Origin of the sequence: Wolbachia endosymbiont (group A) of Nomada flava (assembly GCF_964027055.1) — a bacterium.
In the GTDB taxonomy this organism is placed as follows: domain Bacteria; phylum Pseudomonadota; class Alphaproteobacteria; order Rickettsiales; family Anaplasmataceae; genus Wolbachia; species Wolbachia pipientis.
The window spans coordinates 1,153,432-1,268,774 of record NZ_OZ034725.1 but is presented as its reverse complement, the minus strand read 5'-3'; the positions used below and the strand labels follow the sequence as shown (position 1 = coordinate 1,268,774).

Genomic DNA, 115,343 nt, shown 5'->3' with positions numbered 1-115,343 from the left:
TGGAAATATCTTTAAATTACCGAATTTAGTAGAGGTAAAAAGAAATTCAAGAAATGAGATAGATCAAATTCAATGGTCAACAAAGCAGCTTGATTTTTTGGATGACAAAGAAGGCTTTGATGCAAATGTGCAAATCAATACTACAGAATTTAAAACCGAGCAGAATGTTTTGAAAGATTTTAATTTGGATGCGGTGATTAGAAACAACACTATCACTATCAGGCAGATAAGTTACGTACTAGGACACGGGCAAGTGTTTTTTCAGGGTTATTTAAGATCAGATTCAATGCACACAAAATTTTTCATTTCCAATTTTGACACTAAAAAGATTAGTAAGGTTATAGGAATTGACAATGTAAATGGTCAGATAAGCTTAAGTGGTGAAATCAAAACTCAAGGAAAAAGTTTTCATGATTGGGCTAATAGCTTATCAGGAGATGTAAATTTACAAGCGCAGGGAATAGAATTTACTAATGTGGATTTTAATTCATTTATCACTAATTTGTTAAGCAGTAAGAATAAATCTGAAATTTCCACACTTGCTTATGTTGATATATATAATGGCAAGACATTTTTTGAAAATATTAGCGGAAAAGCAAGTATTAAGAGTGGTATATGTTCAACTAGTTTACAGTTCGGGATTGATCAAGCATCAGGGTCGATCTCTTCTAATTTAACCTTATCTAACTTCGCTTTAGTTTCTATATTCAGGTTCTTTTTCATACCACCAAACTATAGTAATCCAATCTATATCGATATGCATTTGGATGGCCCTATTTGGCGTCCTAAGATGAGTTTTGATGTAGACCAAATCTTCATCGCTCTGGTTGGCAAGAGGAATAGCTAATTTACTTAGGTGTACGATTTAGGGGACAATAAACTCATCTGAACGGATACAAACTTAACCTAACTCATCACCACCTGGCAGTGGTGGCAAGCCAAAAGCTTCTCTTTTTTCGTTGAGCGTCATGAAGCTTGCGTTTTCTACGTATTTCCACAACTTTTGTCTCTTTTCCATGAGAATTTCTATTGCATCTTTGTCATACGACAAGCACAGATCTTCACCAAATCTTGGTATCAGCCAAGAATTCAGGTGACAGATAATATTTTCTAGCGTTGGTAAAACCGTCTGTTCCCAAAGGGACAAGCGTGCTTCGACTAAATTGCTATAAGTGTTATCACCTGGTATGCCAAGCAACTGCGGCGGAACGCCAAAAGCCAGGGCAATATCACGAGCTGAACTGTGTTTGGACTCAATAAAATCCATATCCCTTGGTGATAAGCTCATTTCTTTCCACTCCAAGCCTCCTTCAAGCAATATCGGTCTTCCAGCATTGACAGGACCTGAATAATGATCATTTATCTGCGCCTTTAAGCGTTAGTACTGCTCTTGACTTAAACTTCCACCACTTCCATCTTTCGCTGATTTCACAACTATTGCACCACTTGGTCTTGCTCCGTTTTGCAACATCGCTTGATTCCAAGCACCCGCTTGATTATGCTGATCTATGCTATATGCAGCCGCCTCAATTGGTGATAACCCATACCAATCATTCAAAGGGTTAAAGGTCTTTAAGTGCAACACTGCTGAACGTCCGGTTAGTTTATCAACTTTAAAGTCATAACTGTTGTTATTTATGGTATAACGATAGATATAAGGAACGTTATTTCTCCCTGGAACAATTTCAACCCTATCGGGGCGCAGAAGATAAAGCTCTGTTGGTGGTTTTCTACTGTTCTGCGACTCAACCATCAATATATAAGAATTGCCGTTAACTAACCGATAAGTTACAATCCCCTCAATAAATTCCGATTTTGATGTCATTGGATTAGGAGAATAAAGTAATTTCAGTAATGGATGGGCTTTTAGTTGCGATTTTCCCTGGTCAGTAAGCTGGCAGAGAGTAAAAGGTACCGAAGATGCAGCACTTGCAATCATATTGATTGCTCGAAAGGCAATAACATTTTTTATGTAACCTTCCTCAGCAAAACTTACATAATCACGCTTACTCCAACTTGGCTCCATCATTAGTTGCAAAGCAGAGTATTTAGTAAATACTGCGCTTTTCTTTCTTTGAAAAATGTTGAAATTCATATGTGCCTCCTAAAAAATTGAATTTGTGGTAGAATTATATCAATTGGTGTCACAGGAAGGATATACTAACGTACGAACATTATGTTTGAGAGCAATCTCTACACAGTAGTTAAATGGCAGGCACAATAAGGGGTAGCAAAAAGAATGAGCTTTTTTTTTGAGCTGAGCGAAGCCACCTAAGGTAGAAAATGAATCAGGAAGGAGTAAAAATATAGTATCTGTTCAGAGGAGTGGCTAATGTGCAAATATTGAAGCAAAGTGCGTGACACACAGCTATATGAACATTGCAATATGGCACATAGTAAACGATGTCATTCCAGTGCTTGACACTGGAATCCAGCTTTTTCATAATCATCAAAACGTTGTATTTTAACATAAAACGGCTACTTTTATGCTTACCAACTTAATAAAATTCCTGGATCCCAGTGTCAAGCACTGGGATGACATCATAGGGGCGCTGGAATGACACCCTGACAACCGTCATCCCGCTACTTGTTAGCGGGATCTAGAGATACCGCGAATGAATCGCGGTATGACGGTTCGCGGCGGCATGACGATAAGGTTTATACCTTGTCATCCCAGTGCTTGACACTGGGATTGATTTATCTTGTCTACCTTATTTTGCCACTCCGCTGAACGGATACCAACAAATGGTGTCATTCCAGTGCTTGACACTGGAATCCAGATACGATTTCATCATATAAATCTTTCCATTCTTGATTTGTTTTTTCAATTAAGTTTATTTTCCATTTTCTCTGCCAGCTTTTTAGAAGCTTTTCTTTACTAATTGCTAAATTTATGTCTTGAAACTCCTCAAAGTAGACTAATTTACTAACATTGTACTTTGACGTGAAACCGGAAATGGCTTTGCTTTTATGCTCCCAAATTCGTTTGATTAAATTTGATGTTATACCTATATACAGGGTTCCATTTCGTTCACTTGCAAGTATATAAACATAATAACTTTTCATATATAGTAACCTGGATCCCAGTGTCTGGGCACTGGGATGGCACCATTTATTGTAAGGACTTACCTCACATTTACTCTATGATTATCTTTTTAGATCACCTTGTCTACCTATTTTGCCACTCTGCTGAACGGATACAAAATATATTTAATGTTTATATGATGTACTTACTTATAAATGTCTTTTCTGTGTCCTATCTCTGTGATAACCACTTCATATTTTATAATATTTACGGAATAGATAACGCGATAATCACCTACCCTTAATCTTTTTTGTCCTTTAAATCTGTAATATAATGACTCACCAAGGTTCAACTGTAAGGCGCTTATTTATCGCATTTATGATCCTTAATCTTATTGTTTTTGGAAGAGCTGGAAGGTCTTTCTCAAGAACGCTTTCTATGAAGATAATATTGTATTCCAGTCTACATCCTCACTTCTAATTTTCTTCACACCTGAAACATTACGTCTAGCAGCACGCTCAATTAGTATTTTATCTTCCTCATTTTCAATTGCTTCTTGTATTAGCTTCTCTGCTAGTTCTTTAATGGACTTATTTCTTATTTTAGCCAGTCCAGCAAGACACTCTGAAATTTCGTTGTTGAAAGTTATGCTAAATTTTGAGTTTGCCATATATTTTACCTAAAATCTACTAATAATTATACAACATTTTTCTGAATTTTTCAATAAAAAAAGTTGCCTATACGTAAAGAGGACCTGTGTTGACAAATAATTAAACATTTGTCATGTACTATGTTTGTTAAGGAGAAATAGCATAGAAGTTAGTATTAAGTATATTAGGAATAAGGAAGGCTGCGCTCAGTGTCACACACTGGAATAACAGGAAAAAACGAACTGCTATACTAAAAAAAAAGAAATTGAACATGACAGAATGGCTAATATCTAATCAGCTTATTGATTATAATTGTGCTGTAAAATCTATGGAAGAGAAAATTCAACAAATTCACAATAATTTAGCAGACGAATTGGTATGGCTACTCCAGCACCCTCCACTTTACACTGCAGGAATCAGTGCAACAGCTGATGATATTGTTGAAAAACTATTTCCCATATATAAAACAGGAAGGGGTGGTAAACACACATATCATGGTCCAGGACAGCGCATTATATATTTAATGTTAAACCTTAAAAAAAGAAACAAATGCGATATAAAGCTATATATTAGAGATCTAAGTAAGTGGATCATAAATGTTTTAAAGCAATTTAATATACTTGGAGAGTTTAGAGAAGATAGAATAGGCATTTGGGTAAACCATAACGGAGTAGAAAAAAAAATTGCAGCTTTTGGTATCCGTTTAAGAAAATGGGTAACTTATCATGGCATAGCGCTTAACGTCTTTCCAGACCTCTCTCACTATAAGGGTATTATTCCTTGTGGGTTGCAAGGTTATGGCGTCACGTCAATGGAAGAACTAGGAGTGAAAGTTCCACTCTCTGAATTGGATGATATACTAAAAAAAGAGTTTTATAAGATATTTTAATGATTGTTTATCTTTTATATTTCATTCTCACTTTATGTGCTAACACAAGTATTCATGCAATCGACCAAGTTGATATTATTGCTCCTTCTTCGAAGGGAAAAGAATCAGATCTGACTACTATAAAAGAATATGTAGAAGCTTTGGATTTTAATCCCCATATTTCGGAGAAAATATATAGGAGGTTGTCCACAAACCAAGGAATACGTAGTATATAAAGAAAGAATATTGAGGTAAGAGATGAGGAAAAAATATCCAACAGATTTAAGTAAAAGGGAATGGGCAAGAATAGAAAAACACTTCAGAGTATCGTACAAGAAAGGAGGAAGGCCACCAAAATACAGTAAGTGTGAGATAGTAAATGCAATTCTTTATATACTGCGCACAGGATGTCAATGGTGCTATTTACCACACGATTTTCCGCCGTGGAAGGCTGTGCATGAACAGTTTAGAAGATGGAAAAAGCAGGGAATTTTTGAGAAAATGAACTATGATATCACTAAATATAGTAGGTCAAAAATGGGAAGAAATGAGGAGCCGAGCGCATGCATAGTGGACAGTCAATCGGTAAAAACCACGGAAAAAGGGGGGTCAAAGGTTATGATGGTGCGAAAAAGGTAAAGGGGAGAAAAAGACATATAATCACAGATACTCAAGGATTTGTGCTTGGTTGCTATGTAGGAGCTGCAAGCGAAAATGACAGAGATGGGGTGAAGATGGCATTGGACGATATGAAGGAAAAATACAGCAATATTAAGAAAATGTGGGCTGATATGGGATACCAAGGAAAATATTTAAAGGATTACGTAAAGAGAGAATATGGGATAGATATTGAAATTGTCAAAAGGCCTCCATGTAGGTTTTGGGTGCATAAAGATACACCACTAGAACTATTGCCACAACGGGATCCTGGATTTTCAGTACAGCCGAGAAGGTGGGTGGTAGAGAGGACTTTTGCTTGGATCAATAGAAATAGAAGGCTATCAAAGGAGTACGATTTACTTACAACATCTACTGAAAGTTTCATATATCTGGCTATGAGTAAAGTTATGTTAAGTAGGGAATATGCTTGATTTACTGGTTTGTGGACAACCTCTAGTAATGATAATCCATTTTATTCCAACTCTGATGAATTCAGAGCAAATGATTTGATTAGTGCACTAACTAATGATAGTAAAATAATCTGGTGTATCAGAGGAGGAGAAGGGGCTTCTCGGTTAATTCCCTATCTAGAAAAGTTACCCAATGATAAAAAAGAAAGGATTGCTCAAAACAAAAAAATCCTCATAGGCTATAGCGATATAACTGCCTTGCACATCCATCTACAAGCTAAATATGATTGGCAAACTCTTCACGGCACCATGTTGGAAATGATAGTAAATAACTCCGTTTCTGAAAGCTCTGTTGAAAAATTGAAAGAGTTAATTCTTAACAAGCGGGATTCTATCAGATTTGATAACCTAAAGACGATAAATAATGGCATTAGACTAAAAGATGGCAGATTAGAGTCTAAAATCATCGGTGGTAATATGACTCTAGTTGAAAATAGTATAGGAACCGCTTGGCAAATAAATGCGAAAGGTAAAATTCTATTTTTAGAGGACATAAGAGTTTACCCATATGCAATAGAGCGCAGTTTAGATCACCTAAAACAAGCCCACATCTTTGATGGAGTACATGCAGTAATCTTTGGGGATTTCGTTAACTGCTATAACGATAACCTTGTTGAAGTTGTAAAAGAAAGGTTTGCAAAAAGTGTTAACTTTCCTGTATTTACAATAAAAGGGGTAGGCCATGGACATACAAATGATCCTTTACCTTTTAACACTCACGCTATTATTAGCGTTCAAGACGAAAAAGAAGGTTTGTTTTTTATGGACGTGCAAAATGTTAACTACACATAGCTGATAGCTCACTAGGCTTCTTTTGAAATTGTTAAGGTAATTGTCATCCGAGTAGTTGACTACTTGGATCCAGTTTCACCTTATGATGGTGTCATGAAAGTAGCTGACACTGGTTCCTTTATGACGGCAGCACTTTCTCCTGTCATCCCAGTGCCCAGACTACTTGGATCCAGAAAAAAGGATGATGTCATTCCAGTCTGGAATGGCTTTGTTGCATCGCTAGCTATGATGGATTAAAGATAAAAAAGGTGGAGAATATCAGTAGCTTATTATTCTGGTATTTATAACAAGAACGGTCAGTGAATACCTAAATTTGAGTAAAAGAAATTTCACTACCACTCACTAATCCGGCTAAAATTCAAGAATTTCAATGCTTTAGCTATTTTCAATAGAATTAAATTTATTAATATAAATAACAAATTACTATTCTTAAATTTGATCAGATTGATTGCAAAAAAACAAGATTTTCAATAAGTTGCTTATAATCCTAATTATAGTTAGTCTTTCATAAGTAGCGATGCAACAAAGCCCAACCGATCTAGTGAATAGATATAAATCTTATTAATTTTTCCTTCTGCTACTTTATCACGTAAATTCTTTAAACCTTCACGCTCTAAATTTGACCCTCTACGGCCATCGTCAGTGAATACATATTCTTCCAATAACTCATGTCCATCTACAGCAATTCTATGCTTAAGCTCTGCAATTTGGCTCTCTATTGTATGATCCCGCACTTGTCGGTCTGATGAAACTCTTGCATACAAGGCCACCGTTATCATCTTTTTCTACCTCCTTTTCGTTGTTTCTTTTTACTGAATACTTTAGTAACTGCTCGTAAGCTTCTGATAAATGTGTATGGTCCCAGAGTATGATGGTAAGGATTAAGTATAAATAAATCAGGAAATTTTGTCCACTGAGAACATACAAATTCAAAAGGGGTAAGACCCTTAAGAGTTTTGAGTCTTTTAGCGTAATTGTAGGCTATAACGAAGCTATAAAGGTGCTCTTTGAGTTGCTGGTGTGATTTGTAGTAATACTTTTTAACTGTAGCATCTTTTAGCGTCCTATTCATACGCTCAACTTGCCCATTTGTCCAAGGATGGCTGATTTTTGTTAGACGATGTTCAATGTCATGTTCTTCACAAACTCTATCAAATATGTGTTGAAAAGCGTGTTTATGACGTTCTTGATTGGTAAATTGTATACCGTTATCTGTCAAAATAGTATGGATTTTATAGGGCAAAATTTTGATCAAATTACGCAAAAACTCAGCAGCTATTGGTTTTGTGGCACTGTTATGAAGCTCGACATAGGCAAATTTGGACGTTCTATCTATGGCAACAAACAGGTGCAACTTTCCTTCTTCTGTTCTAACTTCTGCTATATCAATATGCTACAGGATATTGTTTGAACCTCTTTTTTGCTTTAACTTCACCATCGACATCTGGTAGTCTGCTAATGTTATGTCTTTGCAAACAACGATGTAAATTAGAGCGGCTCAAGCGTGGGATAGAGGCTTGCAAAGCATAGAGGCAATCATCTAATGGCAATAGTGTATACTTACGAAATGCAACAATTATCGCCTCTTCTTCCTTGGTTAAAACAGTTGATCTTGGTTGTTTTGGACCCATTGTAGCATTTTGCGTAAATAAGCGTTTTTTCCATTTCACAATAGTTTTCGGGTTGAGATCATAGCGCTCGGCAAGTTTTGCTATGCTCTCTTTACTATTTTGTATTGTTCTACGCACCGCCTCTGTTGTTTTGGCGCACCCATGTAATATCTGTCCCATAATGACTCCTTAAATGATGATGATAGTATACCATCACTCTCTGGGACTGTACATCTAGATCTCAATCTGCTGATTGCGGTGTAAGTTAAATATTATGCTCGACTTATTATACCAAATGAGACTATACTAAAATAGGTTATTTAATAGATGTAGGTTATGAATCGAGCAATAGAACAATTATTTGATGCAGTTAGCAATGGTGATTTAAATGGAGTAAAAGAGGCTTTAGAAAAGGGAGCTGATGTTAGCGATGGAGATATTGGGTATCTACTCATCTATGCTTCGCTTTGAGAGAAGGATATATAGAAATAGCAAAACTTCTCATTGAAAATGATGCTAATGTTAAAGATGGTGGCAAACAGGCTCCTCTACACTTGGCTGCAGTGAAAGGTGAAATAGAAGTAGCAAAACTTCTCATTGAAAATGATGCTGATATTAATGCTAGAGATGATGACGAACGTACTCCTATATACTATGCTATGATATACAGTAACATAGAAGTAGCAAATGGTGCTAATGTTAATTCTGGAGATCGTAACAAACATACTCCTCTACACCTGACTGCAATGTTCAGTAGAATAGAAGTAGAAGTAGTAAAACTTCTCATTGCAAATGGTGCTAATGTTAATGCTAAAGGTGATGATGAAAGAACTGCTCTGCAAATCGCTGTAGGAGGTCGCAATACGGGTACAGCTAAATGTATCATTGAATATACATTATTACAGAACTTCAATGCTGAAAAACCAAATTTTCTTAACGGTAATGCAGCGTTATCAAGTTACTGGGATAAGTGTAAAGATGAAACTACACAAATGAGCACATATGTTATTGGTAACATTCGCAATAGAAATATATCCATTAATGATTTTCTTACAGAAAAAGACGATGTGAAGTTAGTTTCGTATGTGGGAAATGAAGGCATTATTCTCCAATTACAAGAATTACAATCAAATGGCTACAAAGAGTTTCCAATATTTGCTGATTTGCTTAAGGATCGAATTCAAAGTAGAATTACAGAAGGAGAGAGAAAAAAGTGCTTGTATGATAGAATCGGAAAACTTGAATTTAAACAATTACCGCCTGAGTTAATGAACATTGTGAATGAAAATTTAGTAACCGTTCACACAATGGCGTCAACTTAAGGAAAAATATCAGCGATAGTGTATAAAATTTCTCTCTAAATTTTTTATCATTAAATTATCCAAAGAGTGCAAGAAACAGCACTTTTGTTTCTATTTTATTTCAACAAAAAAGTTTAAAATGTGTCTTTTTTAGGTGAGGCATGCAAAAAGGAAAAGATCTTATCTTACAAATTAAAAATGCAATATACTCGAAAACTTTTCAGAAAATCCATTGTGTTGAGTTTTACACGAACAAGAAAACTTCCTTTTTCGACAGTATTTTCTATGATTTTAAAGTTAGTTAAAAAAAGTTTGGGAATAGAATGTGAACTTATGGAGCCATTGACATGTACCCTCAAAGCAAGCTTTTTCTAAAGCAAGGTATAAGATTTGCCATACAGGCTTTCAAGAATTTAAGCATCCAAACAGCCTATCAGGATGAACCTGAGTTGGAGAGGCTATAGACTTATTGCAGCAGATGGTTCTGGTATGAGATTACCCAGCTCTGGGGAAATTGTATCCGAGTTTGAACCAAATGGAAACTGACCTTACCCAGAAAAAGTGGAGAGAAAGTTTGGAATGTTTTTCACAAAGAGAATGATGAATCAAAATGCTCAGGAATGCAATAGTTAATAGTGACGTTGTTTGTTATAAAAAATTTCTATATATTCAAATATAGCAGTTTTGATATGCTGTTTAGAGTGCCGAGAGGTGTCTATTGGTAACTCCCTTTTTAGAGAACTGAAGAAGCTTTCCACAACAGAATTGTCGTAACAACAACCTTTATGACTCATCTATGTTTTTTATGGATAAGAGATATTGATAACCTTGCGAAGTATATTGTGAACCTTGATCACTATGTAATAGTAGATTTTTGGCAGGTTTACGCTTGTTAACGGCCATTAATAAAGAGTCCATAACCAATTGTTTATTTATTGAACTGCTCATTGACCAGCCAACTACCATGCGTGAATATAGATCGATTATTGTTGCCAAATATAGCCATCCTTCTTTGGTTTTTATATAAGTAATCCCATACTTTATTTGGTTGATCGACAATAAAGTTTTGGTCTAATATATTGGGAGCTACGACTCTACTGTCCGTTTGTTGTTTCTTAATTTTAAATTTTCTTCTCAATATAGCCTGAATACCATTTTTCTGCATAATACTTTGCACTGTTTTTAAGTTGCAACTTTTACCCAAAGCCTTTAATTCAGCATGAATTTTAGGAGCTCCATATCTACATTTAGAAGCTTGATATATTTTTTGAATATCTGCTAATAACTCTTTATTTGCTGATTCTCTACTGCTTATTTTCCTTGTAGTCCACTTATAGTAGCCACTAGCAGAAAACCCTACATAATTCCTGCACTTTATAGTGTTTACTATGCTCTTTTATGAAAAAATATTTTACTCTTTTTGACTGGCCAGGGCTTTTTTTAAAATGTCTCTTTCTCTTGTTACTTTTGCTAACTCTTTCTGTAAATCAAATCTCTCTTTGTCATAAGGTGCTACATCTGGAAATGCATTTGCCGCTGACTTTTTTTCGTTATATTTCTTCATCCATTTTCCTAATACACTATCCCTTATTCCTAGATCTCTTGCTACTTTTGCAACTGGTTGACCTACCTTTCTTTGTTCATTTGCCAGCTTAACAGCTTCCAATTTGAATTCTGCCGTATATTCTCTTGCCATTTCTAATCCTCCAAAATTTTATTTTACCCGAAAAAACTCCTTTCTTTCTCTCCACTTTTTCTGGGTAAGGTCAGTCTACAGTGCCCAGACACTGGGATCCAGGAAACTTAACTTTACACCAGGTGAATGTACAATAAGAACTGGATTCCAGTGGGCTTTGTTGCATAGCAACCGAAAAAATCTGGCAGTTACTGACAAAATTCATTATAAAATAGCCATTCAACTGTTGAAGAAAAAATATGCCACAAAAAATGAGAGTCAGTAACCAAAACGAATATAACAAATTTCTAGAAAAAAGAGGAAATATTTTTCATTATATCAACGAAGCCATAGAAAATTGGTATGAAATTGGGCCAAAAATGCAGGGTGGCAACAATATTTACAGCAATAAAGTGGTGATTTTGATACATATAATAACCCATCTATTCAGAATAGGTTTGAGGCAAACAGTTGGATTTATAGCAGGATACCTTGAGCAAATTGGGAAAAATTTGCAAGTTATCAGCTATTCTCAGGCTTCAAGAAGGTTTAAGAAACTTAATGTTAAGATAAATGATTACAGAATTGATAAAAATAATATGGAAGATATCGAAATTGCTATAGATAGTACAGGTATCAGCATTTACAACAATACCCCTGGTCACAGCAAGGAAAATAGCGCTGACAGAAAATATCGTGGCTATGAACAGACAAGAAAATTGCATGTAATGTTGAATATAAACAGCAAAAAAGCCATAGCTGTAAAATACAGTAATGGCGTTTACTCTGATCACTATGGAACTTGTGATTTGCTAAAAGAAGTTCATGCCATAAAAGCACTATATGCAGATAGAGCATATGATAGGCACAAGTTTTATAAATTGTGTAACGAATATGATATAAAGGCAAAAATTCCACCAATAAACAATGCGGCAGAACATCCAGAAATAGATTATATGTCTGACAGAAATGCTGCTATTAGGTTAATAAAATTATACGGTGAAGATGGCATGAAAGAATGGAAAAAAGAAATAAATTATGGAAAAATCTTATATTGAAGGGTTTTTCTCAAGATTAAAGCAAATATTTGTTTAGCTGAAGTAAATCGTGAAAAAGAATTGCTAATTAAATGTTATTTACTTAATCAATTTACTGACATTGGTATGGCTAAATTCGAAATGGCTACATGAATTTATCGTAAATTACTACCAGTATAAGGTGCGATGCAACAAAGCCATTCCAGACTGGAATGACATCATAGGGGCACTGGGATGACAAAAAAAGGAGCACTGGAATGACACCCTTCACGGGCTTTTAAATTACTTTAGCTATAAACATTAAGAAATTTACCAAATAAAAAAAGGCAAAAGAAGCCCTAGTCATTGTCTATTTTCAGTATTGGCGTTTTTTAAGTCTTAAACACTGCAATTTAGCTGCTTTTAAATGCAACTCATCTTAGTTTAAATGTTTAAGAAATTTACTAAGCAGAAAAAAAGGCAAAAGAAATCCCGTATTAGCTAGTTGTCACTCTCTAATCCTGCAAATTGGCGTGCTATACTGTCTTAAACGCTTTATAAGCGCGTTTCAGCTTATATAGGTAAAAACCCAGAAATGTTGTGAAGACGTAGGGTGCGCATAGTGCAAAAAATTAAAAATAAGACGCCAATTACGTAATACTGTTGTCGTTTAATCTGCACAGATTGAAGATAAATGAATACCTTCAGTTTCATGATAAGAGGGCTGGCAAAGGGTGTCAAGTAAGTTTTTTCGTTTCTACCAGCTACTTGGATGACACCACATAAATTAATAAATAGGAAAATTACTACAAATCCTTTCAACTTTAGCTTTTACTGCTTTTTCGACACTTGAGCTATTTCCGCTGATTAATCCTTGAATTACTTCATTTATTAGACCAGCTATCTCTTTAAAATTTTCTGCCTCAAGTCCGCGTGTTGTCTCAGCAGCGGTGCCAAAACGGAGCCCTGAAGTGATGGTCGGCTTTGCTGTATCAAATGGTACAGAGTTTTTATTACAGGTAATACCGGCTCTCTCAAGGCTATCTACAACGTCTTTTCCAGTTAATTTCTGCGATCTTAAGTCAACTAGCACTATATGAGAGTCAGTGCCACCAGTTATAATGTCAAGTCCATGCTTTTGCAATTCTTGAGCCAGCACTTTCGCATTTTCCACGACTTTCTTGCTATAAGTCTTAAACTCTGGTGCTAATGCTTCTTTAAATGCAACAGCTTTTGCAGCTATCACATGCATAAGTGGCCCGCCCTGCAATCCTGGAAAAACTGCAGATTGAATTTTTTTGTGTAATGCTTCATCATTGGTCATCACTATTCCACCACGAGGACCACGCAAAGTTTTGTGAGTTGTGGAAGTCATAACATGTGCATATTCAGCAGGGGATGGATATTCGCCCGCTGCAATAAGCCCTGCATAGTGAGCAATGTCTACAAGCAAATAAGCACCAACTTTATCTGCAATTTCGCGAAAGCGTTTGAAGTCCATTTTTCTCGGATAAGCAGAAGCACCAGCTATGATCAATTTCGGTTTATGCTCCAGCGCCAGCTTTTCTATCTCATCCATATCCAGCAAGTAAGTGTCTTTATTCACTGTATATTGAATTGACTTAAACCATTTACCAGAAAGGCTTGGTGCCGCACCATGAGTTAGATGCCCACCGCAACTCAGTGACAATCCAAGTATTGTATCACCTGGAGTAAGCAGTGAAGCAAACACTGCTTGATTTGCCTGAGAACCAGAGTGAGGCTGAACATTTGCAAATTTTACACCAAACAACTTACAAAGTCTTTCTATAGCCAGACTTTCAACTTTGTCCACATGCTCACAACCACAGTAATATCTTCTGCCTGGATAACCTTCTGCGTATTTATTAGTCAGAAAAGAGCCTTGTGCCTCCATTACCGCTTTGCTTGCAAAATTTTCTGATGCAATTAGTTGCAGTTGTGATCTTTGGCGTTGCAATTCTTTTTCTATAGACTGATAAACCTCGTTATCAAAAGACTTTAAACTATTTTTAGAGCCACAGATTTTTTTTAAAACACTCATCATAGATCAAACCTCGCTTTAATTTTAAGATGCACAAGCAATTTTAAGACTGCTTATCCTGCTTTTTTAACCATAAGAGCCCAAAAACAGCTATTAGCAAACATACAGGAATAATAGATGTTGCTTTTATCAGCAATTCAGCACTATACACAGGATTTCCTTGTATCACTGTCCTATCCTAACACAAATCTATTATTTTTGCGATCCCAGTGTGAAAAAAATAGCCAAAAACCATGACTATCATATTTGACACAGCTGTAGTTAATCCTATTAAGTTATTATTTACATAACTTAATGCTTTGTACAGTGTTACTATTTGATATCCAGAAGCGAAACCTATAACAAGAAGTGCAGGCAATACAATATACAATCCGCCAGCCTGTGTAAAAAGTAAAAGGAAACTAGCAATCATTGCAAAGGAACAGACAATAATAACTTCATAATGTCTATTTGGATATTTTTCTAATATGTGAGCAAAAGAGAGCAATCCAGCTGCAAATCCTACATATATAACAGAAGAAATTGAAGACGCTAGATCACCGGCCATTTGATATACCTCACATAAAAAAGCTTTTGTCCAAGCATCAGCAAAACCTTCTAGTGGACCTACCATTAAGCCACCAAAAAAACTAATTAGAATGATATATTTATTGAAAAGCACAGTTTTTAGATCCTTCATGCTAATTTTTTCTTTTCGAAAGTCGTAAGCATTGTAAGGAATAACTAAAAATAAAGATAAAGCGAGTAAGAAACCAAACCCTGAAAGAATATAAATTACGTAATTCCAACCAAACTCATCAAGCAAAAGTTCTATTGGTAGACCACCATATATTGCCCCTAATAGCCCTATAATAACAGATATGCTTGCCATTTTTGCTGATTTTTCTCGCGGAAAATACATACTGGCAACTTTAAATACTCCTATTACTGACGCAGACGAGCCAATCCCAACAATTATTCTACCTAATACTGAATAATACCACTCATCAAAGCACACAAGAGGTAATGTTCCAATAGATACCAAGACAGCACAAATAGGTAAAACAATTTTTGGACCGAATCTATCAAAACAAAGACCAACAGGGATATGAACTAGTGTAAATCCCACATAGTAGAGACCATTAAATTGCCCTTGTATCTTGTCAAAAGCATCTAATGTTTTAAGCTTATGCATTAGATGGAGAAGGGAAGAACTTTGTAAATTGCCCTAGATACAAAATCTGTGTTTTAGAAAAGAGCTCCCTTCTCAAAAGTAGAGGCTGGACGGTATCGTAGAAAGACCTAAATGGTTCTAATTCTGTATTCACAAGGTTAGCCTTACTTTTCATTTTAAATGGTAACGTATGAGGTTATATATGATCAACAACTTTTTAGGTATAGACATATCAAAAGATCGCTTTGATATTTTTCTCTCATTTATAAGTAAAAAAGGAAAACGTGAAACTAGGAAAAGGAGCTTTAAGAACGATGATCATGGGTTTCAAGGTCTGCTGAGCTTTCTACAAAAACATAATATAGAACAAGTAAAAGCCTGCATGGAAGCTACTGGTTGTTATAGTGAAGCTCTGGCTGAATTTCTACACAATGCTGGACATTTTGTTAGTGTTGTAAATCCTTATTGTATTAAGTCTTATGCAAGGAGTAAGCTTGTACGACAAAAGAATGACCAGATTGATGCAGAGATTATTGCAGATTATTGCCAAAGACAGGAACCAACTCGCTGGACACCACCTTCTTCTGAAAAGAAAAAATTAAAGCATCTTTATCGTTGCTCAGCTGCATTAAAAGATGGATTAACATTCGTAAATAATCATTTAGAAAAGAAGGAGAGACTGCCTGAAGAAGTTGCAAATGCTTGGGAAAACCTTGCAGTGAACATAGAACAATCAATAGAAACAATAAAAAACTCCATACGTGAACTATTAAAACAGCACAAAGAGTTGTTGGAAAACTTTCAACTCTTATTGACTATTCCAGGAATAGGAGAGGAATCAGCAATAGCTATTTTAGCTGAAATTCCTGACATAAAAGCTTTTATAAATGCCAGACAATTGGCAGCATATGCTGGAACTATACCACGAAATATAACATCAGGATCATCTGTATATGCCAAGCCCAGATTAAGTAAATCAGGTTCACGAACATTGCGTAAGGCAATATATTTTCCCGCTATAGTAGCTAAAAATCACAACCCTATTATTGTGATTTATTGCGAGAGGTTAAAAGAGAAAGGCAAGCATAATATGGCAATTGTGGGAGCTGCAATGCGTAAGTTACTTCATGTAGTTTTTGGTGTTTTAAGTTCAAAAAAGGCCTTTGATCCAGATCATATCAAGAACTATAGAACTAGGAGGTTGACTGAAGTTTAAAATCAAAAATTGAATGTAGTTGGTTAGTGAATATGTGTACCACTATAACTCTTTAAACTTAAACTAAATTCAACTTTTTTCGGCAGCCCACCAGGAAAAAAAGATATCTGTCTTTCCTCTAATTGTGTAATCACAAACTGTCCTAAAAAATTACCTAAACTATCTACTAAAGTGTGTGGGATCTGATCTTTTTCAGCTTCTTTCATATTCTTTAGTTGATTTAGCCCCTTAAGACTATTAAGGTAAATGGTTATTTCTAGCTCTATATTTTCTACTCCTTGTCCTATGTTTTGAAGTGACGGCATTACATCAATACATTCAATTACGCTCCAGCGATTCTTTTTGTTATACTTTAAACTTGTTGGAACAAACTTATATGGACCAAAAGATAACATTTTTATATTTTTCTCGTTGACTTACAAGACGGTATCTAAGAGGTTGTCCACAAACCAGTAAATCAAGCATATTCCCTACTTAACATAACTTTACTCATAGCCAGATATATGAAACTTTCAGTAGATGTTGTAAGTAAATCGTACTCCTTTGATAGCCTTCTATTTCTATTGATCCAAGCAAAAGTCCTCTCTACCACCCACCTTCTCGGCTGTACTGAAAATCCAGGATCCCGTTGTGGCAATAGTTCTAGTGGTGTATCTTTATGCACCCAAAACCTACATGGAGGCCTTTTGACAATTTCAATATCTATCCCATATTCTCTCTTTACGTAATCCTTTAAATATTTTCCTTGGTATCCCATATCAGCCCACATTTTCTTAATATTGCTGTATTTTTCCTTCATATCGTCCAATGCCATCTTCACCCCATCTCTGTCATTTTCGCTTGCAGCTCCTACATAGCAACCAAGCACAAATCCTTGAGTATCTGTGATTATATGTCTTTTTCTCCCCTTTACCTTTTTCGCACCATCATAACCTTTGACCCCCCTTTTTCCGTGGTTTTTACCGATTGACTGTCCACTATGCATGCGCTCGGCTCCTCATTTCTTCCCATTTTTGACCTACTATATTTAGTGATATCATAGTTCATTTTCTCAAAAATTCCCTGCTTTTTCCATCTTCTAAACTGTTCATGCACAGCCTTCCACGGCGGAAAATCGTGTGGTAAATAGCACCATTGACATCCTGTGCGCAGTATATAAAGAATTGCATTTACTATCTCACACTTACTGTATTTTGGTGGCCTTCCTCCTTTCTTGTACGATACTCTGAAGTGTTTTTCTATTCTTGCCCATTCCCTTTTACTTAAATCTGTTGGATATTTTTTCCTCATCTCTTACCTCAATATTCTTTCTTTATATACTACGTATTCCTTGGTTTGTGGACAACCTCTCAGGGTTTTATACTAGGTTGTTACGTAGGCGCTGCTAACGAAAATGATAGAGATGGTATTAAAATAGCATTAAACAATATGAGAACAAAATATACTAAAGTTAAAAAAATGTGGGCTGACATGGGATACCAAGGAAGAAATTTAAAGAATCACATAAAGGAAGAATATGACATAGATATTGAAATTGTTAAAAGGCCTCCATGTAGATTTTGGGTGCACAAAGATACGCCACCTGAGCTACTACCAACAAGAGAACAAGGGTTTAAAGTACAGCCAAGAAGATGGGTTGTAGAAAGGACTTTTGCTTGGGTTAATAGGAATAGAAGGCTATCGAAGGAGTATGATTTACTCACAACATCCACTGAGAATTTCATATACCTAGCTATGAGTAGGGTTATGTTAAAGAGGGAATATGCTTGAATTTACTTGTTTCCGGACAACCTCTAAGATTTAACAAATCTCTGCGTTGTAAAGCTGGATTTTTTGACGGAACTGGTGGTGCTCCATCACAATCTTTCTGTCGATTTATAGATGCATAAGTAGGATCCACTTCCTCATCATCTGATTCTTCATGTGACATTCCCTGCACACGTGGTACTACATTCAGTACACTTGAGATAGCATTTCCTGCTTCTTCAGGCGATGGTGGATCTTTTAGTGTTATCTTGCTATTTTCACCTGTTTGTTCGTAAGAAGTTAATTTTACTGTTGATTTTTCGACTGACCCATGCATATTCACTCCAAAGTTAATTACTATGCTGCATTGATTACGCTATAGTTATTAAGATGTAGTAAATACCAATTTACAGATAATGTATCTGTTTAGCAGAGTGGCAAAATAAGGTAGACGAGAAAAGACAACTATAGGAACAAATGGGTGTCATCCCAGTGCCCAGACACTGGGATCCAGAAAATTTGATTGTGTACTATACAACATTTTCGATCAAAAGCTGGATTCCAGTGTCAAGCACTGGAATGACATCACAGGGGCACTGGAATTTTTGTTTCAATATTTGTACATTAGCCATGCATCTGAACAGATACATTATTAGTATAGAAATTGTCTATCAAAGATCCTTTCATTCAGAGGGTAATCTTTGTCAAAAAGCAAAGTTATTGTGTTTTCGTGGTCTTTTTGTATTTTTATCTGTGATATATTATGAAACTCCTTGTAATCTGATACTACAAGTGCTGGACGGTTTTTTGTGTCGTTAATGTCAATTTGTACGATTGTATCGTTTGATATTAATGCTCCATTCCAATGCCTTGGGTAATAGCTATTGATAGAAGTGAGTGCAAGTAAATTTGAATTTAGCGGCAAGATTGGGCCTCCGGCAGAGAAGTTGTATGCAGTGCTGCCTGTGGGAGTAGATAATATTACTCCGTCCCCTCTAAATTTTTCTACTTTTAGCTTATCATTAATAGTAATATTCATTTCTACTATTTGGTTCGCTTTTCTAAAAACATATACTTCGTTTACTGCTATGTAATGATATCTCTTGCCACTTGTGTCTGTTGCTTCCATTTTTAGCAAAGTTAACTGAGTTGAAGTTGCATGCTCTATATGATCAATTAAATCTTCACTGCGGCTAAAGCATTTATTCATCAAAAACCCAACATTGCCAGTGTTTATCCCATACACATGCATGTTTTTATTTTCTATGACGTAATTGTGCAAAGTGCGTAGCATAAAGCCATCACCGCCAACAACTATCAATAGATCGATTTCGGACTTATTTTCTTCTGTTATATTGATAAAATTAAGTTTCTTTAATAGTTTAGATACTTCCTGCGATTTTGGTGATGGAGAAGCAACATAGCCTATATTTTTGTATTTATGCATGCTTCAGTAGACTCTCTAAAACTTAAAGAGGAGGAAAATTAGAAAATGCTTCCATATTTATCGTTAAACTTAGCTAATTTGCTAGTTTTACTTGCTAACCCGCTTGTCAAACTTCCAGTCCATGCAGGGTGAGTAAGAGGATCTCTATCAAGTTTTACCCTATCTCCCTCCTTTCCATAAGTGGAACGAGTTTCAAACTCTTGACCGTCTGTCATAACTATAATAATTTTATGATAATTCATTGTTGTTTATAAACTTTTAGTCAGTTAACATTCTAGTGAACTTAATTCACTAAGTCAATCATTATTCTAAAATATTGACAAAAAATAAATAAAATGTTATACTTAATAAGGAATAAGTAATAATTATCATGATTTTCGCTTTCCCTGGTCAGGGCTCTCAGTTTGTAGGAATGGGAAAGAGCTTATATAGTGAGTTTTCCGTTGCAAGACAAGTATTTAATGAAGTAGATAGCATATTGGGTAGAAAGCTGTCTCATTTAATCTTCAACGGTCCTATTGAAGAATTAACCATTACAGAAAACGCTCAGCCAGCTATAATGGCAGTATCAATTGCAATGCTACGTGTTATGGAGCATGTGTTTGGCAAATCTCTTTTCACTGATCACAATGTTAAATATGTTTGTGGGCATTCAGTTGGCGAATATACAGCGCTGTGTGCTGCAGGAGCGTTAACGCTTGAGTCTGCAATCAAGCTGCTGAAAGTTCGCAGCGAAGCAATGCATGAAGCTTCACTGAAATGTAAAGGCGGAATGGTTGCGTTGCTTGGAGCAGAGATAAATGAAGTGGAAGATATATTGAAATCAGTTCAAATTGACGGAATTTGTGAAATTGCAAACGATAACGGTGGCGGACAAGTGGTTATAAGTGGCACTAGAGAAGCTCTTGAAATGTTACCCGATTTATTCAAAAACTCGAGTGTGAGGAAACTAATTAAATTACAGGTTAGTGGGCCTTTTCATTCATCTCTTATGAAACCTGCTGATGAAAAAGTTTTGGAGTTTTTGAAGGGTATTAAAATAACCCGTCCTATAGTTCCTTTGATATCAAATGTTACAGCTAAAGAGGAGAGTGATCCCAAAGTTATAAAAACTTTACTCGCCAAGCAAGTTGTAAGCAGAGTGAAATGGAGAGAAATGGTTTTGTATATGTCAAGCCGTGGCATTAACAAATTTGTTGAAATTGGCTCTAATAAAGTTTTATCTAATTTGGTCAAAAGAATTGACCAATCTATCAGTACAAAAAATATAGATAGTATTGGTGATATTGACAGCTTCTTTAATGAATCATTAGTACTAACAGCGAAAAATTTAAAAGTTGGATTAAGTTAAAACACATCTATTTGATGTCATTCCGGTGCATAACGCTGCCTAGCTGGAATGACAGAGGGTAATGCAAGAAATCAACGAACTGCCTGTCATTTCATCCGGTTTCTTAATTCCAAGTAGCTGTAAAATAGTAGGGGCAATGTCAGATAACCTTCCGTCTCTTAGTTTTAGATTATTGCAAGACACAATAAATGGCACTTTATTTAGAGTGTGTGCTGTATGAGGTGTATTATTTTCTTCATCGAACATACATTCCACATTACCATGGTCTGCAGTGACAATTAACGCGGTGTTGCTTGACTTTTTAACAGCACTCAGCACTTTTGCAAGACAATCATCTACAGCTAGCACAGCTTTCTCGGCTGCTTTTATATTACCTGTATGCCCTACCATATCAGGATTAGCGTAATTTACAACTATCAGTGCGAATTCTTGGGAGTGAATTTTTTCTACAAGCTTTTCTGTGAGCTCGAAGGCTGACATTTCGGGCTGCAAATCGTAAGTTTGAACTTTTGGTGAGGGAATGAGTATTCTTTCTTCACCAGAGAAAGGTTCTTCTTTTCCACAATTGAAAAAGAAAGTCACATGAGCGTATTTCTCGGTTTCGGCGATACGTAATTGTCGTAATTTATTGTCTTCTATTGTTTGTCCTAGAGTATCAGCGAAAGAAGTAGGAGGAAAAATATAAGAAATTTTGAGATCTTCTTTGTACTTCATCATACTTAAAATTGAAGAGAATTTTGCTACCTTAGCGTAATCTGTTTTGCCAAGCAAAATACTTGCTAATTGTATCATTCGATCAGCACGAAAGTTAGCCAACAGCACTCCATCTTCTGGTTTTATACCTTGATAGTCACCTATTACTGCGGGCCTAATAAACTCATCAGTTATGTTATTTTGATAATTTTCATCAATCAACGATACTGTATTATCATGACAAGGTGCCTTTGCAAATGCGATAGCCTCATAAGCTTCGATTGTTCTCTTCCACCTGTTGTCACGGTCCATAGCATAGTAACGCCCAGAAACAGTAGCAATTCTTGTGTCATTTCCCTTTATACTCTTTGTAAATTCTTGAATGCATTTTTTTCCTGAATTTGGCAATGTGTCTCTGCCATCTAAAAATGCATGTATCACCACTTTTATTCCATGCTGTGATATTTTATTTGCTAAAGTTGAAATATGCTTTTGATGTGAATGAACACCACCATCGGACACCAATCCCATTATATGGCATACTCCGTTCTTACTTTTTAGATCATTAATAAAACTTTGTAGATTTACATTGTTTTCTATTGTTCCAATCTCTTGATTAATGCGCTGAAGGCTTTGTATTACCACTCTACCACTGCCAATATTCATATGGCCAACTTCTGAGTTACCTATTTGACCACCAGGTAACCCCACATCAGTTCCACAGGCGGATAAACTGCATTTTGGATAATTAGAGCTAATATATTGCCAACAGGGTGGATTTGCGTTGCTAATAGCATTGTATTTACTGTTTTCTACTCCATTTCCCCAGCCATCTAGTATACATAAAACGACTGATTTAATGCCCATATAAAATCAACACTAAAATTCAACAGAGAAGAGCTCCCCGGGCCGGATTCGAACCAGCGACCAATTGGTTAACAGCCAACTGCTCTACCACTGAGCTACCGAGGAATAAACTGGTTTCAATTTATCATATTGAGCGCTGATTGTAAACGGTTTTTGTATACAATTATGATCAAAGCAATGTTAAATGCGCGAAAAAGTGTACATTGACATGAGATACAAGCCTAATGAAAAAAGCTACGAATGCCGGTGAAAAACATGGCAATTTTATTTTCATTTGCAGCTTTTATCACATCTTGATCTTTCAGCGAGCCGCCGGGCTGAATTATAGCTGTAATTCCATGTTTTGCACTTTCTACTATGCTATCTGGGAATGGAAAAAATGCATCTGAAGCAAGCACTACTTCTTTACACTTTTCACCCGCCTTTTTCACTGCAATGTTCACGCTATCTATTCTGCTCGTTTGCCCTGCACCGATACCGACAGCACAACCGTCTTTTGCTATAACTATTGCATTAGATTTCACATGTTTACATATTTTCCAAGCAAAAATAAGATCTTCTTTTTCTTTTTCCGTTGCAGCGTGTTCTGTTACTTGCCTCATTTCTTCTGCTTGTATTGTATGGTTATTATTTTCTTGCACCAAAAACCCGCCAACAACGTTTTTAATTTGGTATTTCACATTTTGTTGGAAAGATTTATGAATAATCACTCTTAAATTTTTCTTTCTTTGTAAAATTTTTAGTGCCTCATTGTTTACCGATGGTGCTATCACTACTTCCAAAAATATCTCGTTTAATTTTTCTGCTAGCTTTAAATCTATCTCCCGATTTAAGGCAACTATACCACCAAAACTGCTTACTTCATCACACGATAGAGCTTTTTTATATGCCTCCAAAGCATTATCACCAACAGCAGCGCCACACGGGTTATTGTGCTTGATTATCACTGCTGCAGGTTCTTCAAATTCAGAAATTATGTTAAGTGCGGACTCTATATCTACTATATTATTATAACTCAACTCTTTCCCATGTATTTTTTCCAGCGGATATTTGGTGAATTGATTGCTATAAAATGCAGCTTTTTGATGAGGATTTTCACCATACCTGAGTTCTTGTACTTTATGTCCATATAGTGCAAAAAACTCTGGTAATTCATTATTCTTACTCTGGGATAAAAACCAACTGTGAATATTAGAATCATAGTGTGCAGTGAGAGCAAATGCTTTGGTTGCTAAGTGTTTTCTATATTCCAATGGTGTTTCATTGTTATTTTTTATCATCTCAGCTTTTAGTGCTTCATAGTCTTGAATGCTAGAAATAACTGAAGTAAAACGAAAATTTTTTGCTGCAGCTCTAATTAACGCCACTCCTCCGATATCAATTTGTTCTATAATTTGCTCTTCATTTGAGCCGCTACTTACTGTCTCCCAAAATGGGTATAGGTTAGTTATAAGCAGGTCTATTGGCTCAATTTCTAGATCTTGCACTTCTTTTTTGTGCTTTTCTCGATCATAAAGTATTCCTCCATGAATTTTAGGGTGTAAAGTTTTTACTCTACCACCTAGTATCTCTGGAAATTGTGTGTAATCTGAGACCTCTTGTGTTTTTATTCCGGCATCAGATAGTGCTTTATAAGTATTTCCCGTTGAAAGCATTTCTATTTGTTGCTGCATTAAAAACGATGCAAGATCAATTATATTCGTTTTATCGTATACTGATATTAAAGCTCTTTTTATTTTCATTTTTATATGGAAAGTTTTTTAAGATTATATCTAAGAAAAGAAAATTTGTCTATATATAGCTACTACGTCATACCGCCGCGGTATCCACAACTGTACGAACATTGTGATACAAGAGACCAAGAAAGATGTCACCCAGTCTGGGATCCAGAAAACTTCACTTTAAATGAGCACACCAGGTGGCTGTACAATAGAAACTGGATTCCAGACTGGAATGACACCATCTACTACTCAAATTACCTGCAAATTGCAATGTTCGTACACCAAAACGCGGTATCTTGTTGTAGATTCCGCTAACAAGCAGCGGAATACCAAATTGTAGAAGTTGCTTTAGCCCTCCTAACCTTTCCTTCAAAGCAGTCTATTCTATAAATTTTTTTACCATGCTTGATTTCAAACCACGAATAAAATCTTCAATACTACAAGGATTTCTTCCTTCCATTTGTACAACTTTAGGAATTAAAATGCCACCTTTTAAACTTATGTGCATATTATCGTTAACAATCTCACCTTGTTCTGAAGCGAAAGCTTCAAAGTCAGCATCAAGTATCCTGATACGTTTATTCTCTATCTTGATAAACGCTTTTGGGTAAAACGCTTTAACCTTTCTATAAGCAACTTCACAGGCATCACTTGCATAAATTTTATAGTCTTCCACTTTGTCAGCGTAACATGCATCGTTATCGTTCTGTTTTAAGGGAAGCTGTTTTTCAATTTCGTTTAGCACTTTCAGCAGTAAATCACTGCCTAGCTTAGATAATTTATCATGCAATGTCTTGTAATTATCGTTCTTTTCGATAAGAAATTTTTCCTGTTTTAAAATAGGGCCGGAATCTAATCCTTCATCCAATTGCATAATGCTAACCCCGGTTTCTTGATCTCCTGCTAAAATTGTGTGCTGTATCGGGGCTGCACCACGCCACCTTGGTAGTAATGAAGGATGAATATTAATACAACCATATTTTGGAATATTCAAAATTTCTCTTGGAAGTATCAATCCATACGCGGCAACAACCGCAACGTCTGGCTTGAAATTTCTAAATTTTTCTTGCTCTGCCGAGAACTTTAGAGAGATAGGAGTACATACCTCTATGTTACTTTCTTCAGCGATAACATGTACTGGAGATTTCATTGGCTTCTGTCCACGCCCCGAAGGTTTTGGAGCCTTGGTGTATACTGCCACCACTTCGCTCTTTGATTTCAGTAACAAGCTCAGAGAATTAACAGCAAATCCTGGTGATCCCATGAAAATAATTCTCATGGTGTTTTTGCTTTAAGAATTCTCCGCTAATTTACCACTTACAGTTTCTACTAATTTGGCAAAATCATCCTTATAACTAACTGCCATCTCAGCAAGAATTTTTCTATTTAAATCAATGCCGGCAAGTGTAAGACCATGCATAAACCTACCATAAGTAAGCCCATGCTCTCTTGCTGCTGCATTAATACGTATTATCCATAAGCTACGGAAATCACGTTTACGGGTTCTTCTGTCTCTGTAAGCATATTGCAGTGCTTTTTCAACTCTCTGTAATGCAATTCTATAACAGCTTTTTGCACGTCCTCTATAACCCTTTGCTAGTTTCAATATTTTTTTATGACGAGCGTGAGTAGTGACTCCACGTTTTACCCGAGCCATTTTATTTTACCTCCATTTTGTTAAATACCGTAAGGCATATGAAGCTTAACTATACGCGAGTCAGATTTACCAAGAATCGTTGTACCGCGCTGATTACGAATATTAGATTTACTTCTCTTTACCATGCCATGCCTTTTGCCTGACTGAGTAGAAATAACTTTACCCTTAGCTGTAAGGTGAAAGCGCTTTTTCACAGAAGATTTGGTTTTTAATTTTATTTTCTTCATATTCCAAATAAATTTACAAGCACTACTATTGAGTTCTTTAATAGTAATTAAGCATTAGTATAAATAATTTTATTAAAGAATCAAATTAAAATTGTATATTAAAGGAGTTTAAAAGTAATTACGCCCAATATGTGTGTTATACCTTCTTTATTCCCAAGTGGCAACAATACTTGCCTCATTTTAACACTTTCACTTTCTTCCTCTTCATTGATCGGGCATTTACTCTCTATTACAGTATCAAGTTTATCAATAACTGCATCTATTTTATATAGTCGCAAAAATGGTGCATCAATTGCATACTTATTATCAATGCGCGTCTTTTTCTCAAAACCATAGAATTCAACAGCCTTTTCTCCTGCATTTTCACAAATATAACCTTGATCCTTGACTTCAATGACAAAACAATGCTGCCATGATTCCATTATTTCTGCAGTGTCTATTTCATGCCTTTCTGGCCAATCTCTGTCTGATCGTTTTATGTCATTCCAGTGTTGAGTCACCACATTTGCTATTCTTTTTTCTTTGCCTACATAAATTTCCATTCCAATTTCCACATATAAAACACAGATATGAGGTAAATTTATCGTGAATATATTGATTTTTTCTTACCACAAGGTGCATGTCACTAGAAGTTCTGAGATCTAGAGAGTGGTATTGATTTTATTTCCATTACAACTTATTATTTATAGATAACCTCAATAAAAACGATGAAGCTAAACGAAATCAGAGAAAGATTTATAAAATTTTTTGTAAATAATGACCACGAGCAGGTTTCTTCTTCTCCTTTGATTCCAGAACATGACCCAACGCTCATGTTCACAAATGCTGGTATGGTGCAGTTTAAAAATATTTTTACTGGTGCTCAAAAAACTGAAATGAAACGTGCTGTCTCAAGTCAAAAGTGCTTAAGAGCAGGCGGTAAACACAATGATCTGGAAAATGTTGGCTATACAACTCGGCATCACACATTTTTTGAAATGCTCGGAAATTTTAGCTTCGGTGATTACTTTAAGGAAACTGCGATAGAATTTGCGTGGGAATTTATCACTAAAGAGTTATCTCTTGATAAAAACAGACTATCCATAACCGTCTACCATACTGATGATGAGGCGTACGAGATTTGGCGTAAGATAAGTGGCTTTTCAAGTGATAAAATCATAAGAATTACAACGGATGATAACTTTTGGAGTATGGGAAGCACTGGTCCGTGCGGTCCATGTTCTGAAATTTTTTATGACCATGGGAGTCCTAATTTACAAGAGGGCGATAGAATTGTTGAAATCTGGAATCTGGTATTCATGGAGTTTAACAAAGATGAAGAAGGTAATTTACACAAATTGCCAAAAAAATGCATCGATACTGGAATGGGCCTTGAAAGAATAGCGGCTGTTATGCAAAACGTCCATGATAACTATGATATTGATCTATTTTCTGCTCTGATAAGTAAATCACAAGAGTACTGTGGAAGAACGGAAAATAAAATAGCGCATAAGATCATAGCAGATCATCTTCGCGCGGCTGCATTTCTCATCGCAGAAGGAGTGCTTCCTGGAAATGAGGGCAGGAATTACGTATTACGCAGATTAATTAGGAGAGCCACACGTTATATTCACCTGCTTGGATATAATGATTCCCTACTCCATCGTATTTTTCCAGTGTTGATAGATAGCACGAGTTCGGCTTATATGGGAGCTGAATTAGTCAGAGCTAAAAGCTTAATAGAAACGACGTTAAAATCAGAGGAAGAAAACTTTAAAGACACTTTGATGAAAGGTATCAATCTCCTGGAGAAATTCACTACAGATTTAAAATCGGGCGATACTTTGCCTGGAGAATCAGCGTTTAAGCTATATGACACCTACGGATTTCCTTTGGATATTACACTTGATATTTTAAAAGAGAAAAAAATAAATTTTGACCAGAAGGGTTTTGATGATGCAATGGGAGAACAAAAAGAGAGAGCACGTGCTAAATGGGCTGGATCTGGTGAAAAATCTGTTGAGCAAGTATGGTTTGATTTGATCAATAAATTTGGCAAAACAAAATTTGTTGGTTATGAGTTCAATGAAGTAAGTGATGCGAAAATACTAGCTATAGTTTCCTCTAAAAATGAAGTAATTGATTCTGCAAAGGAGGGAGAAAAGATAACCATTATACTTGATAAAACACCTTTTTATGGCGAGTCAGGTGGACAAGTGGGAGATACTGGCAGTCTGATCAAACCTGGTAGAAGTATTATTATAGTCGAGAATACCAATAAGGTTAATGACCTATATTTGCACAGATGCATAGTTAAATCTGGCTCAATGTGTAAAGGTGACACAGTTACAGCAAGCATAGATAAGGAAAGAAGGCAAGCCTTAAGAAGAAATCATTCAGCTACACACCTTTTGCACTTTGTATTGAGAAAAATCTTGGGTGATCATGTCACTCAAAAAGGTTCCCTAGTTGCACCGGATAAGTTACGATTTGACTTTAGTCATAACACTCAAGTTACTCAGGATCAGCTATTCTTAGTAGAAGATATGGTAAACTCTCTAATCAGAGAAAACCTTTCTACGTCTACAAAAATTCAGAGCATGAATCAGGCAATAGACGAAGGAGCTATGGCGTTATTCGGTGAAAAATATGGCAACCAAGTAAGAGTAGTGAAGATTGGAGATTCAAGGGAACTGTGTGGTGGCACACACGTTGAACATACTGGAGAAATTGGTTTGTTTAAGATAGTAACAGAGAGTTCTGTTGCTTTTGGAGTGAGGAGAATTGAAGCTTTAACTGGTCAGGAAGCAATCAATTATGTACGTGATAATGAAATTAACTTAAAAAAAGTTGCAGAATTCGTAAAAGCGCCAGTGAGTGAAATAACAAGCAGATTAAGTATTTTAAGTCAAGAACACAAAAAATCCGAAACCAAAATAAAAAACCTATATAAAAAGCTTGTGAGTGCAGAGAATATAAAAAGCACCGAAATAAATGGAATAAATTTTATAAGCCACACTTTCACTGATATTCCAGCAAATGTAATAAGAGAGTTTGTTTTGCAGCAACAAAAACCAAAAACGGTAATAGCTTTTACGGCAACAGAAAAAGATAAAACAGTCTTGATTATTAAAGTAAGTAAAGACTTAATCAATAAGATTAGCGCAAAAGAACTAATATCCATAGCAGTTAAAAAGAACTGTGGTGGGAATGCTGAACTTGCACAAACAGGCTGTGATAGCAATAAAATAAATGATGCCATTACAGCCATTTATAGCAAAATAACAGCTTCTAAGCACTCTACGTCATACCACCACGAACCGTCATACCGCCGCGGCGCTAACAAGCAGCGGGATACTTAACCATCGTCTACACCGTCATACCGCGATTCATTCGCGGTATCTCAGCCGCTAACAAGAGATCCCGCTAACAAGCAGCGGGATGACGATTGTCGTTTAGCTACAAACATTAAGAAATTTACCAAGCGAAAAAAAAGGCAAAAGAAGCCCCATGGTTAACTAGTTATTTATATGTACTTCAAAATATTGGCGTTTTTTATTCTAAACGCTGCGATTCAGCCGCTTTTAAATGCGACTAACCTAAATTACAAACGTTAAGAAATTTACTGAGTGAAAAAAAAGGCAAAAAAACCCTAGGGTAGCTAGCATTCAAATTCTCCCTTGTTCTATTTGACGTCTTTTGATGTCTTGAACGCTTTATAAGCGCGTTTCTGCTTGTATAGGTAGAAACCTAAAAGTTTTATAAAGACATGAGGTGCACATAGTGCAAAAAATTAAGCATGATTTACGCCAAATACAAAGTTCCCTTTGTCGTTTTAATCTGCAGATTGTGAAGATAAATAAATAGCTTCATCTTTATGATAAGAGGGCTGGCGGAGGGTGTCAAGGAATTCTTATTAAAACTAAAGAGCTCAAATGAAAGAAGGTAAACTTTAAAGTATACATTTAATAGCGCTTTCTATGAGAGAAATCGTATTATCTATTCCATAAAGCTTTATGAAAGATCCCATTCTTGGACCGGTTTTTTGGCCAAGTAATGCTTCATATAATAGCTGAAACCAATCACGTAAGTTGGTGTAATCATATTTTTTTCCAATAAAAAATACCTGAGATTGAATTTCTTCAGCAGTAGCAGTTATAGATAGAGAATGTAAAGTGTCCTTCAAATCTAGTAACGCTTCTTTCTCTTTTTCATTTGGAGTTTTATACGATTTTGTTGGCTTGATAAAATCGTGGTAATACTTTACTGCAAAGTCTGAAAGTCTATCAAGCATTTTATTATTTTCTGGTGTAACGTTCGGTGCATAAGAGGATATAAAACCCCATAGGATCTCTTTGTTCTCGGCGTTGCAAGCCGCTGCTAGGTTTAAAAGTAGTGAGAAATTTATGCCTGAAGTTTCTATATTGGGAACATTGCCCTGGTGAATGTGCCAAGCAGGATTATTTATATCCTTTTCTTTGTTCTCATTATAACGCTTAACAAACTCTAGATACTCATCAGTTGATTTTGGTATCACATCAAAATATAAACGTTTAGCTTTTTTAGGACTCTGAAAAATGTACAATGCTAAGCTCTCTGTTGGTGCGTAAGTTAACCACTCTTCAATTGAAATGCCATTTCCTTTTGATTTTGATATTTTCTTTCCTTCTTTATCAAGGAAAAGCTCGTAGCAAAACAGAAGTGGTGGCTTTTCTCCAAGTATTTCACATATTTGACTTGAAAGCACAGCAGATGGAGTTAAATCTTTTCCGTGAGCTTCGTAATTTACTCCAAATGCGGCCCACCTCATTCCCCAATCAGGTTTCCATTGCAGTTTACATTTTCCTTTTGTCACTGGAACTTCTATTTTTTCCCCGTTTGGGTCTTCATATGTGATTGCTCCTTTCTCTGTATTTGTTTCAATTACTGGAACTTGTAAAACTTGAGAAGTTTTTGGGCATATTGGCAAGAATGGACTATAAGTCTGCTGTCTTTCTTCCCGAAATGATGGAAGCATTACGTCCATCACTTTATCATAATTTTTCAGTAAGAGTAAAAGTTTTTCATCGTAAACGCCAGATTTATAACACTCTGTTGCACTCCTGAACTCGTATTCAAATTCAAACATATCAAGAAATTTACACAACAATGAATTCATATGATGACCATAACTCTGATGAGTGCCAAATGGATCAGGTATCATAGTCAATGGTTTATTTAAGTGCTCTCTTAGCATCTCTTGATTTGGCACATTATCTGGTATTTTTCGCAAACCATCCATATCATCTGAAACTGCAATGATTTTGGTTTTTATACCAGGAGCTATTTTTTTTAATGCATTTACAATAACTGTAGTGCGGAAAACCTCTCCAAAGGTTCCTATGTGGGGTAAACCAGAGGGTCCATAACCAGTTTCAAATATTATTTCTTTTTTATTAGGAAACTCTTGCAATATTTTTTCTGCTTCTTGAAATGGCCAACTTGTCATTATCGGGATTAAATAATGTATCTTGACTTAAAGTGCTACTAGTTTCAATGGATTTTTAATATAATGATATAGTATTAGTGTAGAGCTATTATTAGAAGGTTAAAGATATGTCCACAGGTAGTATACAAACAGATCAATTATTCAAAGGTCTTACAAGACCTGCAATGCTCTTTGGTGTGAGTTATATGTTTGCAATATTAAACGTCCTGATTTGCATGCTAATTTTCATTAATTCAAATGATTTGAGAGTGATTCTCTTAATGTTACCAGGTATACATGGACTTGGTTATATAGCTTCTGCAAAAGAACCGTTGTTTATTGAATTATTTATGGTAAAATTAGGAAAGTGCTCGAAATGTTTAAATCGTTTTTATCATGGAGCCAATTCTTATGATATTGCTTAACGTTGTGTGATGCTGAGGTTTAGGGCTGTTCAATCAAAGAATAAATCTACTCTGAGCAGGGAAGTTCACGCTGCTGAATTTATTCCTTATTCTTGCTATTGGAATAGCACAACCTTGATGACAAAAGAAAATTGGTTGGTTAAGGTTATAAAATTAAGTGGCTTTGCATTTGAAACCGCCGATGACGAGGATTTAGTAATACAAAATAATATCAGGAACCAGATGCTAAGAAGCATTTCATCTCCAGCATTTAGTTTGTATTTTCATACTATCAGACGTAAGAAAAATATTTTTTCTGATGAATTTGCAAGTCAAGGTTTGCCGAATTTTTTCGCTAATCACGTAAATCTAAAATGGAGAGAAAAACATGCAACAAGGCAATCATTTATTAATGACCTATACATTACGATTATCCGTAGAGCGGACACAAAAGGAGTAGAATTTTTGTCACATCTACTAAAAAAATTCGGACATGTAACTTCAAAACATGCTTGGGAAAGTGATATACGTGCCACGTATGAAGATTTAGAGGAAACGACAAATCGTGTGGTGACAAGCCTTAGAAATTATTCGCCTAAAATTCTTGGAGTAAAAGAAACTCCAGGTGGTTTGTTCTGTGAAATAATGGAGTTTCTATCTAGAATTGTAAATTGTGGCTTCGTTACAAATACGCTTTTTCCGCTAAGAACTGAAATATCAAGATACTTACCAATACATAGGTTATTCTTTGGCCGTAAAATGATACAGGTTGTGACTCATAATGAGAGTAAATATGCTGGAATAGTTAGTATAAAAGAGTATGGAAATAATACTTCTGCAGGAATGCTTGATTCATTTTTACAACTTCCTTACGAGTTTATAATTACGCAATCTTTTCAATTTACAAATAGGCAAATGGCGATTGGAAAAATGCAGATACAGCAAAATCGAATGATACAGTCTGCAGATAAAGCTATTTCTCAAATAGCAGAAATTTCTCAAGCACTTGATGACGCAATGAGTGGTAAGATTGCGTTTGGTCACCATCACCTGACTATTTTATGTATAGCAAAAAGTCCTAAATCATTGGATAACGCTCTGTCATTGGTAGAATCTGAGCTTTCTAATTGCGGTGTTTACCCTATTCGCGAAAGAGTTAACCTTGAACCAGCATTTTGGGCGCAAATTCCTGGTAATTTCGATTATATAGTGAGAAAAGCTACAATAAGTAGTCTTAATTTGGCTGGATTTGCATCTCAACATAATTATCCTACTGGCAGTAAATTCAATAACCACTGGGGAGATGCCGTTACAGTTTTTGACACGACATCTGGTACTCCATTTTTTTTCAACTTTCATATAAGGGATGTTGGACACACTATGATAATTGGCCCAACTGGTGCTGGTAAAACTGTTTTAATGAATTTCCTGTGTGCCCAAGCAATGAAGTTTTCTCCAAGGATATTCTTTTTTGATAAAGATCACGGTGCAGAGATTTTTTTGAGAGCACTTAGTGGTATTTATACTGTAATAGAACCAAGAACTAAAACAAATTTTAATCCTTTGCAACTTGATGACACCTCTGATAATAGAACGTTTTTAATGGAGTGGATAAAGTCTTTAATTTCGGTATATAATGATAAATTTACTTCAGAAGATATTGCACGGATTAATGATGCAATTGAAGGAAATTTTAAATTAAGAAAAGAAGACAGGTTCTTGAGAAACCTCGTACCGTTTTTAGGGCTTGCAGGTCCTGATACTCTAGCTGGGGCAATATCTATGTGGCATGATAATGGTTCTCATGCTGCAATATTTGACAATAAAGAAGATTTGCTAGATTTTTCACGAGCAAGAGTATTTGGTTTTGAGATGGCTAGCTTGCTAAAAGATCCCGTTGCTCTTGGACCGGTCTTGATTTATTTATTTCATAGGATTAGTATATCTCTTGATGGCACTCCATCTATTATCGTTCTTGATGAGGCATGGGCGTTAATAGATAATCCAGTTTTTGCACCCAAGATAAAAGACTGGTTGAAGGTACTGAGAAAACTAAATGCTTTTGTAATTTTTGCTACTCAGAGTGTTGAGGATGCAAGTAAAAGTGCTATTAGCGATACGCTTGTACAACAAACAGCAACACAGATTTTTTTACCAAATCTGAAAGCTACTAGTGTCTATCGGGATGTTTTTATGTTAACTGAACGTGAGTATATATTAATTAAGCACACAGATCCAAGTACTAGATTCTTTTTGGTGAAACAAGGAGTTAATGCTGTGGTAGCTAGAATAGACTTAAAAGACTTAGATGATATAATCAACGTATTATCTGGACGTGCAGAAAGTGTTCTATTGTTACACGATATATTAAATGAAGTTGGGGACAACCCAAAAGTATGGTTGCCTATATTTTATCAGAAGGTAAAAAATGTTTAAGACTAAGCTGTCATTGCTATTAATTGCGATATTTTTACTAAATATAGACTTTTTACTCTCATATCCAGTGCTTGCAGATGGAGTAAGTGGTACTGACAAGACGGAATTTGTTAGTAGATTTAATTCTACTGGCAGCTTCAATCGTGCCTCTAATCCTGATTGTGGAGCGTTTAAAACGGCTGCGGCACTTGCTGGAATAGCGATTGCTGTTGGTGCAATATTTACTAGTATTGTTTTGATCGTTTCTTCTGCTGGTTTATTTACTGCTCTTGTCATTGTTGGAATGATAGCTGCAATTGTTGGAGTTTGGAAGGCGATAGGAGGACTTGTTGTTTGTGAGCATAGTTTTGTTAGACACCCAGTTGCGCGTGATCATAATGGAAAGTATAAGGATTTCGGATTCTCAAAATCAGAACACTCAAAATATTCAGAGTGCACAAATAAGAATTACCAAAAGGAAGATGAATATTTTAAATGTTTTGATAAGGAAAATGGATCAATAGAAGGAGGTAAAAATATAGAGAAAGGTATTTTAAACTCCATACCTGACCAAAATGCTGGTGGTTATTACTGGCCAAAAAACGGTGTGCAATACAGTGAATATATAGAAGTATGTCATCGAAACCCTTTAACGTTTGGCAATCTTTTTGGTGGTATAGACTTTGATGTAAGAGAGAAAGATACTGGATATGTAGATGGGTCATGGTCCCCGAAGGTTGATGGTGAGCTGAAATGTGAAGTTCTTAAAGCTGGACAGAGCAAAACCATACATGGAGCTACATTCAAAGCAGTGAGAAAAACGGGCAGATTATGTGTGGAGTTAGCCAGTGTTAGCATGCTTGGTATCGAAATGACTCCTTGGCCGCAAGGGGTTGATATGGGGTGCACGGAATTGCCACCTGACCCACTTGCTCCTATGTGTGAAAAATCTGTGATGATATTCAAAAATAAAGATGGTACAGGAGAGGAAAAAGTTCCTATTGGTAATAATGATGACTATAAAACTATTATCAGATCTAAAGAAAAAAGACTCAACGGACAAGGGGGGAAAATTTTTGTAGGTTATGATAATGCTGGCTGTTTTAGCTCGTATGTCTCTGAAGCTTGCTATAATCAGGCAGGGAGTAAATCATTAGCTCCTATTCCCATCACTTCTATGATAGTGCAATGCATTAAGGAATCGTTAGATAATTTAGTGGCAGGTATTGATTCAAGTGGCAGCTCACTTAAGGGTAAAAATGGACATAACAAGGGCAGTTTCTTGTCTGTAGCACAGAAAAGACTGAAAAACACTGTAACTGCTGTTTTGATTTTAGCTTTAATACTGTTCTCTATAAAAGCCATGTCTGGTGGAGTTCAGAGGCCTCAAGAAATGTATATGTTGATCATAAAATTCGCTTTAGTGATTTACTTCACAACAGGCAGTACCATGTCTCATTATTATGGAGAATTAACTCGTCTCTCAAATGGTTTGTCAGAGATAGTGCTAAAAGCATCATCTGAAAGTAAAGGCATATGTAATTATAAGGCAGGTACAGATTATGAATATACTCGTGCAGGAAAGAGGGTATCTTACAGTTATCTTGCACCTTGGGATAGGCTTGATTGTAGAATTTTATTTTATTTAGGTGCCCCTTTAGATGGAATTGGTGGCAAAATTGGTACTGGAGGTGTTGCAACGTTAGCAGTCTTGCTTGGTGCTGCTCCTGTCTTATTAGTTGCAGGTTCGGTAATCGGTATTATTTTTGCTGGTGGACAGATTTTAATAGCTCTTGTTGCTATATTTATGGCCATTTTGCTGATGATGGTTATTTTGTGGCTGTGCTATGTATTTATTTTATCTCTAGTTGCTTTGAGTGTAATCATCATTTTATCACCTTTGTTCATCCCTATGGTTTTATTCCAACACACCAAAGGATATTTTGACGGCTGGGTAAGAGAATTGATCACCTATAGCTTATACCCGGTTATCCTTTTTGCGTTTTTGTCTTTTATGTTTATAGCATGTGATAAAATCTATTATAAAAATTTAAATTTTGAACCGGATAAGTCATATGAAAATAACCAAGCAAAACCCTCAGCTAGTAAGAAAAAACAGTGGTTTAAATTGAAAGATGGAGAATGTGATAACAATGAAACTACTCTAGCGTGTATGATGCAAAACTACAGCTTTAAAAAGAGCACTATACTTGGTCTATTTGATTTTACATACATGGAATTTGGCAGCTCTCTCATCGGAGAATTATTAAAATTGTGTTTAGTATTATTCCTCTTTTACCACTTTTTAAACATTCTTCCTGGCATGGCTGCCGAACTTGCTGGTAACCATAGAGCAGCACTTGGCTCAGGTCAGACACCTGGACAAATGGTGGGCAAAGCTTTATCTGCTGCCAAAGCTGCTGCTGGGGGTGTTGCTGGAGTTGCTGGTGCTGCTGCTAAGAAGTTGAGTGGTGGAGACAAGAGTAAATCTCGAGGTTCTGGTTCTAGTAGCTCCGAGAGTGTTAACAAAAGCACTGAATGAGTTGGATTTATGCTAAAATTTTTGCTGATAATACCGTTTTTTTTTCTGTCAGGCTGCGGGGAACATCACTGTATTAAGCCAGAAAATTTATCAGGTTTGCGTGAAAAACTAGATATAGTGTCAACAGAGCAGAGGTGGGTTGATTCCGGTGTTAATATCTCAGATAGAATAAGAGTAACAGAGATTGATATAGTGCCTAGTAAGGTTAATTTTTGTCCTAAGCAGTATGCAGATTTTGCAATTGGGCCTGGGAGAAATGACGTTGCATTACCATTTGCACTTAAAAAAGGCGATACGATAAGCTTTAGTGTGATTGGAAGTAAAGTGTGTAAAGATAAAGAGAGTGAGACAAAAATCAGGTATTTGAAAATCGACGAAAAGTGTAGCGAGCAAGAAACGGAACATTTTGCACATGTTTTAAATCAAGAGAAATGCCAAGGTGGCAAGGATGGGATATGTCCTAATAAATATATAATAGGCGATGTGCAATGGTTGAGAGGAAGAGAGTACTGGGATTCAGATTTTTCGAAGTTAGATCAAGATGAAAGAAAAAAGGAAATTGAAAATATTATTAACTCTATAAAACAAGGAGAAAATATAGATTGCAGCAAGCTTTCAGAGAGCAGTGCAAGTAAGATAGATACGCACATTTTAAATTCACTCTGTAGACGTATATGTAAATTTTCTTCTGGTCGTAGAGGCGAGGATTGCGTGTATATTGAATATAATAATATAGAAATTGAGCTATTCAATGCTTTAAATTCTAGTGGTGAATCTGTTGTTGCTGAAATTATTAGTAACGTATTAAAGGGAAAACAGGTAAAAACTGACATTACACTATTACGTGCTTACATGGATAATGAGAATTTTGAACACATTCCAGAAGGTGGTTTATGCACTAATTGTGATCACAAGATAAGAGATAACTATCGAACACCAAGATTAATTTTTAGTTTATGTAGTAGAAATGACAAGTACTGCTACGATCAAAATGACAAAGGTGGTTTCAATATAAGAGTAACAAAGAACCACAGTCTAGAAAATAGCTTGTATATAAGCGTCTCTGACAAACTTCCTGAGCATAAGCCTGGTGAAAACCAAGCGGATATATCTGTAGATATCAGCAAAGTTCATGATACTGAGTACATGGAAGGCTTAAAGGAAAAGTTAAAAGAAAAAAAAGGCACCATATATTATGGAATAAGAGACCATGGCTGCGATTACAAAAATGAAGGTCAGTTTAGTATTAACCTAACAACTAAAGAGCCACCTACAAAAACTTTTAGTGCAATATATAATTTCTTTGATGAAAAAGTGAAAACTGCATTTTTCGGCTCTAATTATAAAGACCCTAACGCAATTCACTCTGATACTAGTCCTGTAAAGTCTCTTTACGAAAGTTTTATAAAATCAAGCAGAACAAATACCATTAGATCTACTATAATATCACTATTAGTACTATATATAATCTTATATACTCTTTATTACTTTTTTGGATTAACTCATATTTCTATATATGAGTTTTTAATTATATGCGTAAAGATAGGAATCATCGCCCAGCTATTGCAGGATAATAGCTGGGACTTTTTTTATAACAACGCATTCTCTATATTTATTAACACTCCAAAACAACTAATAGAAATAGCAAATTTTAGAGGCACTACTTCAAATGTTTTTGAGTTTCTTGATTTGCCGCTCAATAGGTTCTTGTCATCGCATTCAGTATTGTTAATAGTATCTCTTATATTTTCTGGCCCTTTGGGCATTGTATCTTTTTGCTTGGTGATTTGGGGTTTAATCACAGTGAGCTTATCTATTTTTAATGCCTTATTTTCTTTTATTACATCTATAGCAATAGTTGCGTTATTACTTTCTTTAGCACCTATTTTTATTATTTGTCTTTTATTTGCGTATACTAGGCAGATGTTTCAAAACTGGGTTAAAAATTTAGCAAGATTTGCAATTCATCCAGTGGTCCTTTTAATTTTTATATCACTGATAAGTCAGGTTATGGATTATATTGTGTATTCAGTATTTGATTTTGAGGTCTGCTCTACATGTATACTTAATATTAACCTAAAGATTTTTAACCCTTGTATTTTTTATGGTTATGCTTCCAAATATACACCTAATATTACCGCTATGATGGCTTTTGTTATTTTGGGACACGCTATGAAAGCTTTAGTTGAAGCTTCTTCGGCAATATCTGACTCGTTGTTTGGTGCTTATGTAGCAAGCGAACCTGGAAGACAGTATCAACAAAGCTTAATGGGAACAGTAGGGTTAGATGAACAAAGCGTTCAAAGAAGAGAAAGAGGAGATGCCTTTCAACAGTCAGGTACGTCAAGACCTCAAATACCACAAGGGACTCAAAGGTCAACGCCTCAGATACCACAAGGAAGACAGCAATGATAAGTAAAAGATCACTATTGTTGATACTGTGTCTTGCAATCACTGGTTGTACTATGGATTGTGTTGAGCCTGGGTTACAGAGCAGAAACACTAGTGTTAACGTGGATGTTCCAGTTCATAAAGCCGATAAAGGAGTTAAAATTCATTGGGTTGATTCTGGTCAGGTAATTAGTCAGGGTGAGAAAATCAAATTCACCCTCGATGGATCAGTAAATTTTTGCCCTTTTAAAGAAGACAAAAATCCAAGGAAAGTACTTGTGCCAGCTAGCTTTTGTGCTGATGGCTCAGAACCAAATTATAGTAAGGCTGCGGATATTAATAGTGTACCTAACAATTATGGTGTTAATGAAAGTAAAAACGAACTATGTAGTGGCAAAGGATTTGGCAGCAATAGACGTTATGTGGACACTGGAATTAAAGTAAATCCTGGTGACAAGTTAAGCTTCAGCTTAGTTCCCAGAAAAATAACAATTGATTACGACAATCCAGAAGGGAAAGGCATCAATTTTGATGACAATTGTTATAAAGCTGTAGAAAATGACCGTAAGGAAACTGTATATAAGAAAGCTACAGTGAGTGAAGTACATCAGGGGGGAGAGTTTTTTTGTGATGGTAAAGATGGTACAAAAAATAAAATACAATTTTTACCTCTTGATAAAACAAAAGCAAAGGAAAGCAAAGTGCTAGTTGGCAATGGGTATACCCCATATGATAATAAGGTGCATTTTAATAAAGGTTATATTCAAGACAACGAACCATGGGTATATGGTTCACTACTTGATTTACGCCGCGCTAAAATAGGATTGAACGAGTTATGTGATGGAAAAAACTGTAGTCTTGATGAGAGAAAAAAGTACTCCTCCTATGAGCTTAACTGTTACCATCAAAATATATGCTATACTGAGAAGGGTATATGGAACTATGGTTTAGGTCAAGCAGGAGAACGGAACTGTGTCTCCTCTATAAGGTATAAGAAGTACGATAAAGGAAATAAATGTGATATGTATTCTTATCTAGAAAAAATGGAAGGGAATGTTAAAGCAGGTAGTTTTACTGAAGATGATAAATCTTGGGCTGAGGCTCTTGTTGCAAAAATAAGCGATCCAGGTGATGCAAGTATTTCTGAAGGCAAGCGTAATGATATGAAGGGCGATGCTAAAGGTATTCAATGTCTTCCAAAAAGAGGAGGAGCAGGAAAGGAGAAAAATGATAAACTAGTATGCTCAAAAATCAGTGATAATTTTGAAGATTTTTCCTTAAAATTAAATCATGACTATCCAATAGGAAGTGTAACACCTGGTAGCAGTGTGATGCTTGCCATTGCAGATTATGGTCACTATGGAGCTAATAGAGGTGGGTACCATGTTAAAGTGACTAGATCGTGTGAATATATCAATGGCAAAAAACTGTATGTGTATTTGGGTGATAACCCGCCAGGGGATCCATCTGCTCCAAAGACTAATGATTTCAAAAAAGTAGAGAACTTAGATAAAACAAAGGATAAGGTATATTATATAATAGATGGAGGTCTTTTAACAGATGAATGCAAAGACAAAAAACCTATAACAGATGAATGCAAACCTAAGAAGATATATTTCGGCATCAATGTAAGCAACGTAGAGAAAGATGACATTACGGACAAAAATGGCAAATATTACGAAAACAATAAGTATAGTGTAACTTTATTTGTCAAAAGAAAAATTAATGATTTTATTTCATCGAATGTAAACGGGGTATTTAAATTTATAAAAGAAGAAGTAATTGGGGACAGCGTTAAAGATTCATACAAAGGATATGCAAGAGGTCTTCTTCAAGGAGTAAAAGCTTTGCTTACTCTATACGTTATATTTACTGTCGTTGGCTATATGCTTGGAACAATACAGCTAAGTAAATTTGATTTCATTGTAAGAATGTTCAAGATAGCATTTATAGCTTTTGCCTTTAGCGATAGAAGCTGGGAACTTTTTGGTACAACTTTATCCAGACTTTTTATAGATGGTAGCACTTATTTAGTTGATAGCTTTTCTGGCTATATAGGGGAAGGGGGGAGAAAATTTGCATTCTTAGACTTGACAGCAGGAGTATTATTCACAACAGAAACTTGGCTAAAGTTTTTATCGTTGATGCTCTCTGGTCCTTTTGGCTTTATTGCATTTTTGGCAATACTCTATGCTACTTTTATGTTCTTAAAATGCATTATTAGCGCTACGTTTAAATATGTAATATCTACTGTTCTAGTGGCGTTTTTACTGTCATTAACACCTTTATTTATCGTATTTATTCTATTTCAAAAGACTAAACCCTTGTTTGATAATTGGATAAAAACGTTGGCTCATGTTTCATTAGAACCAGTCATTTTATTTTCATTTTTATCTCTTTTAAATCAGTTGATGTATTCAGTTTTATATAACCTCACAAATTTTTCTGCATGCTATCAATGTTTAATTAGCGTAAATTTCTTATCGTATGATCTGTGCTTGATGAAATCAATACTGCCTCTTGGATACAGTCCTGGCACTAGCGTTGATGTTGCACTCAGTACCGGAGAAAGGGCTGGTGGACACTTTGCAGCATTACCTATAGACCTAATCCAGGCGTTTATATACCTCATTATTGCCGGTGCAATGGAAGCTTTTGTTTCTATATCGGAAACTATGGTACAAACACTATTTAGCTCTGGTTATGGAGTTACTGGCGGTGTTGGTCAAGTTGCTAAGAGCGCATCGCAAGCTATGCTGTCCACCGTTGGCCTTGATGATAAGACCCAAGGTATTATACAGAACATTAGGCAACAAGTGGGTAAAGATCGGACGGAAGTTGACGTGAAGGATAATTCCATGAGCCCTAAATCTGAAATACCAGAACAATCAGGTAAGCAAGAAGGTCCTGATAAAAAGGAGAGGGGGAGCTCTAAACCTGAAGCACCAAAACAATCAGGTCAGCAAAAAAATCCTGATGAAACAATAAGAAGTGATCCTAGTGATAAAGTTAAAAACAAGGAAGGAAATGGAGAGAAGTAAGATATGAATGATGTTATGGAGTAACTAATTAAAAAGATATTTTAAGTAAAGTTTTAGAAATTTATTCTGTATTTGGAAAAAGTTTAGATATGCAATCACGCTTAGGCAAATGTTGGTTTAGGGTATTACTTCTTGCAGCTTATGTGCTGATCACAGGTTGTAGTAAGAACGATATGCCTTTTCCAAGGTGCATATCTGCTGACTATTTTGGTCCTGAACCTATTGCAGTAAGCGCTCATTTTTCAAGCGATCATGATGCTTTTATTCCAGAAGGTGAAGATGAAAGCGTTATTGATCCTGACACTGGTGAAATTAATTCTGGTTTTCACCATAACCAAGTGGTGAAGTGGAAAGATACTGGATTAGAAACCAATGGAGATAGCTTAATAGTGCGAGTAAATGGTGCATGGACATCTTGGAGTAATAATAACAAGAAGGAATCTAAAAAAGGCAGTTATACCTTACAAAGCTTGGAGCAGTTAAAATATGCAACTAAATTTGAAGGTAAACAAAGTGATAATAGTTTACCTAATTTTCACTTAGTTTGTAATGATTATAAACCTAGCATACAAAAATTTTCAAGTAAGTCTGATACAAGTTGCACTGTAAATTGCAAGTGCATTAATGAAGATGATAGCGCAAATACAGTATCACGTGGTGCTCCATGTTGGTTTACCAATGGTCATGGTGCTTATCTTTTGTTTCAAACGGGGAAAGATGATCCTAACGAAAATCTAAAGTTAATGCGCGATCCTCAATATCCTACTGTACATCTAGGTTACAACTCCGTGGCAGAAAATGGGAGCGGTCTTTTTACTTTAGACAGAGATAGCACTAAATTAAAAGACAGAAATTGTAACCCGGTGAAATTAAAAAAGGGATGGAAAATATATGTAAAAATATTAGATAGATATTACTTAGATAATGTAGGTGGCTACTCTTTTGAGTTCTTAAGTGGAGTGCAGCAGCCAAGTAGTTTTGGGTTTTTTGATTACATTTATAACTATCTAAAATGTGTATTATTGATTAACGAAAATTGCAAAGAACATTTTAATAGCAATGATCCTGCAGTTGCACAAGCTATGTTCGAAAATATAGCTGAAAAAAGTACGAGCTTTCACAATTTTGTTCTTTCCTTGCTTGTTCTATTTGTAATGATTTCATCGTTTCTTTATCTTTTTGGCATGATACGAGAAACTAAGCATGATATGCTCATCAGAATGATGAAAATCACTCTAGTAATAGTGCTTATATCTCCTGGAAGTTTTAGATTTTTCTATGATCATTTTCTTGTTTTATTCGTTAAAGGTCTTGAACAATTGATAAGTGTAATTACTAACTTTGCTCCCAACATGAACACCGGAATTATTGCTCAAGGAGATGAAGCTAAGTTGTTTAGCTTCATGGAGGACATGTTCAATAAATTTTTTGCTTATTCTGTTTGGAAAAAGTTTGCAGCGTTTTTACATTACCAAATGTGGGCAAGCCTTCTTATGATACCGGCAATTTTCATAGGGATTGTGCTATACTTCTTGTTGTGCTTGTATGCTTACATAATATTTCTCTCTGGCTTTATGGGTATAGCTTTTCTTATAGCTATCATGCCACTGTTCCTGATCTCTATTTTATTTTCACCGCTGAAAAGTCTATTTGAAGGTTGGATAAAATTCTGTATAAGCTTTTGTTTACAGTCGATTATGATATTTACCCTGCTGTCATTGCTGGCTGCTATTATAATGAACACCTTTTATAGACAACTAGGTTTTACTGTATGCTACAATAAATGGTTCGAGGTAAAGTTATGTGCTCCAAAATGGGTGTTTGGCGGTTTTTGTATCGTTGATAAGCAGTACTTTGGTTGGACCCCAGGGCAAATTTTTGTACCTTACACTCTTGGAGAAGCTTCTTCTCTTAACATAGATAAAAGTATAGAAGGTATAGAAAAGATAAGCAGAGAAGGTGGTACAATAAAATTTACTGGAGGCGCTGGATATATCCCGCTTCCACCGGATTACCCTAAAGATAAAAATGGTGAACATATAAAAGGGTTTCGTTATATAGATTATCCTTTCTTTAATCCAATGCCTGGAACTAAAGATAATCCAGCAGACCACTATATTGCAGAAAGTGATATGGTAGTTAGTAATGGCTGCAGTGCAAAAGATCTAGTACGCTTAACAAATAGTTTATCCCATGCATCAGAGAGGGCTGACATTATATTACTGATCAACAATATAGAGAAAAGGATAGGTGATGTTAGTGAAATAATAAAACGCTACTGTCAAGATATAAATAAATGCAATAGTTATAGGGAAATAATTAATGAAATAAGATCTTTAGTGCGGAGTGCGGTAGAAAAACAAGGTTGTAGAATACTGAAATTTCATGATTTATATAAGGATCCCAACAGTGAATACTGTCAGAAATGTAAAGATTGTGAGGATTGCAAAAATTATCAAGAAAATAGCGATTACCAAAGGGTGCAAGACATACAGAGAGGTTATTTAATCAATGCAGGGGAAATCTTTATACTATTCTTGCTTTCATTTTTAATGTTCTCCTTACGCACGTTCGTACAACAAATGGGCTCAAGTATCGCTGGTGGTGGATTCAGCGTTTACAATATATCTAGTATGTATCAGGCATCGCCTTTGACTGGTATAATGGAAGGATTCAAACAGCAGTGGCAAAATTTTGCTGGTAGAGGATTTGAGTCTTTAGGCAGTTGGGCTACTCATTTACCGGATAGATTAGCCGGAGGTGCAGCTAATCTGCTGGGGAGAGTACCAAGAGTTGGAGGAGTGCTGAAATACGCTATTGATGTGCCACGTAAATTTGTAGATGCTACTATTGAAGCAACAAAGTTTGCAACATCGCCTGAAAATGATGTTGATAAGCTCGAGGAAAAAATTTACAGGGCATTTGGAGTTGATAAGGAAGATATTACACACAGAAGGATCGGTAAATATTTAGATTATTATAAAGGATACGTAGGATCACATTTGGGCTATACAATAGAAGATGCTATGAAATTTACTTGGGAGCATGGCCTTGACTCTATAGGAAAGCATGGCTATGATCATAACCTACTCTATAGAGCAAAAGAATATAGGCGAGATTTCTTAGAGAAGCTTCATGATTACACTATCGGCCGTAAGAGAGAACCAGAAAAAGACAATCCTGATCAATCAAATAAGGTAGAACGAGAGTTAGGCACGGAACTAGTAAGAGATAACCATGATCAGCCACTAGAAGAAGGCGACCCTCTTCAACTACGAGGGGGAGGTCAGCCAGATAAGGTAGTACGAGAACTAAGCACAGAACAAGAAGACAAGCCTAATCAACTACAGCATGATCAGCCAACAGAAGAAGATAAGCCTGATCAATCAAATGAAGTGACACGAAATTTAGGCACGGAACCAAAAGGCCCACCACTTTTTGAAATGAACACTCCAGAAGCTGTAGAAAAACGTGCTGAAAGAGCTAGAAGAAAAGAAGAAAGAGATTGAAAAGACGAAGTTTATAATCTTAAGCCTTTATTTAAAGAACCAAAAAATCCAGAAGAGTACGTTAAGGCACTTTTTGAAATGAATACCCAGGAAGCTATAAAAAAACGTGCTGACAGAGAGGAAAAAAGAAATCGAGAAGACAGTAAAAGGAAATTACCGGAACCAATGAGGAAACCAGATGCAAAAGGAGATGAGAAGAGGATTGAAGATGAAGACTAATAAAAATTTCAAAGGCCTTGATTATTATAAATTGCAGCAAGATGATGATGGCAATATAAAATTAAATAATTATGATGACGTTTTAAATGTGCGTAGGGCGAGAGTAGATCTACTATTAGACAACACACCAGACAACAATATCGACCTCACTAAATTAAATAAAGCTTTGAGTGAGAAATTTGTAGATAATCATAGTTTATTGTCTGAATTTGATAAGGAAGACAAAGAGATTGTACAAGAAAGGATTAAGGTGTTTAGTATTTTAGAAAGTCTTGAAGACCTTAAAAGCGTGAAAAGTGAAGATCTGTTAGAGGTTAGCTTACTGCTGTCAGATCTTAGCTTCATAGAGAGAAATGTTGTACTAAATACCGATCAGAATTCTGATCTAGCAGGATTTAAAAACCTATTTATTGAAAAAAAAGCATCTGGTGAAGAGTATAGTGAAGAAGAATGTAGAGGCTTTCTTGATAATATAGATAAAATCAATACTATAATTAAGTTAGAGTTAGAAAGCAGAATTGAAGGGCTAAATCATGATGAAAAAAATGATCATGATGATTTACAAGATGAGATTGGTCAAGCAATTAATGCAGCAGGCAAATCAGAAAAAGATAACTGATGAGTCTTGTGTTTGTGTTTTTCTTACAAGCGACTCGATAGCTTCTCTCTATTAAACTGCTAAAGCCATATTGACATTAATCATATAGTATAAATAATTAATTATTTTGGAGCTTATTTAATATGCTACGCATCATTGCAGGCAAATATCGCGGAAGAAAAATAACTACAGGTAAGCATTTAGCTGCACGGCCAACTATGAGTATTGTCCGAGAAGCAATATTTAATATGCTTTCCTCAAGAAAACCTATTTATAACTTGAATGTACTTGATTTATTCTGTGGTAGTGGTTCTTTTTCATTTGAAGCGCTTTCTCGCGGCGCTAAACATGCATTTATGGTAGATTCAGATTATTACAATTTGCAATTGCCTAAAAAAACAGCAGAAGATTTTGGAATTACGGACAATGTTACGCTAATTTGCTGCAGTGCTAACTGCTTACCACAACCTATTTCAAAATGTGACATAGTTTTTATAGACCCACCTTACAATAGCAATCTAGTTGAATCAACGTTGAATGGACTAGCTAACTCAGGCTGGTTAAGTGATGATGCATTGATAATTCTAGAGATCAAAAAAAATGAAGATTTTCAATGCAACGAAAATTTTAGCGTAATTTTGGAACGTATTTACGGTATAGCGAGAATAATTTTTCTTTCTCTATTAACTTGAACTTGCATATACTTTTCATTGATGAGTTCCAGTTCTATTTTCGTCAAGTTTCCGGAGAAATTACTTATTCTGTACTGCCCTAGATCAAAATTTTTATTAAATTCAGAGTCTATTAAATATTCATGTGCTTCTTCAATAAATTTATTTTCTTTTTCTTCGTAACTGGTGTATTTTGTTGTACCATTATTATCCTCACGATAAACTAAATGTTCTTTATGATCAGCATGAATATTTTTATTTTCACAAACCTTTTCAGGATCGTGCTCAAGTACTTTTCTACCAACAATCAATAGCTTATAAGAAATTTCCTATGATTCCTTTTAAGCGAGTTTTGAATTTTTGAAATGTCATGACATTGTTGATACGGTTATCAAGAAACGATAAAGTATCCGCAAAATCTTCTGAATAATCATTGATAAAAAAAAGTATCGTACTTAAGTACACTCCAGCTAATATTGCTCTTTTTGTATAGTAGTTAAAATCTGTTGATTGGTCATAAATGCCATACCAAATCGCACTAACAGTTCTGTATAAAAGTTTACTAGAAAAATATGTATTTTTTGGTGATACAGAGAATAATAAGACATTTTTTAAAAGTTCTCTATAATTTGGTAGCTTAGCGTAATTTGAAAGGCGTATTTGAATGGCTAACTTTACTCGCTCTCGCACTTTCATATCTTCTAAATTAGAATTCCTTAGTTCAGCTTCCATTGAGCTATTTAAGTCCTCTGCTATGTGCTCCAAAGCGCTATATATTCCATTCTGAAATTTGCAAAAGCTATTAGCTAGATTAAGGTCTGTACACACCTTTAATAGGGTTTCATCGCTTATCCCTTCAAATGGAATAACCCTAATTAGCTTATCTATTATTAACTTTTGTTCCACAGTAGCATTATACTAAACAACATGTGTGATTGTACCTGAGATTTTCAAACATTCTACAAAATGCTTCACCACGTTCCTCGAAATTTTTCCATTGATCAAAAGAAGCACACGCGGGAGAAAGTAATATTGTTACTTCTTCTGCGCTATTTAAGGCCTCTTCAAAAGCCAATCTGAATGCATCTTCTAGATTGCAACATTTAACATAATCTACTTTATTCTCCATAACATTTGCAAAAGCTTCGGTTGATTCTCCAATAAGAAAAGCTTTTCTAACCCTTGTAAAATGCTTGCTTAATGATTCTATTCCACCTTTTTTGCTTCTTCCACCAACGATCCAATTTATGTTTTCATAAGATAAGATCGCCTTTTCGCTCGATTTTGCATTAGTTGCTTTGCTATCGTTCACGAAAAACACATTTCTTATTTTGCCAAGCAGTTCATTCCTATGCCTCAGTCCTGAAAAGGACTTGATTCCATTGATAATAGTGTTGCTATCTACTCCAAGTACCTTACATACGGCATATGCGGCTGCTATGTTTTCTGCGTTGGATATTAGGTTTATTTTCACGTCGCTTACTGATAAGCTATGATTCTCTAGTTTTAACGAGATCTTCTGGATCCCAGTGCCCCTTTTGTCATCCAAGTAGCTGACACTGGGATCCAGATAATTTCGATCTATACCAGTAATCTGTTCACTATAATCAAGCAAATTGTTACCTGCCAATGATATTAGATCTCTTGCACCACCCTCTGTCATCTGAGTAGTTGGCAATGGTTTTTCTTTTCTGGATTCCAGCGTCACGCGCTGGAATGACATCGGGGAATATGTTACTGAGATTGGAATTTTGTTCCCAGTGAATTTGTTGAATATATCAGCGGTAATCCCATTGTCACATCCTATCACAGCAATCTCACTACCGTTTATCAGTTTTAATTTAGCTGCTATGTAATTCTCCATACTTCCATGCCTATCTATGTGGTCTGGTGTAATATTGAGCAGTACTGAAATGTCCACGTTAATTTCATTCATCAACTCCAATTGAAAAGAAGAGAGTTCGATTACATAAATTTCTGCATCTCTTTCTAGATCCAAAACAGGAACACCTAAATTTCCACCAATAGCTACTTTTTTCCCTGCAGATTTTAATATGTGCCCTATTAGTGATGTAGTGGTTGATTTACCATTTGTTCCTGTGACGCCTATTACCTTCTGGTTTATAGTTTTAGCTTCAAGAAATAGCTCAATGTCTGATTTTATTTTGCAATCAAATCTCCTTGCAAGTTTTACTATCCAATGTGGCTCTGTTGGCACTCCAGGGCTTAAAACCAATGCACTGATCTCATGCCAATTATATTCCTTGGGATGAATAAAATTACATTTTTTATACATCATTTTTGCGTTTGCTATTTGCTCTTCATGATCATCCCATGCATATATTCTTGCACCACTCTTTGTTAGAGCGTTAATGGCGGATAAACCAGTTTTACCAAGACCAAAAACCGCGACGTTTTGATTTTTGTATTTGTTTAGTTGCACTGCTAGATAACTTATGCGAACCATTTTATAAAGATATCGTACAAATTACAACAGACTTCTTTCGTAGGTTACAACTGTCATTCAATAGAAACAAAAACTTCCTTGACAAACTCCGCCAGCCCCCTTATCATGAAACTGAAGCTATTTATTTATCTTCTCTGTACAGATTAAATGACAAAAAAACTCACGTATCTGGCGTCTCATGTTTAATTTTTTGCACTATGTGCACCTTATGTCTTTATCAAATTTCTAGGTTTTTACCTATATAAGCTGAAACGCGCTTATAAAGCGTTCAAGACATCACCCAACGTCAAATTTTAAAATAGAGAGTGTAATAACTAGCTACTGCGGGTTTTCTATGCCTTTTTTTTCTGCCTGGTAAATTTCTTAAATATTAAAGCTAAGGTTAGTTGCATTTAAAAGCAGCTAAATTGCAGCGTTTAAGACTTAAAAAACGCCAATACTGAAAATAGACAATGACTAGGGTTTCTTTTGCCTTTTTTTTTATTTGGTAAATTTCTTAATGTTTGTAGCTAAAGCAACTTAAGAGACCGAAAATGGTCAGTGCTCCTTTTTTTGTCATCCCAGTGCTCCTATGATGTCATTCCAGTGCTTGACACTGGAATCCAGTTTTCCATATAATCTCATTGAAAATGTTGTAACCACTTTCTGTGCTAGTTTGCTTGCTTACAAGCAAACTTTCCTGGATCCCAGTGTCAAGCACTGGGATGACATCATAGGGGCGTTGCCATCATAAAGGAACCAGTGTCAGCTACTTGGATGACAGGAGAAGGCACTAGCCTGACAACCGTCATCCCGCTGCTTGTTAGCGGGATCTATGCTAAAGGAGATACTTGGATAACAAGAAATATAGGTACTGGAATTGCAAAGAGTTTGCAAATATTAGTTATTACCTGTAGGATATAGAGAAATTAGTAAGGATTTTAATAGGGATAATATGCCATCTGTTACTTTTATTTTACCTGATGGGAGTAAGAAAAGCTATGAAGCTGCAGAGGGAGAAACTCTGCTTAATTTAGCCCACAGAAGTGATCCAGATCTGCTTGAAGGTGCATGTGAAGGCTCTCTTGCTTGTTCTACATGCCACGTGATTGTTGATCCAAAGTTTTATAATGCTGTAGAAACGCATAATCCCATATCTGATGAGGAAAACGATATGTTAGATCTAGCCTTCGGCTTAACGGAGACATCAAGACTTGGGTGCCAAATAAAAATCACAAAAGATATCGACGGCTTGTGTGTAACCATACCAAGGGGTACAAGAAATATATCATTGGATAAACAGGGGAGTGATTAGCTATGCGTAAGATTTTTATCTATATTATCATCTCTTTACTTTTGTTTATTCCTGTAGCGTATAGTGGTTTTTGGTATTTTTCTGCATGTAAGGTAAAAAATCTTTTAGCTGAAACAATACTATACATTAACGACGAAAAGTTTGATATTTTACATGATTTTAGTGGACTTCCTTCTAACCTAATTTTCCGTGTGACAAACCCAAAATTTTCCAATGAGCAATTAACCATCTCATCTGATGCTTTATTGATAAAAAATAGATTGTTTGATAAATCAGTATATATCTACATACCAAGCAATGAAGTCAACATTGTTGTTCATGGTGATGAGAAAAAGAATATAAAATGCCACACAAATGATAGCAGCCACTTTGTTGTTAGACTAAATGATTTACCATCTTCATTGCGATTCAACAGAAATAGTACCGTGATAGACTATATAGATACACTTCGTTACGAAGATTATGGATTAAAATGTGATGTTTCAGAAAATCAGCAAAGTGTTATAACTGAAGTGAATGATAAAAGTAATTACATTCAATTTCACCTCGATAAAGAACCAAGTGGAAATACTAAACTAGGATTTGATTTTTATACTTATCGGTATAAAAATACTGCAAGTCCTGAAAGTTACCTTAGTATCGACACTAAATTTGATTACGAATTTGTAAACCACATCTCAGCTTCCAGAATTAATTTCAACATAGAGAAATTTTTAATTCAAAGTAATAATTTTTCTCTTGCTGCAGATGGTGGAGTGCAAAATTATAATTTGGTTACGTCTTCATTTAAAGACAAAATCAACGTGGCTATATCAAATTATAAAGAATTAATCTCGTTTATGATTGGTGACTCAAAAACTTCAGATGCGTTTGAAAAATTAATGTCTTCCTTATCAGAAAAAACAACTGATGACGGCATTCAATTTTCAATAAAGTACGATGATGATGTAGGGTCAAGCTTTATTGGAAAGTTATCCACTACTGATTTTATGAACCAACTCAGTAAAATAACCCAATTAACCAAGGATGAGAGCAGTAGTTAGTTTACTTTTCATATTGATATTTCACTCAGGCGTAAACGCTTTTACTCTGGATAATAAACTCAGAGATAAAAGCATGGAAAAACGAGCAACAAGTTTATTTGAAATAATAAGGTGTCCAATATGTTCTGGCGAATCATTGTCTGAATCTGGATCTCAGATCGCGTATGATATGCGAGGAGCAATTCGTAAAAAAATCAATGATGGATACACTGATGAAGAGATAATCTCAGAGTTAAAAAATTCTTACGGCAATTCAATTATAATCGTACCACCTAGCACTTACATTTTGTGGTTTATTCCACTTACAACTCTGCTTATTGGGTGTTTTTTAATACAAAGATACATCAATACAACCACTTAAACCTTTTATATATAGCTAAAGTGACTTAGGTTCTCTAATTGCACATAAGTCAACAATAATTTTCACATAAATCAAAACAGCATATCTTCTCCATAATCCTTGGTAATTTTACATAAGTTAAAAGTAGCATATGGTTCTCTCCGCGGTCTGAGATGACAATAAATTTGTCAAGCCGCATTATACTTGTTAGGCGGAAGTGGACGGCAACATATTTACCACGAAGTCTAACTAAGTTCTTGCTTGTCCCTTCCATCGGCATTGCTATCTTTATTTTCAATAAAATTATTGTCCTATGCTCTTTTGATGTTTATTGATAATAAAATTCTGTTTTATCAACCAACATCCTATGCATAATTACAGCTAATTTTCTTGCTACTGCTACAATTGCTTTTTTCATTCCTTTTTTCTTCGCAACCCCAGTTTTTTAATTTAAATGTCCTCTTGGTAACTGTAAGCATTGTTTGTGCAGCTTCATATAACATACTTCTACATTCCGCTGGTCCCATCTTTGATATGCTGCCATGCCGATCAACTTCTCCAGAAGAATATTGCCTTGGTGTCAACCCTATATACCCCAGTTGCGGATTAGCCAACGAAGTAAAGCTTAGAAATACAGGGCTTTTTCGGCTGCATGGAATATGAAACAAGCGTAGAAAAAATGTGTACCAAAAAATTTATCGGTGATCTATGGCGAGTATGCTCAATCTCAAATTTGTTTTTCAGAGAGCCAAAAACTGTCTCAATAATCGATCTTTTTCTTAACAAAATCTTCTCATTTAGCGCCATTAATGAGTTTTTCATACCCTTTTTTATACTGGTTACAAGCTTTAACCCTCTATCGAATAATTCGTGAAAAAGATCTTTTTTGATATGTCCTTTATCTCCAAACAATAATCCAGTTAATTTCTTAGTTAAATTTGGCACAGGTATCAACGTTGCCTTTTATCACCGTAACCCCTTGAATTTCGCCAGTTTCATTGATTACTAGATGTACCGAAAAACCACCCATAAGTAGTCTTTCCAATCTTTGCCAACCCTTTGAAAACTTTGTTTCTCGAGGTCCTTTTTGGATGGCAAACAGCGATAGATGTTGCATCTATGTACGAAATCCCTGTCACTTTTGACTGTTCGCAAAACCATTGCATTAAGAGCGCTAAATACCATAAAACCCGCGATTTTAGCCTGATAAACCTACTATAGGATGGCAATTTTGGAAACGCTGATTCGTATAATAATTTCAAATAATGCACATAGAAAATTTTAAAATTGTCGCACTTGGATTGGTGATATAGCAATATTATGGTAAAAATCTCTGAATGCGTAATCTCTGGCGTCCTGGTTGGTTTTTTGCCACTTGGTAGAAGTTTTTCTGCAAAATTTTCATCGACTGTATTGCAAAAATCATCGACTATACAAAAGATTTCTGTTACTTTCTCTTTCATTGGTAACCTCCTATTTTAGGAATGAATATCAAATACCTCGGAGTTTACCCTATTTCCTTACCTTTTCTATTTTTTCTAATTTACAACTGGGGTTAGCAGTGCTGTGAGAATGGTTGAAAGCGCAAAAGAAAACCTCTCGGAAGTTAAAAATATACTGGTCGATGCAGGTTATACAGGAGAAAATTTTGCAACTCAAATAAAAACGATTATTGGAGCAACTGTAGAAGTAATAAAACGAAGTGAATTACATTCCTTTGCTGTATTGCCACAAAGATGGGTTGTAGAGCGATCTTTCTCTTGGTTAGAAAAATGCAGACGATTGTGGAAAAATTGCGAGCGAAAACTTAACACTAGCCTACAAATGGTCGTTCTTTCCTTCATTTCTCTTCTATTGAGAAGATTTTAAACAGGTTCTAAATCTTTATTTTAAAAATGTCATATTGACCACCGGTACCTGAAAATACTATTCCAATTGATCAGAGCTATCCATTTCCTTAATTTTTGTAACGTTGTCATAGGAGTACTATAATTTAGTATCAACTATGTTTTATTGTTTTTGCATCTAAAAAAATTTAGCTTATTCAAGCAACATTTTGCCTTTTTTTGGATGTAGGGATTTTTTAGGAATTGTCTTCTTGAATTCTATGGTATTTTGTTTAGCATTGAAACAAGATTCCAGTGTCAGCTACTTGCATGACATTATTGGTTAATGTTTTATGGCTTTACGATAGCTATACAACTTATCTTAAAAGCAATATAGTGTTTACTATACAATGAATCAAAGATAGTAAGTAAAGTCTATGGAATTTCAAATCGCTACACATTTTCAACCGGCTGGGGATCAACCACAGGCAATCGATAGCTTAATTGCAGGGCTAAATAGCAATAAAAGAGATCAGGTTTTGCTTGGAGTTACTGGTTCTGGGAAAACTTTTACTATGGCAAATGTTATTGCAAGGACAAACAGGCCTGCATTAATTATGGCACACAATAAAACTTTAGCAGCACAGCTTTATGAGGAAATGAAAGGATTGTTTCCCCATAATGCTGTTGAATACTTCATTTCTTATTATGATTATTATCAACCTGAAGCCTATTTACCACAAACTGATACTTATATCGAAAAAGATTCTGCAATTAACGAAAGAATTGAGATGCTGCGTTATTCCACCGTCTGCTCCCTTTTGGAGCGCAGGGATACGATCGTAGTTGCCAGTGTTTCCTGCATATACGGTCTTGGTTCGCCTGAGAGCTACCGCAGCATGATCATACCGCTTAGTGTTGGAAATAAAATTCATATTAATGATTTCCTGAGCAACTTAACTGATCTTCAATACAAGCGCTCTGATGCCAGGTTTGAGAGAGGATATTTCAGAGTGCGCGGCGATATTATTGATATATTTCCTTCCCATTATGAAAATAAAGCTTGGCGTTTATCGTTATTTGGCGATGAAATAGAAGAAATTTCTAAAGTTGATGCTATAACGGGCAATGTTACCAAAGGCGTAAATAAAATCACCATTTTTCCAAATAGCTATTACATAACCCCGCGTGAGGCTTTGTTGCAGGCAATTGAACTAGTCAAAAAAGAGCTGCATGAACGCTTGGATTATTACTACTCGCAAAATAAGATTGTTGAAGCAAAGCGCCTCGAGCAACGCACTAATTTTGATATCGAAATGATGAGAACAACAGGAATAAGTAAAGGTATTGAAAATTATTCGCGTTATCTCTATGGAATGGAAGCTGGGGATCCACCACCTACTTTGTTTGAATATTTACCTAAAGACGTAATTTTATTTGTTGATGAGAGTCATGTCACCGTTCCTCAGGTTGGTGCGATGTACAGTGGTAATGAGGCGCGTAAAAAGAAATTGATCGACTATGGCTTCAGGCTCCCTTCCGCTTTTGATAATCGTCCATTAAAATTTGAAGAGTGGGAGGGAGTTAGGCCGCAGACTATTTACATTTCAGCCACTCCCGGAAAGTATGAGTTGGCAAAGACCAATAATGTATTTATAGAGCAAGTTATCCGTCCAACAGGGCTTACGGACCCAATCTGCATTGTAAAACCAATAGAGAGTCAAATTGATGATGTAATTCATGAGGCACAAGTGACAATAGGGAAGGGATTTTGTGTTTTAATCACTACATTGACGAAAAAAATGGCTGAAAATTTAGCTGAATATATGAGTGAATTGAATATGAGAGTGAGTTATTTGCATTCTGATATTGCTGCGCTGGAGAGAATAGAAATTATATACAAATTGAGATCTAAAGAAATCGATGTTTTAGTAGGTGTTAACTTGCTGAGGGAAGGTCTTGATATTCCAGAGTGTGGGTTGGTTGCAATTTTGGATGCTGATAAAGAAGGATTTTTGCGATCGGAAACTTCATTAATTCAAACGATCGGTCGTGCTGCGCGTAATGCTGAAGGTAGAGTAATTTTGTATGCAGATAAAATCACTGGTTCTCTGGATCGTGCGTTAAAAGAGACTGAAAGAAGAAGAAAAAAACAAGAAGAACATAATATATTGCACAATATTATCCCAAAGACTATAATAAAACCTATATCAAACACCTTACAGGAGAGGGCAATAGCAGAACCGAAAGTAAATACTAATAAGGATGATTTGAGAAAGCAAATGATAGAGCATGCTGAAAATTTAGAGTTTGAAGAAGCAGCAAGAATAAAAAAATTATTGCAAGGTTAAGTAATATATGATGCTATGGGCATAGCATGAAAGTGTAAATAATTTTATTGATATCTTTATATTAATACTTTTTAAATATTTAGTACGGTGCAATATCTGCAATGGATGAGAAAAACTAACACCAGTGCTTTCAGGGTCAGGGACTTTGGCTCCAACCCTAATAAAACACTTGGGTGGTTAAGATATATCTAAAAACCTCAATTTTTCTCCAAAACTTTTGACATATACTTTGCCTGTTGCACACTACACTCTTTGCACTCTGAAGAGACATTTCCCCTATGTAGCACAGCAGGAGAACCCATAGAACAAAAACCACTATCTCTATCAACTTTTTTAGAACTAGAGTTATCAGGTGACGATAATTGTGCTTCTGCAAGTCGCAATAACTGTGATTCTTTACCCTCACATAGAGATCTGCTTAGCTCCCTTTTCCCCTCAAGAGCATGCGTCAAATATAAAAGCCGCTCCTCCCCAGGGGAGAAATAGTTGGAGTTTAGCTTCTTTCGCTCCTCAGGAGAAAGAAATGGGCGTAGTTCCTCCCTCTGATCAGGATCAAGACGTTGTTGCCACTCTGGTCCACCTTCATGCGTAGGAGAAGTCACTCCTGAGGGTGGATTATTTTTTGCTTTTATTCTAGTTGGGAATGAAAAAAATGGCTTAGACACAGGTGGTTTTTCAGTTACAGGAGTTCCAGGAGTACTTCGCGTTGTATCACGCCCTACATCATGTCGCTTAAGGTTTACGCCATATTGCTTCTTAAAAGGTGAAGAGAGCAATTTTTTTATTTTTTGAACACCACCCCCATGTTTCTTCTCCGGAGATTCACTTTCTTGTGACTTTGCTTCAAAACACTCATCACTACTTTTTCGATCACTTTTATCAGTAACTTGCTGTTTTTCAGGTTCCTCATTACAAATGTTCTTCATATCTTTTGGAGAATCTTCAGAAACCCCAGAATTTAAGGACATTGAATTATCCCATGCTATAGGAAAAGGAATCGATGATGGTCTACAGGTCATTTTCTGATCCCGAATATTAGCCTCTGTTAGCATACCTTCACCAGCACCTAAAGATAGCTGTGATTGACCACAAGTGGGTTGACTTGGATCTATTTCCCCCAGCACCCCCCGAAAAGGCTCTGTTTCTTCCTCTTTTTTTGATCTTCGCCTGGGATGCTTCTCTAACCCTTCACCACGACTCCGCTTGGGACACCCCCGTGTCGGTGATGCTTCAGCTAATAGCGTTCGAGGAAGCTCAGGGTCAATGGACAGTTCATGGTCTTTGTTGATTACAGAGCTTTCCATGATTTTATTCAGCACACAATAAGAAATGTCTTTGTCATAAAAGTCTATTCCATATACTCCTCGATTACCAAATACCGGTAGGTGTTTTGGTGAAATATAATCTTCAACATTATTTAACACAACCATACCAAATACATTATTAATATAGCCCACTTCTTTCTTATTTAAAAGTCTACAATTTTCTTTGCCTCCAATACCAGAAGTAATTTGTATAATAGGTACAAGAACTGAATTCTCACCATGGCCTGTATAAGAAGTATGCAATATAGTATCAGCTGGTATGCCCATTCCACGAAGCAAAACAATTATTGGAAATTTCAGACTCTCAACAACTTCATCCTTGCTACTTGGAACCTGAAAGTCACGACATATCAAAGATGCTTTTCTTTTTACTACCCTCCTAATGAACTCAACATTATCAAAAATGCTTGCCTTTATATACACACAATTGTCCTTGATTTTCAAAAAATCATCAGTTCTTTTAGGGCCGTTTTTATAATTTTTTACCCTTGACGAGAATGACTCTACAAAATAATCTTGTAACCTTTTATCATAGAAACGCATACAATACAGATAAGATTTCCTGTCAAAGCTTTTATCAGACGTATGCTCTTCTACATATTCTAAACCACAATCTCTTCCCATAGCACCTGTGACGTCTCTCGCAAGCCCATTAGCTAGTAAACATTTTAGATTAAAAACTACACCTTTACCTATTGGCACTAAAAGCTTATATCCCTCCTTATATTTAGTCAACTGCCTTTCATTAAAGTTAAAAGGAAAAAACTTTGTATTAAAAGACATATTAGCACCACTTTCACTCCCACAAAATGTTTCTACTATGCTTTCCTTTATATTGTGCAAGTACTCCATGCATTGACCAACATCCATATCTTTATCAAATGAGATAATAATACGATTTTCCTTCTTAAAAAAAGTTTGATCTGTGCTTTGTACAGTAAAATTAGTAATGCCAATATCATTTTCACAAAGAATAATGTTAAATGCTCTTACTAATTCTTTATTCATTATATTAGGCATAATAACCCTCCCTATTCAAATTACCATAAATTTACTGTTACTTACCACTTCTGCCACTACCTTGACCACTAGATTGATTTTGCTTCCTTCTCTCCTCCTCACGCTTAATTCTCTCTGTAAAGTCATCAACTCTCCTTGGGTCTACTTTACTTAGGTCAATTCTTCCTCCTCCAGGAGCATTATTGTCACCATATTTTCGTTTATTATCATTATCATTATCATTCGGCATATTACTCTCCAGTAAAAATATTATGTAATTAATATACTAAAAATAAAATTAAGTGCAAGCACTTTTTTATATTTTTTTTCAAAAAATTTTATTCACTCTTTTTCATAAAACCCAACTTTCAAGATTCCAGCGTCACGTGCTACCCTTTCTTGTCATCCCAGTGCCCAGACACTGGAATCTAGTCTTTTTTGCAATTTCATCAAAAACGCTCCTTTTTAACATAAAACCCTACATTTATCAAACCCAATGCACAGTCTGGATTCCAGCGTCACCCGCTGGAATGACAAAAAAAGATGCTGAATGACACTCGTGTTTCTTTATGTCATACCAAATACCCATAGGTGTCATCCCAGTGCCCAGACACTGGGATCCAGTCTTTTTTGTCATCCAAGTAGCTAACACTGGTTCTTTGCAATTTCATCAAAACCACTCCCTTTTAACATAAAACCCTACATTTACCAAACCCACAGCCTGGATTCCAGTGTCACGCACTGGAATGACAAAAAAGAAATCACTGTAATCTAACTACCTTCATGATTATGTCTTTCCTACTGACTGACCTTCTGCACATTTCTCAACTTTTACATCATTAGTCAATCCTTTTGGTGGTTGAGCATTACTTGCAGAACTACGCTGATCAGCACTAGTATTAGACTTATCACTAGTGCCTGATGGAGCTTGCCAATCACCAATTGGATAATCGTGCGCAGGAGGTTTATTACTGTTATCTAGGTTTGCTCTTCTTAATTTCCTATTACCAAGTTTAAATTTTCCACCTCTTTTTCGCTGATCTTGTTTTGGCTTCTCCTCCTCCGGAGCTTTCGGTGGACACACCTCTTTCTTCGGTTCCTCAGGTCTTGCTTTCTTCTCTTCTTCCACTTTTGGTTTTGTTTCCTCGCGGTTCTCATTGTTTATAACCTCCTTAAATATAGAAGGCATTATAGGCTTTGGTAAAAGATCAAGCTCTGGTTTGCTCAGAGGGACTGGCCTTACAAATCCGGGTGAAACTTCAAAAAGGGAAACTGGCACTTTAGGTTTTTCTCTTTCATCTACCTTTATTTCTACTTCTTTGCAAACTTCTTTATTTTCTTCTTTTAATGATGTTTTTTCTGCTTTTTTATCTTCTTTTTCTGTAGATGCCTCTACCGCAGCCGCCAACTCAACTCCAAACATCTCTGCGAACATTGTAACAATCCATCCGACAACGGCCATTTGTAACCTGAGTTTCAGATCTTGCAATGCAGTTAATCTTTCTAACGCCCTTGCAAATTCTTCTTCTGATAACTCACCACTGCCTAATTTTTCCTGCAATTCTTTTATCTCTTTGTCCAACCTCTGATTGAAACTTAAATCGCGTGCAAAAATCTTCTTGATTAACTCCTTAAGCTTGTCACGCATAAATTTAATTATCGCAGTAATCAGGTTTTTTTCTTTCTTCTCCTTGAGCATTTGGTAGATTTTCGGATCATCTACATTTACTTCAAAAAGGTTGAAGAGAGGTTCAAAGAAATTCCAGAAACCTCCGAGTACTCTGTCTTTTTCACCAGTGAAGTGATCCTCCTCATCACCTTCTCCGATATGTAGCTCTGCTTGAGATGATATTTCATCGATACAACTAGAAGCCTGACGCTCACACTCGAGCCTCCTGAGCAAATCTTGTCTGGTGAGCTCCTCTATGGCTACTTTTAGTTCATTTAACTTCTGCTCCGCAGAGAAATCTTGCTCCCTGATTTTTCCTTGGAAGATCGAGCTACCGTTTCCGTTATTATCTGAAAAATTTTCCATTATTTTTGCTTCCTCAATAAAATTACTGCCTTTGTTGTTACCTGAAAAGCTTTCCACCATTTTTACTCCCTTCATAAAACTTAATAATTTAATTCTACAGTACTAAATATTTAAGAAGTATTAATGTAAAGATGTCAATAAAATTATTTATATCTTTACACTATATTATATCATACGCCATTTAACCTTTCAATAATATTTTTTATTCTTGCTGTTTTTTCAAACTCTAGCATGCGCTTTTCTTAAATTATCCTTATTAATATTTGCTTTTGCCTCTATCACCACTTTTTCTTGTAAAGTATTTGATATAGATTTTATTATACTCTTTGGTATAACATTTGCAACATACTTTATCTATAAATGGAAATTATTATACTTGCAGCTAGACACAATTTGAAATAATTTACACTATAAAGTTAAGGAACGAGATCCCAGTGTCACGCACTGGGATGACAGCAGTCCTACGTCATACCGCGATTCATTCGCGGTATGAATTCCGCTAACAAGTAGCGGAATGACGAATTTTTGTTTTTCAAATTATCGTAAGTCACTTTAGCTATATCAGAGCAATAGAGGCAGTGCGTAGAGGAGCTCACCAGACAAGATTTGCTCAGGAGGCTCGAGTGTGAGCGTCAGGCTTCTAGTTGTATCGATGAAATATCATCTCAAGCGGAGCTACATACCGGAGAAGGTGATGAGGAGGATCACTTCACTGGTGAAAAAGACAGAGTACTCGGAGATTTCTGGAATTTCTTTGAATCTCTCTTTAACCTTTTTGAAGTAAATGTAGATGATCCGAAAATCTACCAAATGCTCAAGGAGAAGAAAGAAAAAAATTGGCTTCTTTCGATAATTAAGTTTTTGCGTGACAAGCTTAAGGAGTTAATCAAGAAGATTTTTGCACGCGATTTAAGTTTCAATCAGAGGTTGGACAAAGAGATAAAAGAATTGCAGGAAAAATTAGGCAGTGGTGAGTTATCAGAAGAAGAATTTGCAAGGGCGTTAGAAAGATTAACTGCATTGCAAGATCTGAAACTCAGGTTACAAATGGCTGTTGTCGGATGGATTATTACAATGTTCGCAGAGATGTTTGGAGTTGAGTTGGCGGCTGCGGTAGAGGCATCTACAGAAAAAGAAGATAAAAAAGCAGAAAAAACATCATTAGAAGCAACTAAAGAAGTTCGTAAAGATATAGAAATCAAGGTAGATGAAAGAGAAAAGCCTAAAGTGCCAGTTTTCCTTTTTGACGTTTCACCAGGATTTGTAAGGCCGGTTTTTCTGAGCAAACCAGAACTTGAAATTGCGTCAGATCCTTTGAAACATCTATTGCGTCTTGCTGAGCTTGAAAGAAAATCTCATGAAAATTCACAAAAACCAAAAGTGGAAGAAGAGAAAAAAGCGAAGCAGGAGGGACCGAAGAAAGAGGTGTGTCCACCGAAAGTTTTGGAGGAGAAGCCTGCAACGGGGACGGGGCAGGTACAAGATGAAAAAGTGCAAAGATGCGATAGTAATCGAAAAAAAAGAAGAGACATCGATGCTGACAAAGAATCTGTTTCTGTTAATAATTGTGGATTTGATTTTACTGTCCATTGACCCTGAGCTTCCTCGAACGCTATTAGCTGAAGCATCACCGACACGGGGGTGTCCCAAGCGGAGTCGTGGTGAAGGGTTAGAGAAGCATCCCAGGCGAAGATCAAAAAAAGAGGAAGAAACAGAGCCTTTTCGGGGGGTGCTGGGGGAAATAGATCCAAGTCAACCCACTTGTGGTCAATCACAGCTATCTTTAGGTGCTGGTGAAGGTATGCTAACAGAGGCTAATATTCGGGATCAGAAAATGACCTGTAGACCATCATCGATTCCTTTTCCTATAGCATGGGATAATTCAATGTCCTTAAATTCTGGGGTTTCTGAAGATTCTCCAAAAGATATGAAGAACATTTGTAATGAGGAACCTGAAAAACAGCAAGTTACTGATAAAAGTGATCGAAAAAGTAGTGATGAGTGTTTTGAAGCAAAGTCACAAGAAAGTGAATCTCCGGAGAAGAAACATGGGGGTGGTGTTCAAAAAATAAAAAAATTGCTCTCTTCACCTTTTAAGAAGCAATATGGCGTAAACCTTAAGCGACATGATGTAGGGCGTGATACAACGCGAAGTACTCCTGGAACTCCTGTAACTGAAAAACCACCTGTGTCTAAGCCATTTTTTTCATTCCCAACTAGAATAAAAGCAAAAAATAATCCACCCTCAGGAGTGACTTCTCCTACGCATGAAGGTGGACCAGAGTGGCAACAACGTCTTGATCCTGATCAGAGGGAGGAACTATGCAAAGTTCTTTCTCCTGAGATGAAGGAGAAGCTAAACTCCGGCTTTTTTCTTCCTGAGTACGAGAAGTTACTACACTTACTTTATGTTGATAGTGAGACACTGCGTTCACTTCTTTCTACTTCTGAGGGAGCAGAGCAAGTGTGCTCAGTTCTTCCTCCTGAGAAGGGGAAGCAACTACACTCAGATTTACCTTTTAAGGCAAAAAAAGGCTTACTTTTTAAATTCTTTGATGATGAACAAGAAATTAGTCGTAACGTTTCTACAAGTTCTGCAGATAGTGGTTATTCTTCAGGATTACCTGCTTCTCCTGCTGTGCCACATAAGAAAAGTGTCTCTTCAGAGTTCAAAAAGTGTAGTGTGCAACAGGTAAAGCATATGTCAGAAGCTTTGGAGAAAAATGGAGGTTTTTAGATATATCTTAACCACCCAAGTGTTTTATTAGGGTTGGAGCCAAAATCCCTGACCCTGAAAGCACTGGTGTTAATTTTTCTCATCTATTGCAGATATTGCACCGTACTATCCACTTGATCATCGTGGCGAGTTTCTGGGAACATTAAAATCTCATACTCAAAATCATTGAGCCATACCGCTTGCTGTGGCAAAAAAACCCTGCCAGACTCTATCACCGGAACAATTTGATAAAATCGAGTGAGTTTGTCATTGTGTGGAATTATTTCGATAATCGGTAGATCGCTATTTGCCTTTAGCTCTTGTGTTAATTGTTGACCACTCGTTTTTGCTTCGATCAAAATTGCGTGTGGTGTCCATCTTGCAGCTAGTGACAGAACTTGCTCTTTAAGCTTTGGGTACTCAAGCTTTGCTCGATATACATCAAGTAAATAGAATTTATTATCTATTTTTGCCCAGGTGGTGCAGACGCTAAAGTCGCTGGAATCGTTTGTTGAAACTGCAGTGTCCCAGCTTTGAGTTACATGTGAGAGATTATCAGGGAAATTTTTATAGCGCTTTAGAGGTTGTCCGGAAACAAGTAAATTCAAGCATATTCCCTCTTTAACATAACCCTACTCATAGCTAGGTATATGAAATTCTCAGTGGATGTTGTGAGTAAATCATACTCCTTCGATAGCCTTCTATTCCTATTAACCCAAGCAAAAGTCCTTTCTACAACCCATCTTCTTGGCTGTACTTTAAACCCTTGTTCTCTTGTTGGTAGTAGCTCAGGTGGCGTATCTTTGTGCACCCAAAATCTACATGGAGGCCTTTTAACAATTTCAATATCTATGTCATATTCTTCCTTTATGTGATTCTTTAAATTTCTTCCTTGGTATCCCATGTCAGCCCACATTTTTTTAACTTTAGTATATTTTGTTCTCATATTGTTTAATGCTATTTTAATACCATCTCTATCATTTTCGTTAGCAGCGCCTACGTAACAACCTAGTATAAAACCCTGAGTGTCTGTAATTATATGCCTTTTTCTACCCTTTACTTTTTTACTTCCATCATAGCCTTTGATCCCCCCTTTTCTGTAGTCTTTACAGATTGACTATCTACTATACAGGCACTCGGCTGCTCATTCCTTCCTATTTTTCTTCTACTATATTTCATAATTCATTTTCTCAAAAATTCCCTGCTTCTTCCATTGCCTGAACTGCTCATACACAGTCTTCCATAGCGGAAAATCATTTGGTAAATACCGCCATTGACACCCTGTACGCAATACATAGAAAATTGCTTCTAATATTTCTCTTTTGCTATACTTTGGCGGCCTTCCTCCTTTCTTGTATGATACTCTGAAGTGTTTTTCTATTCTTGCCCATTCCCTTTCGCTTAGATCTGTTGGATACTTTTTTCTCATCTTTACCCCGTACTAAAATTTCAGATATTATAGCCTTTTACTTGTTTCCGGACAACCTCTTAGCCACTCTTGTTTTATTATACCACTTGAAAGCGGCAGGGGGTTTTGTTGATATTGAGCAGCAAAAGCGTAACTCCCGAGTTCAACTTTTATCATCTCAACTTCTTCTCTTCCTCCCTCCAGGGGATATAATAACTCATTCTCTTCTCTTGAGTATAATACTCTTGCAGGTAGTGTCATTCCAGCACTTGATGCTGGAATCCAGTCTTTTGCGGTTGAATTTTCTGGATCCCAGTGTCTGGGCACTGGGATGACAGGAGGGGGGGTTGGAATGACACCAGTATGGTTATTAATTGAATAAATAACCTCCTTATTTTCAGAAATCATTGGCAAACAAATGTGATGCCATATGTTTTTTGGCTTGGATAAGAGGTGCCCAGTTAAGTCTTCCAGGTGGAGCCTATGCATCACAAGCACAATTACTCCTTTTTTTCTATCGTTGAGTCTCGTTACTAAAGTCTGATCGAACCAGTTTGTGGCACGTTTTCTAAATGTTTCACTCAAAGCTTGAGCAGGGTTAAGCGGATCATCCACAATAATAAAGTCACCACCTTCACCGGTTAATGTTCCTCCAACTGATGTTGCGATTCTGTATCCTCTCTGCACTGTTTGGAATTTATATTTAGTGTTCTGGTCTTTGGATAGTTCTACCTCTGGAAATAGCTTTTTATACCAATCAGATTGCATTATGCACCTCGTATCGAGCGAATGTTTTTCGCTAAGCAACTTAGAATAACTTGCAACTATTATTCTTGCAGTTGGCTGATTTCCCAGTATCCATGCGGGCCACGCAACACTTACACATATGGACTTCATTGAACGCGGAGGCATATTGAGTATTATGCGCCTTACTTCGCCAGCATTCGCTGCTTCCAGCCTGTCTGCTATGACTTTTATGTACTGATAATCATTATACTCACATCCCGGCACCACTGTTTGAAAGCACAGTTCAATGAATTTTAGAAAGTTCATGTTAGACCTCCTATAGTATCACCCAAGTAACCCCTATGGTGTCATCCAAGTAGCCGACACTGGTTCCTTTATGACGGCGTCATGCAAGTAGCTGACACTGGAATCCAGTTTTTATTATACAGCTGCTCAATGTGCTCATTACAGTGAAGTTTCCAGTGTCTGGGCACTGGGATGACATCCTTTGGTTTTTTATATGGTTACGCAAGAAATCTAGTGTAGATTTTTATTTATTTTATAAGATTGAAGTGTTACAGTAGCGAGCTTACAACACTACTGTTTTGTAAATTTAGTGAATAAAATTACTTCTTCAACTTTATCGAAGTAAAGAATTGATTTCCATTGCGGTAAATGAGCAACATTATTGAATCTTTACCGTTTTTCTTTACTGCTGAATCAACTTGTTTTTGAAAATCATTAGTATTTTCTATATCGGTTCCATCTAATTGGATAATAATGTCTCCTTTTTTAATACCACGCAGCGTGGCATTACTGTTACTATCTACATTGGTAACTATCACACCTTTTGTAGGATTACTTTCTTTTGATTCTTTTGGCAGGTTTGAAACAGTTAAACCAGTTATGTAATCGGATGTTGATTTATTTTCTTCTTGATTATTACCTTGACCATCATTTGCAGATTCTTCAATCACAACCTTAATATTGACCTCTTTGCTCTTTCTAAGTAACTTAATTTGTACTTTTTTTCCAGGTTCAGTTCTTGAAACCATTTGAGGCAGTTGTGTCATTCTATCAATTTTTTTATCATCAAATTCTAATAATATGTCACCCACCTTAATTCCACCTTTTTCTGCAGGACTATCCTGTACTATACTTGCAACCAGTGCACCTTTTGTATCTTTTAAACCCAAGGACTTAGCGAATTCTTTCGTTATAGGCTGAACTTGCACACCAAGCCAACCATGTTTTATTTTTTTGCCACTTTTTAATGTGTCAATAATTGACATAGCTAAATTAGATGGTATAGCAAAGCCTATACCCACGTTACCGCCAGACTCAGATGGGGAATAGATAGCGGTGTTAATGCCTATAACTTTTCCATTTAAATCAAATAATGGCCCTCCAGAGTTGCCTCTATTAATTGCAGCGTCGGTTTGAATAAATTCATTCATAGTGCCGATACTAATGTCTCTAGACCTTGCAGATACAACTCCCTTGCTAACGGAGCTACCCAAACCAAATGGGTTACCTATTGCAATAACAGTATCGCCAACCCTTGCTGCATCAGAATCACCAAATGCGACGAAAGGAAGGTCTTTATCAGAATGGATCTTAAGCACAGCAAGATCAGTTCTTGCATCATAGCCTAAAACTTCTGCTTTAAAATGAGTATTATCGTTCATGGTAGCTGTGATATCTTGGGCGTTTTTAATAACGTGATAATTTGTTACTATGATTCCACCTTTATCTATAATAAACCCAGAGCCAAGCAACACCACCTCTCTGTTAACACTAGGGCCCCTATCCATAAAAAACTGATCAAAGTGCTCAAAAAACTCTCTAAAATCATCAAAAAAATTATTTCCTGGCATAGATGGAACTCTAGTTTTGCTGTTATTTTCTTGTTTGATGATTTGTTCGCTTGAAATATTTACAACCGCAGGAATGAGTTCTTCCACTAAATCGGCAAGTCCTTGATTACAGTTGCATGCAGTAGTGCTAGCATCAACAACTTTTTTTGCGTTCCAGTCGAACACATTAGCGTATGAAGAGAATGAAATCAAAAAACATGCAAATATAGATAAAATAATTTTCATAGACTATTTCCACCCCTTATTTAAAATATCTAAAAAATTATTATTTGGTGAAAGTACAAATTTAGTATTATTTTCGGCAAATGATTTACTATAAGCGCTCATAGAGCGATAAAAGTTAAAGAACTCTTCATCAACCTTAAATGCCTCATTATAAATTCTAGTTGCTTCAGCATAACCACGGCCCCTTATTTCGTACGATTCTTTTACTGCACTGGAGATAATTTCCCTTTTTAATTTATCAGCTTTTGATCTAACTTCCTGCCCAGCTTGCTCTCCTTCTGCTCTAATTTCTTTTGCTTCTTTTTCCCTTTCAGTTTGCATACGGCGAAATATTGCAGAACTATTTTCTTCTGGTAAATCTGCTCTCTTAATTCTTACATCTATTATTTCTATGCCAAATTTTTCAGCTTCAGAATAAACTCCACGCTGAATCAATTGCATAACCTCTGATCTTTTTTCATTCAACAAGCTAATCAACGAAAATCTGCCTATATTTTCTCTTATGTGAGCTTCTATAACCGGATATAATCTTCTAACCAGACCTGATTCATTCCTCACAGCCTGGTAAAAAGTAACAGGATTTGTTATTTTATATTTTGCATACGCATCTACTATAATACGTTTTTGATCCGCTGTTATCACTTCCCTTGGGATCTTATCAGGACTTAAATCTAAAACTCTTTTATCAAGAAACTCTACACTATTTATGAATGGCAACTTAAAATATAAGCCACTTTCCCTAACATCCCTTACAACTTTACCCAGTTGTATAACTATTGCTTGCTTTGTTTCTTGCACAACAAATATTGAATTAGATAAAACAATCAATAAAACAACAAATACAGAAACAAAAACAATTTTAATATTACTACTCATGGTTATTTTCCTAAATTTGTAAGAGGTAAATAAGAAAACATACCTTTCAGATCATCAGTTACAACAACTTTGTCTACCTTACTGAAAATATTTTCCATAGTTTCAAGATAAATACGATTCTTAACGAGAGAAGGATTCTGTCTATATTCCTCATAAAGAGATAAAAAGCGATTTGCATTACCTTTTGCTTCATTTATTATTTCATTTTCATATGCTTGTGCATCTAATTTTATCTTTATCGCTTCACCCTTTGCTCGAGGTATAATATCATTATTATAAGCATATGCTTCGTTTATAGTACGCTCTTTGTCTGCACGAGCACTTTGTACATCTCTAAACGAACTGATTACTTTTTCTGGTGGATCAATTTTTTTCATTTGAACAGATAAAATCTCTATACCCATTTGGTATCCATCAAGAATCTGCTGCAATAGAATTCTAGTATCTCTAGAAATTTCTGGTCTGCCTTGACCAAGTGCAAAAGAGATCGTGTTTTTACCTATTATTTCTCTCATGGCACTTTCAGCAGCATTTTTAACACTGAAACCGGGTTTGTAATCCCGCACTTTGAATAAATAGTCCTTAGCATCTCTAACGCGCCATTGAACCTCGAAGTTAACGTTGACTATATTTTCATCTCCAGTTAGCATCACGCCTTCACCGCGATCTGTATCTCGCCCATAAGAACTACTTACCCCAATTTCTTCACGATTTACTTCCTTAACGTTCACTTTAAAAACCTTGCCAATAGGGTAGGGGAAGTGATAACGCAAACCAGGTGTTTCTGTATTAGAATATTTACCAAAGGTAAGTTCTATACTTTCTTCACTAGGATGGACAATATAAAAGCCAGTGCAAGCATAGAACAGCAAAATAATGAAAATGATGAAATAAGGTTTTTTGCCCCTGTTTCTGGTTAATCCATTAAGAAAGAACCTTATATCAGATACAGCTTTACTTAAAATATCTTCATTATTGGGAGTTTTGTTCCCTACCGGTTTCTTTCCCAGGTTCCAAGGATTATTATCATCAAACATAATGATTGATTCTATAATTAATACGCTAATATTACTTCTTTAATAAGAAAATGCAAACATAAATTGCTATTTTATTTACAAATTAATCATCAGGATGGAAAACATGATCGTACACTTCCTTTTCTCTATGTAATATGGTCGACTCTATGGAATTTTCTGGCTTTTTTTTGAATTCTTTTTTGTCACTCTTTAAGTGCACTACGTCTTCGTGAAAATGGAAATGATAGCTGAATAATAAAACCATTATTATTAAAGTTATAACAGCTAAAAAGATGAGTGTTCTTTTTCTATACCTCATAAATGCTGCAGCTTCTTGACCTAATTTTCTACGCTACCACAAAACACGTCAAGCGAAATTATTTGAAGATAAATAAATACTGGCAATCAATTTAACACTAACTTAAGAATCAAGGAATACAATTATAATATATTTAATTAATAGTGAGGTTTAAAATGTCACCTAATGAAAAAAATTCAAATTCTGTTGGAACTCAACAAAACCAACCAGAAGATAGTTTTGATTTGAATAAAACGATGCAAAATCTACCAAATTCAGATATTGCTAATGATCCCAAGAAGCTAAAAGAAAGAATTACTGACCTGTTAAAAGGGGATACAGAATTCTCTAAGATGAAACAAGGAGATAAGATTCTTGTAGTAAGTACAGCAAGTGGATTATTTACGGCAGTACTACCACTTTTGGCAGTTGGTGCAACACTTGCTATACCGGGTGCTATAGTTGGTCTTGCTTTATATTTCGCTGTAAAAGTCGCTGTAAAAGCAGTTCAATCTGGATATAAAGGGCTCAAGTGGTCAGCAGAAAAAACAGTTGATGGGGCGAAATATACTGCCGGAAAAGTTAGAGATGGTGCTGTACATGTTAAAGATAAGGTGAAAGAAGGTTATGAACATTCAGTAGATTCACTGAAAAAAGGCGCTAGTTTTGTAGGCGAAGGAGTGGCAAATAAGTTCCATAAGGCATCTGGTGAGACGGACTATTTAGATAAGGTAAAAAGGTTTACTCCAGATGCAATTAAGAAATCTGACGAAATAAGAAATGATATGAAAGCAATTTTTGCTGATAAAGGAAATAATTCTGGGTTAGTGAAAAATATACTTTCTGGAATATCGTCAGAAATTGATTTAAAAATGGCAGAGAAGGCAAAATCAGGGGAGATTGAACATACTTCTGGATGGCAAGTACAGAAAGAATTCATTAATAATTTAAATGAAAAAAGCTTGCATAACTTGTTAACACAAAGGTCATTACCTAAAGGTAGTTATTTCATCGACAGTGTTTTCTCTGAACATCACGATGAAATTAAGAAGGTTATTAAAGAATGTAGAGAAAATCATTTGTACTCAAGCGTAAGCAATATGTTTGACAGAGCAGAGAAAAAAGCTAACAGGCCTTCTGTCAAAAGTTTAACTAGGTCTGTGTCATCATCATTCTCTTCACTGGGAAGAAAAAACTCTGAACAATCTAACAGCTTGTCAAGAAGCAATTCACTAAATTCTATAGGAACTGAAAGTACTGCTACTGTCTCTGATTCAGATTCTCAGAACTTTGCAACAGTCCGTAGAAGCAATTCATCTAGTAGCTTAACTCCTAAGCTTACTCCAGTTGCTCCACCAGAACTACCTAGAAGCGCCTCATTGACTAACTTAAATGGACAAAGTTCTTTCAGTGAAGATGTTCTCAGTGATCCTATTGTGGAGCAAAACCTGGATAGTTTGAGTAACAGAACTCTCACTCACAGTAATTCTACTGATAGTGGAATGGGTTCTGGTTCTTCTACGCTAACAAGAAAACAAGTTCTTCCTTTAAAAGAAGAATTTGACAGAGAACTCGAAGAAAAGTTGGCAAAACGACGCGCATCTCTAGATCAACCTAGTGCAGAACCTGTCAACTCAAGAGCTACAACAACTCCAGGAACAGTGTAATAAGTAAAACTTCTACCTTCTCCAAAAGGATGTTACTCAATGAGTAACGTCCTTTTTTTGTTTTTAAACTATAGAAAAATCCTAGATCCCAGCGGTATGCGTACAACCGTATGAACATTGTGATTTCTCTGCTAGGAAAGGTGTCATCCCAGTGCCCCTGTGATGTCATTCCAGTGCTTGACACTGGGATCCAGGAAAGTTTGCTTGTTTACAAGCAAACTAGCATAGAAAGTGGTTACAACGTTTTCGATGAGATTATATGGAAAACTGGATTCCAGTGTCAAGCACTGGAATGACATCACAGGGGCACTGGGATGACACCTTTACGTTTGAGGCAAACTAGCTATAACACTTAACATACTACCTTTGCAAACAAATGTTCATACAGTACGCGCTGGCGTTATTTTCTCTTGATGAATAAATCTCGGTAGAGTATAGTAGCAATGCGTTTATGTAAATTCTAATGAGTAATTTAGTTTTAGTCTATGCAACTTTTTCAAATTTTGAGGAGGCTAAGACTGTTTCTGAGGAATTGTTAAACGAGAAATTAATTGTATGTGTAAACATATTTCCCGAAGTGAATTCTCTGTATTTATGGGAAGGTAAAATTAGTAATAGTTGTGAAGTAGTAGCAATTATGAAAAGCAAAAATGATCAAGTTGATAAAATTGTAGAAAAAATCGAAGCAATGCATTCTTATGATCAGCCAGCTATTGCTGTGATGCCCATAGAAAAAGCAAATAAATCTTTTACTAATTGGGCTAATAGTGTTATTGATGTAAGTAGTATTGGGGTGTAGCCAAGTGGTAAGGCAGCGGTTTTTGATACCGCCACGCGAAGGTTCGAATCCTTCCACCCCAGCCATATTGAAGTGGGTGTGAAATGATATCACTTTTCTATAAATTAAGATTATTGAATTATATATTAGGTAGTCTAAAAGATATAATTGTGAAACTGTTTCTCTTCACAATGTATCTTTACACATTCAGCATTGTGCTCATGTTTCTCAGCAATGGTTTTTGGTATGCTGTAGAATTTTGCTCTTTCAAAAATGCGTTTTACCGTTTTTTTCAATATTGCAAGTGGTATTATGAAAATAGGGAAGATCTCGGTTACGGAATTTCTATTCGAATATTAGTGGCGTTTCTTACTCCGCATTTTCTCTATAAATTATTACTTGGCACAGGCTGGAAGTCCTTTTTAAAGGAAAAGATAATACAGATACTCAACACAAGAAGAAAAAAGGGTAGTGAGTTCAGTAACAGTAGCAAACCAAGTGGCAGTAGTTATAGTGATAAGAATAATTACAGCAATAACAGTGGTAACAATGAGCGTCAAGCTCAAGATGCAAAGCGAAAAGTAAACATGATAAAGCAGCTATTAATCAAAGATATAGAGGCAACTATAGATAGGAGATTGAATTATATTTTTTTCGGTAAAAGGAGTAAACCTCATTAAGTATATAAAAAGGCTTTATCTAGTAAGGCTTTTTAAGGTTGGCTGTATTTTATTTTTTACGTATACCGGATCACAATCAGCCAATATACATGTGTGCACAAAATCTTGACTAAAGTCTGACAACCAAGAAATTGCCTTACGTTTTTCTACCAAGCTTTCTGTTTTTTTACAGTTACTTGCTGCATCAGTCATCGCCTGCGCTATTACTGATTTCCACAGCAAATAATACCTTTGTATATCATCTGACGTACTATTTGTTTCATAGTGGTTAAAAAATTCTTTAAAATTGAAGTTGTTTAACATAATGATACCTCTTTGGATTGAAATTTGAAATGATTTAAGTTTATGTCGCCACAGCAGATTCCGCTAACACGTAGCGGGATGACGATTGTCAGGCCAGCGCCCCTATGATGTCATTCAAGTAGCTGACACTGGTTCCTTTATGATGATGTCATCCCAGTGCTTGACACTGGGATCCAGCCCTTCCATAATCATCAAAACATTGTATTTTAACGTAAAACAGCTATTTTTATACTCACCAACTTAATAAAATTCCTGGATTCCAGTGTCAAGCACTGGAATGACACCCTTTACGGGCTCTTAAATTGCAACTAATCTAAATATTTAAGAAATTTACCAAATGAAAAAAAAGGCAAAAGAAGCCCCGTAGTTAACTAGTTATTTATATGTACTTCAAAATATTGGCGTTTTTTATTCTAAACGCTGCAATTTAGCGACTTTTAAACTGCAACAGACCCTTAGCTTAAATGCTAAGAAATTTACTAAGCAGAAAAAAAGGCAAAAGAAACCCCGTGTTAGCTAGTTGTCACTCTCTAATCCTGCAAATCGGCGTACTATACTGTCTTAAACGACTTATAAGCGCGTTTCAGCTTATATAGGTAAAAACCCAGAAATGTTGTGAAGACATAAGGTACACATAGTGCAAAAAATTAAAAATAAGACGCCAACTACGTTGTTTTCTTGCTATTTAATCTGCACAGATGAAGATAACTGAATACCTTCAGTATCATGATAAGGGGGCTGGCGAAGGGTGTCAAGTAAGTTTTTTCGTTTCTGCGGGTTACCTGATTTTCCTACTGAAATTTTGAAAAATGTAATCTACTTCTATATTCAAATATATCAAGCAGTAATTCAAAATCAGCCATTGCGCCTTTTGCGTTATTATACGCAAGATTGAGCAGCTCTCTGTCCTGATATAAATCAGCAAATTTAAATTCCATACATCCTGATTGTTTTGTGCCTAAAATATCTCCACTGCCTCTTAGCATCATATCCCTTTCAGCAATGTAAAATCCATCTTGTGACTCACACATGATCTTTAACTTTGAAGATGAGCTTTTACTTAAATTATCGTATAATAATACACAAAAAGATGGCTTGTTTCCTCGCCCTACTCTGCCTCTTAACTGATGCAATTGTGATAACCCAAATTGCTCTGCATTTTCTATAATCATGATGGTTGCATCTGGCACATCTATACCAACTTCTATCACAGTGGTTGCAACAAGCAGAGAAAATTCATTCCTTTTGAAGGAAAACATAATTTGATCTTTCTGCTCCTGAGTCAATTTTCCGTGTATTATCCCGACTTTATCAAGAAATGTTTTTTGTAATTCCTGAAAACGCATCTCTGCTGCAGCAATATTGGTCTCTTCGTTTTCTTCTATATATGGACAAATCCAATATGCTTTTTCGCCCCTGTTTATAGCACCTTTTAGCTTTTCAATAACATCTGGCACCCTACTAATGTTCATAGTTACAGTTTTTATTGGCAATCTGGATTTTGGTTTTTCTTTCAAAATTGAACATTCAACATCACCATACATAGCTTGCTGCAAGGTTCTTGGAATGGGAGTTGCAGTAACGAAAAGTATATCGGCATTTTCTCCTTTTCCTACCAAGCGATTTCTCTGCATCACTCCAAATCGCTGTTGCTCGTCTATGACTGCAAGCCCTAAATTTTTAAATGTAACGTTAGCTTGAAATAGTGCATGAGTGCCAATCACTATATTTAAAACACCACTTGCAAGTTCGTTCATGATAATCTTTCTTTCCTTGCGCGAAGTTTTACCAGTAAGCAGCGCAACTTTTATATCGGTACAGGATAAAACTTCCTCAATCCAATTATAATGTTGCTCCGCCAAGATAGTAGTCGGTGCCATTAGAGCTGCCTGCATGTTGTTTTCTACCACATTTATCATCGCAAAAAGTGCAACTACGGTTTTGCCACTACCAACATCACCTTGCAGCAAGCTTATCATGCGATACTTGGATTTTTGTCTCTCTGAGATCTCATCTATTGCACGAGTTTGATCATTTGTTAATTGAAACGACAATTCATTTAAAACTTGCTCTTTGTATTTACTCAATATTACAAATTCTCTTCCCCTTTCTTTCACATGATTTTTTCTTGCAAGTTTCAGCGCTAGCTGATACGCAAACAATTCATCATAAGCAAGCCTTTTTCTACAAACCTCAGCTTCCGCCAATGAGCTTGGTCTGTGCAACTTTATGATGCTTTCCCTCCAACTCAACCATTTTTTTTGCTTGATTAATGTATCATCTATCCACTCTGGTAAATCAGGCAATTCCTTTAGATTAGAGCTTATTATGTTCCCAATGCGCTTATTGGTAATGCCACGGCATAATTGGTAAACTGGCTCTATGCAAGCTATTTCTTTAAATTGGTTGATGTCAAGCGACACGTAATCTGGATGAGTAATCTGCCAATGTTCAGCAAATTTTTCGAGTTTGCCACTGACGATCACAGAAGCTCCGATTGGAAATAGTTTATATAAATACTTAACTGAGTAATTAAAAAAGACTATGAATATATACTGACTCTCACTTTCAACGACTATTTTATATGGTCTACCTCTAAAAGTGGGCGACTGATGCTCATAAACTTTTGCAATGAAAGTTGTAAATTCTCCAACTCGAGCATCAGATAGTAACTTGCTTCTATCCACATAACTAAGTGGCTTATAAAACAGCAGATCCACCACCTTGTCCCCACCACAAAGTTTAGGCAATATTGCGGAATGGAACTTAGGTATATTCTCCAGCCTGCTATTTAGAAAAATCTGATTGCTCATTGAGATTCATACATGTGTAAAACTGTTATAGAGCCTTTTTAAAATCTTGTCACCTTATGGTCAGGTATGCACTATAGCTAGCACAGCTCTCTAACGTCATACCGCGATTCATTCGCGGTATCTCAGCCGCTAACACGTAACGGAATGACGAATTTGTTGTTTTTAAAATCGTCGGTAAGCCTAAGTTACCCCTAACTATATTTGCTATCATAGGGCTTATAGTAGGTATTTTATTAACTTATTAATCATTTTTATGTATTATTATACTATCAGCAGTCTATATCAAGGTATTAATAATGAGTAGCTCTATATCAGAAGAAAAGGAAAATCCAGTAGTTACATTAAGAGCTCAAGCAGAAAAGTTTGGTTTTAGCAAGTTAAGAGCTGGTAAAGACAATGCTGAAGCGAATTCTGGTAATACAGCGTTCTTAGATTTTCAGAGAATGGATTTTGTTATTAACGGCAAAAGTATAAGTAGAGATTTGATTGCCGAGCTATACAAAGAACATGATAGTTTACTGCCAAAAAGTGAAGGTAAAAATGAAGACTACCGCCCATTTGCAAGAAAAGTTTTTAAGGAGATGTTCAAATACGCTAAGGCAGAAGTTCCAAGTGACTCTATCTTGGAAGAATTAGTTATCAATTGTAATCAAGCAGGATATGAAGCTGGTGTACATATAGAGTTTCAAGGTGCACTTAGCCAGCATTCATTCATAATAGAAAGCCCTGAAAAAGTAATAAGTATTGACTGTGTTAGCCAAAATAATGTGAGTGTTAAATCTGATATGACATTACCAATATTTTTCCAAAGGAGTGACGGTACATTCGGTGACAAGGTGTGTGATCTATCCAGCTCACTAGAATTCACGCTTAAGTCTCAAGATGATAAAAATGTAACATACACAAATGGTAACTTGTCACTTACTGTTCCTGAGAGACTGAAGGACTATAATATAGGTGATAAAAGCTTATTTGACATTATAAAAGAATACTTTCAGAAATTGTGCGAGAGGCTTGGATTTTTTAAAATAAAAATAGAGCATGGTTTAGGCGATCCACTAGAAGTAAGCGACCATCTGGAAAATATGGAACCCCCTATTCGTAGTAATGAGCACGGCCTGAATTAAAATATCTTGAGCTTGTTTGCACAATCAATCACTTCAGCATTTAGAAATTGTTTTTTAAACCAGGTATACTGACGTTTCGCGTAGTGTCTTGTGTTTGTTTGAGCAATTTGTATCGCTTCGTCTAAAGTAATCTCACCTTTCAAGTACTTTATAATTTCTGGCACTCCGTGTGCTTTCATAGCTGGCAAATGTGGGGCTAGGTTCATGCTAAGTAGCTTTTTTACTTCATCAATTGCTCCATTTTCAATCATTGTAATGAAACGAGAATTTATTTTTCGGTATACATCTTCACGTTTAGGCAGAATTGTATATATCTTAAAATTATTGAATAAAGGAGGCTGTCTATTCTCTTGCCATACAAAAATTGACTTGCCAGTTTCAGTGATAACTTCAAGTGCCCTTGAAAGGCGGTGCGAGTCATTCATGAACACTTTACCTTGAATCCTTGGATCTTTGCTTAGCGCTAATTTGTAAAACTCCTCTTTACTTAAATTTTTCCTTAATTCGCTTACATTTTTCCTCACTTCCTGACTTATTTGTGGCATTGATGATAAGCCTTTGATTAAACTGCTGATGTAAAGCCCGCTTCCTCCAGTGATGATAGGTATTTGAGCATTTTCTAATGCGTGATTAACTTCTTTTTCTAAATCTTCTAACCATAGACCCACGGAATAATTTTCTTTTGCTGAAACATAACCATATAGTTTATAAAATACTTCTTGCTTTGGTGGTTGAGCAGTAATTATGGGAATTTCTTCATATACCTGCTTTGAATCACAATTTATTATACTAATATTTCCATATTTTTCTATCAGGTTATCGCATAATTCTGATTTACCTGAGGCCGTAATTCCTGTAATAATTACTATATTATTTTTCATTTATATTAATTAATTAACATATGATAAAGTGTAGTAAAAGTTTGGATTCTACAATCTAAAGTTTGGAGATTTTTATGGCAGAAAACAACGACAATAATTCATTTACTAAGCGTTTCACAAACAGGACTCCTGGCGGTACAGGGGAAGGTTTTTCCAGTAAGTATTCGTCTCAAAACACCAAAGAACGTGCGCTAGGGGAAAAAGGAAAAATTTCTGAATTAGCAGGCAAAAAAACCGAATCCAAGGAAGCTTTTTCTGAAAGTGGCGGCATAAAAAGTAAAAGCAGAACTGTCAATGAAAGATCTTTTGCTGATGCAACAAAAAGAAGTAGGTCAGATCTTGTATACTTAGTCCGTGGTAAAGATCGTGGAAAATCAGCGTGGCATTATGTATTAGTTGATAAAGAGAAAAGAGAAATGTTTCTAGCAAAAAGCAGAACTGGCTCTATAGATGTTGCAGACTATGGAGAGATTTTGTATTCAGGATGGGGAGAGGATCCACCACAGGCAATAGTTGATAAAGTCAATGAAGAGTTTGGGTTGTAGCAAGTCTGCATAACAAATGGTAAGCTGCGTTGTATTATATTCACAAAAACTAGCGTATCTGTTTAGAGGAGTGGCTAATGTGCAAATATTGAAGCAAAGTGCGTGACACACAGCTGTACGAGCATTGCAATATGGTACATAGTAAACGATGTCATTCCAGTGCTTGACACTGGAATCCAGCTTTTTCATAATCATCAAAATGTTGTATTTTAACATAAAACGGCTACTTTTATGCTTACCAACTTAATAAAATTCCTGGATCCCAGTGTCAAGCACTGGGATGACACCATTTGTTGTAAACTCACTTTTACTCTATGGTCTTGCCGCTATCCTGAACGGATACAAACTAGCAGTTACTATATAAGATACAATGCAACAAAACTGATCTAGTTGTTATAAATAAGTTTTGAGCTATATGGTATCTAAAATAATAAATGCAATACAGAACAACTTGTTAGTGTGTTTTCCAACAGAAACAGTGTATGCTCTTGCTTGTAATGCACTAGATAATGAATCTATAGGAAAAATATATCAGATAAAGAAACGCTCTCAAAATAAACCACTGTCTATATTTGTTAGTGATATTTACAATTTGACAAAAATAGCAAAGGTAAAGGAAAGATATATTGATTTAATAAACTACTTTTCTCCTGGACCAATTACCTATATTTTACCACTTAAAAACAACAACATATTGCCAAACGAATTCTTTAAAGATAGTATAGGTATCAGAATTCCTGAGCATCCTATTGCAATTTCAATACTAAACAAACTGAAAGTTCCAATAGTTGCAACTAGTACAAATATTTCAGGAAAAAAAAGTGTATGTAAGGCAAACGATATACCACAATCCATTAAGCAACATTTATCTGTAGTGATTGAAGATGACGAACTAGTTTCTGGTATAGAATCTACTATTATTGACTTAACCGAAGATAAGATTAAGGTTTTAAGGGAAGGTGCAATTTCATTACAAACAGTAAACAACGCATTTTCAAACTAAAACCTATAGGAGAAAGAATGAAAAAAGTAATAGGCCACAACCAAGCCAAAAAAAAAATAATGAACAACTTATCTGTTCAGTCTTGGCTGATCTGTGGTAAAAAAGGTATAGGAAAAGCAACACTTGCAAAATCCTTTTCCAATTGGTTACTCATAAAAAACTATAATGAAGTAGCGTTGGACTTACACATTGTTGAAGGTGATACTATCGGAATAGAAAAAGTCAGAGAAATGAAAAACTTTCTACACTTAAGTCCCATTCAATCAGAACACAAAATAGCTATAATAGATAGCTTAGAGGTAATGACTAATAACGCTAAAAACGCAATATTGAAAATATTAGAGGAGCCGCCAAAAGATTCTAAGGTATTTATAATTAGCCATAAGCCATATGATATACAAACCACTATCCGGTGTAGGTGTTTCCAGCTAAATTTACTTCCATTAACTTATGATGAAACAAAGCAAGTTGTTTCATCTCAATGTAAATCTGATGATCAAACGTTTGATAAAATCATTACTTTATTTCCTGGAATGCCAGGAATGATAATAAATGCAATAAGTAGTGATGCTTATGAAGCATACAAATGCTTTTATAAATTTCTTCATGATTTAAAGAATCCCAATATGATTAATAAAGTAATTAATAGCGAAATCGAACTAGAACTAGCATCATATATAATTCAGGCCTTCATTTTAGAAAGCATAAAGAGAGAGGTAAATGGTGTTGAAATTCTGCTAAGTCAGTGGAAAAAAATAGATAAACTTTTCGTTGCCGCAAAGCAACTCCACTTAGATAAAAAGCATGTTTTAGCTAATGTAGTTAATATCATGACATAAGTTTACGAAGTATAATACTTTTAACATAAATTCATGATAAAATTCTGTTAATTTAATACTCGAAGTATATAATTTGACTGATAATAAATTAACTGTATGGCAATCAATAGAAGTTTTGACGAAAGCCATATTGAACATGCAGAAAAAATTAAGCTTAATTAAGAATATAGCTTCAGATCAAGACGTAACCCTAGAAAAAGGAAAGGAGTTGTTAAGTGGCATTTATGAAGCAAATTTTAAGCTAAACAAGACAATCAATATAGCTACTTTGCCAAAAATTGGCTATCATATGCTAAATGATGAGCTTGTTGTACGTAATCATATTACGGAAGAGGAAGTAAAGATTCCTAGAGATTTTCATTACCTTAAAGTCGTTAAATCCGATCATGATAATTATAAATTAACGTTTTGTAATTTTTTAGGTAATGAGTTTTTTGAATATAAAAAGTATGATCCACAATATTCTGGCGTTTCAGATGAATATAAATTTGTGGATTTTGGTAGTGTAAAAAAGACTCATAATCTAAAATTTAAGGAATATGTTGGTCATGCACCTAAGTTTTTTGCTGCAGAAGGTCCTATTGAGCCTGGATCTCAAAACCACGCAATTGATCTATTTAGGCTAGTCAAAGATGGTAAAGGTAGCAAAGTGGGAACCCTCGCTGATGAATTTGGTTATTTTGATGATCAAAATAAATTACATTATTATAATTATCACAAAAGTGCTGAAAGTAATATTTACAATCCTGAAAATTTCAGTATAAAAATGATAAATATAGATGTGAGCAAAATCGACAAATTCTACCTTATTGCGGAACAAGGTGATATAATCATTCATCCTATTTTGGAAAATTTAGACATATTTTAAAGTTTTTTAGAGTATCTAATTTTGTTGTTATTATAATTGGATTTGGTAGCATTGTGTTATGGAAGATAAATTGCTTGAATCAGTAAAAAACAAAAGTTATTTCAGTAAAGCAGTCGAATGGTATTGCCATAGGTATCTGTTTTGTGTAGCAGAAAGATCTTGGATGGCATTAATAGTATCGCTTCTCCTAGTAGGTATATGTTTATTAACATTAAACATATACCTGTTATTTCCTATTAAAAAAGATTTAAATTTTGTGAAGTATATGAACCACACAGAAGATGAGTTCTCTGCAATGCATAAGCTTAGTTTCAGTAAAAAGGAAGATGAATACACTTCCACAGCGAGGTACTTAATAAGTAAATACATTGAAATATACGAGTCCATTAAGATCGTTGAACCGAAGTACCAAGAAAATTTTATAAGAAACAATTCTATACATAAAATCTATCAAGGCTTTCAGGAAAAAACGAATAATGAAGCTGGTAATTTGTCTTTATCTAAAAGAAAAATCGCCAACATAAATGTAATAACATTATCTATTGATCGATCGACCAAGGACTTAGTTACATTTGCTGGAAATGCTACTGTAGTTTTTACAACCGAGCAAAATAAGGAGGATACTGTGGAGATTAGCTTCACTTTGTCGAATATAAAAGCAACTCTGGCTGGTATAATACCATTTAAATTTATTGTTAATGGTTATAAATACAGATAATCACATTTAAAATATTACTTGGTAGCTAAAAAAAATAACCAAAGTGCACATAGCAGTAATAACTGGAGGTAAAACTAGAAGAATTGGCGTTTTTTTAATGAAGTAATTCTGAGAAGGTTTTAAGAAAAAGGCATTGTAAATCATCGGTAAAAAGTACAGAGCGTTGAGTATAGTACTAACAATTAACACTAAAGTTACAAACACAGAAAGTATTACATTGCCAGAGTTGAAAACAGCTTGAAAAATGAGAAATTTACCCCAAAAAGTCGGAGCAGGCGGCACCCCTATCATAGACAATGCACCTATAGCAAATGCTGTCATGCTAATTGGCATACTGCGTCCTATACCGTGAATCTTATCTATATATTTCTCGCCTGTTTTCGTTATTATGCTACCTGCAACGAAAAACAAAGTGATTTTTGCAAATGCGTGGCAAACTAATTGAAAAATTGCAACTCTCATGCTGAGCTCACTAAAAATTGAAGCGAATAATATAATATACGACAATTGAGAGATGGTAGAGTAAGCAAGCAATTTCTTTAATTCTTTTTGCTTTAATGCAATCAATGATGCAGTAATTATAGTAAATCCAGCAGCGTACGGAAGCCACCCTCCAGCAAACCAACTTTGCTGCGCAAAACGTTGCATGTTACCGACACCGAAAGTGTATAATATAACTTTTATGATGATGAAAACTCCGGATTTCACAACAGCAACAGCATGCAGTAGTGCGCTTACAGGAGTTGGTGCAACCATTGCTTTTGGTAACCAAAAATGCATTGGCATTAATGCAGCTTTTCCTATTCCGTAAATCAGCATAGCAAAACACACCGCAATAAAAGTGCTGAGTGAAGTATCAAATTTGAATATTCCACCACTTACAAAGTCTAAAGTATGAAATTCATTATATAAAAGGCCTATTGCAGGAAAAAATAATACCAAAGAAGAGAAAAATAGCACGCCAAAGTAATAGCGCCCTGCAATCATTGATTCATTTGTTGAGTTGTAAGTAACCAGGGGGTATGTACTAATAGTTAGAAGCTCATAAAAGACAAATGTAGTAAGCAAATCTCCAGAAAAAGCAATAAACATTGTACAGCTAATCGATATTGAAAAAAAGCATAGAAAACTTGAGTGATTGCTATCAGCATAGTTATTCTGCATATAACATATTGCATATATACTGGTTAGTATCCACAAAAATAATATTAATAAACTGAATATCACTCCACTAGACTCTAGCTTTAAACTAATATGCAAATTATTACCAAAATCCATGAGGATAAATTGAGAATGATCACCATACACCCAATATAAAGTGCACAGACACGTATACGCAAACAGAAGTAGAGAAGAAGTGACAGTAATACTATTGTTCACTCTGGGCCATTTACCAGTAAAAAAAATAGCTAACGCACTTAAAAGTGGAATCAACGCAGTAATTAATAAATAATTCTCAGTAATAAAAAATGGTAAGGAAAGATACATTAACATTAAATTTTCTGTTTAGGTAAAGCTGGAATTATACTCAAATCATAGAAAAACTGCTATGTTTTTTTGGTAAACTAGTTGCTAGTATATGCTATAGCTATACCGCGATTCATTCCATAGCTGTACGAACATTCATTTTTGAAGGTAAATTGCACAGCAAATGGTGTCATTCCAGTCTGGAATCCAGTTGAGCTATTTCAACAAAAATACTGCATTTTGAGATGAACGTTTATTTGCACCAGACTTATTTACAAGTATAACAATTAAAGTCTGGATTCCAGACTGGAATGACACCCTTTTGGATGGAAAGCTACTTTCATGACATCATCATAAAGTAAAATGAGATCCCAGTGTCAAGCACTGGGATGACAAGAAAGAGGCTACTTGGGTAACTTTGTCATTCCAGTCTGGAATCCAGCCTTGCCGTAATCTCATCAAGAACGTTGTGTTTTAACATAAAACGGCTACTTTTATGCTTACCAACTTAATAAAATTCCTGGATCCCAGACTGGAATGACAAGAGAGGGTACTTGGATAAGAGGCATTGCCCTCCTGGTAGGCCCAAATTGCAATGTTCATACAGTTGTGCATAGGATGACAAAAGAGTAAACTTTATCTGTGTGAGCTATAGACGCAAATTATAACAAATGCAGTAGCGTAATCTCCATCGTCACTCAGAGAAAGATGAATCTTGTAGTCCTTTGAGATGAAATCCTTTCTGACAGCAATATATGGTTTTCCTCTTACATCGCTATATATTTCTATACCTTTCATTGTAATACCCTGACCACTGCCTAGTGCTTTAATAAAAGCCTCCTTTGCTGCAAAGCGTTTAGCAAAATACCTTGCTCGCATTTCTTGACTATTATACTTTCTACTTAGCTCTATTTCCTTTTCAGTGTAGATTCTATTGAGAAATTTTTCCCCGTATTTTTGTAATATTCTCAATATTCTTGGTATATATACTATGTCAGTGCCGATACCGTGTATCATTTTGCGCTAAAGTGATTTATTGCTTCCTCAATTTGCATTTCCTTTACCTCTCCAGTTGCTCTATTTTTTACTTCAACTATATTTTCACTTACTGCTTTCTTTCCGACAATTATTTGCCACGGCAAGCCTATCAGATCCATTCTAGAAAATTTTACTCCTACACTCCCTTCCGTATCATCGTAAAGCACTTCATCGCTTTTCAAAGCTTTGTATATTTTATCTGCAGCCTCCGGTACTTTCGTTTGTAAATTGATTAAACCAATTCTGAAAGGAGCCACCGATTCTGGCCAGATAATTCCTTTATCATCATGAAAAGCTTCTATTATTGCACCAACAAGCCTTGAAACCCCAATACCATACGAACCCATATGTATATTGACATTTTTTCCATCTTGAGAAGTAACACTTGCCTTCATAGGCTTTGAGTATTTGTCGCCAAAATAAAAAATATGCCCTATTTCAATACCCTTACTAACATTTAACTGTTCTTGTGATGTAGGGCAAGTCTCAGGATCATGCATATCATCTGCAACTGCGTATATACTCTTTAAACTTTCAATATCTTCACTCTCTAGTAGTTCAGAAAATTTATTGTCATAATATAAAGTGCTCTCACCAGTGTTTGCCAATATATGAAACTCGTGGCTCAAATTTCCTCCAATTGGCCCAGTATCTGCCCTAACTCCAATTGGAGTAAGTCCCATGCGTTTGAAGATTTTTATGTAAGTTTTGTACATCAAATTATATGAATTCAGTGCACCTTCGTAATCTACATCAAAACTATACGCATCCTTCATCAGAAATTCTCTGCCTCTCATAACGCCATAACGCGGCCTTACTTCGTCACGAAACTTCCACTGAATTTGATATAAACAAAGCGGCAAATCTTTGTAACTTTTTACCGTATTTCTAATCAAATCAGTTGCTACTTCCTCGTGTGTTGGACCAAAAAGCATATCTTCCTCATACCTATCCTTTATACGCAACATTTCCTTACCGTAATCATCGTAACGCCCTGATTCTCGCCAAAGATTTGCTGGTTGCACACAAGGCATTAACACTTCAATAGCGCCAGATTTATCCATTTCATCTCTGATGATGTCTTCAATATTTTTAAGCACTAAGAGACCAAGTGGTAACCAGGAATAAATGCCAGATGCTATCTGCTTTATTAAACCTGCACGTAAAGAATATTGATGGGAGATAATTTTAGCATGGGCAGGCTTTTCCTTTAGAGTTGGTAAGTAATACTTGGATAAACGCATATAATAGATCTGATTGTATTAAGCAATCTTAATACAATCAGACCTGTAGGTAAACTTATTTTGAAAAAGAAGGGAAGTGCGTGGTGCTTCCCCGTGCAACAAATTGTCTTTGGCATGGAGACGCTTCTTTATCAAACTTTGCCATGAGACCCTTAACAAGAGAAGTAGATGAGTCTTTCACTTCAGTCACTGTTGTTGCAGGAGGAGCTTCAGGTTTCGTTTTTAAATTAACAGGCTTAGGCGGTATCGGTGGCTTTTTTGTATTTGGTTGGTGGCTTGGCGGAGCTGCAGTTTCAGGATATTGTTGATCATCATCAGATCTATAACCACTCTCGGGAGTGCTTGTTCCTTTTTTATTGTCTGATTGGGAATTTGAAGGCGTAGATTTTTTCCTGCTTTTTGTCAGCACCTTCTTTTTCTGCTCTATCTCTTTCTGTTTGTCTTTGCTTTCATCTGTAGTCCAACCTGAATCGCTAATAGAATCAGAATGCTCACTTTCACTATCTGAGAATTCAATGGCTATTCTCCTTGCAAGAATAGAAGCCATATCACACTTTGTTTTTGGAGTACTCTTCTCAGGGCTTTGTTGATTTTTATTAACTGGTTTCAATGTAAAACCTCCTCTTATTTCTGCAAATAAAGCATTTTTGGAATCTGTTTGCTCACCTTCACTATTCTTTTCTCGTTTTTCCCTATTTTGTTTTAATTTTTCATCGCGTGCTTTTTTCTGTTCTTTGCTCATACCTGCCTTACCGCCAGCTTTTTTTATACTATTAAGTAAATCATTACTACCCTGTTGAGTTGATGAATTTTGAGGAGGAGGAGGTACTGCACCACTTGCTTGATTCAATTGCTCAGGAGTTGGCATAGGAGGAGGTGGTGGTGGTGCACAGCTTGATAGAGGAGGAGGCGGCGGCTGTAGCATATTGGCACTTGGATTTGGTTGTGTTCCAAACGTTACTGGAGGTGATTGAGGAGTAGGTACATTTGATTTATTCTCCAGATTAGTACAATTTTTACACACAAATTTTTGTGGTTCTTGAGATGGAGTATGGCCGAATTTCTGTCCATTAAGACCTAATTCTTTCTTATTATCATCTCTAGAAATAGCCAGTTTAACAAGATATGTCACTGAAATAAGTGCAACAACCGCAGAAACAGCAAAGATTGCTAAAGGAACTGCTGCAATAACATAAGGAAGATATTGACCAGATGTGAAACTAAATACAGACAATAATGAGATAGTAATTAAAGGTTTCCATATAGTCCCCTTAGTTTTAGTAAGCTCCTGACTATCTTTTAGCAATGAAGAATTATTGGATGTCGTCATTTCTTTGCCTCATTTGTTAACGATAATTTAATAATAACCCAATTAATAATTTCTGTCAATAATGAATTATGAAAAATAAAGTCAAAATTTGAATAGATAAGCTATAAGTAATATACGACCAGCAATAGCCATACAATAGACTTCTTGTATAACCCACACTAAGTAGAAAAAAGGTGTCATCCAAGTAGCTGACACTGCTCTCCTTTGTCATTCCAGTGCTTGACACTGGAATGACACCGAAGGGGCTACTGCCGTCTTGGATGGAAACCAGTGTCAGAACTAGTTAACCATGGGGCTTCTTTTGCCTTTTTTTTCATTTGGTAAATTTCTTAAATATTTATGGCTAACATGAAGCTAAGTACGAACTTTGTTAAACATAACAAATGGTGCCATTCCAGTGCTCCTTTTTTTGTCATCCCAGTGCTTGACACTGGGATCAAGTTTTCCATATAATCTCATCGAAAATGTTGTAACCACTTTCTGTGCTAGTTTGCTTGCTTACAAGCAAACTTTCCTGGATCCCAGTGTCTGGGCACTGGGATGACATCATAGGGACACTGGGATTACACCCTGACAATCGTCATTCAGCTACTTGTTAGCGGCTAAGAGATACCGCGAATGAATCGCGGTATGACGGTTCGTGGCGGCATGACGATAACCTCGTCTCACTGCCATTAAGTTAAGGAAAAAAGATAGATTTTATGGGATAATGATGTATACCAATAAGTTTAAAGGTAGTATGAGTAAAAAAGGCAGTAATAAAATTTATTCAAAATGAATTGGCAAGTCTAGAATTTATAGAATCCCATAAATCATCTTCAAAAGATTTTATGAGAAAGAGGAAGTTATCTTTTATTGACATATTTATCTTAATTTTAAGAAAAAGTGTAAAGTCGCTGCAAGTAATACTAAACGAATTTATTTTATATAGGAAAAAAGACTATACCGTTACTGCTAGTGCTTTTAGTCAAGCAAGAAAAAAAATGAAACACAGTGCATTTTCAGAAATTAACGAAGGTGTGGTTTCCTTGTACTACCAAGACCAAAAATTTAAAACTTGTTTTGGCTTTAGAGTGTTAGCTCTTGATGCCTCCAAAATCATTTTACCAACAAGCGTTGAAATAAAAAATGAATTTGGCTCAAGAAAAATACGTAACCAAAAACCAAAAGATTTAGGTGATTATGCAAGTGCAACCTTTGCGGTTTGTTATAAATAATGTTGCCATAAGGTCAGTGTTAGATAGAGGTAACACTCATGAAATTAACTTAGCAGATAAAATGCTTAAAGTTGTAAATACTAATGACTTACTGATTTGTATATTTATCTTATAAATTTCTTTCTAGCCTTACAAAAAGAAAAATTGCTTATGTCATTCGATGTCCCAGATCATCTTTTAATGAAGTGAATGCTATGTTTGAAGAAAAAAGCCCATCTAGTGTTGAGGTTACCATATGTGCTCAGCGTAAGATAAAACAAGAAAATAGTGGAATAACGCTTCAAAGTGGTACTGCCATCTGGTGAAATTGAAGTGTTAGCTACATCATTAATGGATGAACAAAAGTTTCAAACTGGAGGATTTAAGGAGTTATATTTTTTACGCTGGGGAGTTGAGACATTTTTTGCAAAACTCAAAGGAAGACTAAGTCTAGAAAATTTTACAGGAAAAAGTGTTGAGTCTGTTAAACAGGATTTTTGGTCAGCTATCATTATTAGCAACCTAGAAAGTGTTATGACAGAAGATGTAGAAGAAGCGTTGAATATGGACTTAACCGATGATAAGCTTAAGAGGAGCATTAACAAATCTGTCTCATTTAACGCGATCAAAAACTTGGCTTTCGACATTTTTGCTACGGAATCAGATACTGACTGCATTATGGATCAATTATCAAAGCTATTTTTGATGAACACTTTGGCGGTAAGAAAGGGAAGGAAAGTTGATCGTCATAAGGTACCTTATCTTCGTTCGTTCAATTACCAAAAAAGGGTTAGAAAACACATATTTTGACTAGAGGTAGTATTCATATCTTCTGATAATAACTGGGTAGCTTATTGCCATAGCTCCTGTAAAATGACTTCTAAACAAACTATTTCTTAAGTAATTTACACTTCAGAGTTTATCTGCTTTAAAGTTTACTCTATTCTGTTTCAGCATTTGTCATAAATCCTTAATTATTTCTGACTTTTTAGTTCAGTTTTTAACCATTCTTTCCTTAACTTAATGGCAGTGGACCTCGTCATCCCGCTACTTGTTAGCGGGATCTCTTGTTAGCGGCTGAGATACCGCGAATGAATCGCGGTATGACGGTTCGCGGCGGTATGGACGTAGGAAAACCTTTCTTGGGTCAGCTATAGAGACTCTCATCTTTAGCGAGCTTCAAGGTAATTGGTTGCTATTTGCGAAAATATTCGCATAATTTAAGTAACATTACTTAATAAAAATTAACTATGGAGCTTAATAAGATTGCAGCATCGATTTTACTTTCTGGGCTAATCATTATGATAGTTAGTAATGTAGTTGATATGCTTTACAGTCCAGAAGAATATAAGATTGAACACCAAACGATAGTAGCTGCTGGCAGCAATGAGTTCCAGCAAAAAATCGAGCAAGTGGCGCTTGATATTGGAGCGCTCATGCAGAATGCTAGCTTTGAGAAAGGTAAATCAGCAGCAAAAAAATGTATAGCCTGCCATAGTTTTGAGAAAGGTGGAATGAATAAAGTAGGACCAAACTTATGGAACATAGTTGGAAATAAAAAGGCCCATCTTGGTAACTCATTCAATTACTCAAAAGCAGTGCTTGAAAGAGGTGGAAAATGGGGGTATGAGGAGCTCTTTGCCTTTTTAAAGAACCCAAAAGCCTATATAAAAGGTACACGTATGGCATTTGCAGGTATTTCCAATCCACAAGAAATTGCAGATCTAGTTAGTTATTTGCATCAATTGAGTGATAGCCCGGTTGCTTTGCCAAAGTAGTATGGATTATTGTAAATTGTTTGATGGAAATAATGGTCACATAGCATATCGAAAGCTACAAGGAAAGAAAGCTTCTGTAGTTTTTTTCGGTGGATTTGCATCCAATATGGATGGAACTAAAGCAACTGCTATTTACAAATTTTGCCAAGAAAATGACGTAGCACTTGTGCTATTTGATTATTTTGGTCACGGTCATTCAAGTGGTAATTTTATTGATTACACGATAAGTGATTGGCAAAAAAATTGTGCTAAAGTAATGAGTGAATTAACTAGCGATAAACAAATAATTATAGGTTCAAGTATGGGAGGATGGCTGATGTTGCTCACTGCCCTTCAATTTCCAGAAAAAATTGCAGCACTAATTGGTATATCGTCTGCTCCCGATTTTACTGAAGATTTGATATTCAAGCAATTGTCAGGCAAGCAAAAAGAAGAACTAGATTCTAAAGGTGTAATAGATTTTACTTCAGAGCATTGTACATACAAAATAACTAAAAATTTGATCGAAGATGGCAGAAAGAACCTTCTTTTAAACAAAAAGACAATAGATATAAACTGTCCTGTGCGCTTGCTGCATAGCATTAATGATAAAGATGTTCCTTATCAAACTTCATTGAATTTAGCTGAAAAAATTAAGTCAACCGATGTTGAAGTACACTTAATAAAATCAGCAGAGCACAATATGTCTGACAATCATTCACTGGAAGTTTTATTTAAGACCATTAGAGAATTTTGTAACCAGACTGCATTCTGTGATTTTTAGCAAAACACGATTTTTCATTTGAGCTTTCTTCAACTTAAAATAAATACAGAAAATTGCTGCCTATAGCTAAACTGACTTAGATTTACCGACAATTTGAAAAACCGTCATCCCGCTACGTGTTAGCGGCTGAGATACCGCGGCGGTATGACGGTTCGCACCATCACACTTTGGAACCTTACAGATATTGAGCAAATCCAATAATATCCTTGATTTCTTTTATATTATGGGTTGCAATTTCTGCTGCTTTCTTTGTGCCTTTTTTTAATATTTCATGTAAATGGAATTGGTCTTTTAAAAGATCATTCATTTTCTCACGTATGGGTGATATAACACTGATAATTAAATCAGCTAACTCTTTTTTGAAGTGCTTCATGTCATGTTTGTTCACTTCTTCACATACTTTTTCCGCATTTACATTACTAAGCACTGAATAAATGTTTATCAAATTGCTTATTTCTGGTCGGCACTCTAAAGTAGCAAAGCCTAGAATTGAATCTGTTTTTGCTTTTTCTATTTTTTTGACAATTAAGTCATCCGTATCATCAAGGTTAATGCACGAATGTTCTGAAGGATCAGATTTACTCATCTTGCTTGTACCATCTCTTAAGCTCATTATCCTTGATGTGCAATCCAAAGTTAAGATTTCAGGTACGATAAAATGATCCAGCTTATAATGATTGTTAAAAGCTGATGCAATATCACGTGCAAGCTCCAAATGCTGTTTTTGATCATCACCAACAGGAACGTATTTAGTTTGATACAACAATATATCTGCAGCCATAAGTACTGGATAACTATATAATCCAAGAGAGGCTTTTTGTTTATCGCTGCCAGCTTTATCTTTAAGTTGAGTCATGCGATTAAGCCAACCAATTGGTGTATAGCATCCAAGCAGCCAGCCCAGTTCTGCATGACCACTAACTGTGGACTGACTAAAAATAATGGACTTTTCTGGATCTATTCCGCATGCAATATAAGCTGCTGCTGTTTTGAAAATATTACTTTTTAATTCACTTGCGGAAAGCTTATTTGCTGTGATTGCGTGTAGGTCGACAATACAAAAAAGAGATTTGTATTTATCCTGTAAGTCTATCCACTGTTTGATTGCACCAAGATAATTACCTAAATGTAGTACGCCACTTGGCTGGATACCTGAAAAGACAATACTTGTCATTATACATTTACCTCATGCTAATCGTTTCCACAATCAGCAGATTTCTTAGAAATAATAACCATTGCAGGACGGAGCAACCTATTTTTGATAGTATAACCAGTTTGTAGTACCTCTACAATGGTGCCAGGCTCTTTTTCATTGTCTTCTCTTTCCACAACAGCTTGGTGTAAATTACTATCAAAAAGCTTACCAAGTGGGTCTACTTCCTCTATTTCATGTTTTTTTAGATCATTTATAATTTTTTGATAAGCTACTTTGATTCCTTCATGAACAGGATCACCGTCTTTCAAATTTTCCATTACTTTTTTTAAATTGTCACACGAGTCAATCATATCACGTGCAAATTTTGTGACTGCGTAGTCACTTGCATCGCTAATTTGCTTTTGCATTATACGTTTGACGTTTTCATTATCTGCAACAGCGCGGCGTAAATGATCTTCAAGCTGGGCTGCACGTTCTTTTAATGTATTGAGATCTTCATTTAAATCATCTGTTTGCTTATGGTTATCACTTTGTTGGTCGTCACCTTTCTGCCTATTTACCATATCAGCAAACTTTTTCTCCTTACTGCTATCTGACATATCATTACCCTTAAGAATCTAATAAATATATAACAATTAATCTGAAAATATCAAGCGCCAGCTACATTTGTCTTTCTATGCTCGCATTTAAAAAGTCAATTAAAGTAGTTTTATAAAAAGAATCAGAAAAAGTACTAATATCATTTTGCGCCATATTAATGTAGTGTCTAGCTTTTTCCATAGAAAGCTGAATGGCATTATGGTGATTAATATAGTGTAATGCTTGGTCAAAATTGTGTCTAGCTGAAGAAAAGCATTTTTCCCAGAATTTTTGCTCTACTGGACTGCCCTTTTCGTATGCTATAATAGCAGGTAAGGTGACTTTACCTTCGAAAAAGTCTTTTCCGACTTGCTTTCCAGAAGTGCCTTGACTAGCAGTATAATCGAGCATATCATCAACTATTTGAAATGCCATACCAAAATTAAAACCAAAATTCTTTAGCCTCTCTGTTTCGTCATCTGTTGCACCAGATACTGTAGATGCAGCTTCACAGCATGCAGAAAATAAAGACGCTGTCTTTTCTCCAATGATATCAAAATAATTTTCCCTGATTGTGTGGGGGTCAAAACGTGTTGTCATCTGCTTTATTTCACCCTTCACAAGTAAATGCGATGCTTTAGATAAAATAGGGAGAATATTTAAATTTCCACACTCTATAAGCCATCTAAATGCTAGAGTCAACAATAGATCACCAACTAAAATGCTTGATTTATTTCCCCAAATCTTATTCGCTGTTTTAACTCCATGACGTGCCTCACTTTCATCGAGCACATCATCATGAAGTAAAGTAGCATTGTGTATAAACTCTACCGATGCAGCAACATTGATCCTATTCTCCCCAGAATAGTTTAGCATTTTACATATAATAAAAACTAGTTTAGGCCTTATTTTTTTTCCACCTGAACTAACAAGATGAGATATAATATCAGTAGCAAGCTTAGCATCTTCATCATTGACATTTTTGAAGATAAAGTCCTTCATATCTGATAAATCAGAAGATACAACATCGTCTAATCTATCGCTGTTTGTTATTAGCATTTAAAGAGACTTATGCTTCTTGCCCTTGTGCTTTCTTGTTCTCTACTTTCTTCTTTTCTGTTTTTTTTGGTTCTGTTTCTAAAGTTACTATGCCTTTTTTGATGAACCACAGTACTCTTTCAGTTGCTTGCGCGCCTACGCTTAGCCAATGTTTTAATCTATCAACCTTCACCACAACACGATTTTTATTGTCTTTTGGTAACATTGGATCATATTGTCCTATTTTCTCAATAAAACGCCCATCTCTTGGTGCTCGTGAATCAGCTACAACTATTCTATAAAAAGGGCGTTTCTTTGCGCCAAACCTTGCCAACCTTATTTTAACTGCCATGTTAACCTTTATTCATATGTTAGTTACAATTTTATACAATGAGCCGTTTTAAGTCAAATGAATTATACAACCTTTGCACTTTATAATATAATTACCAACAATGTAGGGCAGCGCTGGGCGCACAGCTATACGAACATTCATTTTTGAAGGTAAATTGCACAGCAAATGGTGTCATTCCAGTGCTTGACACTGGAATCCAGCCTTTTTTTAATCATTAAAACGTTGTATTTTAACATAAAACGACTACTTTTATGCTTACCAACTTAATAAAATTCCTGGATCCCAGTGTCTGGGCACTGGGATGACATCCTTTCTAGTGAAGATTGCTCTCAAATCGCAATGTTCGTACAGTTGTGTGTCTGGGCACTGGATGCGTTTGAAGCAACTTATAAGATTTTTGATTATATATCATCAAGTATAGTGTGATTAACCTCGACTTTATACTTTGATTCCAGATAGCTAATTAATTGCTCTTTTAGCGATATCATCACACGTTTTCCGGTGTCAAGCGTGTTTAATTTGCCATTTGATGAATGCATTTCTTTTAGAACACCTATTATAATTTCATTATTGTATTGAATAGGATCTGTCACTGAACCAGTTGTTTTCATATTGAAAATCTCTTCTACAAAAGAAAAGGGGTAGTTTTGTTGATCCACTTTATTGCGGTGCATCTGCTGACCTTTAACTAATTCCACACCTTGAATTTCTTCCAAATCTGTTTTTTCTCTTAGTTGAACTGCAACCTCTTGCCCGAATTTAAACATTCTTTCTTTTATAAACTCACTACGCCAAAGCTCTACCGCTAATGCCTTGCCTTCTTCAAAACTTTGCAATTTGGGTGGAACGATATCGACGATTTTTACACTAACAACAGCGTCCCCAACGCCCTTAAAATAACCTTTCTGATCCTTTTCTCGCGAAAAAATGAAAGAAATCAAATCACCAGAATCTCCTACGTTATTACCGCTTTGATCTTTTCCACTCGCATCTACTGGACCAATAGTTTGTATAGGTAAATTATATTCACTCAATATTTCTTCAATTTCTGAACCATTGTATATCTTATAGTTCACTTGGTTTATGAAATCATTGACTCTTTCAAAAGACTTTTGGTTAGTTAGAACTGACTTTATGTCTTTTTTTAAATCAACTAAGTCTTCATCAGAGATTTGATGCGCACTTTCCACTTTTACTATGTGCCAACCAAAACTGCTTGCTAAAACTTCACTTACTTCACCTACTTTGAGAGCAAATACCTTCTCTCTCACGTCTTCTGGTAAAAAATCCTTAGTTATATTATTTACTCTAGTTTCCTCAAGTTTTGCTTTGCCAAACTCTTCTACTATCTGTTCAAAGCTTGTTTTACCCTCCTCAAATGCTCTTCTTGCTGTCTCAGCTTCTTCTTTGGTAGAAAATATTGCATTGAATATATCTCTTTGATCTTTAAGTTCTTGTTGTTCTATTATACCATCAACTTCTTCATCTGAGATCTTGATTTGATCTTCAAAATACTTTTGGCCTAGGGAAATATATTGCGCAGTTCGATACTCAGGATAATAAAAATGGAATTTATTTCTTTCGTACAAATCAAGTAAGGCTTGATCATCTGGTTCAGGAATGTTTGTAACTGCATCTTCAGTTATTTTAACAATATCAACTACTCTAGTTTGGTAGCGACTTTTGTATATCTGCTCATCAATTTTCTCGCCAAAAGTTACTGGATAATTATCTTTAAATAATGAAGTCATGAACATCATTGCAGGCAGGACTTTCTCTAGCTTTGCTATTACTCTTTCTCTGTCATATGCAGGTCATTTAGCGTTTCATAGAATTTATTTTTGTCAAATTCACCTTTATCATTTTGAAAGTATTTGGTGTTTTTAATATGATTTTTTATAGATTCTTCTCCAACTGTCAACCCCAGCTCACTAGTTAGGTTAAACAATAGTTTTTGCTCTATAAGTGCGTTAAGCAAATCATATTTCAGCTTTTTTACTTGTTCTCTACTCGCATCAGATCCAGAAATTTGCTTTTCATAATTTTGATATAGTGATTTATACTCATCTGACGTTATAACTTCTTTTCCAACCCTAGCTACCTCTTCTTTTTCATCATCACCTGATAAAAGGTTGCCAATTCCCATGAAGATTAACAAGCAAGCTAAAAGGACAACGGTTACTTTAGTGAAAAAATTTTTAACATTCATTTTAAACCCAGTTAATTAATGATTAATTATAGAATAGTGATAATTTAATGCTTGTAAATCTGTTGCTTTATTAGCTAATATATATAATATTACAATATATTAACTTAAAATTTAACTCTCTAATCTTAAATAGGAACATATGTTTAACTGAGTTATACTATACCTTAGGAAGGGGAAATATTTTGTTTGAAATATGCTTAAAGGTAAGCGCATTTAATTAACTTAAGAGGTGGGAAGTGACAAACAAAAAGTTATTGAATGACAAAATTAATGCTTTTTTAGTTTTAATAGTTTATATTTTAGCTCTGTATAACAGTAAGGGATACTTTAAATGGGAGATGCTTTTTTGATGTCAATGGAATCTTCTAAGGGCAATAACGATAGAAATAAACAGTTTCTAGTGCAAATAGCTGCTTGGTTAGTAGACAACACTGGTTTAACTTTTAATCAAATAGCACAATGTTGCAGATTGGCCCTTGAAGAAGTACAAGACATAGCTGATGAGGAAATAGAAGTAGAAAAATATAACCCTATTATTTCTGGAATAATTACTGAAAAAGAAATCGATGATTGCAAAAAAAATCCAAATCGTGTACCAAATTTGATTATAAAAAATATAAAAAAAAGGAGTAAAGCGATTGGTAGCATTCTTGGCTTTGCCTCTACGGCAAGACGTAGAGATAAACCTGATGCGATTTATTATTTAGTAAAAAAATTTCCTATCTTGGACAATAACGTTATAGCTAAATTAATTAGTACAACGAATTACACAGTTGAGCAGGTAAGAGATGGATCTCATCATAACATGCAAAATATAAAACCCCAAGATCCTGTACTACTCGGCTTATGTAGTCAAGAAAATTTAGAAGCAGAAGTGGAAAAAGCAAAAGTAGAAGAGGAGAAGCAAGAAAGGTTAAAAAAATATAAAGAATAGCTATTGAAAATCCTCAAATTTTTGTGCTTTGTTAACATTAAATTAACTTGACTTGCTAGTGTTTATTAGTATAATGTAAGTAAAGTACGGGGTTTAATGATAATTAAGCTTAATACGCACTGAAACTAACTCAGCCTAATTTATTATCTTATAGTCACATTTTAGGTTAGTAAGCATCAATTAAAATTTTTGGAGGATTATGACAACAATCAATGAAGATGTTTTGGCAAAAGGAAAGGTTACAGCTCAACCTGAAAAAAGTGAGCAAATTTACAATAACGATACAGTAAAACAGATGGTCAATGAAGGTACTGAGAAAAACAGAAAAACATTAGATCTGAGCGAATTAAAAGAGAAAACAGCAGAAGAATTGTTAGAGTTAGCTGAAGAAAGAAAAATTTCAACTAACGGTAAAAGCAATGGTAGAATGCTAAAGCAGGAAATAATATTCAGCTTAATGAAAAAAATGAGTGAAGAAGGAGGCATAACCACAGGGAGTGGAATAGTGGAAATATTGCCTGATGGTTTTGGTTTCTTACGTTCAGCAAGTGCAAATTATGCCCCAAGTACCGATGATGTTTATATTTCTAACGGGCAAATAAAGAAGTTTAATTTACGTACAGGAGATATGGCATATGGAGAAATAAGGCCACCTGGTGATAAAGAGAGATATTTTACTTTAACTAAGGTTCAAAGTATAAACTCTACTGAAGTAAGTGAATTAAGAAAGTACGTCCATTTTGATAATTTGCTTCCTCTTTATCCTGAGGAAAGCATAGTACTTGAGTGTAATAATGGTGATGATAAAAAAGGCTTAAGCATGCGTGCTATAGATATAGTAGCTCCTCTTGGAAAAGGGCAAAGAGCGTTAGTAGTTGCTCCACCTCGCACAGGAAAAACTGTATTGCTTCAGCAAATGGCTAACTCTATAGCTATAAATCACCCTGAAGTAGAATTAATAGTGTTACTTATAGATGAAAGACCTGAAGAAGTAACAGATATGATACGTTCTGTAAAAGGTGAGGTAGTAAGTTCTACGTTCGATGAGCCTGCTTACCGTCACGTACAGCTTGCTGAAATAGTAATAGAAAAAGCTAAAAGAATGGTTGAGCATAAAAAAGATGTGGTAATTCTACTTGACAATATTACTAGACTTGCACGTGCTTATAATGCAGTTATTCCTTCGTCTGGGAAAGTTCTAACTGGTGGTGTAGATTCAAACGCACTGCAGAGACCAAAACGCTTTTTTGGAGCAGCTCGTAATATTGAGAATGGGGGTTCTTTAACTATAATCGCCACAGCTCTTATAGAGACTGGTTCAAAAATGGATGAAGTTATTTTTGAAGAGTTTAAAGGTACAGGAAATGCTGAGATCATACTTGATAGAAAACTTTCTGATAAACGTATATTTCCAGCTATTGATATTACAAAATCCGGAACAAGGAAGGAAGAGCTATTAGTTGATAAGGCTATACTAAATAAAATATGGGTGGTGCGTAGGATACTCAATCCTATGGGACCCGTTGAAGCAATGGAATTTTTACGTGACAAACTACTTTTAACAAAGAGCAATGCTGACTTTTTTAACTCCATGAATCACTAAAAGTAAGCCAGTTATGATGGATATGCTGAGCAAAAAGTAAAACGCTCTTATAGCTAAAATAATTTGGATTTACCAAAATATATTTATAGTTAAGTTGGCAATTTACCTTAAGTTAGCTCGTGACACTGGAATGACACCCTTGGTGGCAGACAGCTAAAGGAAAATATCAACTAGGTTTATAATCTATCACTACCGTGTTTGCAATTTTGTCATGAAAAGCTTGTTTATGTTCATCATCTACTGCACATACTAAAACTAGGATTAGTATAGCTAAAAGTAAAATAGGATTATAAAGCGATATACAGTAAATTATGAAAAAAGCGATGGTTCTTTTTATTGCTTGTATTAGAGTGATCTGCTCAAGTGTATCTTTGTCTCTTACACGCATGCTAAATAACAAGTGCCCTAGAGTGCCGCCAAATTTTACTAGCATGAATATATGAAATATACATGGTATCATTAAAAATAAAGAAAATACAATCGTGGTGATTACAATTATTGCACCCATGATCCCTTGTATTGCGTGTGTAAGTGAGAAACCTACCGCCATTAAACCAAATGGTATTGCGATAAATAAAATACAATCAACTATAAATGCTAGAGTACGTCTTGTCATCGTTGAGTAATTTACTTTTTTATCCATATACTACCTATAAAGAAAAATATCAACTAGATTTATAGTCTATCACTACTGTTTTTGCAATTTTATCGTAAAAAGTCTGTTTGCGTTGATCAAATACTGCAAACAAAAATAAAATTAGCACAATTAAAAGATATAGAAAAGTATAACCATGATAATGCAGATGAAGCAAAAAGCGAAAAATAATCCAGATGCTTCCCTTAGAAATACATCTTATTGTTGCTTGCATAAGGGTAACATTTGTAAATGTATTAGCATCTTTAATATGCATACCACACAATAGTTTTCCTGGGGTACCACCAAGTTTTGTTACCATTAATATTTTGGATATTGTTAGTACTAATGTTGCGACCACTGTAGAAACTATAAATGGTATTTCTGTTGCTAGTTGTGCAAGTTCCTGAAAAGAGTCTTTATCTTGATCTTGTAATGATACGATGAATACACCATAGATAAAACCGAAGATAAAATGAGGGGAAAATATGAGAAGGTCAAGTACTTCTGCCACAATACGCCTTGTAAATCCTACATAATTTACTTTAACATTTATTTCAGTATTCATAACCCCACCTATATTTCATAATATCATCATATAATATAAAAATACGTTATTAAATAACCGTAAATATACTAACTTGGGTAATATTAGCTACTTGTGCCACTCTATTATTTAAATTAATATTAAATCATTTATAACTAGGGAAGTTATGTCAACACCAATCACAGTTGCGTATGGCGACGGTATCGGGCCAGAAATTATGGAAGCGGTGCTGTCGATATTGCGCGAAGCAGAAGCGAAAATCTCAATAGATATTATTGAAATAGGGGAGCGTGTTTATAGTAAAGAATGGTCTCACGGAATTTCTCCAAGTGGTTGGGAATCAATTGAAAGGACAAAAATATTATTAAAATCTCCGACAACAACTCCTCAAGGTAAAGGCCACAAAAGCTTAAACGTTGCACTCAGAAAAAATCTAGGGTTGTATGCAAATATCAGACCATGCATTTCATATCATCCTGTTATAGAAAATAAATTCGATAAGTTTGATATCGTAGTGATACGTGAAAATGAAGAGGACGTTTACACCGGAATAGAGCATAGGCTCACTGGTGACTCTTACCAATGCACTAAAATTATTACTAAGTCTGGCTCAGAGAAGATATGCAGGTACGCTTTTGAATACGCGAAAAAACACAACAGAAAAAAAGTAACTTGCCTGACTAAAGATAACATCATGAAAATGACTGACGGAACTTTCCATGCCGCGTTTGATCGCATTGCAAAGGAATACCCAGATATAAAGGCAGAACATTATATAGTTGATATTGGAATGGCGCGTGTTGCAACAGAACCGGAGAATTTTGATGTTATAGTAACCGAGAACTTATATGGCGACATATTATCAGATATAGTCGCACAAACCTCTGGATCTGTGGGGCTTGCCGGAAGTAGCAACATCGGGAATGAATACGCAATGTTTGAAGCAGTGCACGGTTCTGCCCCTGATATTGCAGGAAAAAACATAGCCAATCCTTCTGGTCTTTTAAATGCTGCAGTGCATATGCTAATTTACATAGGTCAAGTGGGTACTGCAAAACTAATCTACGATGCATGGCTCAAGACTTTGGAGGATGGAATACACACTGCCGATTTATATAAGGAGAAAAGAAGTAAACAGAAAGTTGGTACCAAAGAATTTGCAGAAGCTGTTATAGATAATTTAGGAAAGAAACCTGCTGAGCTTATAATTGGCAGTGGTTCGGATAGTAAAATAAATAAAGTACAAGACAATTACGAACAAGATTACAAAGTTAAAAAGCTAGTGGGTAGTGATATAACTCTCGCTTGGGACAAATCCAGTAATGTTGATCAAATAGTAGGATTATTTGAATCAAGTAATCTGCAAATGATAGCAATATACTCAAAAGGACTTGCGATTTGGCCAGGAAACTCAAAACCTTCAAGTGACCAAATAACCTGTAGGTTTATCGCAAATAATGAAAAGCAAGCTATTACAAATAGTGATGTAAATAACTTGCTAATCAAAATCGAAGAACACAATTTTGACGTGGTGAGAATGGACAAATTGTATTTGTATGATGGGAAAGAGGGGTTTTTCTCTTAATGATCGTTTGACATTCTTATGATTGTATAAAACATTTAAATAGATTATACTAGAGATATAATTTATTTATGTGAGATGTAGTAATGGGTCAACATTTCAAGTTAACTGGTCAGGAGTTTTGTGATAATGCTGATCTGTTCAACGTATTGGAAATAGAAGCTAAGCAAGTTATAGGTAAGGATCATCAAGAGCTTAGTAGCGTTTTAAAAAAACAATATAGAAAATTGATTCTTGTACACCACCCTGATAAAGGTGGAAATGAAGAAAGATTTAAAAATCTTGACAAAGCTTATAAAGAATTAAATGCATATATTGAACCTTTAAAGTCAGGGGACCCTTGTGTTAAAATTAGCGTTGATGCTGAAAGTGATGGGCATTTAACAGCGCGTGAATTCCATTATAGGAAGAAATTATTTGAAAAATTGAATATCACTGAAGAGGAAGTTAGAGGAAGGAATTTTGCTGAGCTTGCTTCTATACTTGAAAAAAAAGCAGCTCGCTAATACAGGATCTGCAACACCAAAATAAATTAATCCATGATATAAATTATTGGACAAGATATGGCTCACTTTTCGATGATAAAGTCAAAGAGCTGAGAAATGAGCTTGACGAACACTTGCTTAAACCTAACATACAATTATTTAGTTATATCGCCCCTTTAACAAAGAATGGAAGTTTAATAAGGGAAGACAAACAAGCGCTAATGCAAAAGTTTATAAAGCGTAGAGACGATTTGCTATCTAGTCTTTTTAAGACCAAGGCATATACTTTACTTTTTTTAGCCTTTGCTGAAGCAACTTATTGCTATATTTTCTTACCTACTTGGTTAATTGCCAGTAATACCTTGATGTGTTTATGCTTGCCACTAGTAGCATTAAATCTTATTATGACAGAGATTTTATCTGCTTTAACACAACATTACGAAAAAAAATACAAAAACTCTGAAATTTCTACTGATCAATATGTAAATAGAATAAATTGTATTTACTTATGCTATAAGCTTTTTGTTTTTTACCCTTTGCCTGTCTTTTTTACTTCTTTAATGATAGAGGGTTTTATCTCTGGCAGTTTTTATGTTGATGTGACAATATTTGGTACTTTGTCATTGTTAGCACTGCTAGCTACTGAGATATTTAGTCCTACATTTTCAAAGGCTTGTGAAATATACACTGAAAAACACATGAAAGATTTACTTGAGGAAGATCTAAGAGATAGAGTGCAAAAGGAAACTGATCTGTTAGGACGGTATGATCCACGAAGGCTATTAATGCCAATAATTATGCCTCTTGTTAGAAAGTGTTTTACAGAGGTGGCAAGCGAATTTGCTGAGAGGAATTTCGATGAAGTAAACACTAATATGTCTGATGTTAACACTGAACAGCTACCTAGACCTCAAGCGGTTGAATTTGCATAGTAGAATATTACGGTATAGTATAAACTTTTAGCTCTATGCATGGACTCAAAAAAAGTAGAACTAATATTTGAAAAGTTTCAACAATCAAATCCTGCGCCAAAAATAGAGCTAAATTATACCAATCATTTTACGTTACTGGTTGCGATAGTTTTATCAGCGCGGACAACTGATGTAAGCGTTAATAAAATTACAAGAGAACTATTTAATATCGCTGATACGCCAGAAAAAATGCTGAGCTTTGGGCAGAGTGAGCTGAAAAAATGCATAAGCAGTATTGGTTTATATAATTCCAAAGCAAAAAACATAATCGGGCTCAGCAAAATATTGATTGAGAGGTACAATAGCAAAGTGCCTACTGATTTCGATGATTTGGTGTCTTTGCCGGGAGTGGGAAGAAAGAGCGCTAATGTGTTCTTAAATTCGGGGCTTGGCATTCCAACATTGGCAGTTGATACTCACGTTTTTAGAGTGAGCAATAGAATCGGGCTTGTGAAAGAAAAAGATGTGTTTAAAACAGAACAATCTCTTTTAAATGTGGTTCCCAAAAAATACCTGCTTTATGCTCATCATTGGCTAGTTTTGCATGGTAGATATGTTTGCAAAGCACAGAAACCTTCGTGTGAAACGTGCATAATTCATGATTTATGTGAATTTGAGTGCAAAAGGTATAAAGTCTAGTATTTCTTTTTTTGTCATCCAAGTAGCTATAGAAACGAAAAAACTTACTTGACACATTTTGCTGGAATGATACAAGTTATTATTCAAACAACAGTTATGCAAGAGATCTGATTACATCTAAGCTAACAATGGACCACTAGATATATTACTAACCACGTTGACCTGATTCAATATTTTATTAGTGGGATTGAAATAATTTTCTATAAATTCCTTATATATAGCTGTTAACTTGTGTATATCGTTTACTGATACGCATTCGTTTATCTGATGTGCAGTTTTGTTGATTATACCAAATTCAATCACTGGACAAACATCTTTGATAAACGCAGCGTCAGATGTGCCACCACTTGTGCTCAGCGCAGCATCAATACTGGTAACTTTATTTATTGCATCAAGCATAATATCAGTATTCCTATCGGGAGTAGAGAGGAAAACGTCCCTGCTGCTATGCATAAAAAGCTTATAATCGTTAGTTACACTAGAGCATATTTCATCAATCAGCTTATATAGGCCACCCGGTGTTTGTTCATTGTTATATCGAATGTTAAAACATGTAGTTGCTGAGCCAGGTATTAGATTGCTAGTATTATTTCCAACATCGATAGTAGTAACTTCGCAATGTGAAGGCTGAAAATATTTATTACCACGATCAAAAGTAGCATTTTTTACCTTACTCAATATCGATATTACCTTATATATTGGATTATCTGCTAGGTCTGGGTAGGCAACGTGCCCTTGTTTTCCATGGCAAATTAATTCAAATGTTACAGAACCTCTTCTGCCTATTTTTATGGTATCACCTAATTTCTCACTACTGGTTGGTTCGCCAACCACACAAAAATCTATCTTTTTCTGCTTATTTTTCATCCATTCCAAAACTGCCTTTGTTCCATATTCTTCCATGCTTTCTTCAGCACTGGTAATCAATGCACTTATCGAACCATTAAATTGAAACTTCTCTGCAATCAAATTTACCATAGCAGCAATAAATGCAGCTACTCCGCTTTTCATATCAGCGGCCCCTCTTCCATATAGCATTCCATCCCTCACTTCTGGATTAAATGGACCAAATGCCCAATCTTTTAACTGACCCGGTGGTACAACATCAACGTGCCCAGCAAAGCACAAATTTGGTACTCCATTTATATATTTCGCATAAAGATTTTTAACTTTATCACCAAATTCTAAAATCTCACAATCAAAGCCGCTCTTCTTGAAGATTGTTGCTATATACTCTATTGCCCCGCTGTCTTCTGGTGTTATACTCTCAAAAGAGATCAATTTCCTAGTTAGCTCTACAGGGTCAATTTTCATGTCAATCTTAAAATACTTATACTGCTATATTGTAAACACTCTATGCACTATTTAAAACAAATATTACATCAAACCGAACAAACTTTTCTAAGGGAAGTAATAACAGATTACTACCTTGCTGATGATATCTATGAAATATGCACACGACACGGAAATGACGTCTTTCTAGTTGCAGATAAAAATACAGCAAAACTTTTAAACAAAAACGTACTTAATAAAATTCCTAACTTAATTATTCCAGCTCCACCTCCACCTGTCATTCCAGCGCGTGACACTGGAATCCATAAGTTGTTTTCCTGGATCCCAGTGTCAGCTACTTGCATGACACCAAGCAGAGCTGCCTCTCTTGAAACCGTAAATCTAGTTAGAAACAAAGCAAAAGACAGTGACTTAATAGTTGCATTTGGTAGCGGCACTGTTAACGATATCTGCAAATATGCAAGCTACCTCGAGAAAAAAGATTATATATCGTTCCCAACAGCCGCTTCTATGAATGGATATACCTCTGCAAATGCTTCAATATTAGTAAATGGATATAAAAAATCGTTCAAAGCACATCTTCCAAGAGCAGTATATATAGATATAGACATACTTGCCAATGCACCACTGCGTCTCACATTAAGCGGATTTGCAGATTTCATTTGTCGTTCAACAGTTCAGGCTGACTGGCTACTATCTCATTTGTTGCTTGGCACAGAATACAATGAATTACCTTTTACACTTGTTCGCGATTTGGAGCAAATTTTGCTAAGAGAGTATACGGCGCTTACTAAAAGAAGTAGAAAAGTGGTCCTATTACTTATGGAAGTTCTACTAATTTCAGGACTTGGAATGGTAATATCAAAAGGCAGCTATTCTGCAAGCCAAGGAGAGCATATGATAGCTCACGCAATGGAAATGGTAACAAGAGATCATTCCTTACTACATGGCGAAAAAATTGCTGTTACGACGATTACCATGGCTAATTTGCAGGAAAAGATATTATCAATACAAAACCCGATTATCAAACCGACCACTTTAGATGTAAAACATATAACTCAGTGCTTTGATAATATCGAATTTGTAAGAACTTTTGAACAGAAGCAAATTATGCAGCAAAAAATCCAAGAGATTATTTGTAAAGAATGGCATAATATTTCCAGTTTAATTAAGCAAAATTTACTACCTGCAAAACACCTGCAAAAAATATTTGAAGATCTATCAATTCCACACTTACCAGAGCACCTCAGTTGGAATAAAGAACAATATTGTAAAGTGGTCGATCTTGCGTTTACAACAAGAGATAGATTCACCTTTCTTGACTTAGCTAACTGCATAGAAGAAAGTTAAGTTTTGTAGTGAAATTCTGTCATTTAAAGAGATCATAGGCCAAAAGCTAAACCCTTTTCACAATCTCTTATCCATTGTCTCCTCACCTGAGTGGATATACAACTCATTCCAAGTAACTGACACTGGGTTTCACCAATAGCACTGCTTTGCTAAACATAGTTTAGTTCGAGTGGCTGAGGAGGGACTTGAACCCCCGACCAAGAGATTATGATCCTCCTGCTCTACCAACTGAGCTACTCAGCCTAATTAAAAACCTTATTATACACACGATCTATATGTTTCGTATAATACTTCAAATCAAACAAAGATTCAAGTTTTTCCGAGTTAATAACCTTAAGTAAGGGTTTATCTTGTTTCAATTCGGCCAGAAAATCACTGTTGTTTTGTTTCACTTTCATTGCATTGCTCTGAACAATTTTATACGCCTCTTCCCTCGCCAAACCACTATTTACTAACTCAAGCAATACACGCTGTGAGAAAACTAAACCTTTTGAAGAATTTAAGTTCTTTTCAATGTTTTCCTTATTGATCACCAATTTATCTATCAAATCTGTTAATCGCACTAAAGCAAAATCCATTGTTATACAAGCATCAGGAGCAATGCATCTTTCCACAGACGAGTGTGATATATCACGTTCGTGCCACAATGCAACATTTTCTAACGCAGGAAAAACATAACTGCGTATTAAACGTGAGAGTCCAGTCAGATTTTCACTTAAAATAGGATTACATTTGTGTGGCATAGCAGAGCTTCCCTTCTGCCCAGTGGAAAAATGCTCAGAAATTTCGCCGATTTCAGTTCTTTGCAAATGACGAATTTCAACAGCAACATTTTCTATTGAGCTTGCAATCACTCCCAAAACTGAAAAGAACATAGCATGTCTATCACGAGGAATGACTTGAGACGATATGATTTCAGGTATGAGTCCTATTTCTTTCGCTACATATTCTTCAACAAACGGATCAACATTTGCAAAATTACCTACTGCACCTGATATTTTACAAATTGAGATTTCTTTTTGCGCGCTAATTAATCTCTGATAATTGCGTTTAAATTCAGCATAAAATCTGGCAAATTTTATTCCAAGAGTTGTTGGTTCTGCATGCATTCCGTGACTGCGTCCAACACAAACAATATCTTTATAGTCCTCAGCTTTTTTTTTCAATGCTGCAAGTAAATTTTTTAGATTCTCGAGCAAAATATCACAGGACTCTTTCAGTTGCACCGCAAGGCATGTATCCAAAACATCAGAACTTGTCATTCCATAATGAAGATAACGAACATCAACTCCCGCTTTTTTAGCAATATATGTCAGAAAAGCTATAACATCATGTTTTACAATGGATTCAATTTCGTTGATACATTCAACATCAAATTCAATAGCACCAGAGAGGTTCTCAGCAATATTATTCGGAATCACTCCTAACTTTGCTTGAGCTTCACACGCTAATTTTTCTATTTTAAGCCATATATTAAATTTATTATTTTCCTCCCAAATGGAAGACATTTCTTTTCTGCTATAGCGGGGAATCATTTTTGATTTATTCCAATAATGGTGTCATTCCAGTGCGTGACACTGGAATCCAGGTATAAAAGTATTTGCAAATTATTCAATGGACAACGGATTCTAGAAGCATAAAATAATGTCCATGATGAAATAAACTGGATCCCAGTGTCACGCACTGGGATGACATGAGGGGAGCACTGGGATGACATCAGCTTAGCCATGGCAGACATTTCTTTACGACTATAACAAGGGATCATCTTTGATCAGCTATCATCACCATCAGTAGCTTCTTTATTCGCATCTTGCTCTGCCTCTTGTTGCTCAGACTTCTGATTTTGCAATTTTACTTGCCTTAGCTCATTTGCATCTGTTTCGGATTTCACGACGTATATAGTAATTGGTACTACTACTTCACTATGTAATTCTACGTTTACTTGGTATTCACCCAAGTTTTTGATGCTTACTCCACCAAAAGATAAACTACGGTGATCTATCACATGTCCTTCTTGTAGTAAAATTTTCGCAATTTCACGTGTTGTTACAGAACCAAAAATTTTACCATCCTCTGAAGCTTGCTTTATCAATACCACAAACTTATCATGTAGTGACAATGCAAGCTCTTTTGCTACATTTAATCTTTTTATATTCTCTTCTTCCAGTAATAAACGTTGCTCCTCTAGCTTTGTTAAATTTTCCTTGGTAGCTTTCACCGCTTTTCTTTGTGGAAAAAGAAAATTACGTGCATAACCTGGTTTAACTTTGACAACTTCACCAAGCTTACCTAAAGTCCTTATATTTTCCTTTAAAATTATCAACATAAATTACCTAAACTTTTTTAGTACAGTAAGGAATAAGAGCTAAAAAACGTGCCCTTATGATCGCTAAGCGTAACTTCCTTTGTTTTTTTGCACATACGCCTGTTAACCTTCTAGGTAATATCCTACCATAGTCAGAGGTAAACTTGGATAATAAATCTATATTCTTATAATCTATGTCTTCATCTTTAGACGCAGCAAGAGGGCAAACTTTAGAACGCCTAAAGCCAGTCCTATTATTTACAGATACGTAAGAATTATTAAAACTATTTCGTCTTTTCATCATTATGCGCTTTGCTCCTCAATTTGTTTATTCATCATATGAGATTTACCTTCAAAAATTTTATCAACCTGCACAGGAAAGTGGCGAATAACGTTCTCATTAAGTTTCATTCTACGCATAAATTCATCCAGAATGCTTGCAGTAGAACTTATGCACATTATACAATAATGACCGCTCTTCATTTTATTTTTGTGATATGCAAAATCCAAAAGACCCCAATGTTCATACTTGATTAATCCTGATGCTTCAATGTTTTTCAAAAGCATTTCCAACGCTTTGCTCGATTGAGTTGGACCGTTTATTCTAAAATCTTTCAAAATATCTTGAAAAATCTTTATTAGATGTTCTGAAATATTTCTCTTCAAAGCATTTACTGCGTTATGGATAAACGCACTTTTAGTACTGCCTCCTAGAAATTTTGTAAAATCTTGCGTTATTCCTAAATCTTTTAGGTCATCTTTCAACTCTTTATCGATTTTTGACTTCACTTCTTTCAAATTTGAAAGATCTTCTTCCAATTCAACCCATAAAATTTTTGTAAGATCTTCCAAGAAATCAGAGTAAGCAACTAGACCTTCTTTAATGTTTTCAGCACGCACTTCTAACTCTTGTGTTGTAAGCTTGTCATTTCCTTTTTTCAGAATATCCCTGATTTGCTGGAACATAACATCTGCTTTAATATTTTTCAATGAAACAGCTAGCTCTTGGACCATCTCCTCTACTTCTTGCTGTAATAATCCTTGTTGTGTTATAAAAGTAAATTCATAAAGATTCACTATATCTTCCTTTAATACCGATTAAATATTTCATTATATAAAGCTTTTTTATATAAGCAAGTTATTTGTATTAATTTCTACGCCTTTAATCCAGCTTAAGTTAGATATTTCATAAATTACTTGAGGAGCAATTGAGTATGCACCTGGTAATAAGATGCTCACTTTATGTTTTTCGAGAAGAAGTTTTAGCATTATTTTGGTTCTGCCTTCATCTTTCAATATTGTGTTTAATTCCATAGCGGCTTTTTGCGAATCCGTGCACTCAGTGGTGAGAACTAATTCTTTTATTGTAGAAGTGATTCTTTTTGTAAACTCAGATATATTTTTGCCTGCCAATCTTGTTGTATTTTCCGAAGCTTCAAGATCAATTATCACAAATGTTCCTGGTGAAAATAAATCTCTTTTTTCTTCTATTATTTCATTATTATAGAATGCTATTTCAGAAACGTTATGGGGATCAGAAAGTGTGAGGATAACAAACCTTCCACGCTCTGAAGTTCTCATACGTGTATTTAATATTACCCCAGCAGTTTTTGCTGTTCTATTTTCTCCGATAAACCCAATATTTAACTTTTCCAGAAGAGTTCTAAATTTTTCAAGCGGATGATTAGTTAAATAAAATCCTAGTGAAAATAACTCATGTTCTAATTTTTCCTCTTCATCAAAATCTTCCACATTCTCAAGTTTCGGTTTGAGGACATCAAGACTACCAAACAAAGCAGCTTGACTTGATTCTCTATCCTGTTTGTTTTTATTTGCAAAGTAAATCAGCGTGTCCATTGACTCATATAGCTGCTTTCTGTTCTTATGCACGCTATCGAATGCTCCGGATTTAATCAGGCTTTCTAGCGCTCTCTTATTTATTGTATGACCTGAATTTTGAATGAATTCCCATATGTCCTTACAAGCGCTTGAACGTACGTTCACTATTCCTTCCGCTATAGAAAAACCAACATTCCTCAAGGCAGCAATACCATAACGTATGCGTTCATCCTCTATTGAAAATTCAGCTTGAGACTTGTTTATATCAGGTGGAAGAACGGTAACGCCACTAAACTTTGCTGCATGATAAAATAAATTCAGTTTATCTCTATCATCAATATTCAGATTCATTAGTGCTGTAAAAAATTCTAATGGATAATTAGCTTTAAGGTAAGCCGTTTGATAAGATATCACCGCATATGCTGCAGCATGAGATTTATTGAACCCATAACCAGCAAATTTTGCAACAAGGTCAAAAATATAACTTGCCCTGTCATAATCAACGCCATTCTTCGTTGCCCCTTGGATGAAAAGTTCACGTTGTTTATCCATCTCTTCCTTGATTTTCTTACCCATAGCACGTCTCAGCAGATCTGCTTCCGCTAAGCTATACCCGGAAAGAATACGGGCTATTTCCATCACTTGTTCTTGGTAAATTATTACCCCAAATGTCTCTTTTAATACTTCCTCGAGTAACGGATGAATATAATCTGGCTTTTCAAGTCCATGTTTTCTTGCAACATAAGTTGGAATGTTATCCATAGGTCCTGGACGATAAAGGGAGATTAAAGCGATGATGTCCTCGATGCAGTCTGGTTTTAACTTGATTAAAGCTTCTCTCATTCCCGAACTTTCAAGCTGGAACACTCCAATTGAATCACCGCTAGAGAGCATCTCATAGGTTTTTTGATCATTCAAAGAAACTAAAGAAATATCGATCTTTTTTTCATCACGATTAATTAAACGACACACATGATCTATTAGCGTTAGCGTACCAAGTCCAAGAAAATCAAATTTTATTAGCCCAGCTTTTTCCACATATTTCATGCTGTATTGAGTGATTGGCAGAGCCGAATTTGGATCGTAGTACACAGGAACAAAATTTTCCAACTTTTGATCACATATTACAATTCCAGCAGCATGAGTTGAAACGTGACGATATATTCCTTCGAGCTTAAGAGATATAGCAAGGAGCTTTGCAATTACTTCATCACTATCCCGTTCTTTCTGCAGATTTTGATCAAACTCTATCGCTTGCGATAAAGTTACAGGATTTACTGGATTAAATGGAACCATTTTAGATATTTTATCCACTTGAGAGTAAGGCATTTGTAATACTCTACCAACATCACGCAATACTGCCCTTGCTTGCAATTTACCAAAAGTGATTATTTGAGCAACATAACCGTACTTTTTCTGAACATAATCAATAACCAGGTCCCTTTTCTCTTGGCAGAAATCGATATCAAAGTCAGGCATCGATACACGATCAGGATTCAAAAATCTTTCAAATATTAGGCCAAACTTTATTGGATCAAGGTCTGTAATCTGCAAGCCCCAAGCAACAATTGATCCAGCACCAGAGCCTCTTCCTGGACCAACTGGAATGCCATTTGCTTTGCTCCAACGAATGAAATCAGAAACTATCAAAAAGTAGCCAGCGTAGTTCATCGAAGTTATCACACTCAGTTCGTAATTCAGCCGATCGTAGTATTGTTTAAGGTCTATGTCTGTCTCATTCGCAATACGGAATTCTAATCCTGCAACTGCCTGCTCCCTCAGTTCTTCATTCTCAGTTTTATTTTCTCGACAAGGAAATTTAGGCAAAATAGGCTGCCTGCTTCTTGGCATGTAAGAGCACCGCTTAGCTATCACTAAAGTGTTATGAATTGCTTCGGGAATGTCGCTGAACAGCTCCTCCATTTCTGCCACAGATTTGAAGTAATGCTCGGTAGTTAACTTCTTTCTGTTATTCTCCAGGGCATAACTCCCCTCCGATATACACGTTAATATATCATAAGCCTCATAGTCAGACCTATTTGGAAAAAATACATCGTTCGTTGCAACTAGTGGTATATTGCGCTGATAAGCAAAGTCTATCAAAGCTTCTTCAAGCTCTAGCTCTTTATTCAACCCATGACGCTGCAATTCAACATATAAATGACCATTGAATGCTGAAAGCAGTTTTTCAACCGTTTCTTTATCTTGCCCCAACAATAGTTGAGCCAAACATCCACCGGTTAAAGCGATCAGACCCGTACTTAAATTCAATAGCTCATCAAAATCAACGTAAGGAATATCGCTGTTATTCTTGCGCTTTCTAAAAGACTCACTCACCAAAGTGACTAAATTAGTATATCCTTGCTCATTTTTTGCAAGCAATAATATAGGTAAATTTTGTTCTGAATGTTTTACTATAATATTGCATCCTATTATTAGCTGTATTCCTCTACTTGCTGCATATTCTGCAAACTCAAGTGAACCAAATAAATTACCTGAATCAGTAATTGCAACCGCTGGCATTTTATTTCGCAAACAAAGGCCGATCAGCTCCTCAATTTTAACCGAGCTTTCAAGAAGCGAATAAACACTGTGAACACGTAAGTGTATGAACATAAGAAACTTTAGATCAACAAAAAAGGATAACATTAATTTACTCATGAGAACATAATTTTCATGAGAACAAAAGCCTATAAGATTTCTCAAATCTAAGGTTAAAATACAAAAAACTTACTTGACAAACTCCGCCAGCCCCCTTATCATGAAACTGAAGCTATTGTATTTGCTTTCGCCAATCTGCAGATTAAAAGGTAAGGATTACTTAATGTATCGGCGTCTTATGTTTAATTTTTTGCAGTATATAGATACTGTATGTCTTTACAAAACTTCATCTACATCTAGATTTTTATCTAAATAAGCTGAACGCGCTTATAAAGCGTTACAAGACATCAAAAAATGCCAATACTCGACAGAGATAGTAAAAGACTAGCTAACTCGGGGATTCTTTGTCTTTTTTTCTGCTTAGTAAATTTCTTAAACATTTGCAGCGTAGGTTAGTTGCAATTAAAAGCAGCTGAATTTCGCTTGTCAAGCGTTTAAAACATAAAAAACGCCAATATTTTAAAGCGGATAATAACCCCAGGGCTTCTTTTGCCTTTTTTTTCATTTGGTAAATTTCTTAATGTTTGTAGCTAAAAGAGCCCAAGAGAGGTGTCATTCCAGAGCTCCTTTTTTTGTCATCCAAGTAGCCTCCTATGGTGTCATCCCAGTGCCCAGACACTGGGATCCAGTTGAGCTATTTCAACAAAAATACTGCATTTTGAGATGAACGTTTATTTTCACCAGATTATTTACAAGTATAACAATTAAAGTCTGGATTCCAGTGTCAAGCACTGGAATGACACCGTCTTGGATGGAAACCAGTGTCGGCTACTCGGATGACATCATAGGGGCGCTGGAGTGACACCCTGACAATCGTCATCCCGCTACTTGTTAGCGGCTAAGAGATACCGCGAATGAATCGCGGTATAATGTAGGGATTGCATTAGCTATAATTCTTTAGTTTTCACTTTTCTTTTAACCTTGCAATGATATTTTCTTTGCCGATAAAAATTAATAATTTAGCGAGCTCTGGTCCTGTTTCTGTTCCTGTTAAAGCTGAACGCAACTGCGTAAATAGGTTTTTTGCCTTTATATCCACTGTTTGTCGAATGGCTTTGACCCACTCTGATAATGTGTTTTCATTATAATCGTCTTGAGGCAATGTATTGAGCGCGATTTTTATAAGCTCCTTATCAAGAATCACAGGCTCTATATCAGATTTGCATATTTTCCACCACTTAGCCACCTCAGAAAACCTTTCTATATTGTTCTTTATAAAATACCAAAACTCTGAGGAGTCCACTCCAATTTGATTTAAACGGTCTTGCACCATTTCAAATGGCATTTGTTGCAGCACTTTGCTGTTTAGCTTGTATACTTCACTCAAGCTGAATTGTGCAGATGCTGAGCTAAATTTTTTAATATCAAATGAGTCAATTAAAGACTGTATGTCAACATGAGCTTCTATCGGATCAGATGTTCCAAGTTTTGCTAAATAGCTAGTTAGCGCCATTGGTTCAGTCTCATCTTCTCTTATGGACTTGATATCCAGCCCGCCTTTCCGTTTCGATATCTTGCTATCATCAAAATGTAGCAGAGAAAGGTGAGCAAACATAGGAATTTTCGCTTTTAATGCTTTAATCATTTGGATCTGAACTGCGGTATTAGTTACATGATCTTCCCCGCGTACAATATGAGTTACATTAAAGTCAACATCATCGATAGCAGAAGGTAACATGTATGTGTAAATTCCATCTTCTCTTTTTACCACAGGGTCGCTGACGCTACTGGTTGCAATATTTATTTCACCTTTAACTTCATCATTCCATTTAACAACTTCATTTCTATCCAATTTAAATCTAAAATGTGGTCTTCTTCCTTCTTGCTCATAACGAATTTTCTCTTGCTCAGTTAGAAGTAACG

The 115,343-nt window shown here is 35.6% G+C and carries 106 protein-coding genes, 3 tRNA genes and 15 pseudogenes (2 of these 124 only partly in view); 58 read left to right on the top strand and 66 right to left on the bottom strand.

The features are described 5' to 3' along the window. Positions 1-847, top strand: the 3' portion of a protein-coding gene (locus AAGD70_RS06640; RefSeq protein WP_065094783.1) for an AsmA-like C-terminal region-containing protein. Its footprint begins 1,697 nt before the window's first position; 847 of the gene's 2,544 nt are visible here — the last part of the coding sequence; its start codon lies off the left edge, out of view; its stop codon occupies positions 845-847. A 54-nt stretch (positions 848-901) separates the two neighbouring features. Here AAGD70_RS06640 and AAGD70_RS06635 read toward each other — a convergent pair. Beyond that, positions 902-2,095 (bottom strand): annotated as a pseudogene (locus AAGD70_RS06635) (phage portal protein). 492 nt (positions 2,096-2,587) lie between these two features. Here AAGD70_RS06635 and AAGD70_RS06630 point away from each other — a divergent pair. Further along, the gene (locus AAGD70_RS06630; RefSeq protein WP_156518011.1) at positions 2,588-2,731 is read left to right on the top strand and encodes a hypothetical protein; all 144 of its coding nucleotides are present in this window, start codon (positions 2,588-2,590) and stop codon (positions 2,729-2,731) included. A gap of 20 nt (positions 2,732-2,751) precedes the next feature. Here AAGD70_RS06630 and AAGD70_RS06625 read toward each other — a convergent pair whose 3' ends face one another. The 3 genes from AAGD70_RS06625 to AAGD70_RS06615 all read right to left on the bottom strand — a co-directional run bounded on the left by AAGD70_RS06625 (position 2,752) and on the right by AAGD70_RS06615 (position 3,695). After that, positions 2,752-3,066 carry a GIY-YIG nuclease family protein gene (locus AAGD70_RS06625; RefSeq protein ID WP_064085789.1) on the bottom strand — a complete coding sequence of 105 codons (315 nt, stop codon included), beginning with the start codon at positions 3,064-3,066 and terminating at the stop codon, positions 2,752-2,754. A gap of 164 nt (positions 3,067-3,230) precedes the next feature. After that, the gene (locus tag AAGD70_RS06620) at positions 3,231-3,377 is read right to left on the bottom strand and encodes a type II toxin-antitoxin system RelE family toxin (protein WP_245611038.1); all 147 of its coding nucleotides are present in this window, start codon (positions 3,375-3,377) and stop codon (positions 3,231-3,233) included. 84 nt (positions 3,378-3,461) lie between these two features. Continuing rightward, positions 3,462-3,695 (bottom strand): DUF6290 family protein, encoded by a 234-nt coding sequence (locus AAGD70_RS06615; RefSeq protein WP_012673333.1) that lies wholly within the window; start codon positions 3,693-3,695, stop codon positions 3,462-3,464. A 251-nt stretch (positions 3,696-3,946) separates the two neighbouring features. On the opposite strand from AAGD70_RS06615, the gene lipB reads away from it, so the two are divergent. The 5 genes and pseudogenes from lipB to AAGD70_RS06590 all read left to right on the top strand — a co-directional run bounded on the left by lipB (position 3,947) and on the right by AAGD70_RS06590 (position 6,702). Continuing rightward, positions 3,947-4,564 carry a lipoyl(octanoyl) transferase LipB gene (gene lipB / locus AAGD70_RS06610; protein ID WP_065094782.1) on the top strand — a complete coding sequence of 206 codons (618 nt, stop codon included), beginning with the start codon at positions 3,947-3,949 and terminating at the stop codon, positions 4,562-4,564. Then, positions 4,564-4,740: pseudogene (locus tag AAGD70_RS06605) on the top strand (LD-carboxypeptidase); the annotation flags it as partial. The gene lipB and the pseudogene AAGD70_RS06605, both read left to right, overlap by 1 nt. Before the next feature lie 61 nt (positions 4,741-4,801). After that, a protein-coding gene (locus AAGD70_RS06600) for an IS5 family transposase (protein WP_341814070.1) occupies positions 4,802-5,634 on the top strand; the annotation gives its coding sequence in 2 pieces (ribosomal slippage) (positions 4,802-5,168 and positions 5,168-5,634; 834 coding nt in all). A 9-nt stretch (positions 5,635-5,643) separates the two neighbouring features. Then, positions 5,644-6,465 (top strand): LD-carboxypeptidase, encoded by an 822-nt coding sequence (locus AAGD70_RS06595; protein ID WP_245611092.1) that lies wholly within the window; start codon positions 5,644-5,646, stop codon positions 6,463-6,465. A 93-nt stretch (positions 6,466-6,558) separates the two neighbouring features. Next, positions 6,559-6,702 carry a hypothetical protein gene (locus AAGD70_RS06590; RefSeq protein ID WP_341814082.1) on the top strand — a complete coding sequence of 48 codons (144 nt, stop codon included), beginning with the start codon at positions 6,559-6,561 and terminating at the stop codon, positions 6,700-6,702. Between the two features lie 260 nt (positions 6,703-6,962). Here AAGD70_RS06590 and AAGD70_RS06585 read toward each other — a convergent pair whose 3' ends face one another. Then, entirely contained in the window at positions 6,963-7,244 is a 282-nt protein-coding gene (locus tag AAGD70_RS06585) for a recombinase family protein (protein ID WP_065095156.1), read from the bottom strand. Beyond that, positions 7,241-8,255 (bottom strand): annotated as a pseudogene (locus AAGD70_RS06580) (IS481 family transposase). The gene AAGD70_RS06585 and the pseudogene AAGD70_RS06580 overlap by 4 nt, the downstream one beginning before the upstream one ends. A gap of 156 nt (positions 8,256-8,411) precedes the next feature. On the opposite strand from AAGD70_RS06580, the gene AAGD70_RS06575 reads away from it, so the two are divergent. From AAGD70_RS06575 to AAGD70_RS06565, 3 genes and pseudogenes are all read left to right on the top strand, one after another. After that, entirely contained in the window at positions 8,412-8,546 is a 135-nt protein-coding gene (locus AAGD70_RS06575) for a hypothetical protein (protein ID WP_255356258.1), read from the top strand. After that, the gene (locus tag AAGD70_RS06570; RefSeq protein ID WP_065095155.1) at positions 8,543-9,397 is read left to right on the top strand and encodes an ankyrin repeat domain-containing protein; all 855 of its coding nucleotides are present in this window, start codon (positions 8,543-8,545) and stop codon (positions 9,395-9,397) included. The genes AAGD70_RS06575 and AAGD70_RS06570 overlap by 4 nt, the downstream gene beginning before the upstream one ends. A 140-nt stretch (positions 9,398-9,537) precedes the next feature. Next, positions 9,538-9,916, top strand: a pseudogene (locus tag AAGD70_RS06565) (IS4 family transposase); the annotation flags it as partial. Positions 9,917-10,005: 89 nt separating this feature from the next. Here AAGD70_RS06565 and AAGD70_RS07860 read toward each other — a convergent pair. From AAGD70_RS07860 to AAGD70_RS06545, 5 genes and pseudogenes are all read right to left on the bottom strand, one after another. Continuing rightward, positions 10,006-10,170 carry an IS3 family transposase gene (locus AAGD70_RS07860; RefSeq protein ID WP_081600772.1) on the bottom strand — a complete coding sequence of 55 codons (165 nt, stop codon included), beginning with the start codon at positions 10,168-10,170 and terminating at the stop codon, positions 10,006-10,008. After that, the gene (locus AAGD70_RS06560) at positions 10,160-10,435 is read right to left on the bottom strand and encodes a DDE-type integrase/transposase/recombinase (protein ID WP_082942384.1); all 276 of its coding nucleotides are present in this window, start codon (positions 10,433-10,435) and stop codon (positions 10,160-10,162) included. The genes AAGD70_RS07860 and AAGD70_RS06560 overlap by 11 nt, the downstream gene beginning before the upstream one ends. Positions 10,436-10,559: 124 nt before the next feature. Next, positions 10,560-10,640, bottom strand: a pseudogene (locus tag AAGD70_RS06555) (hypothetical protein); the annotation flags it as partial. Positions 10,641-10,787: 147 nt separating this feature from the next. Continuing rightward, entirely contained in the window at positions 10,788-11,072 is a 285-nt protein-coding gene (locus tag AAGD70_RS06550) for a transposase (RefSeq protein ID WP_038198869.1), read from the bottom strand. Between the two features lie 70 nt (positions 11,073-11,142). After that, the gene (locus AAGD70_RS06545) at positions 11,143-11,277 is read right to left on the bottom strand and encodes a hypothetical protein (RefSeq protein ID WP_341814081.1); all 135 of its coding nucleotides are present in this window, start codon (positions 11,275-11,277) and stop codon (positions 11,143-11,145) included. Between the two features lie 34 nt (positions 11,278-11,311). Here AAGD70_RS06545 and AAGD70_RS06540 point away from each other — a divergent pair, with 34 nt between their 5' ends. Then, entirely contained in the window at positions 11,312-12,109 is a 798-nt protein-coding gene (locus tag AAGD70_RS06540) for an IS5 family transposase (protein ID WP_174525418.1), read from the top strand. A gap of 124 nt (positions 12,110-12,233) precedes the next feature. Here AAGD70_RS06540 and AAGD70_RS06535 read toward each other — a convergent pair whose 3' ends face one another. From AAGD70_RS06535 to AAGD70_RS06525, 3 genes and pseudogenes are all read right to left on the bottom strand, one after another. Then, positions 12,234-12,359, bottom strand: a complete 126-nt coding sequence (locus AAGD70_RS06535; protein ID WP_255356265.1) for a hypothetical protein — start codon at positions 12,357-12,359, stop codon at positions 12,234-12,236. Between the two features lie 495 nt (positions 12,360-12,854). After that, positions 12,855-14,132 (bottom strand): serine hydroxymethyltransferase, encoded by a 1,278-nt coding sequence (gene glyA, locus AAGD70_RS06530; RefSeq protein ID WP_065095441.1) that lies wholly within the window; start codon positions 14,130-14,132, stop codon positions 12,855-12,857. 40 nt (positions 14,133-14,172) lie between these two features. After that, positions 14,173-15,261: pseudogene (locus AAGD70_RS06525) on the bottom strand (MFS transporter); the annotation flags it as partial. A gap of 223 nt (positions 15,262-15,484) precedes the next feature. On the opposite strand from AAGD70_RS06525, the gene AAGD70_RS06520 reads away from it, so the two are divergent. Then, entirely contained in the window at positions 15,485-16,498 is a 1,014-nt protein-coding gene (locus tag AAGD70_RS06520; RefSeq protein WP_065095215.1) for an IS110 family transposase, read from the top strand. 23 nt (positions 16,499-16,521) lie between these two features. Here the strand turns inward: AAGD70_RS06520 and AAGD70_RS06515 are convergent, their stop codons facing one another. Both AAGD70_RS06515 and AAGD70_RS06510 read right to left on the bottom strand, forming a co-directional pair. Then, entirely contained in the window at positions 16,522-16,893 is a 372-nt protein-coding gene (locus AAGD70_RS06515; RefSeq protein ID WP_065095214.1) for a phage tail protein, read from the bottom strand. Between the two features lie 62 nt (positions 16,894-16,955). Continuing rightward, positions 16,956-17,788, bottom strand: a protein-coding gene (locus AAGD70_RS06510) for an IS5 family transposase (protein WP_341814070.1) whose coding sequence is annotated in 2 segments (ribosomal slippage) — positions 16,956-17,422 and positions 17,422-17,788 — 834 coding nt in all. Because the reading frame shifts where the segments join, the coding sequence is not laid out codon by codon here. 51 nt (positions 17,789-17,839) lie between these two features. Here AAGD70_RS06510 and AAGD70_RS06505 point away from each other — a divergent pair. Continuing rightward, positions 17,840-18,268, top strand: a pseudogene (locus AAGD70_RS06505) (IS5-like element ISWpi1 family transposase); the annotation flags it as partial. On the opposite strand, the gene AAGD70_RS06500 reads toward AAGD70_RS06505, so the two are convergent. The 3 genes from AAGD70_RS06500 to rpmE form a co-directional block, all read right to left on the bottom strand. Then, entirely contained in the window at positions 18,243-18,581 is a 339-nt protein-coding gene (locus tag AAGD70_RS06500) for a hypothetical protein (protein ID WP_065095291.1), read from the bottom strand. The pseudogene AAGD70_RS06505 and the gene AAGD70_RS06500 overlap by 26 nt on opposite strands. A gap of 315 nt (positions 18,582-18,896) precedes the next feature. Beyond that, positions 18,897-19,691: an NAD kinase gene (locus AAGD70_RS06490; protein WP_065094418.1), complete on the bottom strand. Its 795-nt coding sequence runs from the start codon at positions 19,689-19,691 to the stop codon at positions 18,897-18,899. A 38-nt stretch (positions 19,692-19,729) separates the two neighbouring features. Continuing rightward, complete coding sequence (rpmE, locus tag AAGD70_RS06485) at positions 19,730-19,933, bottom strand: 50S ribosomal protein L31 (RefSeq protein WP_007548602.1); 204 nt, start codon at positions 19,931-19,933, stop codon at positions 19,730-19,732. A 128-nt stretch (positions 19,934-20,061) separates the two neighbouring features. Between rpmE and fabD the strand changes: the two genes are divergently transcribed. Beyond that, the gene (gene fabD, locus AAGD70_RS06480) at positions 20,062-21,042 is read left to right on the top strand and encodes an ACP S-malonyltransferase (protein WP_065094417.1); all 981 of its coding nucleotides are present in this window, start codon (positions 20,062-20,064) and stop codon (positions 21,040-21,042) included. A gap of 39 nt (positions 21,043-21,081) precedes the next feature. On the opposite strand, the gene gpmI is transcribed toward fabD, so the two are convergent. From gpmI to purH, 3 genes are all read right to left on the bottom strand, one after another. Further along, on the bottom strand, positions 21,082-22,602 hold the full coding sequence (gene gpmI, locus AAGD70_RS06475; protein ID WP_065094416.1) for a 2,3-bisphosphoglycerate-independent phosphoglycerate mutase: 1,521 nt from the start codon (positions 22,600-22,602) through the stop codon (positions 21,082-21,084). Positions 22,603-22,635: 33 nt separating this feature from the next. Then, positions 22,636-22,707: transfer RNA gene (locus AAGD70_RS06470), tRNA-Asn, on the bottom strand. A gap of 116 nt (positions 22,708-22,823) precedes the next feature. Continuing rightward, positions 22,824-24,344 (bottom strand): bifunctional phosphoribosylaminoimidazolecarboxamide formyltransferase/IMP cyclohydrolase, encoded by a 1,521-nt coding sequence (purH, locus tag AAGD70_RS06465; protein WP_065095290.1) that lies wholly within the window; start codon positions 24,342-24,344, stop codon positions 22,824-22,826. A 6-nt stretch (positions 24,345-24,350) separates the two neighbouring features. Here purH and AAGD70_RS06460 point away from each other — a divergent pair, with 6 nt between their 5' ends. After that, positions 24,351-24,638, top strand: coding sequence for a WPE palindromic element domain-containing protein (locus AAGD70_RS06460; protein WP_236514712.1), 288 nt, complete (start codon positions 24,351-24,353; stop codon positions 24,636-24,638). Positions 24,639-24,702: 64 nt separating this feature from the next. Here AAGD70_RS06460 and fmt read toward each other — a convergent pair whose 3' ends face one another. The 4 genes from fmt to AAGD70_RS06440 form a co-directional block, all read right to left on the bottom strand. Beyond that, complete coding sequence (gene fmt / locus AAGD70_RS06455; RefSeq protein WP_065095289.1) at positions 24,703-25,602, bottom strand: methionyl-tRNA formyltransferase; 900 nt, start codon at positions 25,600-25,602, stop codon at positions 24,703-24,705. Between the two features lie 12 nt (positions 25,603-25,614). Further along, positions 25,615-25,980: a 50S ribosomal protein L20 gene (rplT, locus tag AAGD70_RS06450; RefSeq protein WP_065094413.1), complete on the bottom strand. Its 366-nt coding sequence runs from the start codon at positions 25,978-25,980 to the stop codon at positions 25,615-25,617. A 20-nt stretch (positions 25,981-26,000) separates the two neighbouring features. Then, positions 26,001-26,207 carry a 50S ribosomal protein L35 gene (rpmI, locus tag AAGD70_RS06445; RefSeq protein WP_007548610.1) on the bottom strand — a complete coding sequence of 69 codons (207 nt, stop codon included), beginning with the start codon at positions 26,205-26,207 and terminating at the stop codon, positions 26,001-26,003. Positions 26,208-26,305: 98 nt separating this feature from the next. Continuing rightward, positions 26,306-26,749: a PAS domain-containing protein gene (locus AAGD70_RS06440; RefSeq protein WP_065094412.1), complete on the bottom strand. Its 444-nt coding sequence runs from the start codon at positions 26,747-26,749 to the stop codon at positions 26,306-26,308. A 165-nt stretch (positions 26,750-26,914) separates the two neighbouring features. Here AAGD70_RS06440 and alaS point away from each other — a divergent pair, with 165 nt between their 5' ends. Continuing rightward, positions 26,915-29,548: an alanine--tRNA ligase gene (alaS, locus tag AAGD70_RS06435; protein ID WP_065094411.1), complete on the top strand. Its 2,634-nt coding sequence runs from the start codon at positions 26,915-26,917 to the stop codon at positions 29,546-29,548. A 590-nt stretch (positions 29,549-30,138) separates the two neighbouring features. Here the strand turns inward: alaS and AAGD70_RS06430 are convergent. Then, positions 30,139-31,674 (bottom strand): lysine--tRNA ligase, encoded by a 1,536-nt coding sequence (locus tag AAGD70_RS06430; RefSeq protein ID WP_065094410.1) that lies wholly within the window; start codon positions 31,672-31,674, stop codon positions 30,139-30,141. A gap of 107 nt (positions 31,675-31,781) precedes the next feature. On the opposite strand from AAGD70_RS06430, the gene AAGD70_RS06425 reads away from it, so the two are divergent. The 9 genes from AAGD70_RS06425 (at position 31,782) to rsmD (ending at position 47,464) form a co-directional block, all read left to right on the top strand. Further along, a complete protein-coding gene (locus AAGD70_RS06425) occupies positions 31,782-32,078 on the top strand; it encodes a type IV secretion system protein VirB3 (protein ID WP_007548615.1) in 297 nt (98 codons plus the stop codon). A gap of 9 nt (positions 32,079-32,087) precedes the next feature. Next, on the top strand, positions 32,088-34,493 hold the full coding sequence (locus AAGD70_RS06420) for a VirB4 family type IV secretion/conjugal transfer ATPase (protein ID WP_065094409.1): 2,406 nt from the start codon (positions 32,088-32,090) through the stop codon (positions 34,491-34,493). Next, positions 34,486-37,014, top strand: coding sequence for a type IV secretion system protein (locus AAGD70_RS06415; protein WP_065095288.1), 2,529 nt, complete (start codon positions 34,486-34,488; stop codon positions 37,012-37,014). Before AAGD70_RS06420 ends, AAGD70_RS06415 begins: the two co-directional genes overlap by 8 nt. A 9-nt stretch (positions 37,015-37,023) precedes the next feature. Continuing rightward, positions 37,024-39,426, top strand: coding sequence for a type IV secretion system protein (locus AAGD70_RS06410; RefSeq protein ID WP_065094407.1), 2,403 nt, complete (start codon positions 37,024-37,026; stop codon positions 39,424-39,426). Next, positions 39,423-42,446, top strand: a complete 3,024-nt coding sequence (locus AAGD70_RS06405; RefSeq protein WP_065094406.1) for a type IV secretion system protein — start codon at positions 39,423-39,425, stop codon at positions 42,444-42,446. Before AAGD70_RS06410 ends, AAGD70_RS06405 begins: the two co-directional genes overlap by 4 nt. An 89-nt stretch (positions 42,447-42,535) precedes the next feature. After that, the gene (locus AAGD70_RS06400) at positions 42,536-45,955 is read left to right on the top strand and encodes a type IV secretion system protein (protein ID WP_245611709.1); all 3,420 of its coding nucleotides are present in this window, start codon (positions 42,536-42,538) and stop codon (positions 45,953-45,955) included. A 78-nt stretch (positions 45,956-46,033) separates the two neighbouring features. Next, positions 46,034-46,174, top strand: coding sequence for a hypothetical protein (locus AAGD70_RS06395; RefSeq protein WP_245611000.1), 141 nt, complete (start codon positions 46,034-46,036; stop codon positions 46,172-46,174). Further along, complete coding sequence (locus AAGD70_RS06390) at positions 46,164-46,793, top strand: hypothetical protein (RefSeq protein WP_065094405.1); 630 nt, start codon at positions 46,164-46,166, stop codon at positions 46,791-46,793. Before AAGD70_RS06395 ends, AAGD70_RS06390 begins: the two co-directional genes overlap by 11 nt. A 122-nt stretch (positions 46,794-46,915) precedes the next feature. Beyond that, positions 46,916-47,464 carry a 16S rRNA (guanine(966)-N(2))-methyltransferase RsmD gene (gene rsmD / locus AAGD70_RS06385; protein WP_065094404.1) on the top strand — a complete coding sequence of 183 codons (549 nt, stop codon included), beginning with the start codon at positions 46,916-46,918 and terminating at the stop codon, positions 47,462-47,464. On the opposite strand, the gene AAGD70_RS06380 is transcribed toward rsmD, so the two are convergent. From AAGD70_RS06380 to AAGD70_RS06370, 3 genes are read right to left on the bottom strand one after another with little or no spacing between them, the layout of a single operon-like run. Then, positions 47,422-47,754 carry a hypothetical protein gene (locus AAGD70_RS06380; protein WP_006279274.1) on the bottom strand — a complete coding sequence of 111 codons (333 nt, stop codon included), beginning with the start codon at positions 47,752-47,754 and terminating at the stop codon, positions 47,422-47,424. The genes rsmD and AAGD70_RS06380 overlap by 43 nt on opposite strands. 4 nt (positions 47,755-47,758) lie before the next feature. After that, entirely contained in the window at positions 47,759-48,349 is a 591-nt protein-coding gene (locus tag AAGD70_RS06375) for a COQ9 family protein (protein ID WP_065094403.1), read from the bottom strand. Between the two features lie 7 nt (positions 48,350-48,356). Continuing rightward, positions 48,357-49,910: a Mur ligase family protein gene (locus AAGD70_RS06370; RefSeq protein WP_065094402.1), complete on the bottom strand. Its 1,554-nt coding sequence runs from the start codon at positions 49,908-49,910 to the stop codon at positions 48,357-48,359. Positions 49,911-50,481: 571 nt separating this feature from the next. On the opposite strand from AAGD70_RS06370, the gene AAGD70_RS06365 reads away from it, so the two are divergent. The 5 genes from AAGD70_RS06365 to AAGD70_RS06345 are packed head-to-tail and all read left to right on the top strand — an operon-like array spanning position 50,482 to position 52,608. Continuing rightward, entirely contained in the window at positions 50,482-50,643 is a 162-nt protein-coding gene (locus tag AAGD70_RS06365; RefSeq protein WP_341814080.1) for a hypothetical protein, read from the top strand. An 8-nt stretch (positions 50,644-50,651) separates the two neighbouring features. Next, a complete protein-coding gene (locus tag AAGD70_RS06360) occupies positions 50,652-50,813 on the top strand; it encodes a hypothetical protein (protein ID WP_156517976.1) in 162 nt (53 codons plus the stop codon). Positions 50,814-50,844: 31 nt separating this feature from the next. Beyond that, positions 50,845-51,204, top strand: coding sequence for a ferredoxin family 2Fe-2S iron-sulfur cluster binding protein (locus AAGD70_RS06355; RefSeq protein WP_065094401.1), 360 nt, complete (start codon positions 50,845-50,847; stop codon positions 51,202-51,204). A 2-nt stretch (positions 51,205-51,206) separates the two neighbouring features. Then, positions 51,207-52,247, top strand: a complete 1,041-nt coding sequence (locus tag AAGD70_RS06350; RefSeq protein ID WP_065094400.1) for a hypothetical protein — start codon at positions 51,207-51,209, stop codon at positions 52,245-52,247. Then, positions 52,231-52,608: a cytochrome c-type biogenesis protein CcmH gene (locus tag AAGD70_RS06345; protein WP_065094399.1), complete on the top strand. Its 378-nt coding sequence runs from the start codon at positions 52,231-52,233 to the stop codon at positions 52,606-52,608. Before AAGD70_RS06350 ends, AAGD70_RS06345 begins: the two co-directional genes overlap by 17 nt. 344 nt (positions 52,609-52,952) lie before the next feature. On the opposite strand, the gene AAGD70_RS06340 is transcribed toward AAGD70_RS06345, so the two are convergent. Both AAGD70_RS06340 and AAGD70_RS06335 read right to left on the bottom strand, forming a co-directional pair. Then, complete coding sequence (locus AAGD70_RS06340) at positions 52,953-53,171, bottom strand: transposase (RefSeq protein WP_065095234.1); 219 nt, start codon at positions 53,169-53,171, stop codon at positions 52,953-52,955. Positions 53,172-53,193: 22 nt separating this feature from the next. After that, positions 53,194-54,050: pseudogene (locus AAGD70_RS06335) on the bottom strand (IS982 family transposase). A gap of 133 nt (positions 54,051-54,183) precedes the next feature. On the opposite strand from AAGD70_RS06335, the pseudogene AAGD70_RS06330 reads away from it, so the two are divergent. Further along, positions 54,184-54,456, top strand: a pseudogene (locus AAGD70_RS06330) (transposase); the annotation flags it as partial. A gap of 394 nt (positions 54,457-54,850) precedes the next feature. Further along, entirely contained in the window at positions 54,851-56,764 is a 1,914-nt protein-coding gene (gene uvrB, locus AAGD70_RS06325) for an excinuclease ABC subunit UvrB (protein WP_065095141.1), read from the top strand. Positions 56,765-56,961: 197 nt separating this feature from the next. Here the strand turns inward: uvrB and AAGD70_RS06320 are convergent, their stop codons facing one another. From AAGD70_RS06320 to AAGD70_RS06305, 4 genes are all read right to left on the bottom strand, one after another. Then, on the bottom strand, positions 56,962-59,109 hold the full coding sequence (locus AAGD70_RS06320) for a hypothetical protein (RefSeq protein WP_065106813.1): 2,148 nt from the start codon (positions 59,107-59,109) through the stop codon (positions 56,962-56,964). A 37-nt stretch (positions 59,110-59,146) separates the two neighbouring features. Next, positions 59,147-59,338 carry a hypothetical protein gene (locus AAGD70_RS06315; protein ID WP_065095443.1) on the bottom strand — a complete coding sequence of 64 codons (192 nt, stop codon included), beginning with the start codon at positions 59,336-59,338 and terminating at the stop codon, positions 59,147-59,149. Positions 59,339-59,575: 237 nt separating this feature from the next. Beyond that, positions 59,576-59,725, bottom strand: coding sequence for a hypothetical protein (locus tag AAGD70_RS06310; RefSeq protein WP_156518109.1), 150 nt, complete (start codon positions 59,723-59,725; stop codon positions 59,576-59,578). A 150-nt stretch (positions 59,726-59,875) separates the two neighbouring features. After that, positions 59,876-61,183: a hypothetical protein gene (locus AAGD70_RS06305; protein WP_341814079.1), complete on the bottom strand. Its 1,308-nt coding sequence runs from the start codon at positions 61,181-61,183 to the stop codon at positions 59,876-59,878. A 546-nt stretch (positions 61,184-61,729) separates the two neighbouring features. On the opposite strand from AAGD70_RS06305, the gene AAGD70_RS06300 reads away from it, so the two are divergent. Continuing rightward, positions 61,730-62,716: a hypothetical protein gene (locus tag AAGD70_RS06300; RefSeq protein ID WP_341814078.1), complete on the top strand. Its 987-nt coding sequence runs from the start codon at positions 61,730-61,732 to the stop codon at positions 62,714-62,716. Beyond that, complete coding sequence (locus tag AAGD70_RS06295) at positions 62,607-63,860, top strand: hypothetical protein (protein WP_341814077.1); 1,254 nt, start codon at positions 62,607-62,609, stop codon at positions 63,858-63,860. The genes AAGD70_RS06300 and AAGD70_RS06295 overlap by 110 nt, the downstream gene beginning before the upstream one ends. Positions 63,861-63,943: 83 nt before the next feature. On the opposite strand, the pseudogene terL reads toward AAGD70_RS06295, so the two are convergent. The 7 genes and pseudogenes from terL to hflK form a co-directional block, all read right to left on the bottom strand. Next, positions 63,944-64,423: pseudogene (terL, locus tag AAGD70_RS06290) on the bottom strand (phage terminase large subunit); the annotation flags it as partial. Positions 64,424-64,443: 20 nt separating this feature from the next. Next, positions 64,444-65,268, bottom strand: a pseudogene (locus AAGD70_RS06285) (IS5-like element ISWpi1 family transposase). Between the two features lie 57 nt (positions 65,269-65,325). Further along, a pseudogene (locus AAGD70_RS06280) lies at positions 65,326-66,300 on the bottom strand (WPE palindromic element domain-containing protein); the annotation flags it as partial. Between the two features lie 77 nt (positions 66,301-66,377). After that, positions 66,378-66,482, bottom strand: a pseudogene (locus AAGD70_RS06275) (WPE palindromic element domain-containing protein); the annotation flags it as partial. A gap of 117 nt (positions 66,483-66,599) precedes the next feature. Next, positions 66,600-68,075, bottom strand: a complete 1,476-nt coding sequence (locus AAGD70_RS06270) for a DegQ family serine endoprotease (protein ID WP_065094533.1) — start codon at positions 68,073-68,075, stop codon at positions 66,600-66,602. Between the two features lie 3 nt (positions 68,076-68,078). Continuing rightward, on the bottom strand, positions 68,079-68,951 hold the full coding sequence (gene hflC, locus AAGD70_RS06265) for a protease modulator HflC (protein ID WP_012673275.1): 873 nt from the start codon (positions 68,949-68,951) through the stop codon (positions 68,079-68,081). Between the two features lie 2 nt (positions 68,952-68,953). Then, positions 68,954-69,988 carry an FtsH protease activity modulator HflK gene (gene hflK / locus AAGD70_RS06260; protein WP_010962866.1) on the bottom strand — a complete coding sequence of 345 codons (1,035 nt, stop codon included), beginning with the start codon at positions 69,986-69,988 and terminating at the stop codon, positions 68,954-68,956. Positions 69,989-70,441: 453 nt separating this feature from the next. Between hflK and walE1 the strand changes: the two genes are divergently transcribed. The 5 genes from walE1 to AAGD70_RS06235 all read left to right on the top strand — a co-directional run bounded on the left by walE1 (position 70,442) and on the right by AAGD70_RS06235 (position 73,390). Beyond that, entirely contained in the window at positions 70,442-71,932 is a 1,491-nt protein-coding gene (walE1, locus tag AAGD70_RS06255; RefSeq protein WP_156517990.1) for an actin bundler, read from the top strand. 110 nt (positions 71,933-72,042) lie between these two features. Then, positions 72,043-72,228, top strand: a complete 186-nt coding sequence (locus tag AAGD70_RS06250) for a hypothetical protein (RefSeq protein WP_065094530.1) — start codon at positions 72,043-72,045, stop codon at positions 72,226-72,228. Positions 72,229-72,395: 167 nt separating this feature from the next. Then, entirely contained in the window at positions 72,396-72,731 is a 336-nt protein-coding gene (gene cutA / locus AAGD70_RS06245) for a divalent-cation tolerance protein CutA (RefSeq protein ID WP_065094529.1), read from the top strand. Continuing rightward, positions 72,722-72,796 (top strand) — tRNA-Gln (locus AAGD70_RS06240). Before cutA ends, AAGD70_RS06240 begins: the two co-directional genes overlap by 10 nt. Positions 72,797-72,931: 135 nt before the next feature. Then, the gene (locus AAGD70_RS06235; RefSeq protein ID WP_245611016.1) at positions 72,932-73,390 is read left to right on the top strand and encodes a hypothetical protein; all 459 of its coding nucleotides are present in this window, start codon (positions 72,932-72,934) and stop codon (positions 73,388-73,390) included. A 15-nt stretch (positions 73,391-73,405) separates the two neighbouring features. On the opposite strand, the gene AAGD70_RS06230 is transcribed toward AAGD70_RS06235, so the two are convergent. Next, positions 73,406-73,693, bottom strand: a complete 288-nt coding sequence (locus AAGD70_RS06230; RefSeq protein ID WP_065094527.1) for a hypothetical protein — start codon at positions 73,691-73,693, stop codon at positions 73,406-73,408. 85 nt (positions 73,694-73,778) lie between these two features. Here AAGD70_RS06230 and AAGD70_RS06225 point away from each other — a divergent pair, with 85 nt between their 5' ends. Then, a complete protein-coding gene (locus tag AAGD70_RS06225; RefSeq protein ID WP_156517989.1) occupies positions 73,779-73,937 on the top strand; it encodes a hypothetical protein in 159 nt (52 codons plus the stop codon). A gap of 547 nt (positions 73,938-74,484) precedes the next feature. Here AAGD70_RS06225 and recG read toward each other — a convergent pair. Then, positions 74,485-76,506, bottom strand: coding sequence for an ATP-dependent DNA helicase RecG (gene recG, locus AAGD70_RS06220; protein ID WP_065094526.1), 2,022 nt, complete (start codon positions 76,504-76,506; stop codon positions 74,485-74,487). 296 nt (positions 76,507-76,802) lie between these two features. Between recG and AAGD70_RS06215 the strand changes: the two genes are divergently transcribed. Next, complete coding sequence (locus tag AAGD70_RS06215; RefSeq protein WP_065094525.1) at positions 76,803-77,633, top strand: hypothetical protein; 831 nt, start codon at positions 76,803-76,805, stop codon at positions 77,631-77,633. Here AAGD70_RS06215 and miaA read toward each other — a convergent pair. After that, positions 77,630-78,514 (bottom strand): tRNA (adenosine(37)-N6)-dimethylallyltransferase MiaA, encoded by an 885-nt coding sequence (gene miaA, locus AAGD70_RS06210; protein ID WP_065094524.1) that lies wholly within the window; start codon positions 78,512-78,514, stop codon positions 77,630-77,632. The two genes, AAGD70_RS06215 and miaA, sit on opposite strands and share 4 nt — an antisense overlap. A gap of 74 nt (positions 78,515-78,588) precedes the next feature. On the opposite strand from miaA, the gene AAGD70_RS06205 reads away from it, so the two are divergent. From AAGD70_RS06205 to AAGD70_RS06185, 5 genes are all read left to right on the top strand, one after another. Further along, positions 78,589-79,059: a hypothetical protein gene (locus tag AAGD70_RS06205; RefSeq protein WP_065094523.1), complete on the top strand. Its 471-nt coding sequence runs from the start codon at positions 78,589-78,591 to the stop codon at positions 79,057-79,059. Positions 79,060-79,474: 415 nt separating this feature from the next. Next, positions 79,475-80,062 carry an L-threonylcarbamoyladenylate synthase gene (locus AAGD70_RS06200; RefSeq protein ID WP_065094522.1) on the top strand — a complete coding sequence of 196 codons (588 nt, stop codon included), beginning with the start codon at positions 79,475-79,477 and terminating at the stop codon, positions 80,060-80,062. A 17-nt stretch (positions 80,063-80,079) separates the two neighbouring features. Continuing rightward, positions 80,080-80,901, top strand: coding sequence for a DNA polymerase III subunit delta' (locus AAGD70_RS06195; RefSeq protein WP_065094521.1), 822 nt, complete (start codon positions 80,080-80,082; stop codon positions 80,899-80,901). Positions 80,902-80,974: 73 nt separating this feature from the next. Next, the gene (locus AAGD70_RS06190; RefSeq protein WP_065094520.1) at positions 80,975-81,769 is read left to right on the top strand and encodes a hypothetical protein; all 795 of its coding nucleotides are present in this window, start codon (positions 80,975-80,977) and stop codon (positions 81,767-81,769) included. 58 nt (positions 81,770-81,827) lie between these two features. Continuing rightward, complete coding sequence (locus tag AAGD70_RS06185) at positions 81,828-82,487, top strand: conjugal transfer protein TraJ (RefSeq protein ID WP_065094519.1); 660 nt, start codon at positions 81,828-81,830, stop codon at positions 82,485-82,487. A gap of 6 nt (positions 82,488-82,493) precedes the next feature. On the opposite strand, the gene AAGD70_RS06180 is transcribed toward AAGD70_RS06185, so the two are convergent. From AAGD70_RS06180 to AAGD70_RS06165, 4 genes are all read right to left on the bottom strand, one after another. Further along, positions 82,494-83,975 carry a proton-conducting transporter membrane subunit gene (locus tag AAGD70_RS06180; protein WP_065095304.1) on the bottom strand — a complete coding sequence of 494 codons (1,482 nt, stop codon included), beginning with the start codon at positions 83,973-83,975 and terminating at the stop codon, positions 82,494-82,496. Between the two features lie 615 nt (positions 83,976-84,590). After that, a complete protein-coding gene (locus tag AAGD70_RS06175; protein ID WP_065094517.1) occupies positions 84,591-84,971 on the bottom strand; it encodes a holo-[acyl-carrier-protein] synthase in 381 nt (126 codons plus the stop codon). Next, entirely contained in the window at positions 84,968-86,236 is a 1,269-nt protein-coding gene (gene proS, locus AAGD70_RS06170; protein ID WP_065094516.1) for a proline--tRNA ligase, read from the bottom strand. The genes AAGD70_RS06175 and proS overlap by 4 nt, the downstream gene beginning before the upstream one ends. Before the next feature lie 55 nt (positions 86,237-86,291). Beyond that, on the bottom strand, positions 86,292-87,566 hold the full coding sequence (locus tag AAGD70_RS06165; protein ID WP_156518230.1) for a WH2 domain-containing protein: 1,275 nt from the start codon (positions 87,564-87,566) through the stop codon (positions 86,292-86,294). Positions 87,567-87,933: 367 nt separating this feature from the next. Between AAGD70_RS06165 and AAGD70_RS06160 the strand changes: the two genes are divergently transcribed. The 4 genes and pseudogenes from AAGD70_RS06160 (at position 87,934) to AAGD70_RS06145 (ending at position 91,303) form a co-directional block, all read left to right on the top strand. Beyond that, the gene (locus AAGD70_RS06160; RefSeq protein WP_167347026.1) at positions 87,934-88,110 is read left to right on the top strand and encodes a hypothetical protein; all 177 of its coding nucleotides are present in this window, start codon (positions 87,934-87,936) and stop codon (positions 88,108-88,110) included. 214 nt (positions 88,111-88,324) lie between these two features. Further along, positions 88,325-89,572: pseudogene (locus tag AAGD70_RS06155) on the top strand (IS4 family transposase). Between the two features lie 440 nt (positions 89,573-90,012). After that, a complete protein-coding gene (locus tag AAGD70_RS06150; RefSeq protein WP_010082469.1) occupies positions 90,013-90,540 on the top strand; it encodes a c-type cytochrome in 528 nt (175 codons plus the stop codon). Between the two features lies 1 nt (position 90,541). Further along, the gene (locus AAGD70_RS06145) at positions 90,542-91,303 is read left to right on the top strand and encodes an alpha/beta hydrolase (protein WP_012673268.1); all 762 of its coding nucleotides are present in this window, start codon (positions 90,542-90,544) and stop codon (positions 91,301-91,303) included. Between the two features lie 175 nt (positions 91,304-91,478). On the opposite strand, the gene trpS is transcribed toward AAGD70_RS06145, so the two are convergent. From trpS to AAGD70_RS06120, 5 genes and pseudogenes are all read right to left on the bottom strand, one after another. Then, a complete protein-coding gene (gene trpS, locus AAGD70_RS06140) occupies positions 91,479-92,477 on the bottom strand; it encodes a tryptophan--tRNA ligase (RefSeq protein ID WP_065094484.1) in 999 nt (332 codons plus the stop codon). 17 nt (positions 92,478-92,494) lie between these two features. Beyond that, a complete protein-coding gene (locus AAGD70_RS06135; RefSeq protein ID WP_065094485.1) occupies positions 92,495-93,058 on the bottom strand; it encodes a nucleotide exchange factor GrpE in 564 nt (187 codons plus the stop codon). A 61-nt stretch (positions 93,059-93,119) separates the two neighbouring features. Beyond that, a complete protein-coding gene (locus AAGD70_RS06130; protein WP_065094486.1) occupies positions 93,120-94,097 on the bottom strand; it encodes a polyprenyl synthetase family protein in 978 nt (325 codons plus the stop codon). A 10-nt stretch (positions 94,098-94,107) separates the two neighbouring features. Continuing rightward, complete coding sequence (gene rpsP, locus AAGD70_RS06125; RefSeq protein WP_065094487.1) at positions 94,108-94,428, bottom strand: 30S ribosomal protein S16; 321 nt, start codon at positions 94,426-94,428, stop codon at positions 94,108-94,110. Between the two features lie 401 nt (positions 94,429-94,829). Further along, positions 94,830-96,637 (bottom strand): annotated as a pseudogene (locus AAGD70_RS06120) (SurA N-terminal domain-containing protein). Positions 96,638-96,968: 331 nt separating this feature from the next. Here AAGD70_RS06120 and AAGD70_RS06115 point away from each other — a divergent pair. After that, positions 96,969-97,571 carry a cell cycle transcriptional regulator TrcR gene (locus AAGD70_RS06115; RefSeq protein WP_010082495.1) on the top strand — a complete coding sequence of 201 codons (603 nt, stop codon included), beginning with the start codon at positions 96,969-96,971 and terminating at the stop codon, positions 97,569-97,571. Between the two features lie 199 nt (positions 97,572-97,770). After that, positions 97,771-99,174 (top strand): transcription termination factor Rho, encoded by a 1,404-nt coding sequence (gene rho / locus AAGD70_RS06110; RefSeq protein WP_007549497.1) that lies wholly within the window; start codon positions 97,771-97,773, stop codon positions 99,172-99,174. A gap of 166 nt (positions 99,175-99,340) precedes the next feature. Here the strand turns inward: rho and AAGD70_RS06105 are convergent, their stop codons facing one another. Next, positions 99,341-99,817 (bottom strand): RDD family protein, encoded by a 477-nt coding sequence (locus AAGD70_RS06105; RefSeq protein WP_065094489.1) that lies wholly within the window; start codon positions 99,815-99,817, stop codon positions 99,341-99,343. 22 nt (positions 99,818-99,839) lie between these two features. After that, positions 99,840-100,376: an RDD family protein gene (locus AAGD70_RS06100; protein ID WP_065094490.1), complete on the bottom strand. Its 537-nt coding sequence runs from the start codon at positions 100,374-100,376 to the stop codon at positions 99,840-99,842. 145 nt (positions 100,377-100,521) lie between these two features. Here AAGD70_RS06100 and icd point away from each other — a divergent pair, with 145 nt between their 5' ends. From icd to nth, 4 genes are all read left to right on the top strand, one after another. Continuing rightward, positions 100,522-101,940 carry an isocitrate dehydrogenase gene (icd, locus tag AAGD70_RS06095; RefSeq protein WP_065094491.1) on the top strand — a complete coding sequence of 473 codons (1,419 nt, stop codon included), beginning with the start codon at positions 100,522-100,524 and terminating at the stop codon, positions 101,938-101,940. Positions 101,941-102,023: 83 nt separating this feature from the next. Beyond that, positions 102,024-102,443 carry a DnaJ domain-containing protein gene (locus AAGD70_RS06090; protein ID WP_245611009.1) on the top strand — a complete coding sequence of 140 codons (420 nt, stop codon included), beginning with the start codon at positions 102,024-102,026 and terminating at the stop codon, positions 102,441-102,443. A gap of 383 nt (positions 102,444-102,826) precedes the next feature. Continuing rightward, positions 102,827-103,354 carry a hypothetical protein gene (locus AAGD70_RS06085; protein WP_245611008.1) on the top strand — a complete coding sequence of 176 codons (528 nt, stop codon included), beginning with the start codon at positions 102,827-102,829 and terminating at the stop codon, positions 103,352-103,354. Between the two features lie 39 nt (positions 103,355-103,393). After that, positions 103,394-104,032 (top strand): endonuclease III, encoded by a 639-nt coding sequence (gene nth, locus AAGD70_RS06080; protein WP_065094492.1) that lies wholly within the window; start codon positions 103,394-103,396, stop codon positions 104,030-104,032. A 117-nt stretch (positions 104,033-104,149) separates the two neighbouring features. Here the strand turns inward: nth and dapE are convergent, their stop codons facing one another. Further along, positions 104,150-105,346 carry a succinyl-diaminopimelate desuccinylase gene (gene dapE / locus AAGD70_RS06075; RefSeq protein WP_065094493.1) on the bottom strand — a complete coding sequence of 399 codons (1,197 nt, stop codon included), beginning with the start codon at positions 105,344-105,346 and terminating at the stop codon, positions 104,150-104,152. 42 nt (positions 105,347-105,388) lie between these two features. On the opposite strand from dapE, the gene AAGD70_RS06070 reads away from it, so the two are divergent. Next, positions 105,389-106,675, top strand: coding sequence for an iron-containing alcohol dehydrogenase (locus AAGD70_RS06070; RefSeq protein ID WP_065094494.1), 1,287 nt, complete (start codon positions 105,389-105,391; stop codon positions 106,673-106,675). 170 nt (positions 106,676-106,845) lie between these two features. On the opposite strand, the gene AAGD70_RS06065 is transcribed toward AAGD70_RS06070, so the two are convergent. The 7 genes from AAGD70_RS06065 to dnaE all read right to left on the bottom strand — a co-directional run bounded on the left by AAGD70_RS06065 (position 106,846) and on the right by dnaE (position 113,435). Next, positions 106,846-106,918 (bottom strand) — tRNA-Met (locus tag AAGD70_RS06065). Then, a complete protein-coding gene (gene purB, locus AAGD70_RS06060) occupies positions 106,918-108,210 on the bottom strand; it encodes an adenylosuccinate lyase (RefSeq protein WP_012673216.1) in 1,293 nt (430 codons plus the stop codon). Before purB ends, AAGD70_RS06065 begins: the two co-directional genes overlap by 1 nt. Continuing rightward, on the bottom strand, positions 108,207-108,440 hold the full coding sequence (locus AAGD70_RS06055) for a hypothetical protein (protein WP_082941378.1): 234 nt from the start codon (positions 108,438-108,440) through the stop codon (positions 108,207-108,209). Before AAGD70_RS06055 ends, purB begins: the two co-directional genes overlap by 4 nt. 6 nt (positions 108,441-108,446) lie before the next feature. Next, positions 108,447-109,001, bottom strand: coding sequence for a 50S ribosomal protein L9 (gene rplI, locus AAGD70_RS06050; RefSeq protein ID WP_006279792.1), 555 nt, complete (start codon positions 108,999-109,001; stop codon positions 108,447-108,449). A gap of 7 nt (positions 109,002-109,008) precedes the next feature. After that, the gene (gene rpsR, locus AAGD70_RS06045) at positions 109,009-109,284 is read right to left on the bottom strand and encodes a 30S ribosomal protein S18 (RefSeq protein WP_007548890.1); all 276 of its coding nucleotides are present in this window, start codon (positions 109,282-109,284) and stop codon (positions 109,009-109,011) included. Further along, entirely contained in the window at positions 109,284-110,057 is a 774-nt protein-coding gene (locus tag AAGD70_RS06040; protein WP_065094495.1) for a 30S ribosomal protein S6, read from the bottom strand. The genes rpsR and AAGD70_RS06040 overlap by 1 nt, the downstream gene beginning before the upstream one ends. A 48-nt stretch (positions 110,058-110,105) precedes the next feature. Further along, a complete protein-coding gene (gene dnaE / locus AAGD70_RS06035) occupies positions 110,106-113,435 on the bottom strand; it encodes a DNA polymerase III subunit alpha (RefSeq protein ID WP_065095296.1) in 3,330 nt (1,109 codons plus the stop codon). 565 nt (positions 113,436-114,000) lie between these two features. Between dnaE and AAGD70_RS06030 the strand changes: the two genes are divergently transcribed. Next, positions 114,001-114,147 (top strand): hypothetical protein, encoded by a 147-nt coding sequence (locus AAGD70_RS06030; protein ID WP_156518127.1) that lies wholly within the window; start codon positions 114,001-114,003, stop codon positions 114,145-114,147. Positions 114,148-114,384: 237 nt separating this feature from the next. Here AAGD70_RS06030 and gltX read toward each other — a convergent pair whose 3' ends face one another. After that, a protein-coding gene (gltX, locus tag AAGD70_RS06025) for a glutamate--tRNA ligase (protein WP_065094803.1) crosses the window boundary here: on the bottom strand, positions 114,385-115,343 show its 3' portion. It continues 364 nt past the right edge of the window; only the last 959 of its 1,323 coding nucleotides appear in the window; its start codon lies off the right edge, out of view; its stop codon occupies positions 114,385-114,387.

Coding starts and splice junctions, on each gene's coding strand:
- AAGD70_RS06250 (WP_065094530.1), top strand. CDS start 72,043: ATGAACATTGTGATTTCTCTGCTAGGAAAGGTGTCATCCCAGTGCCCC.
- AAGD70_RS07860 (WP_081600772.1), bottom strand. CDS start 10,170: ATGAGTCATAAAGGTTGTTGTTACGACAATTCTGTTGTGGAAAGCTTC.
- nth (WP_065094492.1), top strand. CDS start 103,394: ATGGACTCAAAAAAAGTAGAACTAATATTTGAAAAGTTTCAACAATCA.
- AAGD70_RS06590 (WP_341814082.1), top strand. CDS start 6,559: ATGAAAGTAGCTGACACTGGTTCCTTTATGACGGCAGCACTTTCTCCT.
- uvrB (WP_065095141.1), top strand. CDS start 54,851: ATGGAATTTCAAATCGCTACACATTTTCAACCGGCTGGGGATCAACCA.
- AAGD70_RS06540 (WP_174525418.1), top strand. CDS start 11,312: ATGCCACAAAAAATGAGAGTCAGTAACCAAAACGAATATAACAAATTT.
- AAGD70_RS06500 (WP_065095291.1), bottom strand. CDS start 18,581: ATGCATGGGTCAGTCGAAAAATCAACAGTAAAATTAACTTCTTACGAA.
- rplI (WP_006279792.1), bottom strand. CDS start 109,001: ATGTTGATAATTTTAAAGGAAAATATAAGGACTTTAGGTAAGCTTGGT.
- purB (WP_012673216.1), bottom strand. CDS start 108,210: ATGATTCCCCGCTATAGCAGAAAAGAAATGTCTTCCATTTGGGAGGAA.
- AAGD70_RS06440 (WP_065094412.1), bottom strand. CDS start 26,749: ATGGAAATTTATGTAGGCAAAGAAAAAAGAATAGCAAATGTGGTGACT.
- AAGD70_RS06545 (WP_341814081.1), bottom strand. CDS start 11,277: ATGAATTTTGTCAGTAACTGCCAGATTTTTTCGGTTGCTATGCAACAA.
- icd (WP_065094491.1), top strand. CDS start 100,522: ATGTCAACACCAATCACAGTTGCGTATGGCGACGGTATCGGGCCAGAA.
- rho (WP_007549497.1), top strand. CDS start 97,771: ATGACAACAATCAATGAAGATGTTTTGGCAAAAGGAAAGGTTACAGCT.
- AAGD70_RS06320 (WP_065106813.1), bottom strand. CDS start 59,109: ATGCCTAATATAATGAATAAAGAATTAGTAAGAGCATTTAACATTATT.
- rsmD (WP_065094404.1), top strand. CDS start 46,916: ATGCTACGCATCATTGCAGGCAAATATCGCGGAAGAAAAATAACTACA.
- proS (WP_065094516.1), bottom strand. CDS start 86,236: ATGCGTTTATCCAAGTATTACTTACCAACTCTAAAGGAAAAGCCTGCC.
- AAGD70_RS06425 (WP_007548615.1), top strand. CDS start 31,782: ATGTCCACAGGTAGTATACAAACAGATCAATTATTCAAAGGTCTTACA.
- rpmI (WP_007548610.1), bottom strand. CDS start 26,207: ATGAAGAAAATAAAATTAAAAACCAAATCTTCTGTGAAAAAGCGCTTT.
- dnaE (WP_065095296.1), bottom strand. CDS start 113,435: ATGTTCATACACTTACGTGTTCACAGTGTTTATTCGCTTCTTGAAAGC.
- AAGD70_RS06130 (WP_065094486.1), bottom strand. CDS start 94,097: ATGCTAATAACAAACAGCGATAGATTAGACGATGTTGTATCTTCTGAT.
- gpmI (WP_065094416.1), bottom strand. CDS start 22,602: ATGGGCATTAAATCAGTCGTTTTATGTATACTAGATGGCTGGGGAAAT.
- AAGD70_RS06430 (WP_065094410.1), bottom strand. CDS start 31,674: ATGACAAGTTGGCCATTTCAAGAAGCAGAAAAAATATTGCAAGAGTTT.
- AAGD70_RS06515 (WP_065095214.1), bottom strand. CDS start 16,893: ATGTTATCTTTTGGTCCATATAAGTTTGTTCCAACAAGTTTAAAGTAT.
- AAGD70_RS06370 (WP_065094402.1), bottom strand. CDS start 49,910: ATGGTTCGCATAAGTTATCTAGCAGTGCAACTAAACAAATACAAAAAT.
- AAGD70_RS06230 (WP_065094527.1), bottom strand. CDS start 73,693: ATGTTAAACAACTTCAATTTTAAAGAATTTTTTAACCACTATGAAACA.
- AAGD70_RS06270 (WP_065094533.1), bottom strand. CDS start 68,075: ATGAAAATTATTTTATCTATATTTGCATGTTTTTTGATTTCATTCTCT.
- AAGD70_RS06105 (WP_065094489.1), bottom strand. CDS start 99,817: ATGGATAAAAAAGTAAATTACTCAACGATGACAAGACGTACTCTAGCA.
- purH (WP_065095290.1), bottom strand. CDS start 24,344: ATGAAAATAAAAAGAGCTTTAATATCAGTATACGATAAAACGAATATA.
- hflK (WP_010962866.1), bottom strand. CDS start 69,988: ATGTTTGATGATAATAATCCTTGGAACCTGGGAAAGAAACCGGTAGGG.
- AAGD70_RS06400 (WP_245611709.1), top strand. CDS start 42,536: ATGCAATCACGCTTAGGCAAATGTTGGTTTAGGGTATTACTTCTTGCA.
- AAGD70_RS06460 (WP_236514712.1), top strand. CDS start 24,351: ATGGAAAGTTTTTTAAGATTATATCTAAGAAAAGAAAATTTGTCTATA.
- AAGD70_RS06310 (WP_156518109.1), bottom strand. CDS start 59,725: ATGACAAAAAAGACTGGATCCCAGTGTCTGGGCACTGGGATGACACCT.
- dapE (WP_065094493.1), bottom strand. CDS start 105,346: ATGAAAATTGACCCTGTAGAGCTAACTAGGAAATTGATCTCTTTTGAG.
- fmt (WP_065095289.1), bottom strand. CDS start 25,602: ATGAGAATTATTTTCATGGGATCACCAGGATTTGCTGTTAATTCTCTG.
- AAGD70_RS06055 (WP_082941378.1), bottom strand. CDS start 108,440: ATGATCCCTTGTTATAGTCGTAAAGAAATGTCTGCCATGGCTAAGCTG.
- AAGD70_RS06585 (WP_065095156.1), bottom strand. CDS start 7,244: ATGATAACGGTGGCCTTGTATGCAAGAGTTTCATCAGACCGACAAGTG.
- AAGD70_RS06315 (WP_065095443.1), bottom strand. CDS start 59,338: ATGCCGAATGATAATGATAATGATAATAAACGAAAATATGGTGACAAT.
- AAGD70_RS06115 (WP_010082495.1), top strand. CDS start 96,969: ATGGGAGATGCTTTTTTGATGTCAATGGAATCTTCTAAGGGCAATAAC.
- rpmE (WP_007548602.1), bottom strand. CDS start 19,933: ATGAATTATCATAAAATTATTATAGTTATGACAGACGGTCAAGAGTTT.
- AAGD70_RS06185 (WP_065094519.1), top strand. CDS start 81,828: ATGGAAGATAAATTGCTTGAATCAGTAAAAAACAAAAGTTATTTCAGT.
- lipB (WP_065094782.1), top strand. CDS start 3,947: ATGACAGAATGGCTAATATCTAATCAGCTTATTGATTATAATTGTGCT.
- AAGD70_RS06295 (WP_341814077.1), top strand. CDS start 62,607: ATGAAAAAGTGCAAAGATGCGATAGTAATCGAAAAAAAAGAAGAGACA.
- walE1 (WP_156517990.1), top strand. CDS start 70,442: ATGTCACCTAATGAAAAAAATTCAAATTCTGTTGGAACTCAACAAAAC.
- AAGD70_RS06030 (WP_156518127.1), top strand. CDS start 114,001: ATGTTTGTAGCTAAAAGAGCCCAAGAGAGGTGTCATTCCAGAGCTCCT.
- AAGD70_RS06200 (WP_065094522.1), top strand. CDS start 79,475: ATGGTATCTAAAATAATAAATGCAATACAGAACAACTTGTTAGTGTGT.
- AAGD70_RS06405 (WP_065094406.1), top strand. CDS start 39,423: ATGATAAGTAAAAGATCACTATTGTTGATACTGTGTCTTGCAATCACT.
- AAGD70_RS06390 (WP_065094405.1), top strand. CDS start 46,164: ATGAAGACTAATAAAAATTTCAAAGGCCTTGATTATTATAAATTGCAG.
- AAGD70_RS06205 (WP_065094523.1), top strand. CDS start 78,589: ATGGCAGAAAACAACGACAATAATTCATTTACTAAGCGTTTCACAAAC.
- AAGD70_RS06070 (WP_065094494.1), top strand. CDS start 105,389: ATGCACTATTTAAAACAAATATTACATCAAACCGAACAAACTTTTCTA.
- AAGD70_RS06410 (WP_065094407.1), top strand. CDS start 37,024: ATGCTAAAATTTTTGCTGATAATACCGTTTTTTTTTCTGTCAGGCTGC.
- AAGD70_RS06235 (WP_245611016.1), top strand. CDS start 72,932: ATGTTTCTCAGCAATGGTTTTTGGTATGCTGTAGAATTTTGCTCTTTC.
- AAGD70_RS06165 (WP_156518230.1), bottom strand. CDS start 87,566: ATGACGACATCCAATAATTCTTCATTGCTAAAAGATAGTCAGGAGCTT.
- rpsP (WP_065094487.1), bottom strand. CDS start 94,428: ATGGCAGTTAAAATAAGGTTGGCAAGGTTTGGCGCAAAGAAACGCCCT.
- AAGD70_RS06365 (WP_341814080.1), top strand. CDS start 50,482: ATGATGTCATTCCAGTGCTTGACACTGGAATCCAGTTTTCCATATAAT.
- AAGD70_RS06180 (WP_065095304.1), bottom strand. CDS start 83,975: ATGTATCTTTCCTTACCATTTTTTATTACTGAGAATTATTTATTAATT.
- fabD (WP_065094417.1), top strand. CDS start 20,062: ATGATTTTCGCTTTCCCTGGTCAGGGCTCTCAGTTTGTAGGAATGGGA.
- AAGD70_RS06345 (WP_065094399.1), top strand. CDS start 52,231: ATGAGAGCAGTAGTTAGTTTACTTTTCATATTGATATTTCACTCAGGC.
- AAGD70_RS06135 (WP_065094485.1), bottom strand. CDS start 93,058: ATGTCAGATAGCAGTAAGGAGAAAAAGTTTGCTGATATGGTAAATAGG.
- AAGD70_RS06085 (WP_245611008.1), top strand. CDS start 102,827: ATGACAGAGATTTTATCTGCTTTAACACAACATTACGAAAAAAAATAC.
- AAGD70_RS06175 (WP_065094517.1), bottom strand. CDS start 84,971: ATGATACACGGTATCGGCACTGACATAGTATATATACCAAGAATATTG.
- AAGD70_RS06215 (WP_065094525.1), top strand. CDS start 76,803: ATGAGTAGCTCTATATCAGAAGAAAAGGAAAATCCAGTAGTTACATTA.
- hflC (WP_012673275.1), bottom strand. CDS start 68,951: ATGAGTAGTAATATTAAAATTGTTTTTGTTTCTGTATTTGTTGTTTTA.
- AAGD70_RS06350 (WP_065094400.1), top strand. CDS start 51,207: ATGCGTAAGATTTTTATCTATATTATCATCTCTTTACTTTTGTTTATT.
- rpsR (WP_007548890.1), bottom strand. CDS start 109,284: ATGATGAAAAGACGAAATAGTTTTAATAATTCTTACGTATCTGTAAAT.
- AAGD70_RS06305 (WP_341814079.1), bottom strand. CDS start 61,183: ATGGTGGAAAGCTTTTCAGGTAACAACAAAGGCAGTAATTTTATTGAG.
- AAGD70_RS06490 (WP_065094418.1), bottom strand. CDS start 19,691: ATGCATAAATACAAAAATATAGGCTATGTTGCTTCTCCATCACCAAAA.
- AAGD70_RS06100 (WP_065094490.1), bottom strand. CDS start 100,376: ATGAATACTGAAATAAATGTTAAAGTAAATTATGTAGGATTTACAAGG.
- AAGD70_RS06195 (WP_065094521.1), top strand. CDS start 80,080: ATGAAAAAAGTAATAGGCCACAACCAAGCCAAAAAAAAAATAATGAAC.
- cutA (WP_065094529.1), top strand. CDS start 72,396: ATGAGTAATTTAGTTTTAGTCTATGCAACTTTTTCAAATTTTGAGGAG.
- AAGD70_RS06575 (WP_255356258.1), top strand. CDS start 8,412: ATGAATCGAGCAATAGAACAATTATTTGATGCAGTTAGCAATGGTGAT.
- AAGD70_RS06520 (WP_065095215.1), top strand. CDS start 15,485: ATGATCAACAACTTTTTAGGTATAGACATATCAAAAGATCGCTTTGAT.
- AAGD70_RS06145 (WP_012673268.1), top strand. CDS start 90,542: ATGGATTATTGTAAATTGTTTGATGGAAATAATGGTCACATAGCATAT.
- AAGD70_RS06090 (WP_245611009.1), top strand. CDS start 102,024: ATGGGTCAACATTTCAAGTTAACTGGTCAGGAGTTTTGTGATAATGCT.
- AAGD70_RS06415 (WP_065095288.1), top strand. CDS start 34,486: ATGTTTAAGACTAAGCTGTCATTGCTATTAATTGCGATATTTTTACTA.
- AAGD70_RS06420 (WP_065094409.1), top strand. CDS start 32,088: ATGCTGAGGTTTAGGGCTGTTCAATCAAAGAATAAATCTACTCTGAGC.
- recG (WP_065094526.1), bottom strand. CDS start 76,506: ATGAGCAATCAGATTTTTCTAAATAGCAGGCTGGAGAATATACCTAAG.
- miaA (WP_065094524.1), bottom strand. CDS start 78,514: ATGAAAAATAATATAGTAATTATTACAGGAATTACGGCCTCAGGTAAA.
- trpS (WP_065094484.1), bottom strand. CDS start 92,477: ATGACAAGTATTGTCTTTTCAGGTATCCAGCCAAGTGGCGTACTACAT.
- AAGD70_RS06355 (WP_065094401.1), top strand. CDS start 50,845: ATGCCATCTGTTACTTTTATTTTACCTGATGGGAGTAAGAAAAGCTAT.
- glyA (WP_065095441.1), bottom strand. CDS start 14,132: ATGATGAGTGTTTTAAAAAAAATCTGTGGCTCTAAAAATAGTTTAAAG.
- AAGD70_RS06395 (WP_245611000.1), top strand. CDS start 46,034: ATGAATACCCAGGAAGCTATAAAAAAACGTGCTGACAGAGAGGAAAAA.
- rplT (WP_065094413.1), bottom strand. CDS start 25,980: ATGGCTCGGGTAAAACGTGGAGTCACTACTCACGCTCGTCATAAAAAA.
- AAGD70_RS06150 (WP_010082469.1), top strand. CDS start 90,013: ATGGAGCTTAATAAGATTGCAGCATCGATTTTACTTTCTGGGCTAATC.
- alaS (WP_065094411.1), top strand. CDS start 26,915: ATGAAGCTAAACGAAATCAGAGAAAGATTTATAAAATTTTTTGTAAAT.
- AAGD70_RS06625 (WP_064085789.1), bottom strand. CDS start 3,066: ATGAAAAGTTATTATGTTTATATACTTGCAAGTGAACGAAATGGAACC.
- AAGD70_RS06615 (WP_012673333.1), bottom strand. CDS start 3,695: ATGGCAAACTCAAAATTTAGCATAACTTTCAACAACGAAATTTCAGAG.
- AAGD70_RS06550 (WP_038198869.1), bottom strand. CDS start 11,072: ATGGCAAGAGAATATACGGCAGAATTCAAATTGGAAGCTGTTAAGCTG.